At 70.2% G+C, this 115,343-nt stretch carries 93 protein-coding genes and 9 pseudogenes (2 of these 102 cut by a window edge); 56 read left to right on the top strand and 46 right to left on the bottom strand.

Annotated elements, in window-relative coordinates:
- The 6 genes and pseudogenes from ACZ7M3_RS27570 to ACZ7M3_RS27545 all read left to right on the top strand — a co-directional run.
- On the top strand, positions 1 to 538 hold the final stretch of the coding sequence (locus ACZ7M3_RS27570) for an enolase C-terminal domain-like protein (RefSeq protein WP_472066439.1). It extends 560 nt beyond the left edge of the window; only the last 538 of its 1,098 coding nucleotides appear in the window; the start codon falls outside the window, past its left edge; its stop codon occupies positions 536 to 538.
- Between the two features lie 32 nt (positions 539 to 570).
- Positions 571 to 1,957, top strand: a pseudogene (locus tag ACZ7M3_RS27565) (ABC transporter substrate-binding protein).
- A complete protein-coding gene (locus ACZ7M3_RS27560; protein WP_472066437.1) occupies positions 1,954 to 2,886 on the top strand; it encodes a carbohydrate ABC transporter permease in 933 nt (310 codons plus the stop codon). The pseudogene ACZ7M3_RS27565 and the gene ACZ7M3_RS27560 overlap by 4 nt, the downstream one beginning before the upstream one ends.
- Positions 2,883 to 3,797 (top strand): carbohydrate ABC transporter permease, encoded by a 915-nt coding sequence (locus ACZ7M3_RS27555; RefSeq protein WP_472066435.1) that lies wholly within the window; start codon positions 2,883 to 2,885, stop codon positions 3,795 to 3,797. The genes ACZ7M3_RS27560 and ACZ7M3_RS27555 overlap by 4 nt, the downstream gene beginning before the upstream one ends.
- Positions 3,798 to 3,826: 29 nt before the next feature.
- Positions 3,827 to 5,521, top strand: a complete 1,695-nt coding sequence (locus ACZ7M3_RS27550) for a class I mannose-6-phosphate isomerase (protein WP_472066481.1) — start codon at positions 3,827 to 3,829, stop codon at positions 5,519 to 5,521.
- Positions 5,518 to 6,408: an ROK family protein gene (locus ACZ7M3_RS27545; protein WP_472066433.1), complete on the top strand. Its 891-nt coding sequence runs from the start codon at positions 5,518 to 5,520 to the stop codon at positions 6,406 to 6,408. Before ACZ7M3_RS27550 ends, ACZ7M3_RS27545 begins: the two co-directional genes overlap by 4 nt.
- Before the next feature lie 137 nt (positions 6,409 to 6,545).
- Here ACZ7M3_RS27545 and fmdA read toward each other — a convergent pair whose 3' ends face one another.
- The 5 genes from fmdA to ACZ7M3_RS27520 form a co-directional block, all read right to left on the bottom strand.
- Positions 6,546 to 7,796 (bottom strand): formamidase, encoded by a 1,251-nt coding sequence (gene fmdA / locus ACZ7M3_RS27540; protein ID WP_452972455.1) that lies wholly within the window; start codon positions 7,794 to 7,796, stop codon positions 6,546 to 6,548.
- A gap of 24 nt (positions 7,797 to 7,820) precedes the next feature.
- On the bottom strand, positions 7,821 to 8,456 hold the full coding sequence (locus ACZ7M3_RS27535; protein WP_472066431.1) for an AmiS/UreI family transporter: 636 nt from the start codon (positions 8,454 to 8,456) through the stop codon (positions 7,821 to 7,823).
- A 192-nt stretch (positions 8,457 to 8,648) separates the two neighbouring features.
- Positions 8,649 to 8,927 (bottom strand): FmdB family zinc ribbon protein, encoded by a 279-nt coding sequence (locus ACZ7M3_RS27530; protein ID WP_358734270.1) that lies wholly within the window; start codon positions 8,925 to 8,927, stop codon positions 8,649 to 8,651.
- Between the two features lie 148 nt (positions 8,928 to 9,075).
- Positions 9,076 to 9,444 (bottom strand): fluoride efflux transporter CrcB, encoded by a 369-nt coding sequence (gene crcB, locus ACZ7M3_RS27525; protein WP_472066429.1) that lies wholly within the window; start codon positions 9,442 to 9,444, stop codon positions 9,076 to 9,078.
- Positions 9,441 to 10,019, bottom strand: coding sequence for a fluoride efflux transporter FluC (locus ACZ7M3_RS27520; protein WP_472066427.1), 579 nt, complete (start codon positions 10,017 to 10,019; stop codon positions 9,441 to 9,443). Before ACZ7M3_RS27520 ends, crcB begins: the two co-directional genes overlap by 4 nt.
- Before the next feature lie 207 nt (positions 10,020 to 10,226).
- Between ACZ7M3_RS27520 and ACZ7M3_RS27515 the strand changes: the two genes are divergently transcribed.
- Positions 10,227 to 11,390: an NAD-dependent formate dehydrogenase gene (locus ACZ7M3_RS27515; RefSeq protein ID WP_472066425.1), complete on the top strand. Its 1,164-nt coding sequence runs from the start codon at positions 10,227 to 10,229 to the stop codon at positions 11,388 to 11,390.
- A 369-nt stretch (positions 11,391 to 11,759) separates the two neighbouring features.
- Complete coding sequence (locus tag ACZ7M3_RS27510) at positions 11,760 to 12,182, top strand: hypothetical protein (protein ID WP_472066479.1); 423 nt, start codon at positions 11,760 to 11,762, stop codon at positions 12,180 to 12,182.
- A gap of 938 nt (positions 12,183 to 13,120) precedes the next feature.
- Here ACZ7M3_RS27510 and ACZ7M3_RS27505 read toward each other — a convergent pair.
- Both ACZ7M3_RS27505 and ACZ7M3_RS27500 read right to left on the bottom strand, forming a co-directional pair.
- On the bottom strand, positions 13,121 to 13,618 hold the full coding sequence (locus ACZ7M3_RS27505; protein ID WP_472066423.1) for a hypothetical protein: 498 nt from the start codon (positions 13,616 to 13,618) through the stop codon (positions 13,121 to 13,123).
- A gap of 34 nt (positions 13,619 to 13,652) precedes the next feature.
- On the bottom strand, positions 13,653 to 15,032 hold the full coding sequence (locus tag ACZ7M3_RS27500) for an FAD-dependent oxidoreductase (RefSeq protein ID WP_472066421.1): 1,380 nt from the start codon (positions 15,030 to 15,032) through the stop codon (positions 13,653 to 13,655).
- Between the two features lie 184 nt (positions 15,033 to 15,216).
- Here ACZ7M3_RS27500 and ACZ7M3_RS27495 point away from each other — a divergent pair, with 184 nt between their 5' ends.
- Positions 15,217 to 15,582, top strand: a complete 366-nt coding sequence (locus tag ACZ7M3_RS27495) for an ArsR/SmtB family transcription factor (RefSeq protein WP_472066419.1) — start codon at positions 15,217 to 15,219, stop codon at positions 15,580 to 15,582.
- A 43-nt stretch (positions 15,583 to 15,625) separates the two neighbouring features.
- Here the strand turns inward: ACZ7M3_RS27495 and ACZ7M3_RS27490 are convergent, their stop codons facing one another.
- From ACZ7M3_RS27490 to ACZ7M3_RS27475, 4 genes are all read right to left on the bottom strand, one after another.
- Positions 15,626 to 16,018, bottom strand: a complete 393-nt coding sequence (locus ACZ7M3_RS27490) for a hypothetical protein (protein WP_472066417.1) — start codon at positions 16,016 to 16,018, stop codon at positions 15,626 to 15,628.
- Positions 16,015 to 16,341 carry a hypothetical protein gene (locus ACZ7M3_RS27485; RefSeq protein ID WP_472066415.1) on the bottom strand — a complete coding sequence of 109 codons (327 nt, stop codon included), beginning with the start codon at positions 16,339 to 16,341 and terminating at the stop codon, positions 16,015 to 16,017. Before ACZ7M3_RS27485 ends, ACZ7M3_RS27490 begins: the two co-directional genes overlap by 4 nt.
- Complete coding sequence (locus ACZ7M3_RS27480; protein WP_472066413.1) at positions 16,338 to 17,120, bottom strand: aquaporin; 783 nt, start codon at positions 17,118 to 17,120, stop codon at positions 16,338 to 16,340. Before ACZ7M3_RS27480 ends, ACZ7M3_RS27485 begins: the two co-directional genes overlap by 4 nt.
- Positions 17,121 to 17,201: 81 nt before the next feature.
- Positions 17,202 to 17,516 (bottom strand): ArsR/SmtB family transcription factor, encoded by a 315-nt coding sequence (locus tag ACZ7M3_RS27475; protein ID WP_388519892.1) that lies wholly within the window; start codon positions 17,514 to 17,516, stop codon positions 17,202 to 17,204.
- 82 nt (positions 17,517 to 17,598) lie between these two features.
- Here ACZ7M3_RS27475 and ACZ7M3_RS27470 point away from each other — a divergent pair, with 82 nt between their 5' ends.
- From ACZ7M3_RS27470 to ACZ7M3_RS27460, 3 genes and pseudogenes are all read left to right on the top strand, one after another.
- Entirely contained in the window at positions 17,599 to 17,958 is a 360-nt protein-coding gene (locus ACZ7M3_RS27470) for a low molecular weight phosphatase family protein (RefSeq protein ID WP_472066411.1), read from the top strand.
- A 58-nt stretch (positions 17,959 to 18,016) separates the two neighbouring features.
- A complete protein-coding gene (locus ACZ7M3_RS27465; RefSeq protein ID WP_472066409.1) occupies positions 18,017 to 18,436 on the top strand; it encodes an arsenate reductase ArsC in 420 nt (139 codons plus the stop codon).
- A 39-nt stretch (positions 18,437 to 18,475) separates the two neighbouring features.
- Positions 18,476 to 18,713: pseudogene (locus ACZ7M3_RS27460) on the top strand (NAD(P)/FAD-dependent oxidoreductase); the annotation flags it as partial.
- 209 nt (positions 18,714 to 18,922) lie between these two features.
- On the opposite strand, the gene ACZ7M3_RS27455 reads toward ACZ7M3_RS27460, so the two are convergent.
- The 3 genes and pseudogenes from ACZ7M3_RS27455 to ACZ7M3_RS27445 all read right to left on the bottom strand — a co-directional run bounded on the left by ACZ7M3_RS27455 (position 18,923) and on the right by ACZ7M3_RS27445 (position 21,871).
- Positions 18,923 to 20,458, bottom strand: a complete 1,536-nt coding sequence (locus ACZ7M3_RS27455; RefSeq protein WP_472066407.1) for an FAD-dependent monooxygenase — start codon at positions 20,456 to 20,458, stop codon at positions 18,923 to 18,925.
- Positions 20,459 to 20,549: 91 nt separating this feature from the next.
- Positions 20,550 to 20,741 (bottom strand): annotated as a pseudogene (locus ACZ7M3_RS27450) (magnesium transporter CorA); the annotation flags it as partial.
- Between the two features lie 98 nt (positions 20,742 to 20,839).
- Complete coding sequence (locus tag ACZ7M3_RS27445) at positions 20,840 to 21,871, bottom strand: cation diffusion facilitator family transporter (protein ID WP_472066405.1); 1,032 nt, start codon at positions 21,869 to 21,871, stop codon at positions 20,840 to 20,842.
- Positions 21,872 to 22,064: 193 nt separating this feature from the next.
- On the opposite strand from ACZ7M3_RS27445, the gene ACZ7M3_RS27440 reads away from it, so the two are divergent.
- On the top strand, positions 22,065 to 22,742 hold the full coding sequence (locus ACZ7M3_RS27440) for a sensor histidine kinase (protein WP_472066403.1): 678 nt from the start codon (positions 22,065 to 22,067) through the stop codon (positions 22,740 to 22,742).
- Here ACZ7M3_RS27440 and ACZ7M3_RS27435 read toward each other — a convergent pair.
- From ACZ7M3_RS27435 to ACZ7M3_RS27425, 3 genes are all read right to left on the bottom strand, one after another.
- Entirely contained in the window at positions 22,732 to 24,354 is a 1,623-nt protein-coding gene (locus tag ACZ7M3_RS27435) for a sensor histidine kinase (protein ID WP_472066401.1), read from the bottom strand. The two genes, ACZ7M3_RS27440 and ACZ7M3_RS27435, sit on opposite strands and share 11 nt — an antisense overlap.
- On the bottom strand, positions 24,351 to 25,043 hold the full coding sequence (locus ACZ7M3_RS27430) for a response regulator transcription factor (RefSeq protein ID WP_351314676.1): 693 nt from the start codon (positions 25,041 to 25,043) through the stop codon (positions 24,351 to 24,353). The genes ACZ7M3_RS27435 and ACZ7M3_RS27430 overlap by 4 nt, the downstream gene beginning before the upstream one ends.
- Positions 25,044 to 25,284: 241 nt before the next feature.
- Positions 25,285 to 26,838 carry a streptophobe family protein gene (locus tag ACZ7M3_RS27425; protein ID WP_472066399.1) on the bottom strand — a complete coding sequence of 518 codons (1,554 nt, stop codon included), beginning with the start codon at positions 26,836 to 26,838 and terminating at the stop codon, positions 25,285 to 25,287.
- A 548-nt stretch (positions 26,839 to 27,386) separates the two neighbouring features.
- Between ACZ7M3_RS27425 and ACZ7M3_RS27420 the strand changes: the two genes are divergently transcribed.
- The gene (locus ACZ7M3_RS27420) at positions 27,387 to 27,518 is read left to right on the top strand and encodes a hypothetical protein (protein ID WP_472066397.1); all 132 of its coding nucleotides are present in this window, start codon (positions 27,387 to 27,389) and stop codon (positions 27,516 to 27,518) included.
- A gap of 179 nt (positions 27,519 to 27,697) precedes the next feature.
- Here ACZ7M3_RS27420 and ACZ7M3_RS27415 read toward each other — a convergent pair whose 3' ends face one another.
- The 6 genes from ACZ7M3_RS27415 to ACZ7M3_RS27390 all read right to left on the bottom strand — a co-directional run bounded on the left by ACZ7M3_RS27415 (position 27,698) and on the right by ACZ7M3_RS27390 (position 32,401).
- Positions 27,698 to 29,095 (bottom strand): ankyrin repeat domain-containing protein, encoded by a 1,398-nt coding sequence (locus ACZ7M3_RS27415; protein WP_472066395.1) that lies wholly within the window; start codon positions 29,093 to 29,095, stop codon positions 27,698 to 27,700.
- Between the two features lie 157 nt (positions 29,096 to 29,252).
- Complete coding sequence (locus tag ACZ7M3_RS27410) at positions 29,253 to 30,188, bottom strand: SDR family oxidoreductase (protein ID WP_472066393.1); 936 nt, start codon at positions 30,186 to 30,188, stop codon at positions 29,253 to 29,255.
- Between the two features lie 165 nt (positions 30,189 to 30,353).
- Positions 30,354 to 30,488, bottom strand: coding sequence for a hypothetical protein (locus ACZ7M3_RS27405; RefSeq protein WP_472066391.1), 135 nt, complete (start codon positions 30,486 to 30,488; stop codon positions 30,354 to 30,356).
- A gap of 87 nt (positions 30,489 to 30,575) precedes the next feature.
- A complete protein-coding gene (locus ACZ7M3_RS27400; RefSeq protein WP_472066389.1) occupies positions 30,576 to 30,761 on the bottom strand; it encodes a hypothetical protein in 186 nt (61 codons plus the stop codon).
- 50 nt (positions 30,762 to 30,811) lie between these two features.
- Positions 30,812 to 31,435, bottom strand: coding sequence for an NADPH-dependent F420 reductase (locus ACZ7M3_RS27395; protein WP_351295582.1), 624 nt, complete (start codon positions 31,433 to 31,435; stop codon positions 30,812 to 30,814).
- A 231-nt stretch (positions 31,436 to 31,666) separates the two neighbouring features.
- Entirely contained in the window at positions 31,667 to 32,401 is a 735-nt protein-coding gene (locus ACZ7M3_RS27390; RefSeq protein ID WP_472066387.1) for an SDR family NAD(P)-dependent oxidoreductase, read from the bottom strand.
- A 208-nt stretch (positions 32,402 to 32,609) separates the two neighbouring features.
- Here ACZ7M3_RS27390 and ACZ7M3_RS27385 point away from each other — a divergent pair, with 208 nt between their 5' ends.
- The gene (locus ACZ7M3_RS27385; RefSeq protein ID WP_472066385.1) at positions 32,610 to 33,521 is read left to right on the top strand and encodes a LysR family transcriptional regulator; all 912 of its coding nucleotides are present in this window, start codon (positions 32,610 to 32,612) and stop codon (positions 33,519 to 33,521) included.
- A 216-nt stretch (positions 33,522 to 33,737) separates the two neighbouring features.
- On the opposite strand, the gene ACZ7M3_RS27380 is transcribed toward ACZ7M3_RS27385, so the two are convergent.
- Positions 33,738 to 33,860: a DUF2283 domain-containing protein gene (locus tag ACZ7M3_RS27380; protein WP_472066383.1), complete on the bottom strand. Its 123-nt coding sequence runs from the start codon at positions 33,858 to 33,860 to the stop codon at positions 33,738 to 33,740.
- A gap of 55 nt (positions 33,861 to 33,915) precedes the next feature.
- On the opposite strand from ACZ7M3_RS27380, the pseudogene ACZ7M3_RS27375 reads away from it, so the two are divergent.
- The 3 genes and pseudogenes from ACZ7M3_RS27375 to ACZ7M3_RS27365 form a co-directional block, all read left to right on the top strand.
- Positions 33,916 to 34,248: pseudogene (locus tag ACZ7M3_RS27375) on the top strand (hypothetical protein); the annotation flags it as partial.
- Positions 34,181 to 34,759, top strand: a complete 579-nt coding sequence (locus tag ACZ7M3_RS27370; RefSeq protein ID WP_472066477.1) for a PhzF family phenazine biosynthesis protein — start codon at positions 34,181 to 34,183, stop codon at positions 34,757 to 34,759. The pseudogene ACZ7M3_RS27375 and the gene ACZ7M3_RS27370, both read left to right, overlap by 68 nt.
- A 56-nt stretch (positions 34,760 to 34,815) precedes the next feature.
- Positions 34,816 to 36,000: a trans-sulfuration enzyme family protein gene (locus ACZ7M3_RS27365; RefSeq protein ID WP_472066381.1), complete on the top strand. Its 1,185-nt coding sequence runs from the start codon at positions 34,816 to 34,818 to the stop codon at positions 35,998 to 36,000.
- A gap of 18 nt (positions 36,001 to 36,018) precedes the next feature.
- On the opposite strand, the gene ACZ7M3_RS27360 is transcribed toward ACZ7M3_RS27365, so the two are convergent.
- Positions 36,019 to 36,462 (bottom strand): Lrp/AsnC family transcriptional regulator, encoded by a 444-nt coding sequence (locus ACZ7M3_RS27360; protein WP_472066379.1) that lies wholly within the window; start codon positions 36,460 to 36,462, stop codon positions 36,019 to 36,021.
- Between the two features lie 169 nt (positions 36,463 to 36,631).
- Between ACZ7M3_RS27360 and ACZ7M3_RS27355 the strand changes: the two genes are divergently transcribed.
- The 9 genes from ACZ7M3_RS27355 (at position 36,632) to kdpA (ACZ7M3_RS27315) (ending at position 47,462) form a co-directional block, all read left to right on the top strand.
- Positions 36,632 to 37,930 carry an amidohydrolase family protein gene (locus ACZ7M3_RS27355; protein ID WP_472066377.1) on the top strand — a complete coding sequence of 433 codons (1,299 nt, stop codon included), beginning with the start codon at positions 36,632 to 36,634 and terminating at the stop codon, positions 37,928 to 37,930.
- Positions 37,931 to 38,520: 590 nt separating this feature from the next.
- On the top strand, positions 38,521 to 39,567 hold the full coding sequence (locus ACZ7M3_RS27350; RefSeq protein ID WP_388520879.1) for a magnesium and cobalt transport protein CorA: 1,047 nt from the start codon (positions 38,521 to 38,523) through the stop codon (positions 39,565 to 39,567).
- A gap of 150 nt (positions 39,568 to 39,717) precedes the next feature.
- Complete coding sequence (locus ACZ7M3_RS27345; RefSeq protein WP_472066375.1) at positions 39,718 to 40,254, top strand: universal stress protein; 537 nt, start codon at positions 39,718 to 39,720, stop codon at positions 40,252 to 40,254.
- A 406-nt stretch (positions 40,255 to 40,660) separates the two neighbouring features.
- Positions 40,661 to 41,077, top strand: a complete 417-nt coding sequence (locus tag ACZ7M3_RS27340; protein ID WP_472066373.1) for an SAV_915 family protein — start codon at positions 40,661 to 40,663, stop codon at positions 41,075 to 41,077.
- A 9-nt stretch (positions 41,078 to 41,086) separates the two neighbouring features.
- Entirely contained in the window at positions 41,087 to 42,520 is a 1,434-nt protein-coding gene (gene lysA, locus ACZ7M3_RS27335) for a diaminopimelate decarboxylase (RefSeq protein WP_472066371.1), read from the top strand.
- Between the two features lie 133 nt (positions 42,521 to 42,653).
- On the top strand, positions 42,654 to 42,743 hold the full coding sequence (kdpF, locus tag ACZ7M3_RS27330) for a K(+)-transporting ATPase subunit F (RefSeq protein ID WP_101913836.1): 90 nt from the start codon (positions 42,654 to 42,656) through the stop codon (positions 42,741 to 42,743).
- On the top strand, positions 42,743 to 44,908 hold the full coding sequence (kdpB, locus tag ACZ7M3_RS27325) for a potassium-transporting ATPase subunit KdpB (RefSeq protein ID WP_472066369.1): 2,166 nt from the start codon (positions 42,743 to 42,745) through the stop codon (positions 44,906 to 44,908). The genes kdpF (ACZ7M3_RS27330) and kdpB (ACZ7M3_RS27325) overlap by 1 nt, the downstream gene beginning before the upstream one ends.
- A gap of 2 nt (positions 44,909 to 44,910) precedes the next feature.
- Positions 44,911 to 45,801: a potassium-transporting ATPase subunit C gene (locus ACZ7M3_RS27320; RefSeq protein WP_472066367.1), complete on the top strand. Its 891-nt coding sequence runs from the start codon at positions 44,911 to 44,913 to the stop codon at positions 45,799 to 45,801.
- A 2-nt stretch (positions 45,802 to 45,803) separates the two neighbouring features.
- Positions 45,804 to 47,462, top strand: a complete 1,659-nt coding sequence (gene kdpA / locus ACZ7M3_RS27315) for a potassium-transporting ATPase subunit KdpA (RefSeq protein WP_472066365.1) — start codon at positions 45,804 to 45,806, stop codon at positions 47,460 to 47,462.
- Positions 47,463 to 47,722: 260 nt separating this feature from the next.
- Here the strand turns inward: kdpA (ACZ7M3_RS27315) and ACZ7M3_RS27310 are convergent, their stop codons facing one another.
- The 8 genes and pseudogenes from ACZ7M3_RS27310 to ACZ7M3_RS27275 all read right to left on the bottom strand — a co-directional run bounded on the left by ACZ7M3_RS27310 (position 47,723) and on the right by ACZ7M3_RS27275 (position 59,764).
- Complete coding sequence (locus ACZ7M3_RS27310; protein ID WP_472066363.1) at positions 47,723 to 50,269, bottom strand: DUF4118 domain-containing protein; 2,547 nt, start codon at positions 50,267 to 50,269, stop codon at positions 47,723 to 47,725.
- 34 nt (positions 50,270 to 50,303) lie between these two features.
- Entirely contained in the window at positions 50,304 to 50,987 is a 684-nt protein-coding gene (locus tag ACZ7M3_RS27305; protein ID WP_472066361.1) for a response regulator, read from the bottom strand.
- Positions 50,988 to 51,110: 123 nt separating this feature from the next.
- Positions 51,111 to 51,779: a potassium-transporting ATPase subunit C gene (locus tag ACZ7M3_RS27300; protein ID WP_472066359.1), complete on the bottom strand. Its 669-nt coding sequence runs from the start codon at positions 51,777 to 51,779 to the stop codon at positions 51,111 to 51,113.
- A 6-nt stretch (positions 51,780 to 51,785) separates the two neighbouring features.
- The gene (gene kdpB / locus ACZ7M3_RS27295) at positions 51,786 to 53,882 is read right to left on the bottom strand and encodes a potassium-transporting ATPase subunit KdpB (RefSeq protein ID WP_472066357.1); all 2,097 of its coding nucleotides are present in this window, start codon (positions 53,880 to 53,882) and stop codon (positions 51,786 to 51,788) included.
- 35 nt (positions 53,883 to 53,917) lie between these two features.
- Positions 53,918 to 55,582 carry a potassium-transporting ATPase subunit KdpA gene (gene kdpA, locus ACZ7M3_RS27290; protein ID WP_472066355.1) on the bottom strand — a complete coding sequence of 555 codons (1,665 nt, stop codon included), beginning with the start codon at positions 55,580 to 55,582 and terminating at the stop codon, positions 53,918 to 53,920.
- A gap of 8 nt (positions 55,583 to 55,590) precedes the next feature.
- On the bottom strand, positions 55,591 to 55,680 hold the full coding sequence (kdpF, locus tag ACZ7M3_RS27285) for a K(+)-transporting ATPase subunit F (RefSeq protein ID WP_016434100.1): 90 nt from the start codon (positions 55,678 to 55,680) through the stop codon (positions 55,591 to 55,593).
- Between the two features lie 304 nt (positions 55,681 to 55,984).
- Positions 55,985 to 56,902 (bottom strand): annotated as a pseudogene (locus tag ACZ7M3_RS27280) (amino acid permease); the annotation flags it as partial.
- 360 nt (positions 56,903 to 57,262) lie between these two features.
- Entirely contained in the window at positions 57,263 to 59,764 is a 2,502-nt protein-coding gene (locus ACZ7M3_RS27275) for a sensor histidine kinase (protein WP_472066475.1), read from the bottom strand.
- Between the two features lie 299 nt (positions 59,765 to 60,063).
- On the opposite strand from ACZ7M3_RS27275, the gene ACZ7M3_RS27270 reads away from it, so the two are divergent.
- Positions 60,064 to 61,656 (top strand): Na+/H+ antiporter, encoded by a 1,593-nt coding sequence (locus ACZ7M3_RS27270; protein WP_472066353.1) that lies wholly within the window; start codon positions 60,064 to 60,066, stop codon positions 61,654 to 61,656.
- Positions 61,657 to 61,701: 45 nt separating this feature from the next.
- Here the strand turns inward: ACZ7M3_RS27270 and ACZ7M3_RS27265 are convergent.
- From ACZ7M3_RS27265 to ACZ7M3_RS27255, 3 genes and pseudogenes are all read right to left on the bottom strand, one after another.
- Positions 61,702 to 62,216, bottom strand: a pseudogene (locus tag ACZ7M3_RS27265) (cation transporter).
- Positions 62,216 to 62,398, bottom strand: a pseudogene (locus tag ACZ7M3_RS27260) (transcriptional regulator); the annotation flags it as partial. The pseudogenes ACZ7M3_RS27265 and ACZ7M3_RS27260, both read right to left, overlap by 1 nt.
- Before the next feature lie 21 nt (positions 62,399 to 62,419).
- Positions 62,420 to 62,635 (bottom strand): hypothetical protein, encoded by a 216-nt coding sequence (locus ACZ7M3_RS27255; RefSeq protein WP_472066351.1) that lies wholly within the window; start codon positions 62,633 to 62,635, stop codon positions 62,420 to 62,422.
- Between the two features lie 125 nt (positions 62,636 to 62,760).
- Here ACZ7M3_RS27255 and ACZ7M3_RS27250 point away from each other — a divergent pair, with 125 nt between their 5' ends.
- Together ACZ7M3_RS27250 and ACZ7M3_RS27245 are read left to right on the top strand one after the other, a co-directional pair.
- The gene (locus ACZ7M3_RS27250) at positions 62,761 to 63,153 is read left to right on the top strand and encodes a DUF4158 domain-containing protein (protein WP_472066349.1); all 393 of its coding nucleotides are present in this window, start codon (positions 62,761 to 62,763) and stop codon (positions 63,151 to 63,153) included.
- 47 nt (positions 63,154 to 63,200) lie between these two features.
- Positions 63,201 to 63,596: a hypothetical protein gene (locus ACZ7M3_RS27245; protein WP_472066347.1), complete on the top strand. Its 396-nt coding sequence runs from the start codon at positions 63,201 to 63,203 to the stop codon at positions 63,594 to 63,596.
- Between the two features lie 10 nt (positions 63,597 to 63,606).
- On the opposite strand, the gene ACZ7M3_RS27240 is transcribed toward ACZ7M3_RS27245, so the two are convergent.
- Positions 63,607 to 64,491, bottom strand: a complete 885-nt coding sequence (locus ACZ7M3_RS27240; protein WP_472066345.1) for an IS5 family transposase — start codon at positions 64,489 to 64,491, stop codon at positions 63,607 to 63,609.
- A gap of 83 nt (positions 64,492 to 64,574) precedes the next feature.
- On the opposite strand from ACZ7M3_RS27240, the pseudogene ACZ7M3_RS27235 reads away from it, so the two are divergent.
- Positions 64,575 to 67,228 (top strand): annotated as a pseudogene (locus ACZ7M3_RS27235) (Tn3 family transposase).
- Positions 67,229 to 67,659: 431 nt separating this feature from the next.
- Here ACZ7M3_RS27235 and ACZ7M3_RS27230 read toward each other — a convergent pair.
- Complete coding sequence (locus ACZ7M3_RS27230; protein ID WP_472066343.1) at positions 67,660 to 68,580, bottom strand: LysR family transcriptional regulator; 921 nt, start codon at positions 68,578 to 68,580, stop codon at positions 67,660 to 67,662.
- Between the two features lie 102 nt (positions 68,581 to 68,682).
- Between ACZ7M3_RS27230 and ACZ7M3_RS27225 the strand changes: the two genes are divergently transcribed.
- Positions 68,683 to 69,174 (top strand): GNAT family N-acetyltransferase, encoded by a 492-nt coding sequence (locus ACZ7M3_RS27225; protein ID WP_352053516.1) that lies wholly within the window; start codon positions 68,683 to 68,685, stop codon positions 69,172 to 69,174.
- A 450-nt stretch (positions 69,175 to 69,624) separates the two neighbouring features.
- A complete protein-coding gene (locus tag ACZ7M3_RS27220) occupies positions 69,625 to 70,467 on the top strand; it encodes an IS5 family transposase (protein ID WP_472066341.1) in 843 nt (280 codons plus the stop codon).
- Between the two features lie 62 nt (positions 70,468 to 70,529).
- On the opposite strand, the gene ACZ7M3_RS27215 is transcribed toward ACZ7M3_RS27220, so the two are convergent.
- Positions 70,530 to 71,141 carry a TetR/AcrR family transcriptional regulator gene (locus tag ACZ7M3_RS27215; protein ID WP_351714890.1) on the bottom strand — a complete coding sequence of 204 codons (612 nt, stop codon included), beginning with the start codon at positions 71,139 to 71,141 and terminating at the stop codon, positions 70,530 to 70,532.
- Between the two features lie 130 nt (positions 71,142 to 71,271).
- On the opposite strand from ACZ7M3_RS27215, the gene ACZ7M3_RS27210 reads away from it, so the two are divergent.
- The 7 genes from ACZ7M3_RS27210 to ACZ7M3_RS27180 all read left to right on the top strand — a co-directional run bounded on the left by ACZ7M3_RS27210 (position 71,272) and on the right by ACZ7M3_RS27180 (position 79,437).
- On the top strand, positions 71,272 to 72,204 hold the full coding sequence (locus tag ACZ7M3_RS27210) for an alpha/beta hydrolase family protein (protein WP_472066339.1): 933 nt from the start codon (positions 71,272 to 71,274) through the stop codon (positions 72,202 to 72,204).
- A 41-nt stretch (positions 72,205 to 72,245) separates the two neighbouring features.
- Positions 72,246 to 73,097 (top strand): LLM class flavin-dependent oxidoreductase, encoded by an 852-nt coding sequence (locus ACZ7M3_RS27205; protein WP_388396563.1) that lies wholly within the window; start codon positions 72,246 to 72,248, stop codon positions 73,095 to 73,097.
- 364 nt (positions 73,098 to 73,461) lie between these two features.
- Positions 73,462 to 74,379 carry a recombinase family protein gene (locus ACZ7M3_RS27200; RefSeq protein WP_472066337.1) on the top strand — a complete coding sequence of 306 codons (918 nt, stop codon included), beginning with the start codon at positions 73,462 to 73,464 and terminating at the stop codon, positions 74,377 to 74,379.
- 798 nt (positions 74,380 to 75,177) lie between these two features.
- A complete protein-coding gene (gene kdpB / locus ACZ7M3_RS27195) occupies positions 75,178 to 77,331 on the top strand; it encodes a potassium-transporting ATPase subunit KdpB (RefSeq protein WP_472066335.1) in 2,154 nt (717 codons plus the stop codon).
- Positions 77,332 to 77,672: 341 nt separating this feature from the next.
- A complete protein-coding gene (locus ACZ7M3_RS27190; protein ID WP_472066333.1) occupies positions 77,673 to 78,491 on the top strand; it encodes an SDR family NAD(P)-dependent oxidoreductase in 819 nt (272 codons plus the stop codon).
- Between the two features lie 31 nt (positions 78,492 to 78,522).
- Positions 78,523 to 78,600, top strand: coding sequence for a 50S ribosomal protein bL37 (locus ACZ7M3_RS27185; RefSeq protein ID WP_382007288.1), 78 nt, complete (start codon positions 78,523 to 78,525; stop codon positions 78,598 to 78,600).
- 60 nt (positions 78,601 to 78,660) lie between these two features.
- A complete protein-coding gene (locus ACZ7M3_RS27180) occupies positions 78,661 to 79,437 on the top strand; it encodes a GNAT family N-acetyltransferase (protein WP_472066331.1) in 777 nt (258 codons plus the stop codon).
- 16 nt (positions 79,438 to 79,453) lie between these two features.
- Here ACZ7M3_RS27180 and ACZ7M3_RS27175 read toward each other — a convergent pair whose 3' ends face one another.
- The 4 genes from ACZ7M3_RS27175 to ACZ7M3_RS27160 form a co-directional block, all read right to left on the bottom strand.
- Positions 79,454 to 80,650: a cytochrome P450 gene (locus ACZ7M3_RS27175; protein ID WP_472066329.1), complete on the bottom strand. Its 1,197-nt coding sequence runs from the start codon at positions 80,648 to 80,650 to the stop codon at positions 79,454 to 79,456.
- A 31-nt stretch (positions 80,651 to 80,681) separates the two neighbouring features.
- Positions 80,682 to 82,055: an NAD(P)/FAD-dependent oxidoreductase gene (locus ACZ7M3_RS27170; protein ID WP_472066327.1), complete on the bottom strand. Its 1,374-nt coding sequence runs from the start codon at positions 82,053 to 82,055 to the stop codon at positions 80,682 to 80,684.
- Positions 82,045 to 82,254, bottom strand: a complete 210-nt coding sequence (locus ACZ7M3_RS27165; protein ID WP_261689579.1) for a ferredoxin — start codon at positions 82,252 to 82,254, stop codon at positions 82,045 to 82,047. The genes ACZ7M3_RS27170 and ACZ7M3_RS27165 overlap by 11 nt, the downstream gene beginning before the upstream one ends.
- A 74-nt stretch (positions 82,255 to 82,328) precedes the next feature.
- A complete protein-coding gene (locus ACZ7M3_RS27160; protein WP_472066325.1) occupies positions 82,329 to 83,393 on the bottom strand; it encodes a saccharopine dehydrogenase family protein in 1,065 nt (354 codons plus the stop codon).
- Between the two features lie 101 nt (positions 83,394 to 83,494).
- Here ACZ7M3_RS27160 and ACZ7M3_RS27155 point away from each other — a divergent pair.
- Positions 83,495 to 83,875 (top strand): annotated as a pseudogene (locus ACZ7M3_RS27155) (DJ-1/PfpI family protein); the annotation flags it as partial.
- Between the two features lie 26 nt (positions 83,876 to 83,901).
- Here the strand turns inward: ACZ7M3_RS27155 and ACZ7M3_RS27150 are convergent.
- Positions 83,902 to 85,014 carry a M20 family metallopeptidase gene (locus ACZ7M3_RS27150; RefSeq protein ID WP_472066473.1) on the bottom strand — a complete coding sequence of 371 codons (1,113 nt, stop codon included), beginning with the start codon at positions 85,012 to 85,014 and terminating at the stop codon, positions 83,902 to 83,904.
- A gap of 140 nt (positions 85,015 to 85,154) precedes the next feature.
- Here ACZ7M3_RS27150 and ACZ7M3_RS27145 point away from each other — a divergent pair, with 140 nt between their 5' ends.
- From ACZ7M3_RS27145 to ACZ7M3_RS27115, 7 genes are all read left to right on the top strand, one after another.
- A complete protein-coding gene (locus tag ACZ7M3_RS27145) occupies positions 85,155 to 86,060 on the top strand; it encodes a LysR family transcriptional regulator (RefSeq protein ID WP_472066323.1) in 906 nt (301 codons plus the stop codon).
- A 117-nt stretch (positions 86,061 to 86,177) separates the two neighbouring features.
- Positions 86,178 to 89,087, top strand: a complete 2,910-nt coding sequence (locus ACZ7M3_RS27140) for an AfsR/SARP family transcriptional regulator (protein ID WP_472066321.1) — start codon at positions 86,178 to 86,180, stop codon at positions 89,085 to 89,087.
- Positions 89,088 to 89,201: 114 nt separating this feature from the next.
- On the top strand, positions 89,202 to 89,999 hold the full coding sequence (locus ACZ7M3_RS27135; RefSeq protein WP_472066319.1) for a helix-turn-helix domain-containing protein: 798 nt from the start codon (positions 89,202 to 89,204) through the stop codon (positions 89,997 to 89,999).
- Entirely contained in the window at positions 89,978 to 91,876 is a 1,899-nt protein-coding gene (locus tag ACZ7M3_RS27130; protein ID WP_472066317.1) for an AfsR/SARP family transcriptional regulator, read from the top strand. The genes ACZ7M3_RS27135 and ACZ7M3_RS27130 overlap by 22 nt, the downstream gene beginning before the upstream one ends.
- A 178-nt stretch (positions 91,877 to 92,054) precedes the next feature.
- Complete coding sequence (locus tag ACZ7M3_RS27125) at positions 92,055 to 92,945, top strand: helix-turn-helix domain-containing protein (protein WP_472066315.1); 891 nt, start codon at positions 92,055 to 92,057, stop codon at positions 92,943 to 92,945.
- 164 nt (positions 92,946 to 93,109) lie between these two features.
- Entirely contained in the window at positions 93,110 to 94,081 is a 972-nt protein-coding gene (locus ACZ7M3_RS27120) for an alpha/beta hydrolase (RefSeq protein ID WP_472066313.1), read from the top strand.
- A 48-nt stretch (positions 94,082 to 94,129) separates the two neighbouring features.
- Positions 94,130 to 94,852, top strand: coding sequence for an alpha/beta fold hydrolase (locus ACZ7M3_RS27115; RefSeq protein WP_472066311.1), 723 nt, complete (start codon positions 94,130 to 94,132; stop codon positions 94,850 to 94,852).
- 39 nt (positions 94,853 to 94,891) lie between these two features.
- Here the strand turns inward: ACZ7M3_RS27115 and ACZ7M3_RS27110 are convergent, their stop codons facing one another.
- Together ACZ7M3_RS27110 and ACZ7M3_RS27105 are read right to left on the bottom strand one after the other, a co-directional pair.
- Positions 94,892 to 96,385, bottom strand: coding sequence for a sensor histidine kinase (locus ACZ7M3_RS27110; RefSeq protein WP_472066309.1), 1,494 nt, complete (start codon positions 96,383 to 96,385; stop codon positions 94,892 to 94,894).
- The gene (locus tag ACZ7M3_RS27105) at positions 96,382 to 97,146 is read right to left on the bottom strand and encodes a response regulator transcription factor (RefSeq protein ID WP_257016522.1); all 765 of its coding nucleotides are present in this window, start codon (positions 97,144 to 97,146) and stop codon (positions 96,382 to 96,384) included. Before ACZ7M3_RS27105 ends, ACZ7M3_RS27110 begins: the two co-directional genes overlap by 4 nt.
- A gap of 91 nt (positions 97,147 to 97,237) precedes the next feature.
- On the opposite strand from ACZ7M3_RS27105, the gene ACZ7M3_RS27100 reads away from it, so the two are divergent.
- From ACZ7M3_RS27100 to ACZ7M3_RS27065, 8 genes are all read left to right on the top strand, one after another.
- Positions 97,238 to 98,581: a ferredoxin reductase family protein gene (locus ACZ7M3_RS27100; RefSeq protein ID WP_472066307.1), complete on the top strand. Its 1,344-nt coding sequence runs from the start codon at positions 97,238 to 97,240 to the stop codon at positions 98,579 to 98,581.
- A gap of 10 nt (positions 98,582 to 98,591) precedes the next feature.
- A complete protein-coding gene (locus ACZ7M3_RS27095; RefSeq protein ID WP_472066305.1) occupies positions 98,592 to 99,038 on the top strand; it encodes an FMN-binding protein in 447 nt (148 codons plus the stop codon).
- Positions 99,039 to 99,042: 4 nt separating this feature from the next.
- Positions 99,043 to 99,765, top strand: a complete 723-nt coding sequence (locus ACZ7M3_RS27090) for an FAD:protein FMN transferase (RefSeq protein ID WP_452966673.1) — start codon at positions 99,043 to 99,045, stop codon at positions 99,763 to 99,765.
- Between the two features lie 184 nt (positions 99,766 to 99,949).
- The gene (locus ACZ7M3_RS27085) at positions 99,950 to 101,440 is read left to right on the top strand and encodes a family 43 glycosylhydrolase (protein WP_472066303.1); all 1,491 of its coding nucleotides are present in this window, start codon (positions 99,950 to 99,952) and stop codon (positions 101,438 to 101,440) included.
- A gap of 27 nt (positions 101,441 to 101,467) precedes the next feature.
- On the top strand, positions 101,468 to 102,913 hold the full coding sequence (locus ACZ7M3_RS27080; RefSeq protein ID WP_472066301.1) for a family 43 glycosylhydrolase: 1,446 nt from the start codon (positions 101,468 to 101,470) through the stop codon (positions 102,911 to 102,913).
- 538 nt (positions 102,914 to 103,451) lie between these two features.
- Entirely contained in the window at positions 103,452 to 110,576 is a 7,125-nt protein-coding gene (locus tag ACZ7M3_RS27075) for an SDR family NAD(P)-dependent oxidoreductase (RefSeq protein ID WP_472066299.1), read from the top strand.
- 44 nt (positions 110,577 to 110,620) lie between these two features.
- Positions 110,621 to 115,138, top strand: a complete 4,518-nt coding sequence (locus ACZ7M3_RS27070; protein WP_472066471.1) for a beta-ketoacyl synthase N-terminal-like domain-containing protein — start codon at positions 110,621 to 110,623, stop codon at positions 115,136 to 115,138.
- Positions 115,128 to 115,343, top strand: the 5' portion of a protein-coding gene (locus ACZ7M3_RS27065) for an acyl carrier protein (RefSeq protein WP_067375602.1). 132 nt of this gene lie beyond the right edge of the window; 216 of the gene's 348 nt are visible here — the first part of the coding sequence; its start codon is at positions 115,128 to 115,130; its stop codon lies beyond the right edge, outside the window. The genes ACZ7M3_RS27070 and ACZ7M3_RS27065 overlap by 11 nt, the downstream gene beginning before the upstream one ends.

Raw genomic sequence — 115,343 nt, 5'->3', positions numbered from 1 at the left:
CGTCCCGCTCATGTACGACGGTTCGGCGGGCTTCGACCTGCCGGACGCGATCCGGCTGGGGCGGGCGCTCTCCGAGGCCGACTACCTCTGGTACGAGGAGCCGATCCGCGAGTTCAGCATCTCGGCCTACCAGCGGCTCGCCGAGACCGTCGACGTACCGCTGCTGGTGGCGGAGACCTCCGACGGGGCGCACATGAACGCGGCGGACTTCATCCGGGCCGGTGCCGCCACCTTCGGTGTCCGGGCCGGCACCACCCTCCGGGGCGGCATCACCGGCGCCATGCGGACCGCGCATCTCGCCGACGCCTACCGGCTGCGGGCCGAGGTGCACGGTTCGGACATCCCCAACCACCACCTGTGCATGGCCATCGCCAACACCACCTACTACGAGTCCCTGGTGACCTCGGTGAACGTCGTCCGAGAGCGCCATGTGGACGACCAGGGCCTGGTGCACGCCCCCGTGGGGCCCGGCATCGCCCTTCCCCTCGATTTCGGCTACGGCAGCCAACTCCTGCCGTTCGTCGAGCAACCGCGCTGAGCGGCGCGAGAACAGAAAGGCAAGGCAAGACGATGGAGTCTTCCCGATCTCCGAGAACCGGCCGGCGGCACTCGCTGCTCCGCGCGGCGGCCATCACGCTGTCCCTGGCCACCGCGGCCGCCCTGGCCGGTTGCGCCAGCGCCGACACCACCACCCCTTCCTCCTCCGGCACGTCGGCGTTCAAGCCGGTCACGCAGAAGGAGGGTTCACAGATCACGGTGTGGGCCGACTCGACCAGGCTGCCGTCGGTGCAGGCCTACCAGAAGTCGCACCCCGACGTGAAGATGAAGATCGTCACGTACGACGGCGGCGCCGACGGATCAACGTATCTGCAGTCGAAGGTGCAGCTGTTCGACCGGACCGGCAGCGGCTGGCCGGACGTGGTGTTCGGCAATCCGACCGACGTGACCTGGGCGTCGGAGGCGACCAAGCCAGGCGCGCGGCCGTTCGCCGCGCCCCTGGACGAGAAGCTCGTACCGCAGAGCACCCTGGACGGATTCGCCAGGGGTTCCCTGACGCCCTGCCAGTTCGGCGGCCACACCTACTGCATGCGCAATGACATCGCGCAGGTCCTCCTCTGGTACAACAAGTCCCTTATGGACAAGTGGGGTTACCAGGCCCCCACGACATGGCAGGAGTACGAGGCCCTCGGCAAGAAGGTCGCCAAGGAGCACCCGGGCTATCTGGTCGGCTCGGTCGGCGACACCAACTCCCATGAGTCGTACTTCTGGTCGGGCCAGTGCCCCGCGTTCAACCTGGTGAAGCCCGACACTCTGCGCACGGACCTCCAGGACCCGAAGTGCACCCGGGATGGCAACGCTGCTGGACAACCTGATCAGCGCCAAGGCCGTCGCCACGCAGGGCTTCTTCAGCCAGGGCTTCGCCAAGGACAGCGGCAGCAAGGTCCTGATGGCGTACGGCCCTTCGTGGTACGGCCAGTACCTGTTCAAGGCCGGCTTCAAGACTCCGGCCAAGCAGATCGCCGCGGCACCCCCGCTCGCCTGGGAGGGAGAGAGCACGACCGCCACGGGCAACGTCGGCGGCGGTGTGTGGATGGTGTCCTCGCACAGCGCGAACCTCAAGGCGTCCTCGGATCTGGTCACTTGGCTGACCACCTCCGACGAGAACCAGGCCACGGCGCCCACCTACCCGGCGTACACACAGGCCGCGAAGGCATGGCTGGCGAACCCGGCGAACAAGGACTACTTCGCCAATGATGTGAGCGGGCCGTTCGAGCAAGCCGCGAACGCGGTGTGGACCGGCTGGTCGAACACCAAGTTCTCGGACTCCACCGCCTGGTCCAGCGTCGTCCTCCCGGCGCTGACCGCCGGAAAGAGCCTGACCGAGACGCTGCCGGCCTGGCAGCAGGAGATCGTCGGCGAGGCCAAGACCCAGGGCTACAAGGTGGTCGATCAGTGACCTTGCTGGAGACCGAGCGCGTCGCCGTCTCCCCCGTACGCCACGGCACCACGCCGCGGCGCACGGGCCGCGGTCGCGCGGGCTGTTTCTTCGTCGCCGGGTACGCGCTGCTGCTGCTCGCGTTCGGCGTCTTCCCCACCGGGTACGCGTTCTACCTGTCGCTCACCAACGACCGGGGCCAGTTCACCGGGCTCAACCAGTTCGTGAAGGTCGTCCAGGACTACCGCTTCGCCCCGGCCTTCACCCACATGCTGATCTACCTGGTCATGTGGCTGGTGACCCTCGTCGTCCTGGTCGTGCTGACCGCCGTGGTCCTGCGCAGCCGCGTACGTCCGGGCACCTCGGCGCTCTTCCGCTTCCTCTTCTACATCCCCGGCGCCCTCGCCGGAGTGGCGAGCGTCCTGGTCTGGCTGTTCATGCTGGACCCCGACGTCAGCCCGGTGTCGAGGCTGCTCACCGCGATGGGGTTCAAGACGTTTGCCGCCGTCCTGGCGCCCGGCAACCTGCCGCTGATCCTCATGCTGATCGCCTTCTGGACCGGCGCCGGCGGCTGGATGGTCGTGATGTACGGGGCGTTGAACAACATCCCCGACGAGGTGCTGGAAGCGGCCCGCATGGACGGCGCGGGCCCGTGGCGCACCGCCTGGCACATCCAGATCCCGATGATCCGGCAGTGGATCGTCTACATGACGATCATGGCCTTCGCGACGGGCACCCAGCTGTTCGTGGAGCCCCAACTCCTCCAGACCGCCAGCCTCGGCAGGGTGAGTCCCACCTGGTCGCCGAACCAACTCGCCTACGTCTACGCCTTCCAGCAGGGCGACTTCAACGGCGCCGCCGCGATCTCCGTCGTCCTCCTCGCCGTGGGTCTCCTCGCCGCCGGGCTTCTGGTCGCCCGCTCGAACCTGTTCAAGTTGGACGAGAAATGACACAGACGACTCCCTTCCTGACGGCCGTGGGGCGACGCGCCCGCCCGTCAAGGAGCCTTCCCTTCCTGGTAGTCGGCCTCCTCCTGGCCTTTCTCCTTGTGTTCTTCGTGCTGCCGGTGATCTGGCTGCTGCTGGCCCCGTCGAAGACCGCAGGCGAAGTCGTGCGGGACAACCCGCTCTCCTTCGGTTCGTTCCATCACATCGGCACGGCCTGGCGGCACTTGTTCGCCTTCCAGGACGGCGCCATGTCGAGGTGGCTGCTCAACTCGGCCATCTACTCGGGCGGTTCACTCGTCCTGACGCTGGCCGTCAGTGTTCCGGCCGGCTACGCGCTGGCGCTGACGAGGTTCCGGGGACGCAAGACACTCCTCGTGATCACCCTGGTCACCATGATCATGCCGCAGGCCACCCTGGTGCTGCCGATCTTCCTGGAGCTCAACCGCTTCCATCTCATCGGCACCGTCTGGTCGTTGATCCTCCCCTTCTCCTTCTATCCGTTCGGCGTGTACCTGGTCTACATCTACTTCGGGAGCAGCCTCCCCAGGGACCTGCTGTCCGCCGCGCGCATCGACGGCTGCACGGAGTGGCAGCTCTTCTCCCGCATCGCGCTCCCGCTCGCCAAGCCGGTCGTCGGACTGGTCGCGTTCTTCAGCTTCGTCGGCAACTGGAACAACTTCTTCCTGCCCTATCTCGTGCTGCCGAACAGCGAGCAGTTCCCCGTCCAGGTGGGTCTGAACCAACTGCTCACCTCCACACCGTCGTTCAACCCCGTCGCCGGCGCCGGATTGAACATCACCATCCCCGAACTCGCCCTGGCCGTCATCATCGCCATCCTGCCCGTGCTGGTGCTCTTCGTCTTCTCGCAGCGCACGCTGGTGTCCGGGATGCTCGCCGGATCGAGCAAGGAATGAGCGGCACCCTGGCCGCGAAAGGAGACCGCGTGTACCGGCTCGATCCGCGCTACGCCCCCGCCCCGCAGGCCGCCCTCCACACGGGTTGGCAGGCCGTCACCTCCCAACTCCCCTACGGCTCCGCAGCGGTGGCCATCGAGGGGCCCCCGTCCGTCGACTGGTCCCTCCTCGCCGATCGCCTCGCACATGAGCTGACCGAGCGCGGCACCCCCGTCACCCTGCTCGACATCCGGAGCCACTACGCACCGCCGGCGCTCGTCAGAAGCCGTACCGAACGACCGGCGGACGCCGACGACCCCTACTTCCGCAAGCTCGCCGACAACCCTCTCGACGACCTCTTCGAGACCCTCCCGGTATCCGCACCGCCGGCGGAGGGACTGCTCCTCGTCTACGGGCCCGGCGCCGCCCTCGTGGATCACGACGTGCTCTGGTATGCCGATGTGCCCAAGCGCTACGCGGAGGCCGCCGTCGGCGCGGGTGATGCGGGCACCAACCTCGGTCTGCCCGACGAGAGGCCCGACTTCAGGCGGCTGTTCTACATCGACTGGCCGATGATCGACCAGCACCGCGACTCGCTCGCACACCGCCTCGATGCCTGGCTCGACATGCAGAGCCCCGACCACCCGGCGTGGATCGACGGAGCAGGCCTGCGCGCCACGTACGCCGCGCTGGCCCGCAAGCCCGTCCGCACCCGCCCGTACTTCAACTCCACTCCCTGGGGCGGCCATTGGGCACAGCGCGAGCTCGGCTTCAACCCCGACTCCCGCAACACGGCACTCGGTTACGAACTGATCGCGCCCGAGGCCGGCATCCTCATCGGCACCGGACCGGAGTCCCAGGCCGAGGTGCCGTTCCAACTCCTGTGCGTGCTGGAACCGTCGAGCGTGCTGGGGGCAGAGGTGCACGCCCGCTTCGGTACGTCCTTCCCGATCCGCTTCGACTACCTGGACACCGTCGGCGGCGGCAGCCTCTCCGTGCACTGCCACCCCAAGGAGTCGTACATGCGCGAGCGTTTCGGCTGGGCGTACACCCAGCACGAGACGTACTACCTGACCCTCGGCAGCGACGACACCAAGGTGTACCTCGGCCTGCGCGAGGACGCCGACGTCGACGTCTTCCGCAAGGAGGTGGAGCGGGCCATCACCGACGGAGTCCCCATGGACCCCGAGGACCACGTCCTGGCCTTCCCCGCCGAGCAGGGCCAGTTGTTCATGATCCCGGCGGGCACCCCACACGCCAGCGGCGCGGGCAACCTCGTGCTGGAGATCAGCGCCACCCCGTACCTCTACAGCCTGCGGTTCTACGACTGGCTGCGGCCCGGCGCCGACGGCAACCCGCGCCCCCTGCCCTACGAGCACGGGTTCGCCAACCTGGAGACCGGCCGACGCGGTACGGCCGTCGCCCGTGACCTGGTTCAGCAACCGCGCACCCTGCGCGAGGGTACCGGCTGGCGGGAGGAGGTCATCGGCGAACTGGCCGAGATGTTCTACGAGGTCAGACGCTTCGTGCTCGACGCCGGGGCCGAGGCCGCCGACGACGCACAGGGCCGGTTCCACATCCTGAACGTGGTCGAAGGGGAAGGCGTCACCGTGCACACGGCGGCCGGAGACCGGCACGAACTCGCCTACGCGGAGACACTCACCGTGCCGGCCGCGGTCGGCCGCTACACCCTGCGAGCGTCCGGTGGCGGCCCGGTGCGTGTCGTGAAGGCATTCGTCCGTTGATTCCTGTCCTGGAGATCGGCGGCACCCATGTCACCGCGGCGCTCGTCGACCTGCGCGACGGACGTGTCACCAGCCGCACGCGCAAGCCGCTCGACGCGGACGGCGATGCCGAAGACATCCTCGGCGTCGTCCGACACTGCGCCGACGGCCTACCGGTACCTCCTGGTGCGCGGTGGGGCGTGGCGGTGCCAGGGCCGTTCGACTACGCGAGGGGAGTTGCCCTCTTCAAGGGCGTGGGCAAATTCGACGCCCTGTACGGGATGGACCTGCGCGCAGCACTCCTCGACGGACTGCGGCAGCGTCCCGGCGACGTCGTGTTCCTCAACGACGCCCACGCCTTCCTGACCGGCGAATGGTCCACGGGCACCGTCCGCGGGCACCGCCGCGCCGTGGGCATCACGCTCGGCACCGGTGTCGGCTCGGCATTTCTCGCCGACGGCCGCATCTGCGACAGCGGTCCCGGCGTACCACTCGAGGGGCGGATGGACCTCACCGAGATCGATGACCGGCCGCTGGAGGACACCGTCTCACGCCGGGCGATCCTCGCCCGCTACGGCGACCCCGCCGCTGATGTACACGACATCGCCGGACGAGCCAGAGCCGGGGAGGCACGGGCTCAACGGGTGCTTGACGACGTCTTCACCGGACTGGGCGTCGTACTGGGCCCGCGCCTGCTGGACTTCGGCGCGACCGCCCTGGTCGTCGGAGGCTCCATGGCCCGCTCCTGGGACATAGTCGCCCCCGCGCTGTCCACCGGTCTCGTGACCGGAGGCTGGACGGCCGGCGCACGGCGTACTCGTGCGGTGAAGCCTGCCGACCCCGCGGGGGACGCCGCGCTGGTGGGCTCGGCCCGCGCGGCGGTGCGCGTAGGCGGCGGAACCAGCTGAAGTCGGCCATGGTCGGCGGCGGCGTCATACCGGTGGGGCGGGTGCGGCCGGGGCGTCACCGAAGGTTTCGGTGACGCCCCTGATGTGTCGATCGGCAGGTCGGCTCTCGCGTGAGGGCACATACCTCCTCGTCCGGCTCAGGCTGTCGACAGCGCGCACTCGCCGCGGTCGGCCTTCATCGGGCCGGCGGCGGTCGGCAGGACGTCGAAGTCGAACATGGCGGTGGGTACGTACAGCGAGCAGCAGGCGTTGGGGATGTCGACGATGCCGCTGATGCGTCCCTCTATGGGGGAGGAGCCGAGCAGCAGGTAGGCCTGCTCTCCGCTGTAGCCGAACTTCTTGAAGTACTCGACGGCGTTGAGGCAGGCCCGGCGGTAGGCCAGCGTCGCGTCCAGGTAGTAGTTCGTGTCCGTGTCGTGGTCGACGGAGATCCCGATGAAGGTGAGGAACTCCGTGTACCTCGGCTCGACGTTGCCGGGGATGAAAACGGGGTTGGTGGAGATGCCATAGGTCTCCATGCCGCCCTTGATCAGGTCGACGTGGAAGTCTATGAAGCCGCCCATCTCGATGGCGCCGCAGAAGGTGATCTCTCCGTCGCCCTGGCTGAAGTGCAGGTCGCCTCCGGAGAGCTTCGCGTCCTTGACGTGCACGGGGTAGAAGACCCTCGATCCCCGGGTGAAGTTCTTGATGTCGTGGTTGCCTCCGTTCTCGCGGGCCGGCACCGTGCGTGCGCCTTCCGCGCCGATGCGCTTGGCGAGGTCTCCGGTGGCCGTACCGGCGAGTGCGTTGGTGCCGTCCGGAGGTACGGCGAGGGGCGGGACCCGGTTGGGGTCCGTGTCGATCAGCGCCTGCTCGCGGGCGTTCCAGCGGGCGAGCATCTCGGTGGACGGGGCGGTTCCGAACAGCCCGGGGTGGGTGATTCCGGTGAAGCGGATCCCGGGAAGGTGGCGGGATACGGCCTGCTGTCCGTGGAAGTCCCATACCGCCTTGTAGGCGTCCGGGAAGTAGTCGGTCAGGAAGCCTCCGCCGTTGGCCTTGGCGAAGATGCCGGTGTAGCCCCAGCCCTGTCCTGCCGAGTCCCCGGTCTGCTGCGGCACGGGGCCGAGGTCGAGGATGTCGACGACGAGCAGGTCGCCGGGTTCGGCACCTTCCACGCCTATCGGGCCGCTGAGCATGTGAGGGATGGTCAGGTCGATGTCGCGTACGTCGTTGGCGGTGTCGTTGTTGCCGACCTGGCAGTCGGTCCAGTCGCGGCACTCGATTCGGAACTCCGATCCCGGCCGCATCATGGCGACCGTGGGGACGTCCGGATGCCACCTGTTGTGTCCGGGAACGTCCTGGTCACGCATCGACTTGCTCTGGTCCACACTGAATACGACTTCAGGCATGACAGCCTCTCATCTTTGATCCGGTCAGGACGTTGCGCCTGTACTTCCGGCCGATTCCGTCGGGGCCGACTGCCGCGGTTTCCTGGTGAGCGGCCACAGCGCCGCGAACACGACGACACCGAAGGCTCCGAGGGCGATGGCGATCTCCGTGGTGTGCTTCCAGTAACCGGAAAGCAGCAGCGCCGCGGGAATGACACCCGTGACCCAGCCCTCGATCGCCGTCACCCAGCCCACATAGTCGGACAACCCCGTCTTCTTGAGCCCGAGCAGCAGGAAGAACAGGAACCACAGGAAGGCCCAGTAGAGCCAGATGACTCCGAACGGGTAATCCTTGAAGAGGTGGAAATTGACGAACGAATACCCAAGGGCCACGATCGCCACGAAGAGGGAGTAGTAGCCGACACAGATGTTGTCGATTCCGGCGAGCAGGACGATACCTACATAGAGGTAGGTGAATCCGAACAGATAGATTCCGGATGCCGCCAGAATCTTCAGTTGGTCATCGCCGGCCGTGAAGATGAGGTAGGTCGGCGTCAACACCTGCAGTGCGCCCACGAAGAGGTTGAATACTGCCGCGGACCTGGGGTCAACCCTCCCCAGCAGCAACAGCCCGTTCAAGAACAGCACAGCACCGACAAAGAGCAGTCCCACGTTGCCCACGGGGACACACCTCCTAAGTCCGCGTGGGGGACGTAATCACGTGGCGCCCTGGCCGCCGATGAGCTGCCGGGCATACGGCTCGGCTCACGGCCCGCGTCGCGTGATTCCGCATTCCGCGTACCGCAGCGGGAACGACGTCGTGTTCCGATGTCGAAACCCGCATGAGACGTTCTGCCTTGTCGACCACCGCCCTCAGAGACGCGGCAGCCGCGAGAGTGCGGGGTGCGGGTGCCGTGGCACCCTTCTGCGTGGCGGCACTTGGGAGACTACTGCCGGGGCCTCACGCGCCTGCTCCTCCCGGACATGGAGGGCGGCGACCGCGTTCGGGGTCAGCGCGAGACCGGGCGAGGAATACACACGCCTCGCAGCGCCTGCACAAACAGGGCAACCGTAAGCTTTGGGCGCCGTCCCGATTTCCAACTTCACATCGAAGGACCCACAGCGGCTGCATAGATATTCGTAGGTTGCCATCAGCAGCCTCCGGATTTCGGTGGACGCTGGCCAACCCGAGCGAGTGCGGCGTGCCCAGATAGGCGTACACCACAGCATGTTTCCTAACTTCAAGGAGACGTCGCGTAGATCCACCTGTCAAGTCCCCGACGACTGTGCCCGCCCTTTCTCAGAACGACCCGATGGCGAGCCCCGCCGCTGCCGCCAACAGACCCACCGCGAGGCTCGAAGCGCCGTACAGGAAGGAGTTTCTGACCTGTCCCTTCTCGTACAGGTGCACCAACTCGTAACTGAATGTGGAGAACGTCGTATATGCGCCGCAGAAGCCGACGCCGACAATGGCCACGGCCTGCTCCGGCAGCCCGTGCCGTGCACCGAGGCCCTGCACCACGCCCAGCACGAACGAACCGGTGATGTTGATCAGCCACGTGCCGCGCGGGAACAGGCCCGGGCTTCGGTACTGCACGTACTGGTCGAGCACGTAGCGTGCGACTGCCCCGACCGCGGCCGCGGCACCGACGGCGAGCAGGATGATCACCGGACCCACCAGCCGTACCTGCGGGCGCGGCTGTGCCGCGCGGCGAGCCGTACTCGCCGGGCCAGGGCCATCCTGCCGATGGCCAGGCCCAGAGCGGTGGCGGCCAGTCCGGCGAACAGACTGCCGAAGACGTTGAACGCCGCAACTGCGTAATGGCCGTGACCCAGAAGGTGATCGGTGTCGACCATCCATGTCGAGAATGTGGTGAAGGCGCCGAGAAACCCGACGGCGGCGAAGGGTCGCACGTACCGGGTCGGCGGCCAGATCTCGAGCACATACACGAGCAGCAGCGCCAGCAGGAACGCACCGGACACGTTGATGGCGAACGTCGTCAACGGAAACGTCCCCCGCGACGTGGGAAACGCCAGTCCCAGTACGTAGCGGGCCGACCCGCCCAGGACGCCGCCGAACGCGACCGCCGCCAGGACGCCCTTGCGCAGACGTGAGCGGAACGGCTCCCGTGACGGCGTGGGTCCGCCTCCTGTCTCGGGCTCGCCACGCGGCTCGGGCTCGGCATCGGAGATGTATGTGGGCTCTCGGGATTCTCTCTCGGGCCCGGATTCGTCCGCCCGCATCAGAAGCCTCCGTACAGAACACGGATCGGTACACACTGTCGCCCAACTCCTGGCGCAGGCCCCGTTAATATCCGCATCCTTATCCACTGGTCCGTCTCCACCATATCCGTGGGGATTGCAGCGCCAAGGCATGCTCAACTAAAATTCAAGATCATCGGTACCCGACCGGTTCAGCCGGAGCGGAGGCCCCACCGATGGAGGACGGCCATGGCAAAGATCCTTGCGGTGCTCTATCCCGACCCCGTGGGCGGTTATCCTCCCGACTACGCCCGCGACGAGATTCCGGTCATCACCGGCTATCCGGGCGGTCAGACAACGCCGACTCCACAGACCATAGATTTCACTCCGGGGCAGCTTCTCGGCTGCGTCTCGGGAGAACTCGGACTACGGCGGTTCCTGGAGGACCGAGGCGATACCTATGTCGTCACCAGCGACAAGGAAGCACCGGACTCCGCCCTGGACCGCGAGCTGCCCGACGCCGACGTGGTGATCTCGCAGCCCTTCTGGCCCGCCTATCTGACCCCCGAGCGGATCGCCTCCGCTCCCCGGCTCAAACTCGCGATCACGGCGGGGATCGGGTCGGACCACGTCGACCTGCCGAGCGCCATTGCCCACGGCATGACGGTGGCGGAGGTGACCTACAGCAACAGCATCAGCGTGTCCGAGCACGCCGTCATGCAGATCCTGACCCTGGTGCACAACTACATGCCGGCCCACGACTGGGTGACCGCCAAGAAGGGCTGGAACATCGCCGACAGCGTCTCGCGCGCCTACGACCTCGAAGGCATGGACGTCGGCGTCCTCGGCTCCGGCCGTATCGGCCAGGCGGTACTGCGTCGCCTGGCGCCGTTCGACGTCACGCTGCACTACAGCGACGTGCACCGGCTGCACAAGGAGGTCGAAGAGGAACTACGGCTGACCTGGCATCCCGACGCTCGCTCGCTGGCCTCCTCGGTCGACGTGCTGTCGATCCACACCCCGCTGCATCCGCAGACGCAGAACCTCTTCGACGACGACATGATCGGCGTCATGAAGCGCGGTTCGTACATCGTCAACACCGCACGCGCGCTCATCGTCGACCGGGACGCCGTGGTGCGGGCCCTCAACAGCGGCCAACTGGCCGGTTACGCCGGTGACGTCTGGTATCCGCAGCCGCCACCGCCCGACCATCCCTGGCGCACCATGCCGTACGAGGCGATGACGCCGCACGTGTCCGGTTCGACCCTCTCGGCGCAGGCCCGCTACGCCGCCGGCACCCGGGAGATCCTGGAATGCTGGTTCGACGGGCGCCCCATCCGTCCGGAGTACCTGATCGTCGACGGCGGTGGGCTTGCCGGCACGGGGGCGCGCTCCTACACGGTCGCCGGATAACGCATATTGAGCCGGAACGGCGCGGTTCCCGCCAAGCACGGCGAGGTCTCTGGTCGGCGCCTTGCCGACCGGCAACCTGAGAATTCCGGCTCAATAACAGACGGCGGAGAAGAAATCAGCAGAAGATCCATTGGAAGATACAGCCGAAGATCCACCGCGCGAGTGGGTAATGGACCTTCGGCTATGTCTTGCCTGTTGGGAGCCCATACCTCCTGTGATCCGACTCACCCCGAATCTACTGGCGGGACGCGGCCGAGACCCTTAGTTTGCTAAACAGACAGATTTTTTCTATGCGAAGGCAACGGCGCCGCGCATACTGTTTCGCAAGATATTCAAGGCGAACGCCGGGAAGGTGGATCAGTGAGCAGCATGGACGCCGTATGGGTCCGGGGCGTGAACGGCATTCAGTTGCATCACGTGACCGATCTTCAGGATGCCGGCCGGTTTTTGGGCAACGCGGCGATGGCACTGCGGGCCGCGCACGTAAGGACCGGCGCCGACCGGTACTCCAGCATCGCCGTCGAGCTGAAGAGCTTGGTGGAGCGAGTGCGGGAACTGGAGGACGAGGCGCGGTCGAGCATGCACGACCTGCACTCCGCCGACCCTGAGCGGTTCGCCCGCTGCCGGGACGGTCACGAGCCGTGGCCTGGTGAGATCCCGGCGGGATTCATCCCGCGCCACACCTGCAAGGACGAGTGCCTCTACCACGATCGTGACGTCCTCGACGCCATTACGCAGTGCACCTGCGGCCGACCGCCGTGCCGGGCATGCGAAATCGGCGGGAAGCTCTGAGGTTCCGTGCCTCCTTTCCGAGATCGACACCCTGTTCTGCAGCGACCGGTGCAGTCGGCCGACCACAGCCGGTGACGACCCCACGTCGTCCCCACGTCGTCCCCAACATCACGGCGCTGGCGCCACACGCTTCCCTGCCAACGCCCAGAGGCTCCGCCCCGGTGCTCGGGGCGGAGCCTCTGTAGCCGTTGCCGCAGGCCAGGACATCTACGTACAAGCTATCGGCCAGTGATGGGCTGCACCGGGGCGAGCTGCGCCTCACTGATGCGGGGACTGTCTGCGGTCAACGACCCCGGGGGGCTCCGCGCCGCTTTTGTGCGGGCGGGGGCGGCGGGGAGAAGGTGTCTTCCTCCTCGTCCAGCGGCGGCAGGTCGACGGTGTAGCGCGGCTGGAGAAAGAGATCGCTGTGCTGCAGCGCAGCTCGCGAGCCTGCCGTGTCCTGTGCGGGCTGGGCAGGATCGAGATGGGGAGAGGCAGAAGTCATGTACAACCATCCAGGGTCGAGGGCCGCGCAAATCCAAGACGGAGCTGTCGACCGGTGGTGATCAGTATTCGTCATACTCCGCGTGCGCCTGCCCATTAGATCCTATGGGCGACGGCGCGTGGTCGGCGCGCAGCGCGAGGAGCGATGCAGTGGGATCGGGTCGTCCGCGCCGATCCGGACGCGCCCAGTCGCCGGAGTGAGCGCCGGCGCATGGGCCGCTGGGCTGCGCGGGTCTCTACGACCGTGGGAAGACCAGAGGGCCAATCTCCTGCTGTGCGAGATCGATCAGGAGGCTCAGCCCCTGGCTTTGCACAAGAGCCTCAGGATCTCCCTGGGCGTCAGGGTTGTGGTCGGGATGCCTGACGGTCTCGCCAAGGGCTTCCGCGATCGCCTCGTCATCGTCAGCAGCCAGAGCACAGGCCAGCGCCAAGGTGGCCGCCCGAGGGGTCTCCGGTCACACAGCAGCCAGGCTTGCGATCCGTGTAATGACATCAGTCCCGGCGCAGGCGGCCGCAAGCACGGCAAGCGCGAACTGCGCCACCTCAGGCTCCTCGTCCCATTGCGCAAACAGGCGAGGAGCATCCCCTCGAACGGCTTGCCGGACGGCTCGCTCGCTGTCAGTCTGCTGCCGCAGCACAGCCTCGGTACTGACGAACCCCTGCGGATCCAGCGCCTCATCACGCAACGCGGCCGTCGCCGCTTCGGCCAGCGTCACCGTCAGAGCGGCACGGACCGCGGCAGCGGCCTGCCTGTCGATGACCACGTCCGCGAGAAGCACCGCCGCACCTGCAGTGCCAGTGTCCAGTGCGTGGGTGTGAAGCAACTGATCGAAGAGCGCGCCGAGCACTTCTGCGTCGTCGGCGAAAGTGTCCATCTCCTCATCCAGCCACTGCATCATCGAGGCCGGCACAGGCAGATGTGCGGCAAGCCGCCGCGACACGGCAATACGCAACCGGTCCAGAAGCGGGGCTGCTTTCTCGCCGGGCTCAGCCGCCGGAGACGGTGGCCGGGGCGCCGATGCCGATCTGGAGGGTGGTGGGGGCGGCGCAGCATCCGCCACCTGATTGCTGGGCGTCCTCGCGCTCGTCGAACAGGCCGGCGCCACCGCACACGCCGGTCTCCGGAAGGCTCAACTCCACGCGTTCGGCGGCCTCCTGGTCGCCCGCGAGTGCGGCGGTGACGGAACGGACCTGCTCGTAGCCGGTCATGGCGAGGAACGTGGGGGCACGGCCGTAGGACTTCATGCCGACCAGGTAGACGCCCTCCTCCGGGTGGGAGAGCTCGTTGACGCCGTGCGGGTAGACCGTGCCGCAGGAGTGCACGTTGGGGTCGATCAGCGGGGCCAGCGCGGTCGGGGCATCGAGGCGCTCGTCGAGGCCGAGGCGGATCTCGGAGAGGAAGGCGAGGTCGGAGCGGAAGCCGGTCAGGACGATGACCTCGTCGACCGGGTCGAGGCGTCGGCCGTCGTCGCCGACCAGGATGAGCCGTCCGTCGTCCGCCCGCTCTATGGCCTCGGTACGGAATCCGGTGACCGCGTCGGCGTAGCCGTGGTCGACCGCGGCCTTCGCCGCCAGCCCCAGCGCACCGCGGGCGGGCAGTTGGTCGGCTTCGCCGCCGCCGAACGTGGATCCGCTGATGCCACGCCGCAGCACCCACACCGCGTGTGTGCCCGGCTCGTCCTCGGCGACGTCCGCGAGGGTGGCCAGCGCGGTGAAGGCGGAGGCGCCGGAGCCGACGACGGCGGTGCGCTTGCCCGCGTAACGCGTGCGGACGGCCGGGTCCTTGAGGTCGGGGACGCGGTAGGTGACGCGGTCAGCGGCGGCCTTTTCCCCGAGGGCGGGCAGACCGTCGGCCCCGGCCGGGCCGGGCTTGGTCCAGGTGCCGGAGGCGTCAATGACGGCGCGCGCGAAGATGCGCTCCTCCTCGCCATCGGCGGTGGTGAGGTGCAGGACGAAGGGCCGGCTTTCGCGGTCGGCGTCGACGATGCGGTCGCGTCCGGTGCGCGAGACCCCGGTCACCGTGGTGCGGTAGCGCACGCGGTCGCCCAGGACGTCGGCCACTGGCTGCAGATACTGCTCGGCCCAGTCGCCGCCTGAGGGGTACGTGGCCGCGTCGGGCTTGGTCCAGCCGGTCGGCGCGAGGAGCTTCTCGGCGGCCGGGTCAGTGACCTCGCCCCAGGTGGAGAACAGCCGGACGTGACCCCACTCACGCACCGCGGCACCGGCGGCCGGCCCGGCTTCCAGGACCAGAGGCTCGATGCCGCGTTCGACGAGGTGGGCGGCGGCGGCCAGGCCGATGGGGCCGGCTCCGATGACCGCGATGGGCAGCTGGTCGGTGGCGGGCACTTCGGTAGAAGGCGCAGTCACGACGATTCCCCTTTGCTTCGACGTTTGTCGATGTCTTACGCCGCAAGCGTGACACCTGATTCGACAAGCGTCAACATAGACGTTCATCGAATCAGGAGATCGATTGCGGAGTCGCCGACATCGCCGTTGGCGTCGGGCCGACGGGGCAGCCGCTCTCTAGTTCGACATGTGTCAACATAGACACATGTCGAATAAGAAGGTTCAGCCGCTGCTCGAACCTGAGGCTGCTGAATCCGTGGCGCCATGCTGCCGGCCGCTGACGGAGCGTCCGCTGAGTGCCGAGGAGGCGGAGCGGACCGCGGCGATGTTCAAGGCGCTCGGCGACCCGGTGCGACTGCGGCTGTTCTCGCTGGTCGCCTCGCACGAGGGCGGCGAGGCGTGCGTGTGCGACATCTCCGACGTCGGCGTCTCCCAGCCGACCGTCTCCCACCACCTGAAGAAACTGAAGGAGGCCGGGCTGCTGGCCTCCGAGCGGCGCGGCACCTGGGTGTACTACCGAGTGGAGCCGTCGGTGGTGGCAGCCATGGCACATTTGCTGAAGATCGCCTGACAGCCGTCGCCAGGGCGGGTCACCACAGGGCCATGGGCATCGATCAGCGGACAAGCTCCGCGACCGCGCGGGCCGCGTCCCTCGCAGGCCGACCCACGCCGATCAGTGTGGCGGAGGCCGGCCCGGTCCATTCGGCGCCGCCCTGGACGAGCCGGGCGAACATCGGCGTGGCCTTGAGCAGGCCGCGGTCGCGTGCCGTGCGTACGGGCGGGACGGCGACGATGTCGCCGAGCGAGGCGACGCCACCGGTGTCCGTACCGCCTTCGTCGAGAGCGCGGCGGTGGGCGGTGGCGGCGTCGAACAGAGCACGGCCGTCGATGTCGTCGGCCAGGAAGCGGGGCGGGCGCTGGGTGACCCAGGTCGGATCGGCGTCGTAGGCGAGGTCGGCGGCGATCTGCGCGCCGGAGTTGCCGCCCCAGACCACGATCACGATCACGCGGCGGCCGACGATCTCCTGGGGTGTGCTGTATTCGACGGTGTGCAGTTGTGCGATTCGACGGTGTGCAGCTGTGTACCGCCGAAGTCCCAGCGCCCGGGCACCGCGGGCAGGAAGGGCCGCCACCAGGTCCCCGTCGCGCTGTTGACCGCCCGTGCGCTCCAGGCCCCCAAGTCGGCCTCTCCGCAGGAGTTCACCGTCCCGCTGCACGCCCACGACGCGCACCGGCCGCTGGACTCGCTGCCCAGTCGGCGCGGGTGGTACCCGGCGGTGAGTCCGGCCTGACCGCCGCCGATCACCACGACCTGGGTCGGCTGTGTCATGCGGCGGGCTGCTCGGCGGGCGCTCGGCCGGGCATGAAGATGAGCGCCACCAGCGCCAGCCCCACTACCGCGCCGACGAGTTGCATGCCGATGAAGCCCGCGACGGAGCCCGGCGCGATGCCCGCGAAGGTGTCGGTGAAGGCGCGGCCGATGGTCACCGCCGGGTTGGCGAAGGAGGTGGAGGAGGTGAACCAGTAGGCGGCGCCGATGTACGACGCGACGGCCACGGGGGCGAAGCGCAGGCGGTCGGTGCGGGCCAGGCCGAAGATCAGCAGGATCAGCCCGGCGGTGGCGACGCCCTCGCCGAGCAGCAGGTGCCCGGCCGAGCGGTCGTGCGTGGACCACTTCACCAACTGCTCGCCGAACATCGCGTCGGCCAGAACGGCGCCCGCGATCGCGCCGACGATCTGCGCGGGGACATACACGACCGCTTCCCGAAGCGTGACCCCGGCGCCGCCGCCGCGTGCCGTCCACCACTCGGCCAGCGTGACGGCGGGGTTGAAGTGCGCGCCGGAGACCGGGCCGAGCAAAGTGATCAGGACGCCGAGCCCGAAGACGGTGGCCAGCGAGTTGGCCAGCAGCTGGAGGCCGACGTCGTGGGTCAGCTCCGTGGCCTGAATGCCGGAACCGACCACGACGGCCACCAGGGCCGCCGTGCCGACCAGTTCGGCGGCGGCCTTGGCGATCAGCGGGGTACGGGGCGGTGGGGCCCCCGGGGCGGGCTCCGGCTCGCCGGCGGGTATGGCGGACCCCGTGGCGGACTCGTGGGTGGCGGTCAACAGGACTCCTCGGTGCGGTCGCCTCGGGCGACGGGTACTCGGGCGACAGGTACTCGGGCGACAGGGGTCAGGGACCGGTGATCAGGGACAGGACCGCTTGACGTTGTTCTCGGCGGTGACACGCGCGGTCTCCGCGAGGTCGGCGAACTGGCCGGCGAGGGATGCGATGACGTCGGGCTTGAGCCGGTAGTAGGTGAACCGGCCGCACGGCTCGGTCTCCACGACCCCGGCTTCGCGCAGCACCTTGAGATGGTTGGAGAGGTTGGTCTGCTTGACCCCCGTCTCCTCGATCAGGTGCGTGCTGCAGAGGGTCTCCTGGGCGAGCAAGGTGACGATCCGGAGCCGGAGCGGGTCGGCCAGAACCCGGATCAGATCAGTGTCGACTGATGTCATCATGGACTGATACTCTCACATCATTCCAAGCTGATATCATCTTGCACTGAACCCTGGGACCCGCATCCCGTCGAAGGGGTTTCTCATGACCGCGTCCCCGCCTCCCGTCCTGCCCGATGAACGCCTCGCGGCCGAGCGGCTGGACGCGCTCGCCCATGTCGAGGGAGCACCCGGCCTCGGGCTGCGCCGGGTGCTGTTCGTCTGCAGCCACAACGCGGGACGCTCGCAGATGGGCACCGCGCTCCTGACTGACGAGGTCGTCCAGGCCGCCGACATCGTCATCACCGTGGGCTGCGGCGACGCCTGCCCGGCGGTGCCCGGCCGTCGCTACCTGGACCGGCATGTTGCCGACCCCGAGGGCGCACCGATCGGCGTCGGGCGCATCATCCGCGACGAGATCGACGCCCGCATCGCCGAACTGCTCGACTCCCTGCCGAGCCGCTGAACCCCCTGCCCCGCACCACCGGTCGCACCAGCCGATCCACACCATGAAGGAAGAACCGATGTCCTCCAGCCCGCTCGCCTCCGTGCTGTTCGTCTGCGTCCACAACGCCGGACGCTCGCAGATGGCCGCAGGATTCCTCGACCACCTCGCGGGCGACCGGATCGAGGTCCGCTCCGCCGGATCCATCCCGGGTGACCAGGTCAACCCGGCCGCGGTCGAGGCCATGAAGGAAGTCGGCGTCGACATCGCCGACGCCAAGCCGAAGATCCTCACCACCGAGGCCGTCCAGGCGTCGGACTACGTCATCACCATGGGCTGCGGCGACGCCTGCCCGATCTTCCCCGGCAAGAAGTACCTCGACTGGGCACTGGAGGACCCGGCGGGCAAGGCCGTCGAGGCCGTCCGCCCGATCCGCGACGAGATCAAGACCCGCATCGAGGCCCTGATCGCCGAGATCGACGCCAAGCAGGAGGCGTGACCACGGTGCACGAGTGACGGCGTAGGCGAGGTCGTCGTCATCGGCTCCGGTCCCGCCGGATACACCACTGCCCACTACACCGCCCGCGCCCGAGCTCAGGCCCCTCGTCTTCGGCGGCGCCATCTTCGTCGGCGGCGCGCTGACCACGACGACCGAGGTCGAGAACTTCCCCGGCTTCCCCGAGGGCATCGATGGCCCGGACCTCATGGCGAACATGCGCGCCCAGGCCGAGAAGTTCGGCGCCGAGATGGTCGAGCGAGGGCTCCTCCCTGCGGATCAGTGCGCAGGAACAGGAGGGCGAGACCTTCACCCGTGACGCCGACTTGGTGCTCGTCGTGGTCGACGAGCACATGTACACCTCGCTCCCGGACGAGCACAGGGCGTACTACGCTCGGTCCCAACTCGTGGGCCGCCGCGGCGCGGAGATCTCCAAGCGCGTCGACACCTACGCGACCGCCCTCTTCCACGGCATGAATGTGGCAGGCATCAGCGACCTCGACCTCTCCTGCACAGCCAGCGGTCCAGGTAGACGCACAGCCCTTCCAGATGCGTGCCGCGCGCCACATAGCCGAGGTAGCCGTCAGGACGCACCAGGCCCTGTGCGACGTCCGGCCAAGGGCTCTCCTCGTTGAGCCGATGCACGCTGACCAGGTCGGCTCGCCCCCGCAGGACCGGGGCAAGTCGTTCATCGGGCCAGAGGTCGGGCGGTCCGGACAGGAGCAGGTGATACCCCCGCCCCGCGGTCCTTGCCTGGAGTCCGCGCGGCAAGTCGGGCAGGCGGTCCCCGGCCCGGGGACCTCTCTTGGACGAGCGTGGTCCCGTGCTCGATGCAGGGCTGTGGCGGTAGTGGATGCCGAGTTCGGAGACGGTACGGAAGAGGCGGCCACGCATTCCGGTCGCGCGCAGCGCCAACGGAATCAGTCGCGGGGCCAGTTGTGTGCGGGCCAGCCGGAGGGCCGGGTTGCGACTGGTGACGATGGTGAAGGCGCGGTCGGTGAAGCGCAGGACGCTGCGGCCGACCGGGGCGCGCTCAGCCTCGTAGGTCTCCAGAAGTTCCTCGGGCGCGGCGCCCTGGCAGACGACGGCGAGCTTCCAGCCCAGGTTCAGCGCGTCCTGGATGCCGGTGTTCATACCCTGCGCGCCGGCCGGGCTGTGGATGTGCGCCGCGTCCCCGGCCAGGAAGAAGGGTCCCGAGCGATATCGGGTCGCGCCGCGGTTGTGGAGCCGGAAGTCAGTCATCCAGGCGGGGTCCCGCAGCACCAGCCGGTCCGTGGTGTATGCGTCGACGATTTCCTGCAGCAGCCAGAGCTTCACCTCGGTGCCCGGGGTGCCGGGTGGCCGCATCGCGAGCATCCGCCAGCTCGCCGGCGAGCCGAGCGGGAAGAAGAGCAGCATCCCGGTCCCGGTCATGTACGCGTGTACGGATCCTGGCTCCAGCCCGTCGACCTCGAGATCGGCGAGCAGGAACACCTGTGGATAGGCCGAACCCGCGAAATCGATACCCGCTTGGGTGCGCACGGTGCTGTGGGCGCCGTCGCAGCCCACGACGTACCGCGCGTCCACCGTCTCCTCTTCACCGTCCCTGCGCCGCAGCCGACAGGAGACGTACGAGCCCTTGGGCTCCAGTTGGACCAGCTCGGTGCCGCGCTCGATCACCACGCCCTGCGCGGCGACGTGCTCCGACAGGACGTCCTCGGTCTCGGCCTGCGAGAGGAACAGCAGGAAGGGGTACGCGGTGTCGGCCAGCCCGATGTCGAACAGCGGCATCTGCACCACGCGTCGCGGCAGGTGCATCCGCAACCGCATCGTGGGGTTGCCACGGTCGACGAGTTCGTCCGTCACCCCGAACCCGGCCAGCGCCTCCAGTGTGCGGGGCTGGATGGCCAGGGCCCTCGACTCGTGCGCCCGGTCCAGGGAGCGGTCGAGGATCCGGAACCGGGTCGCATGAACACTCAGTTGCGTGGCGAGCGCAAGCCCCGTTGGACCCGCACCCACCACCAACACGTCCAGCGGTGCCGTCATGAGTTCACGGTAGTACTGGGAGGTCGTCGCCAGACCCGCTCTCAGCGGTCACCTACAGCCACAAACCCGAGCGATCGCCACAGCAGACTCCTCGGTCGTCCACGACGTGGTCGGCGGGGCCCACGAAGACCTTGATCTCGCCGGTGTTCACGACCTCGCTGGTGGCGGTCAGTTCGGCGTGTTCGGCGTAGGAGACCGTCTTGAAGACGCCGAACAGGACGTCGCCGTACTGCTCGACCTTGGGCCGTTGATGGGCGTGCACCGTGTCCTCGACGGCGAGCGGGCACGGCCCACTCCTTCGCCGGGTCCGGTCAGTGTGCCAGAGGGCGGTAAGGCGAGTGTCAGAGTCGGCGCCTCGGCGAGCGGCTGTCGGCAGGCGCGTCAGTGGTCGTGGGGGCCGGGGCGGTGGACAGGGCCGTGGGCGTCGTCGCAGTGCGGGTCGCGGTCGTCGTCGGTGGCGGGAGTGGTGATCTGCAGGAGGTCCGGGGAGTCCTCGCCGACATGGTCGACCTGCAGCGTGGCATGGCCGATGCGGTAGTCCTCCAGGAGGAGTTTCTGCAGGCCGCGGCGCACGGCGTGGCAGTCGCCGCCCGGCTCGACCAGGACGTGGGCGGACAGTGCGCTCTGGCCGGAGGTGATCGTCCATACGTGCAGGTCGTGGACCTCGACCACGGTGTCCTGCGCGGCCAGGCGGTCGCCGAGTGCGTCGGGGTCGAGACCGGCGGGCGCGGCTTCGAGGAAGATCCGTCCGGAGTCGCGGACCAGGCCGTAGCCGGCTTTGAGCATCAGGACCACCACGAGCAGGGAGGCGATCGCGTCCGCGCGGGCGAAGCCGGTGGTGAGAACGACGGCTCCGGCGACGGCGGTGGCGATGAAGCCGAACAGGTCGGTGAGGATGTGCTGGTAGGCGCCCTCGACATTCAGCGAGGTGCGGTTGGCCTTGGAGATGCACCAGGTGGCGACCAGGTTGACCGCCACCCCGATCAACGCCGTGACCAGGACCAGGCCGCCGCTGACCGCCGGTGGGGAGACGAGGCGGTGGATGGCCTCGTAGGCCAGCCAGACCGAAAGCAGCAGCAGAGTCAGGCCGTTGGCCTGCGCGGAGAGGATCTCCACGCGCTTGAGGCCGTAGGTGAAGTGTCCCTTCGCCGGGCGGGCCGACAGTCGCATCGCGATCAGCGCCAGCACGATGGAGGCGACGTCGGTGAGCATGTGCGCGGCGTCCGAGATCAGCGCCAGCGAGTTGGCCAGCACGCCGACCACGACCTCGGCGAGCATGAACACCGCAATCAGCACCAGGGCGATCGTCAGCCAGCGCCGGTCGGCGTCCGCGGACACCCCATGGGAGTGACCCGAATGACCGCCGCCGCCCTCGTGGCCATGGCCACCGTGGTCGTGGTTGTGGTCGGACACGGAGGCCCCCGGTTTCTCGTGGTCTTGCTGTGACGGAAGGCAAGTCAACCGCGCCGCGGAGGCTTTCGCCAAAGACTGCAATGAGCACCGTTACCACTGTCACCTGCGGTGATGCCGAACACTGGCCGCCTGCCCGCCGGCACGATCTTGAAGTCCCGGCACAGGACGCGTCCGACGCCAGCCGCTCGGACAGGTGGGCGACCATCTCGGCGAGGCCGGAGAGGCTGTCGACGCCGGCGGTGGCCTCGGCAGCTTCTTTCTGCTCGGCACGACAACCGCTGCTATCGCCGTCGGCCTGACCCTCCGCATCCGCCGCATGTATCTGGGGGCCCTGGAGGACCGCGCCAGGCGTCTGGAGATCGAGCAGGAGCAGCGCCTGCAGCTCACCGCCGCCGCCGAACGCTCCCGCGTCGCCCGCGAGATCCACGACATCGTCGGCCACAACCTCTCCGTCATGGTCAGCCTCGCCGACGGCGCCGCGACCCTCGCCGCCAACCGGGGCGAGCAGTCCACCGACGCCCTGCGCATCCTCGGCGACACCGGCCGCCGAGCGATGAGCGGACTGCGCCGCGTACTGGGCGTCCTGCGTGAGGAGCGGGACGGCGAACAACTGCTCAGCCCACAGCCGGCCATCGGGGATCTGGACCCGCTGCTGGACAGGGTCCGCGCGGCAGGACTGGCGGTGACCTACCGGACCCTGGGCAACCTCGACGCCCTGAGCAGCGGCGCCGTAGCCCCGGTCCAATTTCCCGTTTCCCCCACACGCACGACACCGCCGTCCCCCTCATCTCATGCAGAAGACAGGCATGGTCTCCGTACTCGTCGTCAACGACCGATCTCTCCAGCGCCACGTGTGACGGTCATACCTTGAGCGCCGCTTGTTCAGTCGGTCCGGTCGGCGTCCGCTGATCGGCGAGTCTTGGGAGCAGGATCCGGAACGTGGCGCCCTGGCCAGGGGTCGACTCGATCACGACGTGTCCCGCGTGGGCGGTGACCAGGGACTGGACGATGGACAGGCCGAGGCCCGCCCCGCCGGTGGCGCGGTTGCGGGAGGTGTCGGCACGGTAGAAACGCTCGAAGATACGCCCGCTCTGCTCCGTGATGAGCCCTGGGCCCTCGTCGGCCACCTCCAGGACGGCGTGGTCGCCGACCGTCCCGACGCCGATCCGCACAGGCGTGCCGGACGGGGTGTGGGCGACGGCATTGCCGACCAGGTTGGAGACGACCTGACGCAGCCGGGCCTCGTCGGCGAGGGCGGGCGCGAGGGCGGGCGGGCCGTCGCCGCCCGGACCGGTGAGCGTGACAGGGCGGGACGGGTCCAGAGCGCGTACGTCATGGAGGGCGTCGGCGGCCAGAGTGCGCAGGTCAGCGGGGGCGAGGTCGAGATCCGGCGGACCTCCGGGCACGCGGGAACCGGTGGGCTTGCCCGTGGTCTTCAGCGCGTGTTCGTCGAGGCGGGCCAGCAGGAGCATGTCCTCGACCAGCCGGGTGAGACGTTCGGACTCGCGGGCGATGCGGTCCATCGTGGCGTCGACGTCCTCGCGCTCGGGCAGAGCGCCCATGCGGTGCAGATCGGTCAGGCCCTTGATGCCGGCGAGCGGAGTGCGCAGCTCGTGGCTGGCGTCCGCGACGAACCGGCTCATCCGCGTCTCGGACTCGGCGCGGGCGGCGAAGGCGGACTCAAGCTGTCCGAGCATGCCGTTCAGTGCCGCCGCCAGGCGCCCCAACTCCGTTTTCGAACCGGCAAGTTCAGGCACACGACGGGAGAGGTCGCCGCCGGCGATCTCCGCGGCCGTCTCCTCGATGCGGGACAGCGGACGCAGCCCGGAGCGGACCGCGAACCAGCCGGCCACGGCCAGGACCACGAGCAGGCCCAGTCCCGTGCTCTGGTAGATCCGCCACATGCGGTTCACCGTGCTGTCCACCTGGGTCATCGTCGTCGCCACGACGACGCTGCCGGACGTGGCGGCGTTCGTCGTCGCGGCGCCCAGCAGACGGGCGCCGGTGGTCCTGGGCACCGCGATCACCCGCCAGCGGGTGTCGCCCTTCGTGCCGGCGACGGTGAAGGGGCGGCCGTCGCGGGCGATGACCGCGGCGGTGTCCATCCGGGGCAGTACAGGGCCTTGCGCCCGGTCGGCCCGGCTGGTCCCGGCGAGGGAGTCGACACTGGTCTCGACCGTGCCGTCCTTCGTGACGTAGATGATGACGGGGTTGCCGAGGACGTCCGTGCTGAAGTCACCGAGGCCGGATGGCGGCTTTCGTGCGGCGCCGTTCGCCGCCGCTGTGGGCGGAATCAGGGCGAACACCTGGGCGGAGGCGCGCAGTTGCGCGTCGACGCGGTCCGCCAAGTAACCGCGCAGGGCGTTACCGGTGACCAGGCTGAACGCCGTGAAGCCGACCGTCAGAAGCGCGACGGCGAGCAGGAGCACCCGGGCGCGCAGCGACGCCCTCGTCCACACCCCGGGTATGCGGGAGCCGGTCACGACTTCGGCCCCCGCAGCACGTACCCGACGCCGTGCACGGTGTGGATGAGCTTGGGACCGCCGTTGTCGATCTTGCGGCGCAGATAGCTGATGTAGGTGTCGACGATGCCGGTGTCGCCGTTGAAGTCGTAGTCCCAGACCCGCTGGAGGATCTGCGCCTTGGAGACCGTGCGTCCGGCGTTGGTCATCAGGTAGTGCAGCAGCCGGAACTCGGTGGGCGACAGCCGCAGCGGCTCTCCCGAGCGGGCCGCCTGCATTCCCTCTGGGTCGAGTTCCAGGTCGGCGGCTCGCAGCAGTGCGGTGGGGTCGCCGCTGGTGCGGCGCAGCACCGCGTGGATCCGCGCGATCAGCTCCTCCAGGTCGAAGGGTTTGGTCACGTAGTCGTCGCCGCCCAGGACCAGCCCCTCGATCTTGTCCCGGGTGCCGTCGCGGGCGGTGAGGAACACGACGGGGACGTGTCCGGTCCGGGATCCCGAGGCAGGACGGTGCTGCCCGCGCAGCCGCCGGATCACCTCGAAGCCGTCCAGGTCGGGCAGCATGACATCGAGCAGCACCAGATCCGGTGTGACCTCCCGCGCCCGGTCCAGCGCCTCCTGCCCCGTCCCTGCCGCGGCGACGGTGAAGCCGGCGTGCCTCAAGGCCGCACTCAGCAGCTCCCGGACGGTGGATTCGTCGTCCACCACCAACAGATTCACATCTCTGGCATGCGTCAGATCTCTGGCATGCGTCAGATTGAAGTCGCTTCCAGCACCGGTGCCAGACAGGGCAGCACGCTCAATTGCGGTCAAAGGGGGCCTCCAGGCAACCGGGAACATGCTCCCGGCCCCGCCACAGACAGGGGGCACGGCGGAAAACGCGCAGCGCACGGCGGCCGGGATCGTGCACGGCAGGATACGGAACCGTCCTGTCTTCGCCGCATAAGGTCCGCTGTCACCGTGCCCCGAACGCACCGCGCGCAGCGGCCAACAGACTCCCGCCGAACCCGGCCAGCCCTCCGGCGAGCAGCCCGAAGGCGAGCGTCCGCAGCACGCTGCCGCTCAGTTCGACGCTCATTCCTCCCATCTCGCTGCCGAACATGCTGACGCCGAAGTTGCCGGATGCCCTCACCAGCCAGGCCGCCGTACCCATCACGACGGCTGTGACGACACCGAACCGCTGCGCCATGCCGAGGTGCCCGGCCAGCGGTCCCCGGTAGGGGTGCAGCGGAACCAGATGGGCCGGGTTCGTGGCGCGGGCCGCCCGGTAGGCACAGCAGACCAGGATGAGAGCGGTCACCGTGAGGGCCGCAGGCCACAGCGGCCAGCCGCCGACCGCCAGGGACCTCAGGTGTTCGGTACGGTCGGTCTGCCGGCCGCCGCCCATGGCCCCTGTGCTCCCGCCCATGCCACCCATCAGAGCGGCGAGCGGATTGCTGCTGTCGCTCTGCACCGGATGCAACCCGGCCGTCCACGAGGAACCGACGCCCAGAGTCAGGAACACCGCAAGGGCGTTCGGGGCGAGCAACAGGGCGGCACCCGCCGCCGAGCCCGCCTTGCCGCCGACCACCGACCCGACAACAGCCAGGGCCACCAGTGGTACGGCCGCCAGGACGAGGACCGTACGCACGACCGCCGACAGGCTCCGGCCCCAGCCGGCGCGCAGTCCGTCCAGCGCACCGCCCAGCGGCAGCCGCACCCGTCGGCTGATCAGGCATCCCGCACCGAGCGCGACGGCCACCCACAACACCGCACCGGCGCCCGCCGATCCGACGCTCACGTGGTACGTCACAGCCATCCGGGTCCCCGAACCACCGCCCATGAGACCGCCCAGACCACCACTGCCACCGCCCATGAGCTCACCCAGGCCGCCGCTCCCTGCTCCGAAGCCCTCAGCAGCCTTGTTACCGCCGGCTCCTCCCATGCCGCTCATCGCCGACGCGGGCATGGTGGCCGATCCCTTCGCAAGAGCGGCCACGATCACGAGCGTGCAAAGCGCCGCACCAGCCGCCCCGGCCGCCCGCACGCCCAGCTCACCGGCGGTGAACCGCCGCTGCTGCCCCTGACCCAACCGCCGGGAGAACGCGATCCACAGCACGACGGCACCGACGAGTGTGACGCTGAGCGGTACGACATCGGCCGCACCGCTCATCGACGGGCTCATGCCACCGTCACCATCGCCGAACAGGGAAGCCAACCCGCCCATCGGCCCGCCGTCCCCGGACACATCAGAACCGGCGGCGACCGAACCGCCGACGGCCATGGCCGTCAGAGCCAGGGTCAGCGACCAGACCGAGCCGACAGATCCCGCGTCGAGCAACGTCAGCGCAAGCGCGGACACGGCCGCCATGGCGACCACCGCGCACAGCGCGGCCGCCGCCCCTTCCACGAAGTTCTCCCACGGCCCGATCAACTGCACCGGCACGGTGCGACGTGGCGGCCGGGGGCCCGTACCGGGCCGCGGACCGGAGCCCGGCTTGGTCTGGAGACGGGGCGTGGTAGCAGCCATGCAGAGCAACTCCGCTTCGTTCACAGCAAAGGGACACGCGGCGCCGAACGGGGGAAGGTGCGGCGCCGCGTGGCCATGGGGACCCGCACACAGTGGCGGTCGCGGGTACGAGGTTCCCGAGAGGTTCTGGGAGATTTCTGAGAGCCGATGGCGAACGACGCAGGTCATGGGACGCGGACGGTCAAGATCCACGGTGGGTTCTCAGAAAATTCCCAGAACTGGGCAGCCGTGGCGAGGCATCGAGACTCACCACGAGAAGACCGCCCGCTATCTCCGTGGCCGGACTCCACATCGCAACAGGGCCTGGATCCATTGAGACGTTTCCACCGGTCAGAAGCGTGCACGGTGGGGCGGGTGGGACTCGAACCCGCGGCCGGCGGATCATGAGTCCTTTAGGGATCTTGGCGGCCCTTGCCGATCAGTGCCGATTCACGCCGTTCTTGCAGGTCAGACGTGTTGATCAGTGTCAGCCCCATGCAGTGCTTGTCGATCCGTTCCTGTCCTTGTGGCCTCTCACTGGCCCCTGAGGGTCTTCGAGACGGACATTCGTGACAACAATCGCCGCGTCCGCCCAGTTCAGCCAAGACGAGCCGGACGCCACGGGTGTCGAGCAGTTCTGTGAGCGGGCTCGCGAGCTGTTCCGAGCAATCACCGACAGCAGCGCCGAAGACCGCAGCTGATCACCGGTGCCGGGCCGACGTCATGGCGCAATCGAGCGAGCGCGTCCGCAGATAAGTGGGTGGGCGGGTCAACTTCACGACCATGCGGTCGGCCGCATCGCGTATCGAGTCGCTGGGGCGGACTCGTCTCCGAGGGTGACCGCTGCGGGCATGCGGTGAGACATAGGGGCGAGTATGCGCTACTCGGCCCTGGCTGGCGCGTCCTGTTCCTTCTGGCGTTGCTCGTACCGTGCGGGCGCGCCAAGGATCCAGGACCAGGCCTCGTACTCGTCGACGGGCCCCACCCGGCCGGCGCCGTCGACGCAGCGCGGATCGTCCCGCTCGGCCAGCCCATGGACGGCCCAGATGCGGGTCTGCTGGTCATCGTCGTCGAGCAGGCCGGCCAGAATGTCCCCGACGGCGGGCTCCGGATCCAGGCTGTGCGCGAGCCGGTAGGCGGCGACCTTGCGGACGGAGGTGTCGGTGTCCTGAGCCAGTGCGAGGAGGGCGTTCAGTCCCTCGGAGGTGAACGTCTGCCGCCCGGACCTGTCCGAGTCGACGATTCTCAGGGTCGAGGCAACCCGCGCACGTACCTCCGCGGCGGAGTGGGCGAGGAAGGAAAGCCCCAGTGGTTCGATCCTCGGATCTTCATGCTGGCCAAGGCCGGACAGGGTCTCGGCCAGGACGTCCGGGTGTTCCTCCTCCGCCGCCCAGCCGAGGAGGAACTCGAGCGTGCGCTGTTCGAACGGGCTCGGGGCGTCCGACATGGGATCCCCGAGGTTGAGGGAGATCAGGACCTCCGCGCCGAAGCGGCGGTGCAGGGGATCAGGGTGAGCCCGCAGTGCCGTCGCAGCCTCCCAGGTCTCATTGTCCTGCCTCTGGGCAAGGGTTCTGGTGATCTCCCACCAGGCGGCGTGCTCCCAGTCGGGGTACTCAAGTGCGCACGCGCGGGCGGCCAACTCGTCCATGCCCGGGTGGAGTCCGAAGTGTTTCTCGAGGAGGGTGAGGATCCCTGTGTGGCCGTCGCGGACGGTCATTCCGCCGAGCCGGATCTCGTGGTAATCGGCGAACCATTCCCTGTCCCGGATCCGGACCCGCTCGACCGAGTCCGAGGCGCTGGTTCGCTCCCGCAGCATGGCGACCGGGCCCATCTCATGCCACTGCCGGGCGCGTGCCAGCAGTTCCACGCGGGTGGCCTCACTAAGCTGGGCCGCTTCACCGAGCAGGCAGTGGGCGAGGCCGATGGAGCCGCTGTCGACGGCCCGCAGTCGGGGTGTGGTCCCGTCGGGCAGTTGGCGGTCCGGATCCGCGCCGCCTCCCACCAGGTAGCTTGCGATCGTCGAGTTGAATGCTGAGATGGCCAGGCAGAGTGCGGGGCTGCCCTGCTCGTCGACGGCGTCGGGATCCGCCCCGTCCTCCAGCAGCACTCTGACCGCGTTGTCGTCCCCGCTCCGCACCGCCGCAATGAGTGGGTCCTCGCCCATGCCCGCCCCCCTGTTGCACCCGATCACCGACCCTACAAGCAGCCGCAGGCCGGGAGAAACGTCGCCGGTCAAGTCCGTCACGCCGCCTCCGAGGCCGAGCCAGGAGCTGAACATCCGGGCGTCGGGCCGCTGATGATCGGCGGTCGATCCCGAGCCTCGTCCTGTGCGGAACCCACTGGTTGAAGCAGCCTGTCACACCCGCTGGACCTGGAGCGGCCACCGCGTGATCATCAAGGGCTGTGTGGACCCGTTGCGATTCGGGTCCCTGCCGTCAGCCGGCGGAGAAGTAGTGGCCGTTGTCCAAATCGGCGAGCAGGCTGGGCTGAGCGGGTTCCCAGCCGAGGGTCCGGCGGGTGATGAGGTTGGACGCCGGGTAGTTCTGCGTGACTATGTTCGCGAGGAACCCGAAGTATCCCGGCACCATCAGTACGTCCGCGGGAACGCTCACGGCGGGCAGGCCCAGACGGCTGCCAACGGCCTCGGCGATCTCGCGGAGTGGGATGGCCCCGTCTCCAACCGCGTGCCAGTATTTGCCGGCCGGCCCCTTCTCCAGCGCCGAGCGGAACAAGGAGGCGACATCGCGGACGTGCACGGCGTTCCACAGGTTCGCGCCGTCTCCGGGGTAGCCGAAGAATCCCTTCTCCTTCGCGAGCGCGATCAGCTGCACGAGGAAGCCGGCACGATCGGTCGTACTGTGCGCGATGTTGGCAATCCGCACGACCGAAGACCGCACTCCCCGCTCAGCGAGGCCGATCACGGCGGTTTCTACGACGTTGCGAACCCGCAGGGTGCCCTTGTACTCATCGCCGCCGGGAAGTGCCGGGTCCTCCTCGGTGGCCGGCCGGCCCAGGTTCCCTGGCGAGCCTATGCTCCCCGCCGCGACCAGCGGCTTTCCGGTTCCCGCCAGCGCCTCGCCGTACGCGAGCATGATCGGGAGCTCCGCGGCGGCCACGGCGTCGATCCCGCCGGAGGGAAGCAGGTCCTGCCTGTGCGCGACGTGGATGACGCCGTCGGAGTCCGCGGCCGCCTCCTTGAGGCCGTCGAGATCCTCGAGGTCGCCGCGACGCACCTTCGCACCGAGCGCGGACACCGCCGCCGCGGCCGTGTCCGACCGGGCCAGGCCGGTGACCTCATGTCCGGCGGCGATGAGCTCGGGGATGATGTACGAACCCGAATGGCCGGTCCCGCCAGTGACGAAAACGCGCATGCGACTGCTCCTCGTGAGAGTAGGTGGAGGGGCTGCTTCTCCCCGTGCCGCAGATCCACTGGCGTGATGTGGCGCGAGAAGTGGTGGTGCGGGTGCGCTCAGCCGAGAATGCTGACGCCGAGGAAGAAGTCGGTGTGTTGACGGAGTGGGCAAAAGGCCCGGCTGCTACAGGGCGACGTTCTCCGGTGTCCGCGCCATAGCCGGCTTCCCGGTGTCCATCGGCCGCAGTCCCAGGCTCTCGATGAACGCCGACACGCGTGTCTTTGCCTGCGTGTCGTCGCCGGCGATGAACGCGTCCAATGGGCGACCCTCGGCTGGGCCGGCCGCCAGAACATGGGAGAACAGGGTGTTGAACGCCTGGACGACATGCGCGCCGGCGGGGGCGGCCTAGGCGATCTCCTGCGCGCCGGAACTGCCGTCGGGGGTGACAAAGCCCTGGAAATCGGGGGAGACGGGGTTGTTGATGTCGATGATGACCTTGCCCTGCGGTGCGTCCCCGTACTCGCGCACCACCGCCGTCGCGCCGGCGTACGGCACGGCGAGGACAACGATGTACCCGGCCGGGTCAACCATTGTCAGGGCGCACGGCGCCCTGCTCGCCGACTGCTCGGCCCCGGGGGGGCTCAGCCGGTAAATTCGTTGACGCCGAGGGCGAAGTCCCCGTGGCCAACCCCGTTGCCGGCGAGGCCCACCGTGACCACGCCCACTCCTTCCAGCCAGTGCGCCATTTTCAGGCCGCCGACGTCCAGCGGGCGCAGCCCGAGGCTCTCGATGAATGCCGCCACGCCAGCCTTGGCCTGCGCATTGTCGCCAGCGATGAAGACGTTGGGCCGGCCCTTCTCCAGGACATTACGGAAGATGGTGTTGAACGCCTTCACCACGCTGGCGCCGGCCGGGGCCACCTTGGCGACTTCCTGCGCGATCGAGGTCTCCTCGCTGTGGGCCAGTCCGTCGAACGTGGCGTTGAAGGGGTTGCTGATGTCGACGACGACCTTGCCCGCGAGGGCGTCTCCGTACTCGGCGACGACCGGAACGACACCGTCGTACAACAGGGCCGTGATGACGATGTCCCCGGCCGGGACGGCGCCCCACTTGCCCGTCGTCGCGCCGCCGCCCAGAGCCTTGGCCAGGTCATCGGCCTTGGACTGATCGCGTCCCATGACCTCGACGGTGTTGCCGCCCGCCACCGCGAGCGTGCCGATGGTACGGGCCATGTTCCCCGTACCGATGAGGGTGATGCTGCTCATGAGATGTGCTCTCTTCCTGTTCTCGAGGTGTCGCTCTGTCTCGTTCGTGCCGGGTCAGGCGCAGGGCGTCGGCCGCGACGTTTCCGGGCCAACTGCCGTGCCCTTCCCGGCACATCCGGCTCGTCAGCACGCGAATTCGGCGCCCGCGCAACACTTCGGCGTGTTGCGGATCAGTTCGTTGTGGCGACCGGGTTGACGTGGGGTGTGCCCGCGGCATTCCTGGTGTGTGGTTCAGATGGCGGTGGTGCCACCGTCGGTGACCAGTTCCAGGCCGTTGACGTAGCTGGAGTCGTCGGAGGCGAGGAACAGGGCGACGGTGGCGATTTCTTCGGGGCGGCCCATCTTTCCGCGGGGGATGAGGGACTCGAATCCGGCCTTGGTTGCCTCGTCGAACAGTTCTTCCTGTTTGGCGGTGGCGACCTGGCCGGGGGTCAGGACGTTGACCCGGATCTTGCGGTCGCGCAGTTCGTTGAGCCAGACGCGGGCCCAGGCCTGCTGGACGGCTTTGCTTCCCGCGTAGAGGCTCCAGCCGGGGAAGGCGCCGAGGGAGGCGTTGGATCCGGTCATGAAGATCGAGCCGTTGTCGTTGATCAGCGGCAGTGCCTTCTGCACCGTGAACAGGGTGCCGCGCGCGTTGAGCCAGAAGGCGCGGTGGAACTGTTCCTCGGTGACCTCGCCGAGGACGGCGGGTTCGCCCATCCCGGCGCTGGCCCACAGCACGTCGATCGAGCCCTTTTCCCGCTTGACGGTGTCGTACAAGCGGTCCAGGTCGTCCAGTTCGGCCGCATCACCCTGGACGGCGGTGACGTTGCGGCCGATCAGCTTGACGGCGTCGTCCAGTGCTTCCTGCCGCCGGGCCTGAATGAAGACGTGCGCTCCTTCCTCGACGAACAGTTTGGCGCCGGCCAGTGCCATGCCGGTGGATCCGCCGGTGATCACCGCTACCTTGCCATCGAGCTTTCCCACGATCACTCCGTTGAATTAATGGGCATCCGAAACAGTGTGCTCATTCCGGACCTGGACCCTGCTATCAAGTTCCGATGTCGAATTCTTGTGCCGAATTCGCTTCGGCCCCAATAGGTACCTGTTCAGGTTGCCATTCGCCTGAGTGGGTGTCCAAGACTTCTTTTAGCCGTGGTGATACCCTGAAGGCATCACCGGACTGGGAGGCGCCATGGATCTGGACCTGCGCAAATTGCGTTACTTCGCCGCCGTGGCCGACCAGTTGCACTTCGGCCGCGCCGCCGATGAGCTACATATCGCGCAGCCGGTGCTCAGCCGGCAGATCCGCGCGCTCGAGCAGGATCTCGGCGCCTCGCTGTTCACCAGGGATCGCCACGGCGTAGCGCTGACCGACGCGGGCCGACAATTGCTGGCCGACGCCGGTCCGCTGCTCGCCTCCGCGCACGCGGTCCGCCGCAGGGTGTCCGTGGCCGCCCGCGGCAGCCGGCGGCTGATGGTCGGTTTCCGGGCCGGCATCCCGGTCATCCCGGCGGCGCGGGCGTTCGAGGCCCGGCACCCGGACGTGGTCGTGGACGTGCAACGGATCGAAGGGGACGACCAGGCCCCGATGCTGCTCGACGGCCGCATCGACGTCGGCTATGTGCGGCTGCCCATCGACGAGGCCGGCCTGCGCGTCACCCCGCTGTACACCGAGCCGCGGGTGGCGGTGCTGCCCGCCGGCCACCGGTTGGCCGGCAAGGAGGAGGTCACCGAGGCAGACCTGGCCGGCGAACCGCTGGTCTGGCATACCGACCCGAGCACGCAGCCCACCAGGCGCCCGCACCCTAACGCCGGGTACCTGGTGCGCGGGGTGGACGAAACGCTCGAGCATGTCGCGGCTGGCCGGGGCATCTCGTTCCTGGCCCGTTCGGCGACCGTGTTCTACTCACATCCGAACATCATCTATGTGCCCATCCCGGATCTGGCGCCCGACCAGGTGTGCCTCGCGGCGGCCGCATCGCACACCTCGCCAGTGGTCGATGACTTCATCACCGCCGCTCAGGCGACGGCCGAGATCACGGCAGAATGTGGAAACTATGAAATGTGGCAGCTTGGAAGCGATGCCGTTTCAAAGCACGGTTGAGCAGCCCGCCTGACAACAACAGCGCCAACAGGGGGCACACGCCCGCAGCAATTGCGAAGGCATTGAGCTCGGGGACGGAGGCGAGGTTGGCGCACAGTGAGAATCGATATCGTCGCGCGGCCGCTTCTGGAATGATGAAAATCATGATCTCGTTGAATTCGTCAAAGGCATCGAGCCTTTTCCAACCTGCTCGCTGCGAGCGTGGTGCTCGACTGGTCATGCACCTTCGGCATCCAGTCGCTCCGCGGACCGGAGCAGGTACTCGGGCAGTTTTGAACTGGCCGCCAACACCTCGATGCCGATGAGGCGGCCCTGCTCGTCGAAGTCGAGGTTGATCATGCCGTCGACGTCCACGGGATCGCAGGGATACATACGCGCGGACTGCACGCGGGCCCACAACCCCGATCCGAGGGAGCGCCGGCTCGACATCGACGGTGTCGAGTACCCGTACTTCGACCAGCTCGTCTGGGCCGGTCTGCCCACCATGCCCGGCCTACCCGCCACCGCCATACCAGCGGGCCGGTCCCTCGAGGGTCTGCCGGTGGGGGTGCAGCTCATCGGCCCGATGTTCGAGGACCGCACCCCGCTGCGGCTGGCCGAACTGCTCGAGCAGAGGATCGGCGGCTTCCAGCCAGCGGTGGCCTCACCGACACCTCGTCCTGAAGTCCCGGCCTGCCACCGTCCCGGGGGCGGACTACCGGCTACGGATCTTCACGCCCGAGAGTGAGCTGCCGTTTGCCGGACACCCCACCCTCGGCTCGGCTCGCGCCTGGCTGGACAGCGGCGGCGTGCCGCGGCACGCCGACCGCATCGTGCAGCAGTGCGCCGCCGGCCTGGTCACCGTGCGGCGCGGCGACGGCGTTCTGTCTTTCGCCGCCCCGCCGCTGGTCCGCGACGGCGCGCTCGTTGACGCATACCTGAAGCAGATCGTCGCCGCGTTCGGCATCGGCCGTGACCGTGTCGTCGCCCACCAGTGGGTCGACAACGGACCCGGCTGGGCCGTGCCCTCCGCCTACCGGGTCTCCCAGGGGGCGAGGCTGGGACGCGCCGCGACCATCGAGATCACCGCCGGCACCTGTTTGAAGTCTGTTTTCCGCGCCCTTCGGGGTACGGCGGAATCGCCCCAGCCACCGCTTCGGATTGAGCACAGGATTGCTCGATTCCCTTCTCTAGCACAATCCCACACCCTGATCCGGGCGCAATATGCTGCCAATGTTGCGGAGGTTCGTTCGCTTTGACGTACCCGTCGGCCACGCTTGACGGCGTCGTAGCGATGGACCACGAAAGGGCAACCATGCCGGGCAGCAGCACAGTCACCGTCCACGCCGATCGCGAGGTCCGTCCCAGCCGCGCCGTGGCACCGCCCATCTACCAGACGGCGGCGTTCTCGGCCGCGGACGCGGAGACGTTCGCCCAGGCCGCGGTCGACCGGCGGGGTCAGGACTTCTACACCCGCTTCGGCAATCCGAACCACGCCCAGGTCGCGGCCGTCGTCGCGGAACTGGAGCACACCGAGGCGGCCATGGTCACCGCGTCCGGCATGGCCGCGCTGACCACCGCCGTGCTGGCCCTGGTGTCCACCGGTGACCATGTCATCGGGCAGCGGTCCACCTACGGCGGTACGGCGTCGGTGCTGCTGAACCTGCTGCCGCGTCTGGGCGTATCGACCACCCTGGTGGACCAGACGGACCCGGAAGCGTTCGCGAAGGCACTGACCCCGCAGACCCGCCTGATCCTGGTGGAGTCTCCGAGCAATCCGCTGCTCCAGATCACCGACCTGCGCGCCGTCGCGGACCTGGCCCGCGCGCACGACGTACTGACCATGGCGGACAACACCTTCGCTACTCCGCTGAACCAACGCCCGGTGGACTTCGGCATCGATCTGGTCTGGCACAGCGCGACCAAGTACCTCAACGGCCATTCCGACGTGTCCGCCGGAGTGCTGGCCGGCCCGGCAGAACTCCTGGACCGGATCTGGGACGTCGGTCTGCTCACCGGTGCCGTCCTCGGCCCGTTCGACGCATGGCTGCTGCTGCGCGGGATGCGCACCCTTCCGCTGCGGATGCCCCGGCACAACGCCAACGGCCAGGCCCTCGCGGAGGCCCTGCACGACCACCCCGCCGTGAGCCGTGTGCACTATCCCGGCCTGGCCTCCCACCCGCAGCACCAGCTGGCCGCAAGCCGGATGAGGGGGTTCGGCGGGGTGCTCGGCATCGAGTTCGCCGGCGGCTTCGAGACGGCCGACGCGTTCCTGGGCCGGCTGCGCTACGCCCGCCGGTCGGCCAGCCTCGGCGGCGTGGAATCCCTGGCCGTGCACCCCGCATCCATGTGGCGGGGAATGCTCGACGACGACCAGATCGCCGCCTCGGTTCCGCCGGGCCTGGTCCGGCTGGCCGCCGGCACGGAGGACACGGCCGACCTGGTCGCCGACGCACTCGCCGCAGCCGACGCGGTGCTCTCCGGCGCCGCGGGAACCTGAGCGGAGACGGCCCGGCACTCACGGGGTGTGGGTGGAGAGCGTCTTCATGGTGACGTAACTGCTCACCGTGGCGACGCCGGGAAGGTCGGCCAGCCGGTTGGCGTGGAAGTCCTCGTAGGCGGGCAGGTCGGCGACCTCGACCTGAAGCAGGTAGTCGTAGTTGCCGGTGACGTGATGGACGTGGACCACCCCGGGCAGTTGGACGACCGCGCGTTCGAACGCGGCCACGTCGCCACGGTTGTGCCGCATGAGCCGGACACCGGCGAACACCCGGAGGCTGCGGCCGAGGGCCGCGGGGGCGATGTCCGCCCGGTAGCCGCGGATCACCCCGGTTTCCTCGAGCCGGTGCACGCGCCGCAGGCAGGGTGACGGCGACAGGCCGACCCGGGCGGCGAGCTCGGCATTGCTGATCCGTCCGTGCTTTTCGAGCACGGCGAGGATGGACCGATCCACATCATCCATAAGGGCAGATTATTGCTCAATCCCCTCATGTACCACAACCTCATGCCTCGTCCCGGCGCAATTTCCTGCCAAAGTTGCCGAGATCGGCTTACGTCGACGTCCTGGTCAGCAAAACTTGTCCGAGTCATCAACTCGGACAAACAGCACCTTTTCGTGAAGGAGTTTTCAGGTGAGGATCTTGCTTACCGGCGGCACCGTGGTCAGCATGGAGCCGGCTGTCGGCGATCTCGCACGCGGTGACGTGCTGATCGAGGACGGTGTGATCGTCGAGGTGGCCGAGGTGATCGAGGCTCCGGACGCCGAGGTGATCGACGCGACCGACCGGATCGTCATGCCCGGCTTCGTCGACACCCACCGGCACACCTGGCAGACCGCGTTCCGCGGCATCGGCGCCGACTGGACCTTCCCCGAGTGGGCGGAGGCGATGCACCGCACGTTGAAGCCCCGGTACCGGCCCGAGGACGTCTACCTGGGCACCCTGCTCGGCCGGCTGGAGGCCCTGCACTCCGGTGTGACCACGATGCTGGACTGGTTCCACTGCGCGCAGAGCCCCGAGCACGCGGACGCCGCCGTCGCGGCGCTGCGCGACACAGCCGGACGGTCGGTCTTCTGCCATGGTGCGGGGTGGGGTACCACCGGCCCGGTCGAGGCCGATGTCCGCCGGGTGCGCTCCGCGCTTCCCGGGGACGGCCTGGTCACCATGGCGTTCGGGCTGCGCGGTGCGGAGGACACCTCCATGGACACCGTCGCCGAGGAGCTGAAGCTGGCGGCCGAACTCGACCTGCGCACCAGCCTCCACGTCGAGTCCGAAGGGGTCCGCCGCCCGGTCGCCGACCTCCATGAGCACGGCCTGCTGCGGGACACGACGACGTTCGTGCACGCCAACGGGATCGGCGACGACGAGTTGCGGATGCTCGCCGACGCCGGCACCTCGGTGTCGATCAGCCCGGACGTCGAGCTGCGGATGGGGTTCGGCTGGCCGATGACCGGCCGGATGCTGGCCGCCGGACTGCGCCCGACCCTCGCCATCGACGACGTTCCCTCGGTCGGCGGCGACATGTTCTCCACCATGCGCACCACCTTCGTCGTACAGCGCGGCCTGGACGGCGGCCTCGACTCCCGGGACCTGCTGGAGTTCGCCACCGTCGACGGCGCCCACGCCCTGGGACTCGCGGCCCGCACGGGCAGCCTCACGCCCGGCAAGGACGCCGACGTGATCCTGCTGCGCACCGACGACATCACCGTGCTCCCGGTCACCGATCCGGCCGGCACGATCGTCGCGGCCGGTCACCCCGGCCTGGTCGACACGGTTCTCGTCGCCGGCCGCGTGGTCAAGCGCGACGGCGTACTGGTGGACGTGGATCTGCGGGCGCTCAGGACCCGCCTGGTGGAGTCGCGCGACCGGATCGCGGCGGCCGCCGGTGTCCCCCTCGACGGCACCTGGCGTCCACAGCCGAAGGCGGCGTGACCGCACGAGCCGGAGCCCCCGCTCCACCCAGTTCACCTCATGTCATCTCACGTCATGCAGAAGGAGGTTGACCCGTAAAGCTGGTGCCGTTCACCGAATCCGAGCGCGTGACGCTGGGCCGCATGGACCACGACGGCAGGGTGCGCGACCTCAGCGATGCGGTCGGCGCCCGCACGCTCCTCGACGACATCGAACCCAGGGGTGGGTCAGGAGCCGTCCGGGAGAGAGGCCCTGAGGCTCGCGTTGCCGGCCGTCTCGGGGCGACTCCATGATGGTGCGCACTCACCAGCACGCGGCCGGAGCCCGCAGAAAGGGGCCCCGTCGCGAGGACGGCCCCGGACCAGGCCGGATGTCGTCCTGGCCGACATCAACCGTCTGCAGCAGTGGCGCGGCCGCCCGTCGGGAGCGTGCGGGCTGGTCCTGCGCGACGGCCGCAGCCTCGGGCAGGCGGTGGCGTGAAGGATCGGTCACCGCCTGAGCAGGGTGACCGCGCGGTCGGCACCGGCTGCGCCCCACGACGTAACTCGCGTCCTCATGGAAATATGGCAACGGGCCGTACGCGCAGGCCGCGCCGGTCGCGAGGAGACGCCATGACGGCCAGCAACACACCACCGACACCTCCACCGCCGCGGTCGAACCCGGACTCCGTGGTCGACTGCGCCCTGTACGAACACGGCAAGCGCCGACCGGGCCTCCTCCCCCTCCAGCAGGCGATGACGGCCTGCCACGCCACCCCGGACAGCTTCGTCTGGATCGGCCTGCACGAACCCACCGAAGACCAGCTCCAGAGCGTCGCGCGCGCCTTCGGCCTGCACCCCCTGGCCGTCGAGGACGCCCTCACCGCCCACCAGCGCCCCAAGCTCGAACGCTACGACGACACCCTCTTCCTCGTGATGCGGACCGCGCTCTACGTCGAGCACGAACACCTGACGGCCACCAGCGAGATCGTCGACACTGGCGAGATCATGGCCTTCATGGGCAAGGGCTTCATCGTTGTCGTACGACACGGCCCCTCCCGCCAGCTCACCGGCGTCCGCCGCACCCTGGAAAGCCGCCCAGAACTGCTCGCGCACGGCCCCGCCGCCGTACTGCACGCCATCGCCGACACCGTCGTCGACCAGTACCTCGAGGTCGTCACCGCCGTCGAGACGGACGTGGACGAAGCGGAGGGCTCCACCTTCGCGCCCCAGCAGGCCCACGACATCCGCCGCATCTACCAGCTCAAACGCGAGCTCCTGCAGCTGCGCCGCGCGGTGGCCCCGCTCGCAGGGCCGATGCGAGAGCTCGCCGAAGGCCGGCTGCCCGGCGTGGACAAGGACATCGCCACGTACCTCCGCGACGTCAGCGACCACCTCACCCAGGCCGCCGAACGCATCACGACACTCTGCGAGGTGACCGACACCGCCCTGTCCCTCGCCCTCGCGCAAACCGGCGTCCAGCAGAACTCCGACATGCGCCGCATCAGCGCCATTGGCGCCCTCATCGCCGTACCCATCGGCATCGTCGGCGTCTACGGCATGAACTTCAAGCACATGCCCGAACTCCACTGGACCTTCGGCTACCCCCTGGTCATCCTCGGCATCATCGTCATCTGCACCGTGATCTACCGGGCCTTCCGCCGCAACGGCTGGCTGTGAGCGGCGTCGGAAGAGCGTGGCGTCAGAAGAGCGTCAGGAACCACCACCCTGCCATCAGGCAATCGCCAACAGAGCCGTCCGCGCCCGTCCTCGGGCACTTCCATGAGAGTCGGATGTCTGTGTGGACGCACGCCGAGGGGTGGTCGAGCGATGAGCAATGCCAAGGGGCGGCGCGTCGTTGCCGGAGTGAGTGGTTCGCTGGGGAGCCTGGCGGCTCTGCACCGGGCCGCGGCCGAGGCCCGTCGTACCGATGCCGAACTGCTGGTCGTCCTCGCCTGGGAACCACCCGGCGGTGACCTCGCCGACCGGCGCTCGATCTGCCCAGTGCCGTTGGCCGACCTCCGGCAGGATGCGGGCCGACGGCTGCTCGCCGCTCTCGACACGGCCTTCGGCGACACCGGGCCCGGGGTTCCGCACCAGGGGTTGGTCGTCCGGGGCACACCGGGGCGCGCCCTGGTCGAGACCGCCGACCAGGGCGACGACCTCCTGGTGGTCGGCGTGGGGTGCCGCGGAAGGCTGCGCCGCGCTCTGTTCCCGTCCGTCGCCCGGTACTGCCTCGCACACGCCGCCTGCCCCGTGCTGGCGGTGCCGCCCTCGCCCCTCGAGAACGACCTCGCCTCCGTGCACCGTCGCATCAGCCTGCGGATGCCGCTCGACGCCCGGGAGCTGACGGACGGCAGGCCCTGACCGAGTCCGTTGCAGGCAAGCGAGAGCGGGCGCCGTCGTGCGCCGCCCGCGACGCGGCGCTCCGGCCCACATGTACGCCGGCTCGATCCCGTACGCGCCTGCACGCGCCCGTCCGCGCTGTGGACCACTGCGTCGGGTGCCCTGTCGTGCGGTGGCACCTCGACGATCCACCCCGTCCTGCCCGTCAGCGGCCGAGGGCGGCCCCGGCGTGGTTCTGCAAGCAACCTCGGACGCGTCTCTGACCAGGCATCCTCCTGCCCATCAGCGTCGCGTTATGGGTGGGGGGCAGCGCGTCAAGCATCCGTCAGTGAGGGGCCCTGGACCCGGTGGGGCGGTCATAGCTTCATCGAAGCGCCCGGCCGAACCGGCCGAGCGGCGCACGTCGCCTTCTTCGAGGAGCAGCATCATGTCTCCAGTCGAGCATTCCGAGGACCCGGAGCCTTCCGAACGCTTCCCGGCCGGACTTCTCTTCGTTCCTGTCCGGTCGGGGCCCGCGGGCTGTACGGCCCGGTTCTTCCGCACCCCGCTGGGCGGCCGTACGGCCGTCGGCTTCACCTCGGCGGCCAAGCTCACCGCCACTCTCGGCACGGACCAGGCCTCCATCCGGCTCTCCGAAGCCGCGCTGCGCGCCCTCGCCGCGCCCCTGGGCGTCACCGCCCTCACCATCGACCCGCAGTTCTCCGCCCCCTCCGCCGACCGCACCGCGGCCACGGCCCGCGAACGCGAGAACTCCTGGCGCCGCTGGCATCCCCAGCACGTCGGCGCCCTGCGGGTGACCGGCGCCGCCGCCGTCGTCGCGTGCCTGAACCTCCTGATCGGCTGAGGAGACACCATGTCCATCCAGGAACTGCCCGTCCAAGAACAGCCCGTCCAAGAACAGCCCGTCCAGGAACAGCCCGTCCAGGAACAGCACCAGGCATCCGGGACCGACAGCCCCGCCCAAGGAGCCCACGCCGACACACGCGACGCCGAAGGCCTCTCCGTCTGGCCCCGCTCCGCCCGCCCCGAACCCCACGGCGACATCAGCGTCGGCGGTGTCTCCCTCACCGAGGCCGCCGACCGCTTCGGCACCCCCCTCTACATCCTCGACGAGAGGGAAGTCCGCGAGCGCTGCCGCACCTACCGCACCGCCTTCCCCGACGCCGACATCGTCTACGCCGCCAAAGCCTTCCTGTGCCGCGCCATGGCCCACTGGGTCCAGGAAGAAGGCCTGGGCCTGGACGTCTGCTCCGCCGGAGAACTCGCCCTCGCCGTCACCACCGGCTTCCCACCCGAAAAAATCATCCTGCACGGCAACGCCAAAAGCCCCGAAGACCTCAGCACCGCCCTGCGCCTCGGCGTCGGCCGCATCGTCGTCGACAGCACCTCCGAAATCGCCCGGCTCGCCGCCCTCACACCCCCCGGCACCCGCCAGCCCGTCATGGTCCGCGTCGTACCCGGCATCGTCGCCGGCGGACACACCAAAATCCGCACCGGCACCGACGACCAGAAATTCGGCCTTTCCCTCACCGACGGCTCCGCACAACACGCCGTCACCCGCATACTCGACCAGCCCCACCTCGAACTCGTCGGCCTGCACTGCCACATCGGCTCCCAGGTCACCACCGTCAAGCCCTACGTCGCCGCCGTACGCCGCATGACCGGACTCCTCGCCCGCATCCGCGACCAGCACGGCATCACCCTCCCCCAGCTGAACATCGGCGGCGGCCACGCCATCGCCTACCGCCCCGGCGAAGAAACCCTCAACATCTCCACCCTCGCCGCACGCGTCCGCGCCGAACTCGAAGACGGCTGCACCCGCGCCGCCCTGCCCGTCCCCCGCCTCACCCTCGAACCCGGCCGCGCCATCGCCGGCCCCGCCGGCATCGCCGTCTACCGCGTCCTGTCCGTCAAACGCAGCGGCACCCACACCTTCGTCGCAGTCGACGGCGGCATGAGCGACAACCCCCGACCCGCCCTCTACGGAGTGCGCTACGCACCCCGACTCATCGGCCGCCCCACCACCGCACCACCCCACCTCGTCACCGTCGTCGGCCGCCACTGCGAAGCCGGCGACATCCTCGCCGACGACGTAGCCCTCCCCGGCGACATCCACCCCGGCGACCTCCTCGCCGTCCCCGCAGCCGGCGCCTACCACCTCTCCATGGCCTCCGGCTACAACCTCGTCGGCCGCCCACCCGTCGTCGCCGTCTCCCACGGCACCGCACGCCTACTCGTACGCCGCGAATCCCTCGACGACATGAACCGCCGGGACATCGGACTGTAGCGCCGAGTCCCTTCCCTGAACCTCCGCCGAACTCCCCCTCGGCGGAGGGCTGCCCGCTGTACAGCACGGGCAGTCCGAAAGATCAACAAATGCTCCCTGTCCGCAAACCTCTATGTGTGAGGACGAGGTCTCGATGACCGTCGAAAACACCGTCGGCCTGATCGTGGCCGTCTCACTGCTCGCCTATCTGATCGTCGCCCTGATCAAGCCGGAGAAGTTCTGATGTCCGCTCCCGCCGAGACCCGGCCCGCACCCGTACCGGACTCCCCTCCACCCGGCCCGGGGCAACCGCGCCGGGTCGGCGCCGGAATGCTCGATCCGACGCAGCTGTGGCGCGCGCTCCCCCAGTCGCTGCGCAAGCTGAATCCGGTCACCCTGTTCCGTAACCCGGTCATGTTCGTGACCGAGGTCGGTGCCGCGCTGACCACGGGTATCGCGGTGGTCCACCCCAGCCTCTTCGGCTGGCTGATCACCGGCTGGCTGTGGCTGACGGTGGTCTTCGCCAACCTCGCCGAGGCCGTGGCCGAGAGCCGCGGCAAGGCACAGGCCGACTCGCTGCGCAGGACCCGGCAGCAGACCACCGCCTGGCGCCTCGCGGGCTGGGAGCCCGGGGCAGCTCAGGACTCCTACCTCGAAGAGGCCGTCGCCGCGTCCGAGTTGAGGCGCGGCGACATCGTGTCCGTACCGGCCGGGGAGCTGATCCCCGGCGACGGCGACGTCATCCAGGGCGCGGCGAGCGTCGACGAGTCGGCGATCACCGGTGAGTCCGCGCCGGTCATCCGCGAGTCCGGCGGCGACCGCAGCGCGGTCACCGGCGGCACTCGGGTGCTCTCCGACCACCTCGTCGTTCGCATCACCCAGGAGCCCGGGCAGAGCTTCCTGGACCGGATGATCACCCTGGTCGAGGGCGCCAACCGGCAGAAGACCCCCAACGAGCTGGCGCTGAACCTGCTGCTGGTCATGCTGACCTTCGTCTTCCTGGTCGCGGTCGTGACCCTGCAGCCGATGGCGATCTTCTCCAAGGACGCGATGGCCGCCGCGCACGACACCGCGGCGCTGACCTCCAACGGTGTCACCGCCATCGTGCTGGTCTCGCTGCTCGTCTGTCTGATCCCGACCACGATCGGCGCGCTGCTCTCGGCGATCGGCATCGCGGGCATGGACCGGCTGGTGCAGCGCAACGTCCTTGCCATGTCCGGCAGGGCGGTCGAGGCGGCCGGTGACGTCAACACCCTGCTGCTCGACAAGACCGGCACGATCACCTTCGGCAACCGGCGGGCGAGCGCGTTCCTCCCGGTCGGGGCGGTCCCCATGGAACGGCTGGCGCAGGCCGCGCTCCTTTCCAGCTTGGCCGACGAGACGCCCGAAGGTCGTTCCATCGTCGAGTTCGCCTACGAGAAACACGAGTTGACCGAGCGGATCGCGAACGGCGCCGAGTGGGTGCCGTTCACCGCCGCCACCCGTATGTCGGGAGTCGACCTTCCCTGCGGTCAGCGGCTGCGCAAGGGCGCGGCGGCATCGGTCGCGGCGTGGGTGCGCGAGCAGGGCGGCGAGGTTCCGCTCGCGCTGGAGGCGACCGTCCAGCAGGTCTCCGCGTCGGGCGGTACGCCGCTGGCCGTGGCGCAGTCCACGAGCGACGGCCGGGCCGAAGTGCTCGGTGTCGTCCACCTCAAGGACGTCGTCAAGCCGGGTCTGCGCGAACGCTTCGACGAGCTGCGCCGGATGGGCATCCGTACGGTGATGATCACCGGCGACAACCCGGTGACCGCCAAGGCGATCGCCGAGGAGGCGGGCGTCGACGACTTCCTGGCCGAGGCGACTCCCGAGGACAAGCTGGAGCTGATCAAGCGGGAGCAGGCCGGCGGTCACCTGATCGCGATGACGGGCGACGGCACGAACGACGCACCGGCGCTCGCGCAGGCGGACGTGGGCGTGGCGATGAACACGGGTACGTCGGCCGCCAAGGAGGCCGGCAACATGGTCGACCTCGACTCCGACCCCACGAAGATCATCGAGATCGTCGAGATCGGCAAGCAGCTCCTCATCACCCGGGGCGCGCTCACGACCTTCTCGATCGCCAACGACATCGCCAAGTACTTCGCGATCCTGCCCGCGATGTTCGCCGCGGTGTTTCCGGGGCTCGACCGGCTCAACATCATGGCCCTGCACTCGCCGCTGTCCGCGATCCTCTCCGCGGTCGTCTTCAACGCGGTGGTCATCGTGGCGCTGATCCCGCTCGCCCTGCGCGGTGTCCGCTACCGGCCGAGCAGCGCCTCCGCCCTGCTCACCCGCAACCTGTGGATCTACGGACTCGGCGGCGTGATCGCCCCGTTCCTGGCCATCAAGTTCATCGACTTCGCCCTCGTCCAGTTCATCCCGGGGATCTGACCATGAATCAACGACTCCCACACTGGCTCGCCCAGCACGTCGCAGCGCTCCGGGTGGTCCTCGTCCTGACTCTTCTGACCGGCCTGGCCTATCCGTTGGCCATGGTGGCGGCGGCCCAAGTCCCGGGTCTCGACGGCACGTCGCAGGTCACCGGCGCCGACGGCAGACCGGCCGGATCCTCGCTCATCGGCCAGTCCTTCACGGACGCCAAGGGCAACCCCGTCAAGAAGTACTTCCAGTCCCGGCCCTCCAACGCAGGCACGGGATACGACGCCACGGCGTCCGGGGCCGGCAACCAGGGCCCCGAGTCCGTCGTCGACGCGTTGGACAAGCCGAGCCTGCTCACCCTGGTGTGCGGGCGCAGCAAGGCGGCCGGCGACCTCGAAGGCGTCGACGGTTCGCGCCCGTACTGCACGGACGACGGCGTCGGCGCGGTCCTCGGCGTCTTCCACGAGGGCGGCACGAGCGGTCGTATCACCAAGGTGGTCAGCCTCAACCAGGCCTGCCCCGCGCAGCCGTTCCTCGCCACCTACAAGGGAGTTCGCGTCATGTGCGCGAAGCCCGGCGCGGACTACAGCCATGCCGTGACCGTCCCCGTGCGTGGCGACGCTCCGGCGAACCCGGTCGTCCCCGCCGACGCGGTCACCGCGAGCGGCAGTGGTCTCGACCCGCAGATCAGCCCGGCGTACGCGAAGCTCCAGGCGCCGCGCGTCGCACATGAGCGTGGCGCGAGCGTGGCCGACGTACGGGGACTGATCGCGAAGTACACCACCGGGCGTTCGCTCGGTGTGTTCGGCGAGCCGGGCGTCAATGTCGTCGAGCTGAACATCGCGCTCGACCGTAAGTACCCGACGACCGCGACAACCGCGTCGTCTCCGAAGCAGGGAGCCTGATCATGGCGGCCTGGATCCAGGCATCGATCATTCTCGCCGTGGTCGTGGGGCTGCACGTCCCGCTCGGCGACTACATGGCCCGCGCCCTCGACGGCGGGGACCGAAACAAGCACAGCCGGGGTGAAAGGACCCTTTATCGCGTCTGCGGCATCGACCCGGACAAGGAGCAGACCTGGCGGCACTACCTCACCGCTCTGCTCGCCTTCTCCGTCATGAGCATCGCGGCGCTCTTCGCCCTGTTCACCCTGCAGGGCAAGCTGCCCTGGTCGACGGGGCACGAAGGCATGCCGTGGCGGCTCGCGCTGCACACCGCCGTCTCCTTCACGACCAACACCAGCTGGCAGAACTACGCCGGTGAGTCCACCACCGGTCACCTCGCCGTCATGGCGGGCCTGGGCGTGCAAGCGTTCGCGTCGGCGGCCGTCGGCATCTGCGTGGCCCTCGCCCTGGTCCGGGGTCTGGTCCGGCGCTCCACCGACGACCTGGGCAACTTCTGGGTCGACCTGCTGCGCACGATCTTCCGCGTCCTGGTCCCGATGGCGGTCGTCGGCGGCCTGATCCTGATGGCGGGCGGTGTCATCCAGAGCCTCGGCGGCGGACACACCTTCACCACGGTCGCGGGTGCCAAGCAGACGATCCTCGACGGGCCGGTGGGCTCCTGGGAGCCGATCAAGCTGTTCACCGGTGACGGCGGTGGCGTCTTCAACGCCAACAGCGCTCACCCCTTCGAGAACCCTAGCGCCTGGACCAACGCCTTCGAGATCGTGCTGATGCTGCTCATCCCGACGGCCTGCGTGCGCATGTTCGGCCGGATGATCGGCAGCCTGAAGCAGAGCTGGACCCTGCTCACGGTCGTCGGCATCCTCTTCGGCCTGCTCCTCGCCGCGGGCACACTCGCGCAGAGCGCCCACACCGGCACGGTCACGCAGGCGGTCGGCGGACAGTACGAAGGCACCGAGACCCGCTTCGGCATCCCCGGTTCCACACTCTTCGGCGTGGGGGCCACGGGTTCCGCGGACGGCGCGGCCAACTCCTCGTACGACAGCTTCTCCAGCCTCGGCGGCGGTGTGCTGCTGTCCGCGATGATGCTCGGTGAGATCGCTCCCGGCGGCACGGGCAGCGGGCTCTACGGCCTGATCATGGTGGTCCTGGTGGCCGTCTTCATCGGCGGTCTGATGGTCGGTCGCACGCCCGAGTACCTGCGCAAGCGGATCGGGTACGGGGAGATGCGGTGGGTGGTCGTGTACGCGCTGATCCCGCCGACCGTGATTCTCGCGTGCACGGGTGTCGCGCTCGCCTTCGACGACGGCCAGACCTCCATGGGCAACCCTGGAGCACACGGCCTGACCGAGCTCATCTACGCGTACACCAGCAATACCAACAGCAACGGCAGCGCGATGGCCGGCTTCAACGGCGCCACCGACTTCCACAACCTGCTGATGGTGTTCGCGATGCTCGCAGGGCGGTATCTCCCGATGGTTGCCGTGCTGGCCCTGGCCGGACGCCTCGCCAAGCAGCAGCCGGGCGTCGTCACGGTCGGCACGCTACGCGCCCAGGGCGTCAACTTCGTCGTCCTGGCCACCGCCGCGGCCGTCATCCTGGCGCTGCTCAACTTCCTTCCGGCGCTGTCCCTCGGCACCATCGCCGACGGCCTGCTGTAGGCCCGAGTACCGGCTGAGCCTGCGATCCCTCACAGGCTCAGCCGGTACGGCACGACGCCCTCAGTTCGGAGCACTAGGGCCTGTCCGGCGGATCAAGTCGCAGGAAACGGGCGGTGCCTCATCGACGCTGGTGAGCGGGGCTTGGTGCGTCCAGCTGCAAGGCGGAGGAGGGCGACGACGCGGAGCGTCGGCAACCGACGACAACGCCGCAGATGGGCGTGCCAAGCCCCGCGTCTGCGGCATGATCCGCCGGACAGGCCCTAAGAGGTGGCGGTCACCGGAAGGTCGGGGCGGACCGGCTCGATGCCGGACGCTGCCGGGACGGTGAGGACCATGGTGAGGCCGCCGCCGGGGGTGTCCTCGGCGGCGAGGGTGCCGCCCATCGCCTCGGCGAAGCCCCGGGCGACCGCGAGGCCGAGACCGACACCCGCGCCGCGGGGAGCGTCGCCGTAGCGTTGGAAGGGTTCGAAGATGCGGTCCTTGGCCTCGTCGGGGACGCCGGGGCCGCGGTCCACGACCCGTATCTCCACCCGGTCGGCCATCGCGGACGCGGAGACCAGGACCCGCTCGTCGGAAGGGCTGTACTTCACGGCGTTCTCGACGAGGTTGGCGACCGACCGCTCCAGCAGGCCCGGGTCGACGGCGACCATCGGCAGCGTCTCGGGGATGTCCAGCGTCACGCTGCCCTCGGGGACCCCGCCGAGCGCCATCGGCACCACTTCGTCGAGGTCGATCTCGCGGATCAGCGGAGTGACCGTGCCCGTCTGGAGCCGGGACATGTCGAGCAGGTTGCCCACCAGGTTGTCGAGGCGGTCCGCACCCTCTTCGATGCCTTCGAGGAGTTCCGCCCGGTCCTCCTCCGACCAGGCCACATCATCCGACCTGAGCGAGGAGACCGCTGCCTTTATCCCGGCCAGCGGGGTACGCAGGTCGTGGCTCACGGCGGCGAGCAGTGCGGTGCGGATGCGGTTGCCCTCGGCCAGGGCACGGGACTGGTCGGCCTCCGACTGCAGCCGCTGGCGGTCCAGGACCACCGCGGCCTGGGCGGCGAAGGCGGCCAGCACCCGGCGGTCCTCCGCCGGCAGCACCCGCCCCGAGAGCGCGAGCGCCATGCGGTCGCTGACCGGCATGTCCACGTCCGCGTCCTCCGGACGTGCGACCGCCGTCCGCGTGCCCACGCTGCCCGCGCAGGTCCACGGATCGACGTCACTGGCCCGCTCCAGCAGGGCGACCGACTCCATGCCGAAGGTCTCCCGGACCCGTTCCAGCAGGGCTTCCAGACTGGTCTCGCCGCGCAGCACACTGCCGGCCAGAACGGAGAGGATCTCCGACTCGGCGCGCAGCCGGGCCGCCTGCTGCGTGCGGCGGGCCGCGAGGTCCACGACGGAGGCCACCGACACGGCCACCCCGACGAAGATCGCGATGGCGACGATGTTCTTGGGGTCGGCGATCGTCAGGGTGTGGACGGGCGGGGTGAAGAACCAGTTCAGCAGCAGGGAGCCGACCACGGCCGAGGCCAGGGCGGGATACAGCCCACCCAGCAGGGCGGCGGCCACCGTCAGCGCCAGGAACAGCAACATGTCGTTGGCCAGGCCGACTTCGGGCGCGACGCCGGTCAACAGCAGCGTGAGCAGGGCGGGTCCGGTCACACCGGTCAGCCAGCCCCGGACGACCCGGGACCGGCCGAGCCGCGCGCTCCGGGCCACCGGCAGTCCGCGCCCCTTGCCCGCCTCGTCGTGCGTGATCAGGTGGACGTCGAGGTCGGGACCCGACTCCCGGGCGACCGTCGCCCCGACGCCCGGTCCGAAGACGTACTGCCATCCCTTGCGCCGGGACACCCCGAGGACGATCTGGGTGGCGTTCACCCCGCGCGCGAAATCGAGGAGCGCCGTGGGGATGTCTTCCCCGATGACGTGGTGGAAGGTGCCGCCCAGGTCCTCCACCAGCGTGCGCTGGACCGCCAGTTCCTTCGGTGACGCGGAGGTCAGGCCGTCGCTGCGGGCGATGTAGACGGCCATGACCTCGCCGCCCGCGCCCTTCTCCGCGAGGCGAACAGCGCGGCGGATCAGGGTGCGCCCCTCCGGACCACCGGTCAGCCCGACCACGATCCGCTCCCTCGACCCCCAGATCTTCGAGACCTGATGCTCGCTGCGGTACTCGGTCAGATACTCGTCGACCCGGTCGGCCACCCACAGCAGGGCGAGCTCGCGCAGCGCGGTCAAGTTGCCGGGGCGGAAGTAGTTGGACAGGGCCGCGTCGACCTTGTCCGGCTTGTAGATGTTGCCGTGCGCCATACGGCGGCGCAGCGCGGGCGGTGACATGTCGACCAGTTCGATCTGGTCGGCCCGGCGTACGACCTCGTCCGGCACCGTCTCCTGCTGCCGGATGCCGGTGATGGACTCCACGACGTCGCCCAGTGACTCCAGGTGCTGGATGTTGACGGTCGAGATCACGTCGATCCCGGCGGCGAGGAGTTCTTCCACGTCCTGCCAGCGCTTGGTGTTGCGGGAGCCGGGGATGTTCGTGTGGGGCAGCTCGTCGACCAGGGCCACCTGGGGGCGCCGGGCCAGCACCGCGTCCACGTCCATCTCCGTGAAGCCGGTGCCGCGGTACTCCAGTTCCTTACGGGGGATCTCCTCCAGGCCGTGCAGCATCACCTCGGTGCGCGGCCGGTTGTGGTGCTCCACGAACGCCACCACACAGTCGGTGCCCCGCTCCACCCGGCGGTGCGCCTCGGAGAGCATCGCGTACGTCTTACCGACCCCCGGTGCCGCACCGAGGTAGATCCGAAGCTTGCCTCGTGCCATCTTCTCTTCTCTTCGTCGGTTTCGTACGTGCGCTTCAGCTTTCGAAGCGGTATCCCATGCCGGGTTCGGTGATGAGGTAGCGGGGGTGGGCGGGGTCGGTCTCGAGTTTGCGGCGGAGTTGGGCCATGTAGACCCGCAGGTAGTTGGTCTTGTTGCTCTGGCTGGCTCCCCACACTTCCGCGAGCAGGTGTTTCTGGGTGATGAGCCGGCCGGGGTTGGTGACCAGGATCTCCAGCAGGTGCCATTCGGTCGGGGTGAGGCGGACGTCGTGCCCGGCGCGGGTGGCCTTCTTGGCGAGGAGGTCGATGGTGAAGCCGTCGGTCGTGACGAGTGTCGTCTCGGGGGCGAGCGGGACGTCGTCCCGGCGGCGGACGGCGGCGCGCAGCCGGGCGAGGAGTTCGTCCATGCTGAAGGGTTTGGTGATGTAGTCGTCGGCGCCCGCGTCCAGGGCCGCGACCTTCTCGTCGGAGGCGCGGCGGGCGGACAGGACGAGGATGGGGACGCGGGTCCAGCCGCGCAGGGCTTTGATGACGTCGGTGCCGTCCATGTCGGGCAGGCCGAGGTCGAGCAGGACCGCGTCGGGCTGGCGGGCGGCGGCGATGCGCAGTGCGGTGGTGCCGTCGGGGGCGGGGTCGACTCCGTATCTGCGGGCCTGCAGGTTGATCACGAGGGCCCGGACGAGCTGAGGATCGTCCTCCACCACCAGTACCCGGGTCATCGGGGTGCGCCTTTCCTGTCGTACGGCGGGCCGGAACCCGTGGAACCGGCCTCATGGCTGCGGGAGCCGGCGGCTCGGGGAGCGTCCCCGGCCGCCGGCTCCCGCGTGGTGCAGGTAAGCCCATCAGTTCTTCGCCACGAGTTCCTTGAGCGCGATGTTGAGTTCGAGGACGTTGACGCGGGGCTCGCCCATGAAGCCGAGGGTGCGGCCCTGAGTGTGCTCGTCGACCAGCTTCTGCACCTGGGCTGCGGGCAGGCCGTTCTTCTGCGCGATCCGGTGGACCTGGATGTCGGCGTACTTGGGGGAGATGTCGGGGTCCAGGCCCGAGCCGGAGGAGGTGACCGCGTCGGCGGGCACGTCGGAGGGCTTGACCGTGTAGCCGTTGACCGAGTTGTCCTTGATCACGGCGGCCTTGGCGTCCTTGACCCACTTGATCAGGTCGGCGTTGTCACCGGAACGGTTGGTGGCGCCGGACAGGATCAGCTTGTACTGCGTGTTGACACTGTTGGCACCGAGCCCGTTCGCGGGGCGGCCCTGGAACCACTTCAGGTCGGCGTCCGGGGTCTCCTGGCCCTTCTTCAGCGGCAGGTTGTAGGACTGGCCGATCAGCGAGGAGCCGACGACCTTGCCGTCCGCCTTGATCTCCGAGCCGTTCGCCCTGCCGGGGAACAGGCCCTGGGCGACACCGGTGATCGCGAGCGGGTAGATGACACCCGTCACCACGGTGAGCACGAGGAGCGCGCGCAGGCCCGCCCAGAGCAACCGGGCAGTGTTGGTAACCGAGTTGTTCATAGCGGATCAGCCGATTCCGGGGATGAGGGAGATGAGCAGGTCGATGATCTTGATGCCGATGAAGGGGGCGATCAGGCCGCCGATGCCGTAGATCCCGAGGTTGCGCCGCAGCATCTTGTCCGCGCTCACCGGCCGGTACTGCACGCCCCGCAGGGCGAGCGGGACCAGCGCGATGATGATCAGCGCGTTGAAGATGACCGCGGACAGGATCGCGGAGTCGGGCGAGGACAGGTGCATGATGTTCAGCTTGTCCAGGCCCGGGTAGACCGCCGCGAACAGCGCCGGGATGATCGCGAAGTACTTCGCGACGTCGTTGGCGATGGAGAACGTCGTCAGCGCACCCCGGGTGATCAGGAGCTGCTTGCCGATCTCGACGATCTCGATCAGCTTGGTCGGGTTGGAGTCGAGGTCGACCATGTTGCCGGCCTCCTTCGCGGCCGACGTGCCGGTGTTCATCGCCACGCCGACGTCCGCCTGCGCGAGCGCGGGGGCGTCGTTGGTGCCGTCACCGGTCATCGCGACGAGCTTGCCGCCCGCCTGCTCCCGCTTGATCAGCGCCATCTTGTCCTCGGGAGTCGCCTCCGCGAGGAAGTCGTCGACGCCGGCCTCGTCCGCGATCGCCTTGGCCGTCAGCGGGTTGTCACCCGTGATCATGATGGTCTTGATGCCCATCCGGCGCAGCTCGTCGAACCGCTCCCGCATGCCCTCCTTGACCACATCCTTCAGGTGGATCACCCCGAGGATGCGGGCGCCCTTGTCGTCCTCGATCGCGACGAGCAGCGGGGTGCCGCCGGCTTCCGAGATGCGGTTGGCGAGGGTGTCGGCGTCCTGGGAGACGGTGCCGCCCCGTTCCTGGACCCAGGTGATGACCGAACCGGCCGCGCCCTTGCGGATCCTGCGCCCGTCGACGTCCACACCCGACATCCGGGTTTGGGCGGTGAAGGCGATCCACTCGGCCCCCGACAGTTCGCCCTGGTGCCGCTCGCGCAGCCCGTACTTCTCCTTCGCCAGCACGACGATGGAACGGCCCTCGGGCGTCTCATCCGCCAGCGACGAGAGCTGCGCGGCGTCCGCGACCTCGGCCTCGGTGGTGCCGGTCACCGGCACGAACTCGGAGGCCTGGCGGTTGCCCAGGGTGATGGTGCCGGTCTTGTCCAGCAGCAGCGTCGAGACGTCACCGGCCGCCTCGACCGCACGGCCCGACATGGCCAGGACGTTGCGCTGGACCAGCCGGTCCATGCCCGCGATACCGATCGCCGACAGCAGGGCGCCGATCGTGGTCGGGATCAGGCAGACCAGCAGGGCCACCAGGACGACCATCGTCAGGTGCGTGCCCGCGTAGTCCGCGAACGGCGGCAGGGTCGCCACCGCGAGCAGGAAGACGATCGTGAGCGAGGCGAGCAGGATGTTCAGCGCGATCTCGTTCGGCGTCTTCTGCCGGGCCGCGCCCTCGACCAGAGCGATCATCCGGTCGATGAACGTCTCACCCGGCTTCGTCGTGATCTTGATGACGATCCGGTCCGAGAGCACCTTCGTACCACCGGTCACCGCGGACCGGTCGCCGCCGGACTCGCGGATGACCGGGGCCGACTCACCCGTGATCGCCGACTCGTCCACGGAGGCCACACCCTCGACGACGTCACCGTCACCCGGGATGATGTCGCCCGCCTCACAGACGACCAGATCACCCACACGCAGTTCCGTGCCGGGGACCTGTTCTTCGGTGGAGCCGGTCAGACGGCGGGCCACCGTGTCCGTCTTGGCCTTGCGGAGCGTGTCGGCCTGTGCCTTGCCGCGGCCCTCGGCCACCGCCTCCGCCAGGTTGGCGAAGATCACGGTCAGCCACAGCCAGGCACTGATCGCCCAGCCGAACCAGTCACCCGGGTCCTTGAACGAGAAGACCGTCGTCAGGACCGAGCCGACCAGCACCACGAACATGACGGGCGACTTGACCATCACCCGCGGGTCGAGCTTGCGGAAAGCGTCCGGCAGCGACTTGACCAGCTGCTTCGGGTCGAACAGACCCGCGCCGACCTTTCCTTCGTCCTTGTGACCGGTCGGCACATCACTGTGCGGCGCCCGGGTCGGAGTGACTGTGGACATCGAGCCCTCTTCTGCAGCTGGATCTGTGCGAGTGGTCATGACGCCAGCCCCTCGGCCAGCGGACCCAGCGCGAGCGCCGGGAAGTAGGTCAGACCGGTGATGATCAGGATCGCGCCCACCAGCAGACCGGTGAACAGCGGCTTCTCCGTGCGCAGGGTGCCCGCGGTCGCCGGGACCGGCCTCTGCTCGGCCAGCGAACCCGCCAGCGCCAGCACGAACACCATCGGCAGGAACCGGCCCAGCAGCATCGCGATGCCGATCGTGCTGTTGAACCACTGCGTGTCCGCGTTCAGACCCGCGAACGCGGAACCGTTGTTGTTGGCACCCGAGGTGTAGGCGTACAGGATCTCGGAGAAACCGTGCGCCCCGCTGTTGGTCATCGAATTACCCGGAGTGGGCAGCGCCATCGCCGCGGCCGTGAAGACGAGCACCAGGGCCGGGGTGATGAGGATGTAGCAGGCGGCGAACTTGATCTCACGGGTGCCGATCTTCTTCCCCAGGTACTCCGGGGTCCGGCCGACCATCAGACCGGCGATGAACACCGCGATGACCGCCATGATCAGCATGCCGTAGAGACCCGAACCCGTACCACCGGGAGCGATCTCGCCCAGCTGCATGCCCAGGATGGTGATACCGCCGCCCAGACCCGTGAACGAGGAATGGAAGGAGTCCACCGCACCCGTCGAGGTCAGCGTGGTCGACACCGCGAAGATCGACGAGGCGCCGACACCGATCCGGGTCTCCTTGCCCTCCATCGCCCCGCCCGCGACCTGGAACGCCGGACCGTGGTGGGCGAACTCGGTCCACATCATCAGCGCGATGAAGCCGAGCCAGATCGTGGCCATCGTGGCGAGGATCGCATAGCCCTGCTTCAGGCTGCCGACCATCCGCCCGAAAGTGCGGGTCAGCGCGAACGGGATGACCAGCAGCAGGAAGATCTCGAAAAGGTTCGAGAACGGAGTGGGGTTCTCGAAGGGATGCGCGGAGTTGGCGTTGAAGTAACCGCCACCGTTGGTGCCCACCTCCTTGATGGCCTCCTGCGAGGCCACCGCACCACCGTTCCACTGCTGCGAGCCGCCCATGAACTGGCCCACCGAGTGGATCCCCGAGAAGTTCTGGATCGCGCCGCACGCCACCAGGACGACCGCGGCGACCACCGAGAGCGGCAGCAGGATACGGACCGTGCCACGCACCAGGTCCGCCCAGAAGTTGCCCAGCTCACCCGTACGGGAACGCGAGAAGCCGCGCACCAGCGCCACGGCCACCGCGATACCCACCGCGGCCGACACGAAGTTCTGCACCGCCAGGCCGCCGGTCTGCACGACGTGGCCCATGGCCTGCTCGCCGTAGTACGACTGCCAGTTGGTGTTCGTGACGAACGACGCGGCGGTGTTGAACGCCTGGTCCGGGTCGATGGACGAGAAGCCGAGCGAGCCGGGCAGATGGCCCTGCAGACGCTGCAGCAGGTAGAGGAACAGGACACCGACCGCGGAGAAGGCGAGGACACCGCGCAGGTACGCGGGCCAGCGCATCTCCGTGTTCGGATTGGCACCGATGCCCTTGTAGATCCACTTCTCCACACGCCAGTGCTTGTCGGAGGAGTAGACCTTGGCCATGTAGTCGCCAAGGGGAACATAGGCGAGAGCCAGCGCCGCTATCAGCGCGAGCAGCTGGAGCACGCCGGCAAGAACGGGACTCATATCGCTTCTCAGAACCTCTCCGGGAAGATCAGGGCGAGGACGAGATAGCCCAGCAGGGCGACGGCCACGACCAGGCCGACAATGTTCTCGGCGGTCACAGCTTCGTCACCCCCTTGGCGACAAGGGCCACCAGCGCGAACACCGCGATCGTGGTGACAACGAAGGCCAGATCGGCCATCGCGAACTCCTAGCTAGATGAGGTTCAGAAATGAAGCGGACGGGTTAGAGGAAACCGCCTCTCTGGCCGAATTCGGCCCCCGTTGACACCTCCCATACGGCGGCCGGTCCGCCTTTGACGGAACCCTTACGGCGACTCGTCCACCTGAGGGAACCAATCCCCCCCCGTCCGCCTGAATCGCCGACAACCCGCACCAGCGAGGTGTGGGCCGTCAGGGTGAGGTGTCACGAGATGCGGAACCGCAGCCGGCAGACCACCGCGTCCGTGTCACGGCGCACCGCGTGGGCGACCACCGCGCCCCGCTGGTTCTGGAGCAGCCGCTGCCACAGCCGGTCCGGCTCGACCTCGGGGATCAGCACGGTGACCCGGGTGTTGGGCTCGTAGACCGCAATACGACACACGTACGACGCTATGGGACGGCCGAGTGTCCTGCGCTCGGAGGCAAGCCGAACGAGTGGGAACCCAGGGTTCCACTCCTCCCGAGCGCGCTCCAGGGCAGCGACCTGGGCGCGCTCCTCGGTGTCGGGGTGGCACACCGTGACGGCGCGTACCTCGTCGCCGAGGGAGGCGGCGGCGTTCAGTGCCTCCACGGTCAGCCGGGACAGGTTCGACACCGGAACGATCACCAGGGAACGGTCCCGGTGCGGCGGCTCGGGAATCCGCCCCAGGCCCAGCCGCTCACCGATCCGCCCGTACGCCCGGTGCACCGTCTCGAGGGCGGCGACCAGCAGCGGCACGGCGATCACGATCAGCCAAGCACCCTCGGCGAACTTGGTCGCCGTCACCACGACCGCCGAGACACCCGTGAGCACCGCACCGAAACCGTTCAGCACCGCCCTGCCCCGCCACCCCCTCCCCCGCTCACCACGCCAGTGCCGGACCATCCCCACTTGCGCAACCGTGAAGCCGATGAAGACACCGATCGCGAACAGCGGCACCAGAGTGTTCGTGTCCCCGCCGGAGAAAACCAGCAAAGCCGCCGAGACCAGGGCCAGCGCGAGCACACCATGCCGGTGCACCTGCCGCTCCGCCTTCAGCGCGAAGACATGCGGAAGATAGTTGTCCCGGGCCGGCAGCTTCAGCAGCAAGGGCAGACCACCGAACGACGTGTTCGCGGGAGACGCCAGCAGGACCATCGCCGCGGCCCGCTGCACACCGGCGGCCCGCAGGGTCTGTTCATCCGGGTGCGGCGACACCAGCAGCTCGATGGGCGAGTGCGGGTCACGGTGCAGCGCGGCGATCTCGGCGCCGTGCCCGTCCCGCCGGGAGGGTAGGACGACGGTGACGGCCTCGCCGCACACGGGGTCCGGTTCGACGGCGAGCCGGTGCGCGAGCCCGTCGTCGCCACAGATCACCACGTGCTGGGATAGGGGACCAAGTTCCGTGCAGAGATGGAGAGTTGACGTCACATCAGTCAAGAACGGCAGTGCGGACGCACCCGGTTCCTGATGGGCGAAGGTTCCGCGTCAACGTTCCGTATGCGGTGTCCGAGGACTTGGCGCTCATACGCCGCCTCTTACGCTCTGCGTACCACCGGGGTACTCCGTCCGCTCGGCGAAGGGCAGCGACAGCACCATGGTCAGGCCCCCGCCGGGAGTGTCCTCCGGCGTGAGGGTGCCGTCCATCGCCTCGGTCAGGCCCCGCGAGAGTGCCAGACCCAGACCGAGGCCAGTGGTGTTGTCGGTGTCGCCCAGACGCTGGAAGGGCTCGAAGATGCGGTCACGGTCGTTGGGGGGCAGGCCGGGGCCGCGGTCGACGACGCGCACCTCGACGCGGCCCGCGTGGGCACTGGCGGTCAGCAGCACCTTGCGCCCGGCCGGACCGTGCCGGGCGGCGTTGGCGACGAGGTTGGCGATCACGCGTTCCAGGAGCGGGGGATCGGCCAGGACGGCCGGAACCTCCTCCAGGTCCGCCACCTCGACTTCGGGGGTGTCGGCCAGCGCGGCCGGGAGGACCTCCTCCAGCGTGGTGGCGCGCAGGTTCAGCGTGAGCGCGCCCGCCTGAAGGCGGCTGAGGTCGAGGAGGTTCTCGACCAGACGGTTGAGCTTGGCCATGGACTCGTCCGCGGTCGCGAGGAGTTCGTCCCGGTCCTCGTCGGAGAAGTCGACGTCCCGGCTGCGCAGCGAGGAGACCGCGGCCCAGCCCGCCGCGAGAGGCGTGCGCAGGTCGTGGCCGACCGCCCGCAGCAGCGCCGTACGCATCCGGTCGGCCGCCTTGACCGGTTCGACCTCGGCGGCGGCCTCCGCGAGCCTGGCGCGCTCGACCGCCGACCCCACATGCGCGGCGAAGGCCGCGAGCACACGCCGCTCGGAGGACGGAAGGGTGCGACCGCGCAGGACGAGGAAGGCGCCGGGCCCCGCGGGCACGACCGTCGCGCCGTCCTCTCCGGGCGGCTCGTCGACCAGTTCCGCCGAGTCCATGCCGAACGTCTCGCGCATGCGTTCCACCAGCGCCGGGATCGTCGCTCCACCCCGCACGATGGTGCCGGCGAGCGAGGACATCGTCTCCGCTTCCGCCGTGGCGCGGGCCGAGCGCCGCGACAGGCGCAGCGAGCGGTCCACGACACCGGCGACCACGGCGGCGACCGCCGCGAAGACCGCCAGCGCCAGCAGCGCGTTGGGATCGTCCAGCGTGAACTGCCCGACGGGCGGGATGAACCAGTAGTTGAGCAGCAGGGACGCCGTGACCGAGGCGATCACCGCCGAGACGACCCCTCCTATGCAGGCCACGCCCACCACGGTGAGCAGGAACAGCAGCGCCTCGCTGGTGAGGTTGAGGCGGTCCCGGGCCCAGTCGAGATCGAGCAGGAAGGTGAGTGCCACGGGCAGCAGCAGCCCGGCCACCGGGCCCGCGATCCTGCGTACTCGCGAGAGGGTACGACGGCGGGAGGGCAGCAGCGTGCCACGCCCGGCACGTTCGTGCGTGACCGTGTGGATGTCGATGTCGCCGGAGAGTTCGACGACCGTCTCGCCGGTGCCGCGTCCGGTCACGAAGCGCTCGATGCGGCCCCGGCGGCTGGTGCCGAGGACGAGTTGGGTGGCGTTCTCGGCGCGCGCGAACTCGACCAGGGCGGTCGGCACGTCGTCACCGACGACCGAGTGGTAGCTCCCGCCCAGATCCTCGACCAGCCGCCGCTGCCGGGCGAGCGAGGCGTGCGAGGTGCCCGCGGCGAGACCGTCACTGCGGGTCACATGCACGGCGAGCAGATCACCGCCCGCCGACCGGTCGGCGATCCGCGCGGCCCGCCGGACGAGGGTGTCTCCCTCCGGGCCGCCGGTGAGGGCGACCACCACCCGCTCCCGGATCTCCCACACCCCGCCGATACCGTGCTCCGAGCGGTACGACTGCAGCGCCTCGTCCACCCGGTCGGCCACCCACAACAGGGCGAGCTGGCGCAGCGCGGTCAGGTTGCCGGGCCGGAAGTAGTTGGCGAGGGCGGCATCGACCTTCTCAGGGGCGTAGATGTTGCCGTGCGCCATCCGGCGACGCAGTCCCTCCGGCGGAATGTCCACGAGCTCGATCTGCTGCGCCCGTCGTACGACCTCGTCGGGCACCGTCTCGCGCTGCGGCACCCGCGTGATCTTCTCGACGACGTCGTTGAGGGACTCCAGATGCTGGATGTTCAACGCCGTGACGACGTCGATCCCGGCGGCGAGCAGCTGCTCGATGTCCTGCCAGCGCTTGGCGTTGCGACCGCCTCCGGGCACGTTGCTGTGGGCGATCTCGTCCACCAACGCGACCTGCGGGCGACGCGCGAGGACCGCGGCGAGGTCCATCTCCTCGAACTCCCCGCCGCGATAGGCGCAGGGCGCACGACGGACGACCTCCAGGCCGTCGAGCATCGCCTCCGTGCCGGGACGCCCGTGGCACTCCACGAACCCCACCACCACATCCGCGCCGCGTGCCGCCCGGCGGCGCGCCTCGTCGAGCATGCGGTAGGTCTTGCCCACCCCCGGGGCCGCTCCCAGATAGACCTTCAACCGCCCGGGCCGTACGTCACCCACGGCGGTCCGTACCTCACCCCCGCCAGTCCGTACGTCACTCATGTCGGTCCGTACGTCACTCATTGCAGCCGACGCGCTCCGCTCACTGGAGATCAATTCCCCGGAGGGAAGGGTCACTTCCCCCTACCGAAGCGCTTGTGCCGGTCGTTCGGCGCGCTCATTGACGCATCCTTGGCGCCGGTCACATGGACGTTGACACTGCTTTGACGGGCCCAGGCCCGATAGGGTGAAAGCGGTGTGCCGGGAAGTCTGGTCGGCAGGGAGCCACAAGGTCTCCTTCTCATGGCCAAAGGGATGGCATGCGCAGCGTAGGAACGGTCCTGGCTCTCGTGGTCCTCGCCACCGTGGTGGCCACCTTCGCGCGCCGTTGGCGGATCCCCGCGCCCTCCCTGCTCGTGGTCGCGGGCCTCGCCGTCGCGCTGATGCCGGGCACCCCGGAGATCCAGATCAGCCCCGAGATCATCGGCCTCGTCGTACTGCCACCACTTCTGTACGCGAGTGCCGAGGAGCTGCCCTGGCGTGAGCTGCGCGCTGTGTGGAAGCCGGTCGGGGTGCTGTCGATAGGCCTGGTCCTGGCCTCGGCGGCCGCGGTCGGTGCGGTCGCCTCCCTGGTCACCCCGCTGTCGTGGCAGATGGCGCTCGTGCTGGGCGCTGTGCTCGCGAGCACCGACCCGGTGGCGGTCACCGCGCTCGGCAGACGGCTCGCGCTGCCACCCAAGGTCCAGGTCCTGGTCCAGGCCGAGAGCCTCTTCAACGACGCGACCTCGCTCGTCCTCTTTCGGGTCGCGGTGAGCGTCGCCGTGGCATCGGCAGCGGTCGGCTGGGGTGCGGCGGCGGGTGAGTTCGCGCTGTTGGCGGGTGGCGGCATGCTCATCGGCGGGGCGGTGGCGGGCGTGGTGACGCTGATCCGGCGGCGCACCGAGGACCCGGTCCTGGAGACGGTGATCGCCCTCGTCACGCCGTACGCGGCCTACGTCCTGGCGGAGGCGGCGCACGCGTCGGGTGTCACCTCCGTGGTGGTGGCCGGGGTCGTCCTCGGCGGCCGGGGCGACCGCCTCACCAACGCCCGCATTCGCCTCCAACTGCACGCCGTCTACGGCACGGTGGTCTTCCTGCTGGAGAGCGTGGTGTTCTCGCTCATCGGGCTGGCGCTGCCGACCCAGGTGCGGGCCCTGTCCGACGGCGACCGGGCCTGGCCGCTGTACGCGCTCGCCGTCGCCGCCACGCTGATCACCATGCGCATGCTGTGGCTGGCGCCGCTGTCCGCGGTGGTGCAGCGCAAGGGCGGTATCCAGCGCATGAACTGGCGGGTGCCGGTCGTACTGACCTGGGCGGGCACCCGCGGCGTGGTCCCCCTGGCCGCCGCCCTGTCCATCCCGGTCACCACGCCGGCCGGGGCCACGCTCACGGAGCGCCCGCTGGTCCTCGTCCTGACCACGTCGGTCGTGGTCACCACACTTGTCGTGCAAGGCTTCACGCTGGCATCTGTCGTACGCCGCTCGGGCATCGCGCTGGAACCCGACCACACCGAACGCGAGGAGGCTCAGGCCCGCTGCAGTCTGGCCCACGCGGGCCTGAGCCGCCTGGACGAGATATCCGAACTGGAGGCCGTCCCCGACATCGTCCTCGACCGCCTGCGCCGTGGCCTGACGGCCCGCATCGAGGACGCGAGCGATCGCCTCGGGCAGCCCGACGGCGACGGCAGCCCGACGGAGTCCGCCGACCTCACCTACCGCCAGCTACGACGCGACCTGATCACGGTCGAGGAGGCCGAGCTCCAGCGTCTGTACGACCAACACCGCATCAGCGACACCACCCGCCGCCGCCTGCAACGCTCGCTGGACCTGGAGGAGGCGCGACTCGCGGACGCCTACGGGCTGCCCCGCGACTGATTTTGGGTGTCCCTGTCCGGGGGGCGGCTGGTGGGTGATTCACCGTCAGTCGCAACAGTCGCAGCCGGAACGGCAGCCGCACGCGTCCTCGGTGTCGGTCTCGGTGCCGGTGGCCGGGACCGTCATGGCTTGCGGCGCACAACAGCCATTGCCCTGCAAGGCATCACGGCCCTCCTTGACGGCGACGACGGAGATGACGAGGGCGGCGATGACGTCGGCCCAGGACCAGCCGAGGACGGCATTGAGGACCAGGCCCACAAGGAGCACGGCCGAGAGATACGTGCACAGCAGGGTCTGCTTGGAGTCGGCGACCGCGGGGCGAGCGCGAAGAACGACACCGCGATGATCCGCGAAGTGGTCTTCTCCCGTGCCTCGTGTACGGCGTGCTCCCGGGCGGAGAACTGCCAGGCGACCGCGGCGGCCGAGGCGAGGGTGCCGGCGGTGAGGGCGACGACCGCCTCGATGACGTTGTAGGTGACCGTCGCGGCGACCAGCAGACGTATCCGACGAGCCAGCAGATCGCGGCGGCCCGAGGAGGGCCCGAGGGATATCGAGGTCATCAGCAGCACCCCTTGTCATCGGCGTCGACGCAGGTGCGGTCGGTCTCGACGGCCACCACGGCCGTGCGCGGGTCGTCGAGCGCGCGACTGAGGCGTTCGTCGGCGAGCTCGTAGCGGGTGCGGCGGCCGTCGGGCACGGTGACGACCAGGCCGCAGTCACGCAGGCAGGCGAGAGGGGTGGACTCCTCTCCTCGGGCAGCCCGTCAGGGCGTTTGCCTCCCTCGGTTGCCCGCGTTCCCGCTGGACAGCAGGATGTTGGCGGCCTGCGCGTCCATGTCGTTCAGGGCGAGGTCGAGGTCGGCGGCGCTGGTGGTGCGCGGCGCGTCACGGCCCGCGACCGTGTCCCAGGTGCTGGTCGCGGCGAGCCCTGCCGGCGCGAGCAACAGGGCCAGGGCGACGGCGAGCGAGACCGTGGCCACGCGCAGGAGAGGGGTCCCGCCGGTAATGCTCCAGGATTGAACTCTAAGGAATGATCATGGTTCTGGGGGTCTCAGTTCGATCACTACCGGGACGGCTGTGACGCCTGTTCCTAGCGTCACAAGCTGTGACTGTTGAGTATCTTTCAGACGATCAGATAGCCCAGTACGGACGCTTTGCCGGGGAGCCTTCGGCGCATGAGCTGGAGGCGTTCTTCCGGCTGGACGCGGTGGCGATTGAGCAGGCGGCGGCCAAGCGCCGGCCGCACAACAGGCTGGGCTGGGCGGTTCAGTGGGGGACAGTACGGATGCTGGGCACCTTCCTGTCGGCTCCGGCCGAGGTGCCGCCGGGGGTGGCGGAGTTCGTCGGGGAGCAGTTGGGGATCGAGGATCCGTCGTGTCTGAAGCTGTACCCGGAGCGGCTGCCGACCCAGCACGAGCACGCGCGGGAGATCCGGAAGCTGCTGAAGATCCGTGATTTCGACGAGGGCGACCTAGGGCCTGTCCGATGGGTCGTATGAGCTGGTCAGGGACGTGGCCTACTGTTCGCTGGAACGAAGGGGGCCGCATGGCACGCGATATAGCCCGAGCAGAGGCGGGGATGAAGGGGATCACGTTTCCTGCCTGGCATGGAAAGCACTACGTGACGCTGGCTGAGCTACTGGTTCGCCTCGGCAGCTTCGGCCTGGACCTGACCTGGCGCCTCGAGTTCGACGAGATCGTCGATCCTCGCTGTGCCGAGATGGAGAGACGGTCCGCCAACGCCGGCATGGACACGTTGACATTGTTGTCGCTGACGACCCCCTTTCTCCAGTTGATCGACGCCGAAGCACGTGGGTTCGCCGAGGACAAGCTGGTGCTCGTCCTGACCGAGTTCGACAGTTCCTCGTGGGACGTCAGGGCTGTCGACGAGCGCGTACTCAGCGAACTTCGCCACCACTACCCGGGTGCCGAGGATCTCTGAACGGGGCACTTCACTCCGGACGCAGCCATAGGCGGATCGCCGCCAAGGTGACCGTTCCGTGGAAGACGTACGCCCGTTTGTCGAAGCGCGTGGCGATGGCGCGGAAGTTCTTGAGCCGGTTGATGGTCCGCTCGACTTCGTTGCGGCGGCGGTAGATCGCCTTGTCGAACCCTGTGGGACGACCGCCTTGGCTGCCGCGGCGCCGGCGGTTGGCCCGCTGGTCTCTCGGCTCGGGGATCGTGTGCTTGATCTGACGTCTGCGCAGGTGACGCCGGTTGCGGCGTGACGAGTACGCCTTATCGCCCCCGACATGGTCGGGCCGGGTGCGCGGTCGTCCACCAGCCTGCCGGGGCACGCGGATCTCTTCCAGGACGGGAATCATCTGCGGTGCGTCCCCCCACTGGCCGGGCGTGATGACAAACCCGAGCGGGCGACACCCGCCTTCCCCGGCAAGGTGGATCTTGCTTGTGAGCCCGCCTCGCGAGCGTCCCAGGGCCTCATCGGGACGGTGACGCGCCGGGCTCCTGCGCCGACCCGGGATCTTCGGGGCACGGGGGGCGGCGCCAGCCGCGTGCTGATGAGCGCGGCAGGTCGTGGAATCGACGCTGACCATGCTCCAGTCGATCCGGCCCTCGGCATCGGCGTCGGCCTGGACGGCCCGCAGGATTCTCTCCCACGTGCCGTCCGCCGACCACCTGCGATGACGGTCGTGGACCGTCTTCCAGCTGCCGAAGCAGGGAGGCAGGTCCCGCCAGGGGAGGCCGGTCCGCTGCCGGAACAGAATCCCGTTGATCACCCGACGGTGGCATTGCCAGCGTCCACCCCGCCCGTGATTCGCCGGCAAGTGCGGCTCCAACCGAGCCCACTCTTCATCCGAAAGATCTCCCCGCCCCATGTCCCACGGAACGAGTTCCCAGCAGGAACGTCACACGACCCATCGGACAGCCCCTAGCCCTGCGGGAGTACATCGCGGGGCGGGTGTGGGTGTCGAACGAGGGGCCGAGGGCGCTGTTCGACCGGGCGGTGACGTGGCTGCTGCGTAACCGCGTGCTCCCGCCGGGGCTGACACCGCTGGCCTACCTGGTCGCGGAGGTCCGCAGGGGTGAGCTGGCACTGATCTACTCGGTGGTGGAGGCCCCGGTGGAGCCGGAGTTTCGCCGGGGACTGCTGGAGCTCCTCGACGCGCCGGACGGAGCCCAGACTTCCGTGCTGGAACGGTGGCGGAAGGGTCCGCGGGATGTGTCGGGGCGGGGGCAGAAGGCCGCGTTGGAGCGTGCGCGTGACATTCATGGCGTGAAGTCCGGCGAGCTGGACTTGTGGCGGGTGCCGCCGGTGAAGCTCGCGGAGCTGGCCCGGTACGAGATGAGTGCGCACGCGCCGACGCTGCGCAGGCTGGCGGAGCCGCGGCGTACGGCGACGGTGCTGGCCACGATACGGCACCTGGAAGGCTCCTCGGTCGATGACGCGCTGACGCTGTTCGATGTACTGATGGCCACGAAGCTGCTGGCCCGCGCGGAGCGCGAGGAGAACAAGGCGAAGCTGAAGGGGCTGCCGAAGCTGCGGAAGGCAGCGGCGAAGGTGGCCAGCGCGGTCTCCGTCCTTCTCGACGTTCCCATCGAGAGCGACGGCGGCGAGGACGACGAAGAGCCTGTGCCGTTGAGTGTGGCGCAGGCGTGGGAGCGGATCGAGCAGCTCGTCACCCGTGAGGAGCTCGCCAAGGCGATCGTGGAGCTCGGCGAGCTGCTGCCCGAGGGCACCGATGAGGACGCGGATACCGCCTGGCGCAAGCAGCTGCTGGAGCGGTACGCGACGGTGCGGCCGTTCACCTCGCTGCTGGCGGAGGTGATTCCGTGGGGTGCGACGCAGGCCGGCACCTTGATCGTGGAAGCGCTGCGGGAACTGCCGAAGGTGCAGGCCCGGCGCAAGCCCGGCCCCGAGCACATCGACGCCTCGCTGCTGGACGGCACATGGCGGCGCCTGGTGCTGGGCAACCCGCTGCTGGCGGTGAACGGGTACATCGACAAGTACGCGTGGACGTTCTGCGTCCTGGAGGCCTTGCACACCGCGCTCAAGCGCCGGGATGTGTACGCCAAGGGGGCGGACAACTGGGGTGATCCGCGCGCGAGGCTGCTGTCCGGGCCGGGCTGGCAGGTCAACCGGCCCCGGGTGCTGATCGCGCTGGAGCTGTCGGACAGCGCGGACGAGCACCTGGGCGAACTCGAAGTACTGCTGGACGAGATGTACGCGCACGTCGCCGAGGGCCTGCCCCGAAACGCGGCGGTGGACATCGTGGACGGGAAGATACGCCTGGACCGGCTGGAGGCGGAGCCCGAGCCCGCCGGGTTCAAGCCGGTCCACGACGCGGTACAGGCGATGCTGCCGAGGATCGACTATCCGGAGCTGCTGCTGGAAGTCCACGCCCGTACCGGCATGTTCGACCCCTTCGAGCACATCGGCGGGAAGGTCGCCCGACCGCAGGACCTCGACCTCACCCTCACCGCCCTCCTGGTCAGCAAATCCACAAACATCGGGATGGAGCCGGTCATCAAGCCCGGCCAGAAGGCGCTGACCCGCTCGCGGCTGACCGCCGCGGACTGGGGCTACTGGAACTTCGCCGGGATGAGCGCCGCCTCCGGCCTGCTGGTCGCACAGCAGAGCGACATCGACCTCGCCGGCGACTGGGGCGGCGGACACGTCGCCTCCGCCGACGGGATGCGCTTCAACGTACCCCTGCGTTCGATCTACACCCGCCCCAACCGGAAGTACTTCACCGGGCGCGGAGCAACATGGCTCAACGTCGTATCGGACCGCGTGATGGGCCTGGGCGGCATCGTCATGCCGGGCACCCTGCGCGACTCGCTCGGCATCCTGGACGCGATGTTCAACCTCGACGGGCCGGTCCGCCCGGAGATCGTCATCACCGACACCGGTTCGTACAGCGACCTTGTCTTCGGGCTGTTCGCGATCTGCGGCTACCAGTTCTCCCCAAGGATCGCGGACATCTCGGACGCCCGGCTGTGGCGCCTGGACATGACCAAGGACTACGGGCCGCTCCAGCCCGTCTCCCGCCAGCGCGTGCAGGTCGAGCGGATACACCAGAACTGGGAGGACATGCTCCGCGTCGCCGGCTCCCTTCAGACCGGCAAGGTCCGCGCGTACGACCTGCTGCGGATGATGACCAGCGGCGACCGCAAGACCGGCCTCGGGGATGCGTTCGCGCACTACGGCCGCATCTTCAAGACCCTCCACCTGCTCCAGTTCATCGACTCCGAGGCATACCGGCGCATGATCGGCGTCCAGCTGAACATCGGCGAGGGCCGCCACGCGCTGGGCCGGAACATCTTCTTCGGCGGCTCGGCGAACTCCGGCACGCCTACCGAGAGGGGATGGAGGACCAGTTGGGGGCGCTGGGCATGGCCCTGAACGCAGTAGTTTGGTGGAATACGCTCTATATGGACGCCGCGGTCAAGGAACTGGAGGCCGGCGGGCTGACCATCTCGCAGGAGATCCGCTCCCGGCTCTCTCCACTGGTCCATGAACACATTAATTTCCATGGCCGGTACCCGATCGTCCGCTCCCACGGCGACGGCTCGCTGCGCCCGCTGCGCGACCCGGCCGCCTCCGAGGAATAGCGGCAGTCGTCGGCCCCGGCGCCGTCCCACGGGGGACGACATGGCGTCCGTCGGCGCGGCCCCGGCTCGGTGAGAGGCTGCCCCGGCTCGGTGTCGCGAGCCCACCAGTATCAACCCCCGCGTCCGGGCCGGTTGCCGGCCTCGGTCAGGCCGCCTGACCGCCCGACTTGCCGAAGGACTCCGCCGGGACCACCGAGTAGTTCGGTTTTCAGTGCCTACGGGGCCCGTCGCCGCGCACGGTCCGTCGAACAGCTCCCACTCCGGTGCCGACGGCCCTGCCCGCGACCGGCTTAGAAGTTGTGCGGATAGGGGCGGTTCACGGTGGTCGGCTTGGGCTGTTATCCCAGCATGGGTGCTCCAGGTGGGGCGGATAAGGCTACGCACGGTTCGCCTTCGAGTGGCCCTGCACTTGGAGGTGCTCGCTCAGCAGGTCAACGTGTTCTCGTGGTCCGGTCGTGGCCACGACCTGTCACGGACTCAGATGCTGCGATGAAGGCTTGCACGAGGGGACGGTTGTCTCCTCGGCGGGTGGCCATGAAGATCCGGCTCGCTGTGGGAGGCCCGTCGAGTTCGAGACGTTGGGCGCCTGCGGGGAGCAGCGTCGTGACGCTGTAGGGGGCGATGGTGACGCCAAGGCCGGCGGCGACGAACATGATGATGGTGTGCCAGTTCGAGCACTCTTGCGCGACCTGGACGTCGATGCCGGCGTCCCGCAATGGCTGTGTGTTCACGTCGAACGCTTGAGGTCCTGCTGTACGTGGGAACAGGATCAGCGGGTCAGTGGCCAGCGCCGTTGCTTCCGCATGGTCGCTGCTTGCGGCGGGGTGTTGTGTGGGGATGACGGCGACAAACCGTTCCGTCGTCAGCAGGGAAAGGGCGATGTCGTCTCGCTCCTCAGCGTCCCGCACGATCCCGACGTCGGCTGTGCCCCGCTCCAGGGCCGCCAGGACGTCGACGGTGAAGCCGTCGTGCAGCTTGATCTGGACGTCTGGGCGGCGGCGGGAGAATTCACGGAGCTGTTTGCTGACGATTGCGGTGGCGGAGGTGATGAAGGCGACATCCAGGCGTCCGGCCTCGCCGCGCCCGACACGGCCGGCCTCGTCGAGGTCGGCCGCCAGACGGCCCAGAAGGTCCCTCGCTCGTGGCTGGAACGTCGCTCCCGCGTCTGTGAGGCGGACGCTTCGGGAGGTCCGCCGGAACAGCTCAACACCGACAATCTTCTCGAGCTGCCTGATCTGCTGGGACAGGGCCGGCTGGGCAATGTTCAGCCGCTGGGCTGCACGGCCGAAGTGGAGTTCCTCAGCCACAGCCAGAAAGTACCGCAGATGGCGGAGCTCGATGCGCTGATCCATAGCTCAAACTTATCGATAGAGGCTACTGCCTGTATTGGACATATGAGTGAGTGGGGCCGGAGGCTGCTAGCGGGAAGCTGCACCCGAAAGGAAACCTGCCTCATGCCGCGCACATCTGCCCCGACCGTGGTCTCCTCGATCGCCTCACAGAGTGATGCCGACGCGTTCAGCGCGTTGAACGAGGAGTGGATCTCGCGCCTGTTCACCCTGCAGGATGAGGACCGGGCGGTTCTCGGAGATCCGTTCGGCCGCATCGTGGGCCCGGGCGGCGACGTGCTCTTGGCGCGTGAGCCGGGCAGCGGCACCGTCGTGGGGTGCGTCGCGCTTCTGGCCTACCCGGAAGCCGTGTTCGAGTTGGCGAAGATGGCCGTGGCCTCCGCCGCGCAGGGACGCGGCATCGGCCGCCAGCTCATAGCCGCAGCAATAGACCGCGCCCGGGCACTCGGTGGGGCCCGGCTCTTCCTCGGCACGAACAGCAAGCTGGCTGCCGCCATCCACCTCTATGAGGAAGCCGGGTTTGTCAGGATCACCCGCGACCGTCTCCCGGTGACCGACTATTACGCCCGCGCCGACACCCTCATGGAACTGAAGTGACGCCCCGACCCAGAGCCCGAAGTCTGCCTCGCCACGGCTGTCTTCACCAGCATGTGGGTTCCTCCACTGCCCGCAGCACGCGATACCTGCCAAGTCGTGGCCGGACCATCCGAACGGCTACCTCGACGACACCCCGCACGGGCCGACCGCACTGGACGCGAGCCCGCTGAAGGGCCCTGAGTGGCCGCGGTAGAGGATGAACTCCCCGTCACGTGCGCGGGCTCGGCCCGTGATCTCCCGCCGCTCGGTGGCCGTGTGCCCTGGTCTGGGGAGTTCCTCTTCCGTACGCCGTGCCCGTTCTGATCGAGTGGGACGGCCTTAGCCGACACTGCCCCGATGGCCCGGCGCCACCGGCCCACCCCTCCAGCCGGCCACTGATCCACCCACAAGTCGCGACTTAAAGATCTGGTGATCATGGAGTGGCGGCGCGCTGTGATCACTGGGAGACCCGTGCCCACGCTGCCCTCATGGCTGACCGAACCACTCTGGGACCAATTCCAGGCGCTGCTGCCCGAGCGGCCCGAGTTCCACCCGCACCATCCGCTCGGCTGCCACCGCCGGCGCATTGGCGACCGGATCATCTTCGACAAGATGCTGCAGTTACTACGCTTCGGCTGTTCTTATGATGCGATCGCCGACACGACCTGCTCGGCCACCACGATCCGCGACCGTCGCGACGAGTGGATACGACTCGGCGTCTTCGCCAAGCTCAAGCAGATTGCGCTGGAGTCCTACGACCGGATCGTCGGCCTCGTCCTCGACCAGATCGCCGTGGACGGCTCCATCACCAAGGCTCCCGGCGGCGACGAGGCCGCCGGACGTTCACCAGTCGACCGCGGCAAGAAGGGGCTGAAGCGCTCGGGCATGACGGACGGATACGGCATTCCCCTCGGACGTGTCCTGGCCGGAGCCAACCGACATGACTCTCCGCTGCTCGCCCCAACCCTGGATCGCCTCAACGACCTTGGCCCGCTGCCCGACGACGTCACCGTGCACCTGGACGCCGGCTACGACTCGGATAGGACCCGCACGCTGCTCAACGAACGCGGCCTGCGTGGACGCATCGCGCATAAGGGGGAGAAAGCGCCCATCCAGGCCAGTCGGCGTTGGCACGTGGAGCGTACTCACGCCTGGCAAAACGCCTTTCACCGCCTCGCCCGCTGCTACGAGCGGCGCGTCACCGTCATCGACGCGTTCTTCGACCTCGCCGACACGATCATCACCGTGCGTAGCCTGAACCGACAGGCGTGGACGACTCACCGCTGGGACGAACGCCCGAACCGCCGACCATGACCACACGCCTATCCGTGCGGCTTCTTAGAGGGTTCTGGCACGGGCGTGCGTGAGCGCTGGCACTATTTCGGTTCGCTGTCTGTCGGTGCTGGGGCGGTCTGTGCCAGGCCGGCGAGCAGCAGGTCGATCATGCGGCGGGCCTGGTAGTCGGGGAAGGTTTCGACTCCGATGCACAGGTTGCCGATGGCGAGCATGAAGTCGTAGGCGCGGATGTCCGCGTGTGTGGAGCCGGCGGCGGCGGACGCTTTCAGCAGCTGGTCGAGCACGGGCAGCAGGCGTTCGACGAACTCGTTGTGCAGGCTCTCGAATCCGGCTTGGTCCGAGTGCAGTGCCTCGGCGAGGCCGTGCTTGGTGACCAGGAAGTCGGCGAATTGGTGCACCCACAGCCGCAGGACCTCGTACGGCGTATCGGCAGCGGGCGCCGTGTGCGCGGCGGTGGAGAGCGCGTCGACCTGGTGCCTGAAGACGGCGACCACCAGTTCCGCCCGGGTGGGGAAGTGGCGGTAGATGGTGCCCATGCCGAGGCCCGATTCGGCGGCGATCTCCCGCACGGGAGCGTCGACTCCCGCACGGACGAACACGGCCGCCGCGGCGTCCAGCAGTATCTGCTCGTTTCGGCGGACGTCGGATCGCTTGCGGCCGGCAGGGGGTGGCGGCGTGTTGGGCGTGGACATCGTGAGCACCTCCCCTTGCAAGGCGGAGCAACGTTCCGTATCGTAATGCGGAGCGGTGCTCCGTATTTCAATCATGCCAGACGCCTCGCAGCACGGGCCACTTGGCCCCTCCGAGAAAGACATTCACCTCATGAGCGACACCACGTCCGCCGACGGCGGCAACGACTCCACCACCCCGGTCATATCTGTCAGGCCTATCGCACTGGCCGCCCCGGACCGCGGCCAGGACCTGCAGGTACGGGTCACAGCGCCGACGACCGGCCACAACCTGCCTGTCGTCGTCTTCTCGGGCGGCATGGCCGCGACCATGGACGATTACGCACCGCTGGTCGGCTTCTGGGCCGCCCGCGGGTTCGTCGTCGTCCAGCCCACCCATCTCGACGCGCTGGGCCTGCTCCCCGACGACCCGCGCACCCCGCTCATCTGGCGTATCCGGACCGACGACCTGACCGGGATCCTCGACCAGCTCGGCACCATCGAAGCCGGCGTGCCCGGGCTGGCCGGCCGCATCGACCACGACCGCATCGCGGTCGCCGGACACTCGTGGGGCGCACAGACCGCCAGCACCCTCGCGGGCGCACGGGTCGTCGACGCCGACGGCACTCCCGGTGGGAGCATGAGCGACTCGCGTGTGAAGGCGGCGGTACTGCTGTGCCTGCCCGGTACCGGCGGCGTCGACCTGAGCCCGCTCGCCGTCCAGTACTTCCCGTTCATGAGCCCTGATTTCGCCGAGCTGAAGACGCCGAGCCTGATCGTCGCCGGCGACCATGACCAGTCCCCGCTGACGGTGCGCGGTCCGGACTGGTTCACCGACGGCTATCGCCTCAGCTCGGGCGCCACCGATCTGCTGACCCTGTTCGGCGCGGAACACGTACTCGGCGGCATCCTGGGTTCCAACGACACGCGGACCACCGACGAAAGCCCCGAGCGTGTCGCGGTCGTCCAGCACGTCACCCTGGCGTATCTGCGTACCGCGCTGGGCCTCGACAACGACGCGTGGCCTACCGCCCGCCGGTCCCTGGCCGCGGCCGTCGACGCGCTGGGGAGGATCGACTCGAAGTGACCACCCCCTTCGCGCCGGCCCGCAGGCCCAGTTTCGGGATCATGACCGCCCCATCTCAGGTCGCCTACGACGATGTCCTGCGGGTCTGGCGTGAGGCGGACGGTATCCCGCAGATCGAGCACGCCTGGCTGTTCGACCACCTCATGCCGCTCGGCGGCGACCCGAACGGGCCCACCTTCGAGGGCTGGACACTGCTGTCCGCTCTCGCAGCCCGAACCGAGCGGTTGCGGCTCGGGGTGATGGTCACAAGCAACAGGTTCCGCCCACCGGCCATGCTGGCCAAGATTGCCGCCACTGTCGATGTCATCTCCGGCGGCCGGCTCGAGTTCGGCATCGGCGCGGGCTCTCGGCCCGACGTGCCACTGGCCCGGCGTGAGTACGCAGCTCACGGCCTTCCCTTCCACGATGCCGCCCACGCGGTCGGAAGCCTCGCCGAGGCGTGCACGATCATCCGCAGACTATGGACCGAAACCGCACCGTTCGACTTCCAGGGCGATTACCACCAGCTGACGGGCGCGTTCTGCGGTCCCAAACCCGTCCAGCGCCCCCACCCGCCGATCCTGATCGGCGGTCAGGCCACCCCGACGCTGCGCGTGGTGGCCGAGCACGCCGACCGCTGGAACATGCCCGGGGGCAGCATCGAGCAGGCGATCGCCCGCAGCGCCACGCTGGACCGGCTGTGCGCCGAGATCGGCCGCAACCCGGCCGAGATCACCCGATCCATCGTCCTGCCCGCCTCCTACGACCGGCCCCAGGACACCCGCCACGTCGTCCGCGCGGCGCTCGACGGCGGGTTCAGTCACATCGTCCTCGGACTCGACGGGCCCTACCCGGCCGAGGTCGCACGCCGGGTCGCCGACACCATCATCGACCCCCTCTCCGACACGAACTGATACACCGGATCACGGTCCACAACGCGAGGGCGGCGCCACCGCTGCCCTTGAAACCGAGGAACCACCGATGACGAGGACCCACCCACCGTTCGATCGGGAGCTCACCGCAGTGGGGGTGGGAATACGAGCGAAACGTGCCGCACGCCAGCGGCCAGGTAGGTCACAGGCGCGAATCGGTGTCGTAGGCGGGTGGCGAGGACGTCCGCCGACTCGAAGAGGCGACAACGCGGACACTGAGGTTGTTTCATAAGCGTTCGCTCGTGAAACACCCCGCCGCCCGGAGGTCCACCTGCGGCGATCATGTTTCATGGGTTGTTGCAAATGGCTCGACGGAATGAACCGTCACATGAAACAGTCGGCACTCATGAGCGACGACTTCAGGCGCGTGGAATCGCACGCCTGCCCGATGTCCACCTGCGCCGCCCCGGCGGGCTCGCCGTGCCGTACCGGCAAGGGCAAGGTGGCCATCCAGTACCACACGGCCCGCTTCCGGCTCGCGCCCCAACTCGCCAAGGTGCTCAGCGTCCCGACCCCCGCCGTACGGAAACCCGGCTCGGTGTGGACCGAGCTGCCCCGGCCCGCGGACGCCGGCGCCGATCCGGTCGAACACGTCCGTCTCGGGTATGCCCGCGCCTCGACCGCCCGGCAGCCCTTGGACGCACAGCTGGACTCCCTCGCCGAAGCCGGGGTTACCCGGATCTTCTCGGAGAAGATCTCCACCCGCGCCACCCAGCGCCCCGAGTTGGAGGCCGTCGTCAGGCTCGCCGGAGAGGTCCGTTCCTCCGGCGTGCGCGTCACCCTCGTCGTCCACGAACACAAGCGGCTCGGCCGTGGCATCGAACTCGCCATGCTCGCCGAGGAACTGAAGGCCAGCGACGTCGGCCTGGAGTTCCTCACCGGGGAGCTGAAGGGCTCGCACGACCCGTCCGGCATCGTCTTCACCGTGCTGGCCGCCATGTCCGGGATGGAACGCGAGTACATCCGCGACCGCACCCTCGAAGGCCACGAATCCGCCCGCAAGCGCGGCAAGACCATCGGCGGCGCGGGCGTCACCGACGACCGCATGCTCTCCATGGCCCTCCACCTGCGCGACCAGGAGATGAGCCTGCGCGACATCGCCAAGCGGCTCGTCATCACCACCGGCAAGAAGAAGGGCCAGCATCCGTCACCGGCGACCGTGATGCGGATGCTGCGCGAACACGACGAACAGACCACCGCCCCTTCGGCGTCGCAAGCGACCGACAGCCCTCCACCACCAGCGAGGGTCAAGATCATTCCTTAGAGTTCAATCCTGGAGCATTACCGGCGGGACCCCGGAGACGCAGCCGCGCGGGCAGGGAGGCCCAGTAGCGGCGGCGCAGAGCGGCCCACGCGGCCACGGCCTCGCGACGGAGGCGACGCCCCGGGCCACCCGGCCGCGGCCCCCCTCCGAGCCGCGGGCCGGGTCCACCCCGGGCCGGGCGACCGGTCCGTGCTGTGGCGGTGCGCTGGTCCCGGCCCCCGCCTCAGGACTGCGCCTGGTACCGGCCATGGGGGTCCCCCCTGTTCGAGCGAAGCCGAGAACTTGGGGGAGGTCACGAGCCCTCCAACGTCACGCCACGGACGGTCGCCCGTGTCCCCGTGCCGCTCAGTCTGGAACCGGTTTCGGCCACCGACCTCGTCCGTTGATGATCTCCTGACGCGTTCTCAGGTGACCTTGACGGGGCCTTGATGTCGCCCTCCGACGGGCCGTAAGAGAGGCGCAAATTCCATGCTCGGCCGTGCGGTTCGACGGTGCGGCCGGGCTAGATTTCCCCTCGGCCGCCGGAGAGGCCTCGGACGTCGGTGACATGACGGCTTCACCCCGGAAGCACCCTCGGTCGCCTTCCTCACCCGAAGGCATCCGAATGGCCTCCCGGCGGTCGAGCACGCGGCGGCGTTCTCGTCGTCATCGCGCCGCCGACGCCCGTGCGCAGCTCTGCGGTGCCGTGATCCCGGCACCGCAGGGCCCGGCGGCCACCACACGCTCTGTCAGCCCGGCCGGTCGCCGGCGTGCCTTGTGCGCGTGGGCCCGGCTCCCCACCGAGGCACGAAGGTCCCCATGTTCTCCGCCGCTCCCGAGCAATCCCCGCCGTCCCACCCTCGGCGCACCCCCCGGCCCGGATCGGACGGAGGGGCGAAACGCCGGGCACCGAGCGGGCTGTTCGAGCCGGCGCAACTCGTGCAGTCGTTCCCCGAGGCGCTGCGCAAACTGCACCCGCGGGTCCTGGTCAAGAACCCCGTGCTGTTCGTCGTCTCCGTCGGAGCCGTCCTCACCACCCTTTCCGCGGTCCTCCACCCAGCCGTCTTCACCTGGGTCATCAGCGCCTGGCTGTGGCTGACGGTGATCTTCGCCAACCTCGCGGAGGCCGTGGCCGAGGGCCGCGGCAAAGCACAGGCCGAGTCGCTGCGCAGAGCCCGTACGGACACGGTCGCGCTACGCCTGCGCCACTGGAACTACGGCATCGACCTGCGCGACGCCGAGACGGAGGCCGTGGCCGCCACCGACCTCAAACCGCTCGACGTCGTCCTGGTCGAGGCGGGCGAGCTGATACCGGCGGACGGCGATGTCATCGACGGCGTCGCGGCCGTCGACGAATCCGCCGTCACGGGGGAATCCGCACCCGTCATCCGCGAATCGGGCGGCGACCGCAGCGGCGTCACCGGCGGCACGACCGTCCTCTCCGACCGCGTCGTCGTCCGCGTCAGCGCCCGCCCGGGCCATTCCTTCCTCGACCGGATGATCGCTCTGGTCGAGGGGGCCGCGCGCCAGAAGACCCCGAACGAGATCGCGCTGAACATCCTGCTCGCCTCGCTCACGATCATCTTCCTCCTGGTCGTCGTCACCCTCCAGCCGATGGCCGAGTACGCCGACGCCGCCCAGTCCACCACCGTCCTCGTGGCCCTCCTCGTCACCCTCATCCCGACGACGATCGGCGCCCTGCTGTCCGCGATCGGTATCGCGGGCATGGACCGCCTCGTCCAGCGCAACGTCCTCGCCATGTCCGGCCGCGCGGTCGAGGCCGCCGGCGACGTGGGCACCTTGCTCCTCGACAAGACCGGCACCATCACCCTCGGCAACCGCGAGGCCACCGCGTTCGTGCCGCTGCCCGGCATCACGGAAGGCCAACTCGCCGACGCCGCCCAGCTGTCGTCCCTGGCCGACGAGACACCGGAGGGCCGCTCCGTCGTCGTACTGGCGAAGGAGCGGTACGGGCTACGGGCGCCCGCCGAGGGCGATCTGAGCCATGCCCGGTGGGTGAAGTTCACTGCCCAGACCCGGATGAGCGGCGTCGATCTGCGCTGGGACAACGGTGCGGTGTGCGCGATCCGCAAGGGCGCCGCCCAGCAGGTCATCGAGTGGGTCCAGATGTACGGCGGCCACGTCCCGCCCGAGGCACGGTGGTCAGCGGACTCCGTGGCCGGATCGGGCGGCACTCCGCTCCTGGTGGCCGTGCACGACTGGGACGGGCCGCGGGTACTGGGCCTGATTCATTTGAAGGACGTCGTCAAGGACGGGATCCGCGAGCGCTTCGCCGAGCTGCGCCGGATGGGCATCCGCACGGTGATGATCACCGGCGACAACCCGCTCACCGCCCGCGCCATCGCCGAAGAGGCGGGCGTGGACGACTACTTGGCCGAGGCGACCCCCGAGGACAAGCTCGCGCTGATCAAACGGGAGCAGGAGGGCGGCAAGCTCGTCGCCATGACCGGCGACGGCACGAACGACGCGCCGGCGCTGGCGCAGGCCGACGTCGGCGTGGCCATGAACACCGGCACCGCGGCCGCCAAGGAGGCCGGGAACATGGTCGACCTGGACTCCAACCCGACGAAACTCATCGAGATCGTCGAGATCGGGAAACAACTGCTGATCACGCGGGGCGCGTTGACGACGTTCTCCATCACGAACGACGTGGCGAAGTACTTCGCGATCATCCCGGCGATGTTCGCGGGCGCCTATCCGGGCCTGAAGTCGCTCAACATCATGGGCCTGCACAGCCCCACCTCCGCGATCACCTCGGCGATCATCTTCAACGCGCTCATCATCGTCGCGCTGATTCCGCTCGCGCTGCGGGGTGTGCGCTACACGCCGTCGTCGGCGCACGACCTGCTGCGGCGCAACCTCATGCTGTACGGCCTCGGCGGGCTCGTCCTGCCCTTCGTCGGCATCAAGCTGATCGACCTGGTGATCTCCGGGGTGCCCGGGCTGGGATGAGGAGGCTCCGGTCGGCCGAGCGGAGCCCGTCAGGAAAACGTCCTTGCACGTCAGGGGCACGTATGGGAAGGCGAGTTGCGCTTGTCCGCAGCGTGTGGGGCGGCTTCCATTGAGCCTGTGAACAGCGCATGGCTTCTTTTCGACCGGCCGCCGAGTCCCGGCGCGACCCGTCGTGCGCCTCGCTGCCCGGAAACGCCCGCGTCCGCTCTTCGCTGACGCCGACGCGTCGTCCGTAGCCCTCGGGGCGCCGTGATTCGTTCCGGCGCCCCGTTCTTCGTATCCGCACATGTCCGGCGTCCCCGCGTGGGGGCCGCCGACGTGCCCGCAACCCCGGATGGACCATGTCTGACCACGACCTCTCCCCTCTTCCCGGCCGCACCGTCCTCGTCACGGGAGCCACCACCGGCATCGGCCTGGAGACCGCCCGGCAGCTCGCCGAACGCGGTGCCACCGTGCTGCTGCACGGCCGCACCGCCGAGGAGGCGCGCGCCGCCGCCGACCGTCTGATCGCCACGGCGGGCATCGACGCCGCCCGACTCCGCCCCCTGGCCGCCGACTTCACCCACCTCGACGAGGTCGAGTCCCTGGCGAACCAGGTCGTCGCCCAGCACCCGCACCTCGACGTGCTCGTCAACAACGCGGGCATCGCGGCGCCCGAGCGGCACACCGTCACCACGGACGGCAACGAGATCGCCTTCCAGGTCAACTTCCTCGCCCACTACCTCCTGACCTGCCTGTTGGAACCCGCACTCACCAGCGACCCCGGCGGCCGGGTCGTCAACGTCTCGTCGTCCCTGCACCGCACCGCGAACATCCAGTGGAGCGACCCCAACCGCGCCCGCCGCTACTCCCGGCTCGCCGCCTACGCCCAGTCGCAGCTCGCTCTCACCGTCTTCGCCGCCGACCCACGCGTCACCGCGGTCTCCGTCCACCCCGGCGTCTGCGACACGGCGCTGATGCCGCTGTACGCCCACGAAGGCGTCACGCCCGCCGAAGGCGCCACGCACGTGGCCCGGCTCTGCGACCCGGCCGTCGAGATCGTCAACGGCGCGTACTACGACCGAGCCGAGCGCGTCACACCGGCCGCGGCCGCCACCGAGGACCGCACGATCAGGCGCCTCAACAAGCTCGCCGACCTGCTCGTCGGCCGCACCGCTTGAACTTCCCTTCCATGCGCCGGAGTTGATGCACATGTCCAAGCGCTCCCGCAAGAAGAGGGCCCGCCGCAGGAACAAGGCGAACCACGGCCGCAAGGCCGGTCAGCGCTGAGCCCCAGGGGCGACCCCAGCACACACCGGGGTCGCCCCTCACCCAGTGAAAGGCAACCCCGTGATCCAGCTCCTCCCGCACCAGATCCCCGCCCTCTCCCGGTGGTTCCCCGCCGCGGCGCCCGGACCCGCAGCCCTCGCCGAGCACGTTCTGGCCACCGGGACCGGGCAATGGTGGGCCGACCGGGCGGTGCACCCGCGCGCCGTCGCCGTACGCTGCGCCGACCACGCCCTGCTGCGTGGTGACCCGGATGCCCTGGCCGCAGGCGAGCTCACGCCGCTGGCCGACTGCTGGATCGACGCGCCCGACCGCTTCCTGCCCGCCCTCGGCACGGCCTTCGGCCAGGTCACCCCGCGGGAGCGCATGGTGTACGTACAGCGCGTGCCGCCCTCCTCGACACCCCGTCTCCCGTGGGGCGTGACGGTGCGACGGCTGACACCCGAGCATGCCCCGGCCCTCGCCGAACTCGGCACCGACGCGGCCTGGATCCACGGCACATGGGGCGGACCGACCGCTCTCGCGGCCTCCGGCCTCGGCTGGGCCGCCCTCCACAAGGACCGCATCCTCGCCGTCGCCTGCGCCTACCTCCTGAGCAGCACGCACGAGGACATCGCCTGCCTCACGGTCCCCGAGCACCGACGCGAACACCTCGCCCTCGCCTGCGTCGCCGCCCTGTGCACGGACATCGCGGCCCGCGGCCACACCGCGAGCTGGTCCTGCTCCCGCGACAACCGCCCCAGCCGCCTGCTCGCCTGGACCGCCGGGTTCCGGCTGGAGCGCGAGTACGTGCACTACGTGACCGGAAGCCCCGCACGGCACGACCATCTCACCGCATAGCCGCCGCCTCGCCGGTTCACAGTTGGAGGGGCAGGTGGCGGGGGCCGCGGAGCATGGCGTTCTGGCGGTAGGGCGGCGGGTCCTGGACCAGACGGGCCGTGCCGAGGAGGGGAAGCAGCGCGCCGAGCGCGGTCTCGGCTTCGACGCGGGCGAGTGGTGCGCCGTAGCAGAGATGGATCCCGCTGCCGAAGCCGAAGTGCTCGTTGTCCGGGCGGGTGGGGTCGAACAGGTCGGGCTCGTGGAACCGCTTGGGGTCGCGGCTGCCCGAGGCCAGCGCCAGGATGACGGACGTGCCCTTGGGGATCGTGGTGCCGGCGACGTCGATGTCGGCGAGAGGGATCCTCTCGCGCATGTGGACCGGGGGTTCGTAGCGCAGCAGTTCCTCCACCGCGCGCGGCAGCAGGTCGGGTTCGCGGCGCAGCCGGTCCAGCTCGTCGGGCCGGCGCAGCAGGGTGAGGACGCCGTTGGTGATCAGGTTGACCGTGGTCTCGTGTCCGGCGATGAACAACAGGATGGTGGTTTCCGCGAGTTCCTCGACGGTGAGCCGCAGGGCGGGGTCCGGTTCGTTGATGAGGTCGGAGAGCATGTCGCCGGTGGGACTGCCGCGGCGCTGTTCGGCGAGGTTGACCAGGTACCCGCCCATCTCCTGGCGGGCCTGCAGGCCCGCCTTGTCCCGTTCGGTGGTGTCCTCTTCGGGCCCGATGTCGGCGGACGCGACGATCACGTCGGTCCATCCCTGGAACAGTGCCTCGTCCTCGCGCGGGACGCCCATCAGTCGGCAGATGACGGTGATGGGCAGGGGGTAGGCGAAGTCGTCGACGACGTCGAACTGCTCACGGTCCCGGAGCGCCTCGATCAGTTCCCCGGTGATCTGGGCGATCTCGCCGCGCATGGCGTCGACCCGGCCGGGGGTGTGCGGCGGCCCGAACGGCCGCATGGTCAGGGTGCGCAGTCTGTGGTGCTCGGGGTCGTCGATCCGCAGGAACGGCGGCCGCCTCGTCTCCTCGGACGACGAGTCGGTGCGGCTGCGCGGTTCGGCGCTCATCCGCGGGTCGTGGAGCAGAGCGGCGATTTCGTGGTAGGTGCCGATCAGACAGCTGCCGTCGGCCTGCCGCACCACGGGACCGGCCTCGCGGAGTTCCGCATACAGCGGATAGGGGTTGGGGCGGTTCGCGTAGTCGGAGATCCGTGCCAGCAAGGTCTCGGAGGCCATGGTGGCTCCTCGTGGTCGGGCGGGACGTGGGTCACCGCGTGGGCTGCACCACCGTCAGTCGTCGATCGGGCAGGTAACCGGTGAGCGCCACGGTGGGGCCGTGCGACAGCCCGCTCGGGTCCGGCACGTCGGACGGAATCGTGACGTCGGCCGCGAACGGACGGTCCGCCGCGCCGGGCGGGGGCGGGAACGGAGCGGCCGTCTCGATCAGGTGCTTGTAGTAGTCGAGCGACTTGGCCATGTCGACGGTGACCGCGGCGGTGACCCGTCCCTGGTAGCCGTAGACCACCGCAAGGCGGCGCGCCTCCAAAGAGCCCTGGGCGACGACCACGTGATCGGAGTAGGTGGGCACGCCCACCGACTTGATGTTGAGCCCGAACTGGGTCGACCAGAACGTCGGGACGGCGAGGTGCGGCCGCCGCAGAGGCCCCGGACTGACCATGTTGTGAGCCGCCACCTCGGCCTGTTCGACCGCGTTGCCCCAGTGCTCCAGGGAGAGCATCTGGTACCCGAACAGCGGGTGCGGGAACCGGGAGACGTCACCGGCCGCGAACACGTCGTCGGTCACTATCCCGTACATGTTGAAGGCCCGGCACCCGGCGTCGCAGGCGATCCCGCGCGGACCCGCCGCCAGCCCGGACTCCGCCAGCCACTCGACGTTGCGGACCGCCCCCAACGCCACCACGCACACATCCGCCTCGACACGACTGCCGTCGGACAGCTCCGCACCGGTGAACCGGCCGTTCCCGTCCCCGCGCAGAGCGGTGACCGTCACCCCGGTGCGCAGGTCCACGCCGTGATTGCGGTGCATGGCCGCCGCGAGCTTCGCCAGGGTGCCGCCGAGGGCGCCCACCAGAGGTGCGGGGCCGCGTTCTGCGACCGTGACCTCGATACCCCGCTCCCGGCAGGCGGAGGCGATCTCCGAACCGGTGAAACCGGCACCGATCACCAGCACCCGCTCCGGCCCTGCGGCCAGCCGCTCGGCCAGCCTCCCGGCCTCGTCACTGGTGCGCAGGGTGAACACGCCGTCCAGGGAGCCCTCCTCCGGGTTGGGCCAGGGGCGCGCGCGGGTACCGGTGGCGATCAGCAGCCGGTCGTACGGCAGCGACTCGCCGTCGGCCAGCATCACCCGTTTCTCCATCGAGTCCACGCCGGTGGCGGCCACTCCCAGTCGCCAGTCGGCGTCCGGGTCCCGGCGCATCGGCAGCGCCGTGGAGTCCGCAGGCGCCTTGCCGAGCAGCACCTGCTTGGACAGCGGTGGCCGGTCGTACGGCGCACTGGGCTCGTCCCCGACCACGGTCAGTGAGCCGGTGAAGCCCTGCTCGCGCAGCGTCTCCGCGGCCCTCAACCCGGCCAGCGACGCGCCGACGATCACGATGCGGCCGTCGCTCAGATCACCGGGCACCGGCGCTCACCCCTTCACCGAGGAGGATGGCCTGGACCGGGCACGCCGCCGCAGCCTGGCGCACGCGCTCGACCTGGTCGTCCGGGACGGCCGTGGCATACAGCAAACCCTCCTCGCCGTGCAGCTCGAACACGTCCGGTGCGAGAAACACGCACTGCGCATAGCCCTGGCAGCGCGTGAGGTCCACAACGGTCTGCATCCTCACCACCTCCTCCGTGGCCTCACCCCCTCATCCAGCATGGGGGGAGATCCGGAAGCCCGCACGGCCACCGCTCACCGCCGTCGCGCACCGCTGCGGCTTGCGCCCTGCCCGAGCGGTTCGAGCGAGATGTGCGGGGACAGGGCGCGCAGGAAGTCGGGCGCGTCGAAGATCTCACCGGCGGAGGCGACACCGACCGTGCGGGTTCGGCCGGTGAGGATGCGGTGGACCGCCTCCACCGCGAGCGGCGCGCTGACGGCGTAGATGTCCCGGCCGCGTGCCACAGCGCGCCGTTCGGTGCCACCGGAGCGTACGACGGCGTCGACGACGAAGGTCTGGTCGGACCGCCCGTCCTCGTCGGCCGCGGTCGGCGCCGGTGTGTCCGTGGCGGAGAGGTCTCTGGCCGCCTCGGTCGTCATGTGGGTGCGCACCTCGGGGATGGAGAGGTGGCTGGGGATGGTGACCACGTCGGCCATCGTGAACTCCGCGACGACCTCCCTGGTGCCCGTCGGGTCGGGGAAGGACCACTTCAAAAGCGTCGGCTTGTCGTCGTGGTACTCCAACCGCCCGTCCGTGTGACGGACGCGCCTGCCGCCTCGCCGCTCCTGGGAGACCGTGCCCGCGGTGCGTGTCCCGGGGGTGGGGTGCCAACTGTTCAGTCCGTACGCGATGTTCGCTTCGTCGGCCGCCGTCCAGTCCCCCATCGCGGCGGTGGCCAGCAGGTCGCCGAGGCCGCCGTAGAAGGCCATCGCGGGGACGATCACCGCTCCCGCCGCGTGGGCGCGGTCCGCGAAGCCCGTGAACGTGTCGAGGTTGGCCTCGATCTCGGCCGCCACATCGACGTACGGGATTCCGGCGCGCAGTGCCGCCTCGATCACGGGAGCCGCGGTCACGGCGAAGGGCCCGGCGCAGTTGATCACGGCGTCCACGCCGTCCAGGGCGCGGTCGAGCGAGGCGGGGTCGTCGACCGACGCCGGCCGGACCTCGAGTCCGGGGGCGGATGCCGCCAGCGCCCGCAGCTTGCCGGCGTCGCGCCCGGAGAGTACCGGCACGAACCCGCGCTCCCGCAGATGTGCCACCACGAAGCGTCCGGTGTGTCCGTACGCGCCGAACACCGTCACCGTCTGTCCCGATCCCATGGGTACTCCCCCGTGCTCGAATGATCCGCCGAGAACATCCTGGCGAGGACGGGCGCCCCACCGTGAGTGTCCGGAACGACGTCCCCCGTACAATTCCGGACATGGTTACCGTCGCGCTGGCCATCACCGAGGGGATGCTGCACTTCGAACTGTCCATGGCCTACGAGGTCTGCGGGTCGGACGCCGTACGGCTCGGCCGGTTCCGGCTGGAGCCCGACCAGGGGCTCGACCGGCTCCGGCATGCCGACACCGTGATCGTCCCCGGCTGGGCGGACGCCGACGAGGACCCGCCCGCCGATCTCGTCGGCGCGGTGCGTGCGGCCCACGAGGCAGGGGCGCGCGTGGCCTCCCTGTGCACCGGCGCGTTCGTGCTGGCCGCCGCCGGTCTGCTGGACATGCCCGTCAAGGGGCGGTCCCCGTCGGCGGACGGAGGCGACGTTGAAGTCCTCGTACTGCCCGGCCCCGATGTTGCCGCCGGTCCGGCGTCGGTGTGTCATGAGCCTCTGCTTCACGTAGGGGTGACGAGGGTGCGGGCGACGAGTCGGGCCAGCAGGCGGGTACGGGGGATCATCCGGGCGACCTGCACATGCTCGGTGTCCGCGTGGGCACCGCTGCCGACGGCGCCCAGACCGTCCAGCGTCGGGCAGCCCGCGGCCGCCGTGAAGTTGCCGTCCGAGGCGCCGCCGACGGCGACCCCCCGCAGCGGTTCCTGGCCCAGCTCCGACGCGATGCGGGAGGCCAGGGCGAACAGTTCGGCGGAGGACTCCGGTTCCATCGGCGGCCGCTTCTTGCCGCCCCGTACCGTCAGGCGGGCGTCGGGGGTCCGGGTGGTGAGCGCCCGCATGAGCTCGTCCGTCCGGTCCTGAGCCGCCAGGGTCGGCACCCGCACGTCCACCGATACGCTCGCCAGCGCGGGCACGGTGTTGAGCGTGCTGCCTGCCGACATCAGGGTGGGCGTGATGGTCGTCGCCCCCGGAACCGGACAGGTGGTGTCGACGGCACCGGCCGAGGCCACAAGACCGGCGATGGCCAGCACTTGGTGAGCGGCCTCGACTGCGGCGTTGATCCCCCTGTGCGGTTCCAACCCCGCGTGGGCGGCCTTGCCGTGCACCACGACCTCATACCGTGAGGTGCCCTTTCGGGCGGTCTTGAGCGCGCCCGCCTCGTTCGCGGACGCCTCCAGCACGAAGGTGGCCGCGCAACCGAGCGCAACCTCCTCGATCAGCTCCCGCGAGGTCGGGGAGCCGATCTCCTCGTCCCCGTTGACCAGCACGCACACGCCCTCCGGGGACGGCAGGGAGGCCAGCGCGTGGAACATCTGCACCAGCCCCGCCTTCATGTCCAGGACCCCGGGGCCCCTGGCGATCCCGTCGGCCACCGACCAGGGGTGGGTCTCCAACGAGCCCACGGGCCACACCGTGTCGTGGTGTCCCAGCAGCAGCACGCGCGGTGTGCCGAAGGTCCACCGCAGATGGGTCACACCGTCGACCACGATCGTCTCCGGCGCCGCGCCCAGCAGTCTCGCTCCGAGGGCGCCGACCACCTCGGCGCTGCGGGCCAGTGCCGCGTGGTCGGCGGAGAAGGACTCGCAGACCACCAGTTCCTCGAGATCGGCCAGCATCGCAGGCAACGCGGTCACGCTTCCTCCTCGGATCGGCGACGTCATCAGACGCTACGAAGGGGCTGGACATTCCACCAGCGACTGGATTGCATGGAAGCCATGCGCTGAAGGAATGTGTCGGGGGATGCGCTGGAGGCGATGTGCTCGAGATCGACGCGCTGCGTCTGCTGGTGACCGTGGCCGACACCGGGTCGTTCACCGGCGCCGCGGTCCGGCTCAACTACACGCAGTCCGCGGTGTCCCGGCGGATCGCCTCCCTGGAACAGCAGGCAGGGGGACCGCTGTTCGACCGACTCCCCCGTGGAGTACGGCTGAATCCCGCGGGTCGGGCGCTGCGACGCCACGCCGTGGACGTACTGAACCGTCTGTCGCGGGCGGAGCAGGAGCTGACCGTGATCCACGCGGGCCACGGCGGGATGCTCCGTGTGGGAGCTTTCGCGACGGCGAACATCTCGTTGGTGCCCGCCGCCCTGCGGGAGTTCGGGCGGGCCAGGCCGGACGTCTCGGTCGTCGCGGTCGAAGGCCGCAGCGCCACGCTGATGGAGCGCCTCGCGGAGGGGGAGCTCGACCTCGCCGTGGTCAGCGACTATCCGTCCGGTCTGCCGTCGGCCGACGGCATCACGACGGCCGCGCTGCTGGAGGACGAGTTGTTCGTCGCCCTCCACCGCGAGCATCCCCTGGCCGGGTCCGGCTCGATCGACCTGCGCGATCTGCGCGACGAGGCGTGGCTCCAGGACGCGTACGGCGACCGTCCCACGATGCTCGCCGACGCCTGCGCCCGGGCCGGCTTCAGCCCCAGGAAGATCATCAGAATCGCGGAGTGGACCGGCAAGTTCGGCTACGCGGCCGCTGGTCTGGGAGTGGCGCTCGTCCCTTCGCTGGCTGCCTGGGCGGTCCCTGCCGAACTCGCCCTGTGCCGCCTCGACGACCCCGCTCTGCGACGGACGATCCACCTGGCGCTGCCCGCCGCCCCGCTCCCGGCGGCGCTGAAACTACGGGATTTGCTGCGCGAGCATGCTGAGGACCGTCTCGGGACGCTCCCGTAGTCCACACCGCTCCGGGCGGCCTGTGACGCGCGGTAACACACTCTGTGACGTAGGGTCAATCCCTGGGGTGGATTCCCCTGGGTGGAATCCAGGGGGGTTCTTTGAGGAGGGGGCGAATTGGGGCTGGAGCCGGTGCGGTTCTCGGTTCTGGGGCCGGTCCGTGCCTGGCGGGCGGGAACGGAGCTGGACCTGGGGCGTCCTCAGGAGAGGGCGCTGCTGGCGCTGCTGCTGGTGCGGGCCGATCAACCGGTCGGCATGGGCGAGATCGTGGGCGCGCTGTGGGGGCACCGCCCGCCGCAGAGCGCCGTCAACGTGGTACACCGTCTCGTCGGTGCGCTGCGCCGGCTGCTGGAGCCCGGACTGCCCGCACGGGCGACGGGCCGCTGGCTGGTACGGGACGCGGGCGGCTACCGGCTGCTCACCGACAGCGGTTCCCTGGACCTCCTGCGCTTCCGTGAACTGCGGGACCAGGCCCGGCAGGCCGCCGCGGAGGGGGTGCCCGCACGCAGCGCGGAGCTGTTCGCCGCGGCGCTGTCCCTGTGGCAGGGGCCGGTCGCCACCGGGATCGGCGCGGAGGTACGGGCGCACGCGGCGTTCGGCCTGCTCGGCCGCGAGTACGTCACCGCCGTACAGGAGGCGGCCGACGCGGCGCTGCTCGTCGGTCTCCCCGGCACGGTCCTGCCCGCATTGCAACAGGCCGCCGCCGAGCACCCGTTGGACGAACCGCTGCTGTCACGGCTGATTCTCGCGCTGGCCGCCGACGCTCGCCGTGCCGAGGCACTGAGCACCTACCGGGAGGCCTGTGCCCGGCTCGCCGGTGAGCTGGGCATCGACGCGGGTCCGGAGCTGCGCGAAGCCCACCGGACGGTGCTGCTGAACGACCCCGCCACGGAGGCTTCGGACGTATCCCGGACGGACGTGGCCGAGACGGGCGCGGTCGCCCCCGGGTCCGATGAAACGGGCCCGGGTTCCGCCGATCCGCGGACGCCTCCGGTGCCGACTCCCGCCCAACTCCCCCACGACCTGCCGACGTTCACCGGGCGGGCACCCGAACTGGACGAGGTACTCGGGCCGCTCACCGGTGAGAGGGCGCCCGCGGAGACGGTGGTGTTCGGCGCCATCGGCGGGATGGCCGGAATCGGGAAGACCACGCTGGCCGTGCACTGGGCCCACCAGATCGCCGACCAATTCCCCGACGGGCAGCTCTACGTCAATCTGCGGGGGTTCGACCCGTCGGGCGCCGTCATGAACCCGGCCGAGGCCGTGCGCGGGTTCCTGGACGCACTGGGCGTGCCGCCCGAGCGCGTCCCGCACGGCGTGGACGCCCAAGCCGCGCTCTACCGCAGCCTGTTGGCCGGGCGTCGCTTCCTCGTCCTGCTGGACAACGCCCGCGACACCGACCAGGTGAAACCGCTGCTCCCCGGCACCCCCGGGTGTCTCACCATCGTCACCAGCCGCAACCAGCTGTCCGGGCTGGTGGCCGCGCACGGAGCCCGCTCGCTGACCCTGCGTCCCTTCGACGCCGACCAGGCCCGCGCCTTCCTCACCCGGCGGCTGGGCGCCGCGCGCATCGACGCCGAGCCCCGGGCCGTGGCCGAGATCACCGCTCTGTGCGCCGGGCTGCCGCTCGCCCTGGCCTGCGTCGCCGCCCGCGCGGCCACCCACCCCGACTTCACCCTGTCGGCGATCGCCGCCGAACTCCGCGAGGCGCACGGCAGTCTGGATGCCTTCGCCCGCCCCGACACCTCGGCGGACGTCGGCGCGGTCTTCTCCTGGTCCCTGGCCGCCGTCTCCGCCCCGGCCGCCCGGCTCTTCCGGCTGCTCGCCCTGCATCCCGGCCCCGACCTCTCCGTACCGGCCGCGGCCGCCCTCGCCGGACGTCCGGTGCGCGCAACCCGGCGGCTGCTGAGCGAACTGACCGGCGTCCACCTCCTCAACGAACACGCTCCCGGCCGGTACGCCTTCCACGACCTGCTGCGCGCCCACGCCACCGAACTCGTCCGCACCCAGGACTGCGAGGAGGAGCGCGGCGCGGCCGTCCGGCGGCTGTTCGAGCACTGTCTGCACACCGCCCGCGCGGCCGGTCTGCTGCTCGCCCCGCACGACGACCCGATGCCGCTGGAGCCGCCCGCTCCCGAGAGCGTCCCCGAGCCGCTCGCCGACGACACCGCCGCGCTGGCCTGGCTCGCCGCCGAATACGCGGGGCTGCTCGCCGTCGTCGACGCGGCCGTGGGCTCCGGTCACGACCGGCTCGCCTGTCTGCTCGCCTGGGCCCTCGAGCCCTTCTTCGACCGGCGCGGAGCCTGGCACGACTGGGCGGTCGTCGAACAGACCGCGCTCGACGCCGCCGAGCGGCTCGGGGACCCGGCGATGAAGGCCCGCGGACTGCGGGCGCTGGCCCGCGCGGAGGGCAGGCTGGGCCTGCACGACCGCTCGCGCCCGCGTCTCGAACGCGCTCTGGAGCTCTTCACCGGGCTGGGAGACGCGGTCGGACGGGCCGACACCCACCGAAGTCTGGGCTGGGACAGCGAGCAGCGGGGCGACCTGCCCGGTGCCCTGCGCCACAACCAGCTGGCCCTGGAGCTGTTCCGGAGCGCCGGCCTGCGAGCCGCGCAGGCCAGCGTCCTCAACTCCGTGGGCTGGTACCACGCCCTGCTCGGCGAGCACCGGCAGGCGCTGAGTCACTGTTTCGAGGCCCTGACCATGCTTCAGGACCTGGGGGACCGCTACGGCCAGGCGGGCACCTGGGACAGCATCGCCTACGCCTACCAGCACCTGGGCCGCCATCCGCACGCCCTGCTCGGCTACCGCAACGCGCTCTCCCTCTACCAGGAGCTCGGGGTGCCGTATCCGGAGGCCGAGACCCTCACCCGCCTCGGCGACACCCACCTCGCGATGGGCAACCACGCGAGCGCCCGCGCATCCTGGCGGGCGGCCCTCGTCCTGCTCACCGGACTCGGCCACCCCGACGCCGAACTGGTCCGCGCCCGACTGCGTGAACGCGCCGAGCGACTCGGCTCCGCCTGAACGCGCGCGAACGCCCGGACCGCGCAGACGCCCGCGATCCACAAGGGCGAGCACGGACGTCGAGAATTTCCTCAGTCGGGACCCTGGGCCCGACCTCTCACCTCGGGAGTCCTCATGATCGACTCGGTGATGCCGCGCGACACCGCACCGGTCCGTCGTCTCTTCCGGCTGCCGGACACGACCGACGACGCGTTCCTGCACCTGGGCCTGCACGTCCAGGGCTCGGTCTCGGTGACACGGGGCGGCACCCAGGTGTTCCTGGCCCCCGGCGACCTGGTGTTCCACGATCCGGCCCGGCGTGACCACCTGCGTTTCAGCGGCCCTTGCCGGCTGACGGTCTTCCGGGTGCCCCGCGGTCACCTGGGGGTGTCGCCCTCGGACCTGCAGCGGGTCATGGGCCGGCGCGTGCGGGGCGACGAGGGCGTCGGCGCGCTGGTGTCCCACTTCCTCTCGGCGCTCGCCGCCGAGACGGACTTCCGCAGGTCGAGGACGGGCCACCGGCTCGCCCGCTCCGCCGTCGACCTCGTCGCCGTGCTCGTCATGCAACTCCTCGGCGAGGAAACCCCCGACGCCTCGGACGTCGGCACCGAGACGGTGTCCCGGATCCAGGCCTTCATCGAAAAGCATCTGACGGATGCGGACCTGTCACCGGAGTCGATCGCGCTCGCCCACCGCATCTCCGTCCGCTACCTGCACAAGCTCTTCCAGCAGGAGGGCTCCACGGTGGGCCAGTGGATACGGCGGCGCAGGCTGGAAGCGTGCCGGCGCGAGCTGGGCCGGAGCGCGAACCGCAGGCCGAGCGTGGCCGCCGTGGCGCAGCGCTGGGGGTTCACCAGCCCCTCGCACTTCAGCCGCACCTTCCGGGACGCCTACGGCATGTCCCCCAGCGCATGGCAGAGTTCGACGAGGTGATGCGGTTCGAGGTGCTGGGCCCGTTGCGGGTCCGGCGGGCCGAGCGGGAACTCGATCTGGGGTTCCCGCAGCAACGCGCCCTCCTGGGGCTGCTCATGGTGCGGGCGGGGCGGCCGGTGCAGGTGAGCGAGATCGTGGAGGTGCTGTGGGCGAGCCGTCCGCCGGCCAGCGCCCCGAACGTGGTGCGCCGGTACGTGGGTGCGCTGCGGCGGCTGCTCGAACCGGGGCTGCCGCCCCGGGCGCCCGGCCGCCGTCTGTCGCGCCGCACCGGTGCCTACCTCCTGGACGCGGAACCGGACGAGATCGATCTGCTGAGGTTCCGCGAGCTCACCCTGCGGGGCAGGCGGGCGGTCGCCACCGGTCGGCCCGAGGTGGCGGTACGGCAGTTCGTCGGGGCCCTCGGCGAGTGGCGCGGGCCGGTGGCGATGGGGCTCCCCGCGTCGGCTCGCGAGCACGCCCTGTTCCGCGCCGTGGAGCACGAACTCGTGCTCACCACACGGATGGCGGCCGACGCGGGCCTGCTGTGCGGCACGGCGGGCCTCGTGCTGCCGAGCCTGCGGCGGGCCGTCGAACTGGAGCCCCTGGACGAGTCCCTGCACGCCCGGCTCGTGATGGTGCTGGCGGCCTGCGGACTGCAGGCCGAGGCGCTGACGGCGTACGAGGAGGTACGGCGCCGACTGGCCGCGGAGTTGCGGGTCGCCCCGGGCGCCGAGCTGACTGAGGCCCACACCCGGGTCCTCCGCCAGGAGGTGCGCGCGTCCGTGCCCCCGGCGCACCGACCGGTCAGGACAGCGCTGTCCGAACCGGTGAAACCCCTCGCCCGGCCCGCCCAGTTGCCGCCCGGCCTGACGGTCTTCGCCGGTCGGAGCGAGGAACTCGGGAAGCTGACCGCCCTCGCCGGGGCGGCGGCGTCCTCCGGGGCACCCGGGACGATCCTGGTCAGCGGAATGGCGGGCGTCGGGAAGACCGCGTCGGTCGTGCGCTGGGCCCACGAGGTCGCACATCGGTTCCCGGACGGTCAGCTCTACGTCGAGCTGCGCGGCCACGACGCGGCCGCCGGGCCCGCGCCGGAACCCGTGGAGGCGCTGCGCGGGTTGGTGGTGGCACTCGGAGCACCGCCCCGGTACCTCCCGGACGACGTGGCCACGCTCACGGACCTCTACCGCGAGCTGCTGACGGACCGCCGGGTCCTCGTCGTGCTCGACGACGCCGCCCGCACCGAGCACGTACGTCCGCTGCTGCCCACCGCCCCGGGCTGTCTGGCCGTGGTCACCAGCCGTGACCGGCTGCCCGGTCTGATCGCCTCCGGGGCCCGGCCGCTGCGTCTGGAACTCCCGTCCGCCGCCGACGCCCGCGCCGCACTGGCCCTGCGCGTCGGCCATCGCCGGTCGGCCGCCGAGCCCGAGGCGACCGAGGAGATCATCGACCGCTGCGGCCGGCTGCCGCTGGCCCTGGCCATCGTGGCCGCGCGCGCCGTCAGCCGCCCCGACTTCCCGCTGGCCGCCCTCGCCGCCGAACTCCGCGCCGCGCACGGGAGCCTCGACGCCTTGGCGAGCGTCGGCGGGACGGCCGACGCCCGCGCCGCGTTCGCCGCGTCCCACCGGTCGCTGCCGCCCGGCGACGCCCGGCTCTTTTGCCTCGTGGCGCTGCACCCCGGCCCCGGCATCGCGGCGGACACCGTCGCCGGCCTCGCCGGTCTGTCGCCCCGAGAGGCCCGGCCGATCCTCGGCCGTCTCGCCGACGCCCATCTCGTGTGCGAAGACGCGCCGGGCCGCTACACCGTGCACACCCTGCTGCGCGCGTTCGCCGCCGAGCTCGCGGAGGCCGACGAGGCCGCCGCGACGGAGTCCCTGTCACTCCCGCGTCACTCTTTTTGAACTCGCCCCGACCTACTCTCCGAGCGGAGTGGACGACCGTCCCACGAGGCGTCGTCGCTCCTCTCGACAGTTCGGCAGGGCTCGGAGGCAACGGCGGATGACGTTCAGTTCCAGCACCACTCGGAGCGACCGCGGTGAGACGGGTGAGACGGGTGGGACCGGTAGGTGCCGCATGCCCATGGGCCTCGACATCGTCGTCTCGGGCACGGCGCCCGCGGAGCTGCCCGGGGCGGGCCGGCCCTACCCGGCCCGGCGGGCACACCGGTTGGTCGCCCGGGACAGCGGCGAGTACCTCTTCGTAGGCATACGGGGCGCGGCAGGCGTACGAGGCAGACGCGACGTACGGGGCGGGAGCGGCGCGGACGGTCCGTGGCAGCCCGAGGACGTCTTCCTCGGGCCGGGAGACATCTGCTTCTACGACGCGCATGGTCCGGCGACGCTCGACTTCCCCGAGCGTTTCCGCATGAAGGTGTTCCTCGTGCCGTACGAGTCGCTCGGGCTCGACGCGGCCGATGTGGCCCGGCTCGCGGGGACGCCGGTACCCCGTGTGTCCCGGCTGGGCAGCCTGCTGTCACCGTTCCTGTCCGAACTCGCCGACACGGCCTCCTCGTCCCTGCCGCCGGTCGGCGAACTGCTCGCCTGGAACGCCGTGAACGTGCTGGCCACCCTCGCCACCGAGCGGCTGAACCGGGACGCCACCGCGACGCCCGACGCCCGGACCCCGCTGAGGTCCCGGATCCTGGAGTTCATCGACCTGCACCTGACCGACGAGGACCTCTCCCCCGAGACGATCGCCGGGGCCCATCACATCTCCGCGCGCTATCTGCACCGGCTCTTCCAGGACGAGGGCACCACGGTCGGCCGGTGGATCCAGCGGCGCCGGCTCGAGGAGTGCCGCCGGGACCTGATGATCCGGGCCCGGGGCGGTCGGACCATCGCGGCGGTGGCCAACCGCTGGGGGTTCATGAGCGCCACCCACTTCAGCCGGGTCTTCCGGGCCGCGTACGGCATGTCGCCCAGCGAATGGCGGGACACGGTCGGCCGCGCCACGCCCACCGGCCACCGCTGAGACGGTCGACGCGTTGGGCGCGAGACGGTCGACGCGTTGGGCGCTGTGAGTTCAACGGCGGTGCGCTGACGGACCATTCACGCCCGCACCGCGCCTCTAGCGTGGCTGCGAGGCCGGAGCATCGCCCGGCCTCGCCCCCAGGAACGACGCTTCAGGAGATTCCCATGTCCGACGCCGTAGAGCCGGTCAAGCCCGTACTGGAACCGGCCGCCGCCGCTTTCGCGGAAGCCACCGCCAATCCGCCGTACCTGTTCGACCTCGCCCCGGCGGAGGGTCGCAAGGCCGTCGACGAGGTGCAGTCCGGCGAGATCGAGCTGCCGAACATCGACGAGGAGTGGATCACCGTCCCGGGCGGTCCGACGGGCAGCGTCCGGGCCCGGATCGTCAAGCCCGCCGGCGTCACCGGCATCCTCCCGGTGATCCTCTACATCCACGGCGCGGGCTGGGTGTTCGGCAACGCCCACACCCACGACCGCCTGGTCCGCGAACTGGCCGTCGGCGCCGAGGCCGCGGTGGTCTTCCCCGAGTACGACCTCTCGCCCGAGGCCCGCTACCCCGTCGCCATCGAGCAGAACTACACGGTCGCCCAATGGGTCGTGCAGCAGGGCGCGTCCAAGGGCCTGGACGGCAGCCGCCTCGCGGTGGCCGGCGACTCCGTCGGCGGCAACATGACCGCCGCGCTGACCCTGATGGCCAAGGAGCGCGGCGATGTCCCGCTGCTCCAGCAGGTCCTGTTCTACCCGGTCACCGACGCGAACTTCGACACCGGCTCCTACCACCAGTTCGCCACCGGCTACTTCCTGCGCCGCGACGGCATGCAGTGGTTCTGGGACCAGTACACGACCGACGAGGCCGACCGCGCCCAGATCACCGCCTCCCCGCTGCGCGCCACCACCGAGCAGCTCACCGGCCTGCCCCCGGCCCTGGTCATCACCGGCGAGGCCGACGTCCTGCGCGACGAGGGCGAGGCCTACGCGGGCAAGCTCCGCGAGGCCGGCGTGCCCGTCACCGCCGTCCGCTTCCAGGGCATCATCCACGACTTCGTGATGCTCAACGCCCTGCGCGGCACCCACGCCGCCGAGGCCGCGCTGACGATGGCCACCCGCACGCTGCACACCGCGCTGCACGCGGGCTGACCGGGTCCACAAGACCGACGTCCACAAGACCGACAAGGAGAAACAGTCATGTCCGGGAACACCACCCCCACCGCCCTGCTCGTGCACGGTGCCTTCGCCGACGCCGCCAGCTGGTCCGGCGTCATCGCGGAACTGCAGAACCACGGCATTCCCGTCGTCGCGCCGCCGAACCCGCTGCGCTCCCTCGCCTCCGACGCCGCGTACATCGCCTCGGCGGCCGCGCAGATCGACGGCCCCGTCGTGCTGGTCGGCCACTCCTACGGCGGCGCGGTCATCACCGTCGCGGGCATCGCGGACAACGTGGTCGGCCTGGTCTTCGTCGCGGCGTACGTCCTCGAGGAGGGCGAGAGCCTGGGCGAGTTGCAGGGGCGCTTCCCCGACTCGCCGCTGGGCAGCAGCCTGAAGCAGGCCACGTATCCGGTGGAGGGCGGTGACCCGGCCGTCGAGGTCACCATCGTCCCCGAGGCGTTCCCGGCCGTCTTCGCCGCGGACGTCCCCGCCGATGTCACCAAGGTGTTGGCGGTCGCCCAGCGTCCGCTCGCCGCCGGGGCGTTCACGGAGACGGCCACCGCCGCCGCGTGGAAGACCAGGCCGTCCTGGGCCCTGGTCGCCGCCGCGGACCAGGCGATCAACCCCGAGGTCGAGCGCTTCGGCGCGAAGCGTGCGGGAGCGACGATCGTGGAGGTCGAGGGCGCCTCGCACGCCGTCGCGGTGTCCCGGCCGAAGCTGGTCGCCGACCTGATCCGCGACGCGGTCCGCGCGACCGGCTGAGCGAGCCGACGGCGGCCGTGTGGAGGTACTCCCCCGTGGTCACGGGAGCGCGGACGGGAGGGGGAGCCGGATCGTGAACGTCGTCGAGCCGGGGCGGCTGGTCACCTCGATGGTGCCGCCGTGGGCCCGCACCAGTGAGCGGGCGACCGCGAGGCCCAGCCCGCTGCCGCCGCGGTCGCGGCTGCGGGCCTTGTCGACGCGGTAGAACCGGTCGAAGACCCGTTCCTGGTCGGCGGCCGGGATCCCGGGCCCGGAGTCGCAGACCCGCACGACCGCCGTGCCGGGCGAGCCGACGCGTACCGCCTGCCCCGCCCCCGTGGCCGACACCTCCAGGCGCACCTTCGTCCCCGCCGGGGTGTGCATGGCGGCGTTGGTGAGCAGGTTGTCGAGGACCTGCCGGATACGCAGGGGGTCCAGGCGCAGGCGCACCGGGTCGGGGCCGGCCGTCACGGACAGCACGTGCTCCCCTCGCCCGGCGCGGAAGGCGTCCGCGGCCTCCCGCGCCAGTTCCGTCAGGTCCGCGTCCTCCAGCCGCAGCGGGGTCTCCACCTCTGCGGCGTCCAGGCGGGCGAGGAGGAGCAGGTCGTCGAGGAGTACGCCCATCCTGGCGGCCTCGGCGCGCAGCCGGGCCAGGTGCTTCTCGCGTTCCTCGGGCTCGTTGGCGGCGGCGTACTGGAAGAGGTCCGCGTAGCCGCGTACCGACATCAGGGGCGTACGCAGCTCGTGCGAGGCGTCCGCGACGAACCGGCGCAGTCGCTGCTCGGCCTCGGTGCGGACGGCGAGCGCGTCGTCGATGTGCTCCAGCATGGTGTTGAACGCGGTGCGCAGTTCCTCGACCTCGGGTCCACCGCGCCCGCCCCCGGCCCGCACCTCCAGCCCCGCCGAGCCGGTGAGGTTGTGCGAGGTGATGCCGCGGGCGGTGTGGGCCATGTCGCTGAAGGGCTTCAGCCCGCGCCGCAGGACCGTCCGGCCGATCACGACGAGCCCGAGCAGGGCGAGCGCGAAGGTGACGACCTGGACCGTGATCAGCTGCCGCACGGTGGCCTGCATGTCCTGCATGGGTGCCGCCGTGACGAGGACGACGCCGGGTTCGACCTCGCAGGCACGCAGCTTGTACGTGCCCTCCCCCGCGATGTGCGCGGTGCGCAGCAGGTGCGCGTCACCTCCGTCCGGCAACGCCTGGGCGACGGCGGTGAGCTCGGCGGTGTCGGCGGGGACATCGGCGGGCTTGCGCAGGACCGCCGTACGGCCCTGGACGTCGTACACGGCGGTGAACCAGCCGTAGTAGGGCCGCCGCTGGACGATGCCGTGCGCCTGGGCGTCCTTGGACTGGGTGACCTGGACGAGCTTCATCTGCTCGCCGAGCTGACGTTCGAGGTACTCCTTCATGTACGTCGTCAGGGCCGTGCCGACGACGGCGAACACGACGAGGGACAGCACGCCGATGCCGAGGGCCAGCCGGGTGCCCAGGCGTGTGCGGCGGTAGGCGCCCCGCAGACGGCGCAGCGCACCGCCGGTCCCGGGGCTGCTCACTCGGCGACCTGCCGCACCACGTACCCGACGCCGCGCACGGTGTGGATGAGCGACTCGCCGCTGTCGGACTCGCCGTTGCCGTCGAGCTTGCGGCGCAGCCGGCTGACGACGAGTTCCACCACGTTGGAGCGGCCGCCGAAGCCGTACTCCCACACGTGGTCGAGGATCTGGGCCTTGGTGAGGACGGTCGGCGACTTGCGCATGAGGTAGCGCAGGACCTCGTACTCGGTCGGGGTGAGGGTGAGCAGCCGGTCGGCGCGCCGCACCTCACGGGTGTCCTCGTCCATCGTCAGGTCGGCGACCTGGAGCACGGAACGCTGGAAGCCGGGGCCCGCGGCCCTCCGCAGGACGGTCCGCAGCCGCGCCATGAGCTCCTCCACGGCGAACGGCTTGACGAGGTAGTCGTCGCCGCCTCGAGTGAGGCCCGCGACGCGGTCCGCGACGCCGTCGCGGGCGGTGAGGAAGACGACGGGCACCATCGTCCCGGACTGCCGCAGCCGGTCGAGGACGGCGAACCCGTCGAGGCCGGGCAGCATCAGGTCGAGCACCACGATGTCGGGGTGGAACTCGGCGGCCCGGCGCAGCGCGTCCTCTCCGGAGTACGCGGTCATCGCCTCCCAGCCCTCGTAGCGGGCGACCGTCGCGACGAGGTCGGCGATGGGAGGGTCGTCGTCCACGACCAGAAGGCGCACTTTTTCCACCTGCTCATAGTGCGTGACGTGGCCGCCGACGCCATAGCCGCCGGCGTCCCTGATCCACATCGATAAACACTTGAAAGTTGAGCGACAGGAAAACGACAGCTCTCACCGGGCAGGCTCGGTGTCCCCACACCCGAACGAGGAGCTGCTCTCCGTGACCACTGTCGAACGTGTCCAGCCGCCCCCGACGGCGATACGCCCGAAGGTGGTGGCCCGCACCGGGCTGTACGCCCTGCTGGCCGCGAACGCGGCCGTCGTGACCGTGTTCTTCCTCCAGGCCGGGCCCGGCCCGGACACCCTGATCATGCTCGGCCGGCTGGCGGGCCTGTACGGGGCGCTCCTGATGGCCTTCCAGCTGCTGCTGGTCGCCCGCCTGCCGTGGCTCGACCACCGGATCGGCATGGACCGGCTGACCTCCTGGCACCGCTGGGTCGGCTTCGGCCTGCTGTGGACGCTGCTGTCGCACGCGCTGCTCATCACCCTCGGCTACGCCGGTGCGGCGGCGCGGCCGGCGGACCTCTGGGACGAGCTGGTGGAGCTGGCCACGACGACCGAGGGCGTGCTGCGGGCGATCGTCGCGCTGGCCCTGATCCTCGTGATCGGCGGGGTGTCGGCGCGCTTCGCGCGACGCCGGCTGGCCTATGAGACCTGGCACTTCATCCACCTCTACACGTATGTCGCGGTGGTGCTGGCCTTCACGCACCAGGTCGCGGTGGGCACCACCTTCACCACCTCGTCCGCGGCCACCGCCTACTGGTGGGGCCTGTGGGGCGTGGCGCTCGGTTCGGTGTTCCTGGGCCGGGTGGTCCTTCCGGTGTGGCGGAACCTGCGCCACCAGCTGCGGGTCTCGGCCGTCGTCCCCGAGTCCGACAACGTCGTCTCGATCTACGTCACCGGGCGCGACCTCGACCTGCTGCCCGCACGGGCGGGACAGTTCTTCCTGTGGCGGTTCTTGACCAAGGACCGCTGGTGGCAGGCCAACCCGTTCTCCCTGTCGGCCGCTCCGGACGGCAATCGGCTGCGGCTGACCGCGAAGACGGCCGGCGAGGGCACCGCGGCCCTGCGGCACCTGAAGGTGGGCACGCGGGTCTTCGCCGAGGGCCCCTACGGCGCCTTCACCACCCTGCACCGCACGCGCTCGGAGACCCTGCTCGTCGCGGGCGGTGTGGGCATCACCCCGATCCGGGCCCTGCTGGAGGACCTGCACGACCATGTCGTCCTCATCTACCGGGTGGCCACGGACCGGGACGCGGTGCTCCTCGACGAGCTGCGGGAGCTCGCGTGCGCCAAGGGCGCCGAGCTGCACGTGGTGACCGGACCGGCCACGCCGGACAAGCTGGCGCCGCGCGAGCTCGCCCGGCTCGTGCCGGACGTAGCGGAACGGGACGTCTTCGTGTGCGGGCCGCCCGCCATGACGAGCGCGGTGCTGCGCACCCTGCGCGACCTGGGCGTGCCCGGGCCGCAGATCCACTTCGAGCGTTTCAGCCTGGCGGGATGAGAGAGACACCGTGAAACGAGCACTGCCTGTAGTGGCCCTGTCCATCGCCGGTCTGATCCCGCTGTGGCGCTACGCACCGTCGAGCGGTACGACGACGACCACCGAGGTCGCCGCGCCCGCCTCGACCCCGTCTTCATCGTCTTCGTCTTCTTCATCCTCTTCGTCGCCTTCCTCGTCCGCGTCGTCCTCGCCCGCGGCCTCCCAGGTCGTCCAGGGCTCCACCGTCAACACCTCCAAGGGCGCCGTGCAGGTGGAGGTGACCTTCGAGGGCGACAAGATCAGTTCGGTGCGGATGCTCCAGCAGCCGAACCACCCGCAGACCACGGCTGCCGTGCCGAAGCTGATCCAGGAGACGCTCCAGGCCCAGAGCGCCGACATCGACTCGGTGTCCGGCGCCACCATCACCAGCGACGGATACGTGACGTCGCTGCAGGCCGCCCTCGACGCGAAGGGATAGCGGGATGCGGCGCGTCGAACAGGTCATGGGGTTCCCGGTCTCGCTGCGGATCGACGACGAGAGCGCGTCCGAGGAGACCGCGGACCCCGTGTTCGCGTGGCTGCGCGAGGTCGACGCCCGCTTCAGCCCGTTCCGTGCGGACAGCGAGGTGTCCCGGCTCGACCGGGGTGAGCTCACCCCCCACGAGCTCAGCCCGGACCTGACCGAGGTCCTCGGCCTGTGCGAGGAGTACCGGATCGCGACCGGCGGCGCGTTCGACGTGCGGCTGCCCGGCCGCGGTCTGGATCCCTGCGCGATGGTGAAGGGCTGGTCGGTGCAGCGGGCCGCGGGCCTCCTCAGCGGTCGGGGGACTTCCCGGTTCTGTCTGAACGCCGGTGGTGACGTGGTCGCCGCGGGCGGTCCCTGGCGGGTGGGCGTACGCCATCCCGAGCGGGCCGACCGGCTGTGCACGGTGCTGGAGATCACCGACGGCGCGGTGGCGACCTCCGCGCGCTACGAACGCGGGGACCACATCCTCGACGGGCGCACCGGTCGCCCGGCCACCGGGCTGCTCAGCGTCACCGTCGTGGCGCCGTCACTGACCGAGGCGGACGCGACGGCGACGGCGGCGTTCGCGATGGGCGCGGAGGGCGTCGAGTGGGCCGCGTCGCGCGAGGGGTGCGAGGTGTTCGCGGTCGACGCCGAGCACAGGGTCCTGCGCACGGCGGGGCTTCCTGTGGCCGGATGACCGCCCCTGTGCGGCGGATGACCACCCCTGTGCGGTCGGGCGTGCCCCCAAGTCCCCTGAGAGCGGCCGGAATCGAAACACGTCGGAGGCATTGACGTGTCCCTGCCTGATACATAGCTTCTGGTCGAACCTCCGCACAATGTTCGCAATTTCGAACGCTCTCGGCCGTCAAAGGGGACCCGCCGTGTTCCGCACCCGCTCTTGGTTCGCCCTGGGGGCAGCACTGCTGGCCCTGTTCGCGTCGCTGCTCACCCAGCCCGGCGCGCCCGCCGCCGCGGCCGCCGGGCAGCCGTACACCAACCCCGTCAAGTCCCAGAATGGCGCGGACCCCTGGCTGGAGTACTACAACGGCACCTACTACCTGGTCACCACGACGTTCACCAACGAGCTGACCATGCGCAGGTCGCCGACGCTCGCCGGGCTCGCCACCGCCCCCAGCGTCCAGATCTGGTCGGACACCACCGCCGGCCGCAACGCCAACATCTGGGCTCCGGAGATCCACCTCTTCGACGGCCACTGGTACCTGTACTACTCCGCCGCGAACAGCGGAGCCGCGTGCTGCGACACCCAGCGCACCCACGTCCTTCAGAGCGTGGGCACCGACCCGCTCGGCCCGTACACGTACAAGAACAGCCTCACCGGCTCCAACCTCGACCCCGGCGGCTGGCTGATCGACGCCGGCGTGCTCACGTATGACGGCGAGCTGTACCTGGTGGGCAGCGGCTTCGTCGGCGGCAGCAAGCAGAGCCTGGTCATCGCGCCGATGAGCAATCCGTACACACTGAGCAGTTCGACCTTCACCGTCATCTCCAGCCCGACGCTCGGCTGGGAGACCTCCGGCGCCCCGGTCAACGAGGGCCCCGAGCCGCTGTACCACGACGGCCGGACCTTCCTCACCTTCTCCGCCAGCTACTGCCAGACCGCCGACTACCAACTCGGCCAACTCGAACTGACCGGCGGCGACCCGCTCAGCCCCGCCTCCTGGACGAAGAAGCAGACCCCGGTGTTCCAGCGCGATGACGCGGCCGGCGTCTACGGCCCCGGCCACAACGGGTTCTTCACCTCCCCCGACGGCACCGAGAACTGGATCGTCTACCACGCCAACAGCTCATCCGGCGGCGGCTGCGGCAACGGCCGTACGACCCGGGCGCAGAAGTTCACCTGGAACGCGGACGGCACGCCGGACTTCGGCACCCCGGTCGCGACCGGCACCACCCTCGCGGGCCCCTCGGGCGAGAGCGCGACAACCCCGACGGCGTACACGATCGTCAACCGCAACAGCGGCAAGTGCCTGGACGTCGAGGGCGGCAACGCCGCGGACGGCGCCAACATCCTCCAGTGGACGTGCAACGGCGGCGCCAACCAGAAGTGGCGCATCGAGGACCAGGGCAATGACACCAGCCGGCTGGTCGATGTCGCCACCGGCAAGGTCATGGACACCGCCGACTGCTCCACCGCCGACGGGGCGGACCTGCGCCAGTGGTCGTGGCTGAACAACAACTGCCAGAAGTTCCGGCTGGTTTACACCGGCGGCGACTCCGTGCGGATCACCAACGCCAACAGCGGCAAGGTCGCCGACGTGGCGGGCTGCGGTAGCGACGACGGGGTCGACGTACGCCAGTGGACCTGGCTCGGCAACACCTGCCAGCAGTGGCAGCTCAAGCCCACCGTCTGACATCCGCCCCCGAAAGAAACCAGGATCATGAGACGCCTTCTCGGCCGCCTGCTGACCGCGGTCCTCGCCATACTGGCCCTGCTGACCTTCGGCACACCGGCCCACGCACTCGCCCCCGCCTCGCCCGCCGTGACGTTCACCAACCCGCTCGCCGAACAGCGCGCCGACCCACACATCTACAAACACACCGACGGCTACTACTACTTCACCGCGACCGTCCCGGCGTACGACAGGATCGTGCTGCGCCGCGCCACCACCCTCCAGGGTCTGAACACCGCCCCGGAGACGACGATCTGGACCAAGCACGCGAGCGGGGTCATGGGCGCGCACATCTGGGCGCCGGAGATCCACTTCATCGACGGCAAGTGGTACGTCTACTTCGCCGCCGGGTCGACCAGTGACATATGGGCGATCCGGATGTACGTCCTGGAGAGCGACGCCGCGAACCCGCTGACCGGCGCCTGGACGGAGAAGGGCCAGATCGCGACCCCGGTCTCCTCCTTCTCCCTCGACGCCACCACCTTCACCGTGAACGGCGTGCGTTATCTCGCCTGGGCGCAGCGCAATCCGTCCGAGGACAACAACACGAGCCTGTTCCTCGCGCGAATGGCCAACCCCTGGACGATCCAAGGCACTCCGGTCGAGATCTCCCAGCCCACGCTGTCCTGGGAGACCGTCGGCTACAAGGTCAACGAGGGCCCGGCGGTCATCCAGCACGGCGGCAAGGTCTTCATGACCTACTCCGCCAGCGCCACCGACGCCAACTACTGCCTGGGCATGCTGACCGCGTCCGCCTCCGCCGATCTGCTCGACGCGGCCTCCTGGAGCAAGGGGTCCTCGCCGGTGTTCCGGAGCAGCGCCGCGACCTCGCAGTACGGGCCGGGCCACAACTCGTTCACGGTCTCCGAGGACGGCAAGTCGGACATCCTGGTCTACCACGACCGCAACTACAAGGACATCAGCGGCGACCCCCTGAACGACCCCAACCGCCGCACCCGCCTGCAGAAGATCTACTGGAACGCCGACGGCACCCCCGACTTCGGCATCCCGGTCGCCGACGGTGTCACCCCGGTCCGCTTCTCCTCGTACAACTTCCCGGACCGCTACATCCGCCACTGGGAGTTCCGCGCCAGGATCGAGCCGAACGTCACCAACCTCGCCGACTCGCAGTTCCGGGTGGTGAGCGGGCTCGCCGGGACCGGGACCGTCTCCCTCGAGTCGGCCAACTACCCGGGCTACTACCTCCACCAGAAGAACAACGAGGTCTGGGTGGAGAAGGACGACGGCACCGCCGCCTTCAGGAACGACGCCAGTTTCTACCGGCGGGCGGGCCTCGCCGACACGGCCTCCGGTGTCTCGTTCGAGTCGTACAGCGGCGCCGGCCGCTACCTCCGGCACTACGACTACCTGCTCTACACCCAGCCCGCCGACACGACGCTCGCCAGGGCGGACGCGACGTTCTACGCCGAGTGACCCGCTTCGGCACCTTTGGATCCAGCACAGCCCGGCCGCTCCCGCGGCCGGGCTGTGCTGTTGAAATGAGCCAACTTACCGGCGAGTACGAATCGTGGCCATTCACCCTCAAGTGCCGAAATCCCACCCTTCCACCCCACGTGAATTTTGATTATGAAGAGGGGAACTAATAAAAGTTTCAATTTACAGCGGGGGAAACAGTTCGTTTCCGCAAGATCGAAGTGGACCTCGTGTTCGACACTGCGTCAGCAGGCATTGCCGCAGGCCGAATCGGGGTCGCGGAGCCGACCGACCAGCGGTCACTGTCCCCTTCAACTCACCCGAACAAGGCCTCTGTTGCCAGCTCGCACCGGGCTCGGCGACGGCTGTGTCGACCGTGTTACGTCCGGTAATGACAGCCTCCTTGAGAGTTTGACTTTCACGGGGATGCGCAATAAGCATGAGCGTGCTTCACATCGGCTCTCGGCTTGTTGTGAAGCGCAAGCGCTCTCCGCTCTCCCCCACCAATCCTCACCCTCGTGCGATTTGGAGCGTTCGCGTGTCTGTGTCGAAGTTCGATACTTCCGGCCTGTTTGCCGTCGAGGACATCGTCATCGCCCTGAACCCGTTCGCCGTCCCCTCGGCACGGGTCACGGCGGCCGCCGTACGGGCGGGCGGTCTCGGGGTGCTCGACCTCACCGCGGGTGGGCGCCGAGCGGCGGCGGAACTCGCGCTGGCCGAGGAATGGTCGGCCGCCGGTTTCGGCGTACGACTCCGCGACAACGATGCCTTTCCCGCGCGGGACCTCCCCGCCTGTGTCCACACCGTCCTGCTGACCGCCGACGCCTCCTGCACGCCCGCGGACTTCCCCAGCCACCGCGTACTCGTCGAGGTGACCGGCCGCGCCCAGGCGTTACGGGCCGCCTCGGCCGGGGCACACGGGCTGATCGCCCGGGGCCACGAGGCGGGCGGTCCCGTGGGCGAACTGAGCACCTTCGTGCTGCTCCAACAGCTCCTCGGCGAAGACGAGTTGGACCTTCCGGTCTGGGCCTGCGGCGGCGCGGGCCCGCACATCGCGGCGGCCGTCGTCGCGGGCGGTGGCGCCGGTGTCGTCCTGGACACCCAACTCGCCCTGCTCGCCGAGGCCGAGGCCGAACTGCCCGCCGGGACTTCCGCGCTGCTCGCCGGGCTCGACGGCTCCGAGACCACCGTGGAGGACGGCCGCCGAGTCGTACGGCGCCGGGGTGCCCAGGAGGGCACACCCGCCCCCGAGATCGGTCAGGACGGCTTCCTCGCCGCCCGTTTCCAGGAGCGCTGGGGCACCGTCCACGCGGCGGTGCGGGGGGTACGGGACGCCGTCCTCGACGCGTTGAAGAGCGCGGGCCCCGCTCTCGACTCGGCGAAGGACGCGGGTGGTGCCTCGCTCGGCCCCGACGGCTCAGGCAGCCGCCCCTTCGGAAGCGAACTGCCCGTCGCCCAGGGGCCGATGACGCGGGTGAGCGACCAGGCCGCGTTCGCCGCCGAGGTGAGCGGCCACGGCGGGCTGCCCTTCATCGCGCTCGCGCTGTCCGGCGCCGAGCAGACCCGCTCCGTACTGGAACAGACCAGGGACGCGCTCGGCGACGCACCCTGGGGCGTCGGCGTCCTCGGCTTCGCCGCCGAGGAGATCAAGGCCGCCCAGCTGGAGGTCGTCCGGGAGATCCGCCCGTCCCACGCGATCATCGCGGGCGGGCGTCCCGCGCAGGCCGCCGCGCTGGAGGAGGTGGGCATCTCCACCTTCCTGCACGTGCCGTCGCCGGGGCTGCTGAAGCAGTTCCTGGAAGCGGGCGCGCGCAAGTTCGTCTTCGAGGGCGCCGAGTGCGGCGGCCATGTCGGGCCGCGGGCCAGCTTCCCGCTGTGGGAGGCGCAGCTCGGCGTGCTCGACGACTTCCTGGCGGGCGCGAAGAACGGCACCGCCACCGAACTCCACCTGTTCTTCGCGGGCGGAGTGCACGACGAACGCTCCGCCGCCATGGTCACCGCACTCGCCGCTCCGCTGAGCGCGCGGGGCGCCGCCGTGGGCGTGCTGATGGGCACGGCGTACCTGTTCACCGAGGAGGCCGTGAGCGCGGGCGCGGTACTGCCCCTGTTCCAGCGGCAGGTGATCGACGCCGAGCGCACCGACCTCCTGGAGACCGCGCCCGGACACGCCACCCGCTGTGTCCACAGCGCGTTCACCGACGAGTTCGCCGCGGTCAAGGAGGACCTGGCCGCCCGCGGGACACCCGGCCGCGAGGCCTGGGAGCAGCTCGAGCGGCTCAACGTGGGGCGGCTTCGGCTGGCCAGCAAGGGCATCGAGCGGATCGACGGCGGGCTGAGAGCGGTCGGCGAGGACAGACAGCTGGCCGAGGGCATGTTCATGGCCGGCGAGGTCGCCGTGCTGCGCTCCGCCGTCACCACCGTCGCCGAACTGCACGCCTCGGTCACCACGGGCGCGGCCGGCTTCCTGGCGGCGCGGCGGGAGGCCCTCGGCATCGGGGAGCCCGCCGCCGAACCCTCCCCCGAACCGCTGGACATCGCGATCGTCGGCATGGCTTGCATGTTCCCCGGCGCCCCCGACCTCGCCACCTTCTGGGCGAACGTGCTGGCGGGCGAGGACGCCGTCACCGAGGTGCCCGCGACCCGCTGGGACGCCGAGCTCTACCACGACCCGCGAGGCGCCGGGGAGAAGACCCCGTCGCGCTGGGGCGGCTTCCTGCCCGAGATCCCCTTCGAGCCGCTGCGGTACGGCATTCCGCCCGCCTCGCTGCCCGCCATCGAGCCGGTGCAGCTGCTCGCCCTGGAGGCGGCGCGGCGCGCCCTGGAGGACTCCGGCTACGGCAGCCGGTCCTTCGACCGGGCCCGCGCGTCGGTCGTGTTCGGCGCGGAGGCGGGCAGCGACCTCTCCAACGCGATGACCCTGCGCTCCGTCCTGCCCGCCTACCTGGGCAGCCTGCCGCCCGCGCTGGACGAACGGCTGCCCAAGCTCACCGAGGACTCCTTCCCCGGCATCCTCGCCAACGTCATCGCGGGCCGGATCGCCAACCGCCTCGACCTCGGCGGCGCCAACTACACCGTGGACGCCGCCTGTGCCTCCTCCCTCACCGCCGTCGACGTGGCGTGCAAGGAACTGGTGAGCGGGACGAGCGACCTGGTGCTGTGCGGGGGCGCCGACCTGCACAACGGCATCAACGACTACCTGCTGTTCGCCTCCGCGCACGCCCTCTCGCCCTCGGGCCGATCCGCGCCCTTCGACAGCGCGGCCGACGGCATCGCGCTCGGCGAGGGCGTCGGCTGTGTCGTCCTCAAGCGGCTCGCGGACGCCGAGCGGGACGGCGACCGGGTGTACGCGGTGATCAAGGGCGTCGGCAGCGCCAGCGACGGGCGGGCGCTCGGCCTGACCGCGCCCCGGCCGGAGGGCCAGTACAACGCGCTGACCCGGGCCTACCGCAACGCGGGCATCTCGCCCGCCGAGGTCGGGCTCGTCGAGGCGCACGGCACCGGCACCGTCGTCGGCGACCGCACCGAACTCGGCTCCCTCACTCGGGTGTTCGAGGAGGCCGGGGCTCCGCCCGGCGCGTGCGCGCTCGGCTCGGTCAAGTCGCAGATCGGGCACACCAAGTGCGCGGCCGGACTCGCCGGACTGATCAAGACCTCGCTCGCCCTGCACACCGGTGTGAAGCCGCCGACCCTGCACCTCACCGAGCCGAACCCGGCCTGGGACGCGCAGAGCAGCCCGTTCGCCTTCCACACCGAGGCCCGCCCCTGGTCCGCCGCTCCGGCCGAACGGGTGGCCGGGGTCAGCGCCTTCGGCTTCGGCGGCACCAACTTCCACGTCGTCCTGCGGGCCTACGAGGACGGGCCGCCGCCGGTCACCTCGGCCCAGCACTGGCCCGCCGAGCTCTTCACGTTCCGGGGCGCGGACCGGGCGGCGGCGGTACGGGCCGCCTCCGAACTGCTCGCCCTCGTGGAGGCGGATCCCGGACCGTACGAGCCGTGGCGGCTGCGGGACTTCGCGCTCGCCGCGTCCCGGCGCGCGGAGGCCGCCAGCACCCGGAGCACCGCGGGCACGGCAAGCACCACGGGCACGGCAAGCACGGCAAGCACCCGTGGCGCCCGGACCTGGATCGCCCTCGTCGCCGGGTCGACCGAGGAGCTGACAGCGCTGCTGCGTCGCGCGGTCGCCGGTGAACACGCCCCGAAGGAAGGCCTGTTCGCTGCCGACGAGGACGAGACGGGCGACGTGGCGCTGCTCTTTCCCGGGCAGGGCAGCCAGCGCCCCGCGATGTTCGCCGAACTCTTCGTCGCCTTCCCCGAACTCCAGCGCCTTCTGCGGCTCGACGAGACGACGACCCGAGTCCTCTTCCCGCCGGCCGCCTTCGACGAGACGGGCCGCAAGGAGCAGCAGGAGCGCATCACCGACACCACCGTCGCGCAGCCCGCGCTCGGCCTGACCGGGCTCGCCGCGTTCCAGCTCCTGACCCGGGCGGGAGTGCGCCCGGCGATGGCCGCGGGCCACAGCTACGGAGAGCTGGCCGCGCTGGCCGCGGCGGGCTCCCTCACCCCCGACGCGCTGCTGCGCACCAGCCGCGAACGCGCCGCCGCCATCCTGCGCGCCACCGGCGAGGGCGACCCCGGCACCATGGCCGCCGTCGCCGCGGGCGAGCCGGAGGTCGCGGCGGCCCTCACGGCCGCGGGCCTGGCCGGCTCGGTGGTGACGGCGAACCGCAACTCACCCCGTCAGACGGTCATTTCGGGTCCCACCGAGGACGTCCTCACCGCCGTGGAACGACTGCGCGCCCAGGGACTCGGCGCCAAGCGCATCCCGGTCGCCTGCGCGTTCCACAGCCCGCTGGTCGCGGCGGCCGGCCAGACCTTCGCCGAGGTGCTCGCCGAAGTCCCGTTCGCGCCCACCGACTTCCCGGTCTGGTCGAACCGTACGGCCACCCGCTACCCGCGGGGCCCCGAGGAGATCCGGGCCGAACTCGCCGCGCAGATCGGCTCCCCGGTCCGGTTCGCCGACCAGGTCGAGGCGATGTACGAGGCCGGAGCCCGGGTCTTCGTCGAGGCCGGACCCGGCTCGGTGCTGACCCGGCTGGTGGGTGCGGTCCTCGGCGACCGGCCGCACCGCACGGTCGCCCTGGAGGACGGCCGACGTGCCGGTCTCGCCGGGTTCCTCGCCGCGCTCGCCCACCTGGCCGTCGCCGGTGCGGACATCAGGACCGCGTGGCTGTTCCAGGGCCGGGACGCGGTCCCCGCCGACGCCCGCGCCCCGCGTCCCAGGCGCGCCGCGTGGACGGTCGACGGCCATCTGATCCGTACGGCGGACGGCGCGATCCCCGCCGCCGCACTCCACCCCGCCGAGCGCGTCCCGGAGGCCCTCGTGACCCACAGCAGCCCGGTCGGACCAGTGGCGGCGGCCACCGGATCCGAGGCCCTGATCAGCGAGTTCCTGCGCACGAGCCGGGAGATGATCGCGGCGCAGCGGGATGTGATGCTGGGGTACCTGGGAGCGGATCCGGGGATACGTCCCGCGGCCCCCGCCCCGATCACCTACACCGACGCTCCGGTCACGGTGACCGCGCTGCCCGCCGCCGCGCCGGTTGCGGTGGCCCCACCGGCAGGTGGCTCGGTGCTGTCGGTCGTGCTCGACGTGATCGGCGAGCGCACCGGCTACCCCGTCGACATGATCGAACCCGACCTCGACCTCGAAGCCGACCTCAGCGTCGACTCCATCAAGAGAGCCGAGATAGCCGGCGAACTCGCCACCCGCCTCGGCCTCACCACCACCGGCGACACCGACATCGAAGAGCTGACCAAAGCCCGTACCGCCGCGAGCATCGCCGCGCTGGTCGAGCGGGTGACCGGCTCGGGAGCCACCCCGGCGCCCGTTTCCGCCCCCTCCGCAGGGGCCGCCCCGACCGCCGAATCCGTCCTCGCCATCGTCCTCGACGTGATCGGCGAACGTACCGGCTACCCCGTCGACATGATCGAACCCGACCTCGACCTCGAAGCCGACCTCAGCGTCGACTCCATCAAGAGAGCCGAGATAGCCGGCGAACTCGCCACCCGCCTCGGCCTCACCACCACCGGCGACACCGACGTCGAGGAACTGACCAAGGCCCGTACCGCCGCGAGCATCGCGGCGCTGGTCGCGGGCGCCCGGGGTGAGGCGGCCCAACCCGCGGGCCCGGACGCCGGGCCGGCCGTCCCCGAACCCGTCGTCGTGGCGCCCCAGCGTCTCGTGATGCGGGAGTTCGACCTCGTCACCGCCGATCCGGCGCCCTCCAGTGACCTGCTGATCGGCCGCAGTTTCCTGCTGCTCGGTGCCGGACCGGTCGCCGAGGCGCTGACCGCCCGCCTGACCGTGCACGGCGCCCATGCGGTGACCGCCGAAGAACCCCCGGCCGAGGGAGAGTTCGACGGGATCGTGCACCTCGTCGCGGCGGACGCCCCGCCCGTCCTGCCGGACGTCTTCCCCGCCTACCAGCGGGTGCTGGCGGGCAACCCGCGATGGGTGCTGGCCGCGGGCGCCTCCCCCGGGCTGCGCGGCTTCTTCCGCTCCCTCGCGCGGGAGTACCCCGACACGGTCGCCCGGGTCGTCGAGCACGCGCCCGGCACCGCCCCCGAGGACATCGCCGCGGAACTGGTCGCCGAGCTCACCGCGCCCGACCACGAGCCGGTCGTCCTGCGCTCCCCCGGCACGAGGCGCGGACTGCGCATGACCGAGGAGGGGCTCGGTCTGCTCGGCAGCACGGGCGCGGGGCCGGCCGGGGACGGTGCGGCCGAGGCCGCCGCGCTCGGCCTGGACGCCGACTCGGTCGTCCTGCTGGTGGGCGGCGCCCGGGGGATCACCGCCCGGTTCGCCGCGACCCTGGCCGCCGCGAGCCGCTGCCGGATCGAACTGTTCGGCCGCACCGCCCTGCCCGAGGGCGCGGAGGACCCCGCGCTCGCCGCCGCGGACACCGCCGGTGAACTGCGCAGCGCGCTCATCGCGGGCGGGCTGCGCGTCCCCGCCGAGATCGAGCGGGCGATCGGCCGGATCCAGGCCGAACGCGAGGTGCGCGCCACCCTGCGCACCCTCGCCACGCTCGGCTCCGAGGTCCGCTACCGCACCGTGGACGCGCTGGACGGCGACGCCGTGCGCCGGGCGGTGAAGGAGATCCACGCCGAGCACGGGGGGATCGACGGCGTCGTGTACGCGGCGGGCGTGATCGAGGACAAGCTGATCGCCGAGAAGAGCCCGCGGTCCTACGACCGGGTGTTCCGTACGAAGGTCGACGGCGCGCATGAACTGCTGTCCGCGCTGGGCGAGTTGCCGGACGGGGAAGGCCCCCGGTTCGCCGTGCTGTTCGGCAGTGTCGCCGCGACGCTCGGCAACCGCGGCCAGTCCGACTACGCCGCCGCCAACGACGCCCTGGAGACCCTCGGCGCCCGCTGGGCGGACTCGGATACCGGCCGCCGCGGACTGACCGTCCACTGGGGTCCATGGGCACCGACCGGCGACAGCAACCACGGCATGGTCACCCCCGAGCTGATGCGGCACTACGCGGGCCGCGGCATCCAGCTCATCGACCCCGACGAGGGCACCATGAGCCTGCTGCGCGAGCTGGCCTGGGGGCCCGAGGGCGACACCGCCGTCGTCTACACGGCGTCGGGCTGGTGACCGAGGTGACCGGCACCCGCGCCGAACCCATCGCCATCGTCGGCATGTCGGTGCTCTTCCCGGGCGCCCCCGACCTCGCCACGTACTGGCACAACCTGGTCTCCGGTGTCGACGCCATCACCGAGGTGCCGCCCGGCCGCTGGGACGCCGAGGAGTACTACGCGCCCGGCGCCGAGGCACGCGCCGACCGGGTCTACTGCCGGCGCGGCGGCTTCGTGGACGAGCTGGCCGAGGTGGACGTCACCGAGTTCGGGATCATGCCGGCCGCGGTCCCGGCCACCGAGCCCGACCAGCTGATCGCGCTGCGGGTGGCCGCGGCGGCCCTCGCCGACGCGGGTGGCCAGGGCCGACTGCCCGCCGACCGGCACCGGGTCGGTGTGGTGCTCGGCCGGGGCGGCTATCTCACCCCCGGCCTGGTCCGGCTCGACCAGCGGGTGCGGACCGCGAGCCAGCTCGTGCGTACCCTGGGCGAGCTGCTGCCGGACCTCGGCGCCGACCAACTGGAGGCGGTGCGGCAGGCGTTCACCGACCGGCTCGGGCCCGAGGCGCCGGAGTCCTCGATCGGCCTCGTACCCAACCTCGCCGCGTCCCGGCTGGCGGGCCGGCTCGACCTGCGCGGGCCCGCCTACACCGTGGACGCCGCCTGCGCCTCCTCGCTCATCGCCGTCGACCACGCCGTGCGCGAACTCGGCAGCGGGCGCTGTGACGTGATGCTGGCGGGCGGGGTGCACCACTGTCACGACATCACCTTCTGGAGCGTGTTCAGCCAACTCGGCGCGCTCTCCCCGAGCGAGCGCATCCGGCCGTTCGACCGGGGCGCGGACGGCGTGCTGATCGGTGAGGGCACCGGTGTCGTCGTCCTCAAGCGGCTCGCCGACGCCGAGCGGGACGGCGACCGGATCTACGCCGCGATCACCGGCACCGGCGTGGCTTCCGACGGACGTACGACCAGTCTGATGGCGCCCGACTCCGGCGGCCAGGTCCGCGCGGTCCGCCAGGCCTGGGAGGCCGCCGGGCTCGACCCGTCCGCCCCCGGCTCGATCGGCCTCCTGGAGGCGCACGGCACCGCCACCCCGGCGGGCGACGGCACCGAACTCACCACACTCGCCGAGGTGTTCGGACCACCGCCGACGGACACCCCGAGGGACGCGCGGGACGCGCCGGACGCCGTCATCGGCTCGGTGAAGTCGATGATCGGCCACACCATGCCCGCGGCGGGCGTCGCCGGGCTGATCAAGGCCGCGCTCGCCGTCCACCACCAGGTGCTCCCGCCGACCCTGCACTGCGACGACCCGCATCCGGCGCTCGCCCGCACCCGGTTCACCCCCATCGGTGCCGCCCTGCCCTGGCGGACCGACGACCGGCAGCCGGTGCGCCGGGCCGCCATCAACGCCTTCGGGTTCGGCGGCATCAACGCGCACGTCGTGCTCGAAGAGGTCGCGGTCACGCGGCGGCCGGCCGAGGTGTACGAGCCGGAGCCGGTGCTGCGGCTGACCGCGCCGACACCCGAGGCGATGGCCGCGCTCCTCGACCGCTCCGACTCCGCGATCATCACCGCCGGTCTCGACGAACGCGCCCCCACCGCCGATCCGGTGCGGCTCGCCGTCGTCGGGCCGACGGCCAAGCGGCTGGCGCTGGCCCGCAAGGCGGTCGCCAAGGGAAAGGGGTGGCGCGGTCGGGGCGACGTGTGGTTCGTGCCGCGTCCCCTGCTGGGCCCCGGCGGCGGCAGGCTCGCGTTCGTCTTCCCCGGCCTTGAGGCCGAGTTCGCGCCCAACTCCGAGGACATCGCACGGCACTTCGGGCTGCCCTGGTCGCGCGCCGTCACCGACGCCACCGTGGGTGACGTGGGTCGGCAGGGTACCGGCGTCTTCGAGCTCGGCCGGCTCCTCGACACCGCGCTGCGCCGCCTCGGCGTCGTCCCGGACGCGCTCGCCGGGCACAGCCTCGGCGAGTGGACCGCGATGGCCGCCGCCGGAATCCACCCTCCGGAGGAGGTCGACGCCTTCCTCGCCGACTTCGACCCCGACGCGCTGAGCGTCCCCGGACTGGCCTTCGCCGCGATCGGCGCCCCCGCCGAGGTGGTACTGACCGAGCTGGACGGCCGCGGGGACGTGGTCCTCTCCCACGACAACGCGCCCAACCAGTCGATGATCTGCGGCCCCGAGCCCGCCGTCGCCGCACTGGTCGAGGTGTTCAGGGCCCGGGCGGTGATCTCGCAGATCCTGCCGTTCCGCTCCGGCTTCCACACCCCGATGCTGGAGCCCTACCTCGACCCGATCAGGAAGGCCGCCGAGGCCTACACCCTGCACCCGGCCGCGCTGCCCCTGTGGTCCGCGACGACCGTCGCCCCCTACCCGGACGAACCGGCCGCGATCCGCGAGCTGTTCATCCGCCATCTGCTGGAGCCGGTCCGCTTCCGGCCCCTGGTGGAGACGATGTACGCGGCGGGCTTCCGGGCGTTCGTCCAGCTCGGCGCGGGACAGCTCGGCTCGCTCATCGACGACACCCTGCACGGGCGCGACCACCTCGTGGTCCCCGCGCACTCCCCGCACCGCCCGGGCCTGCCCCAACTCCACCGCGTGGCGAGCGCGTTGTGGGCGGACGGGGCCGCGCCTGACCTCGTCCCGCTGCTGGGCGGCGCCTCGATCTCGACCGTCGCACCGGCCCGTACGGTACGCCGTCCGAGCCGTCCCGTACGACTGGACCTCGGCGGCGCGAACGTCTCGCTGGACCCGGAGACCCGCGACCGGCTGAGCACCGCGCTCGCCCGGCCGCCGCACACCGCGCCCCACGATGCGGGTGTCCTGGCGGAACAGGGCCCGCTGGGCGCGGAGTTGTCGGCACTGCTGCGGGACGCGACGGCGCTCGCCTCGGACGTGGTGACGGCGGGCCGACGCGGACGCGGGACCCCGCCCCGCCCCCGTACGGGCGGCACGCCCCCGAAGAACGGTGCCGACCTTCGTACGGCCGAACCCGCCACCCCCGAACCCCAGCCCGAGCCCCAGCCCCAGCCCCTCGAAGCCACCCTCCACGTCTCCGTCGACACCATGCCGTACCTCCTGGACCACTGCTTCTTCCGGCAGCCCGCCCAGGCCGATCCCGCCGACCGCTGGCCCGTGGTCCCGGGCACCACCGTGATCGCCCACCTCATGGAGTTCGCCGAGCGGGCCGCGCCCGGCCGGCGCGCGGTGGCCGTCCACGACGTACGGCTGCACCAGTGGATCACCGCCACTCCGGCCGTCGACATCCCCATACGGATCGTCCCCGAAGGCCCGGACCGAGTCACCGCCTCACTCGGCCCGTACGCCCGGGCCGTGGTCGAACTCGCCCGGGATCGGCCCCGGTTCACGCCTCCGGAACCCTGGACCCTTCCCGCCGCGCGGGAGGAGAAGCCCGACCTGACCGCGGCGGAGCTGTACTCGCGCCGCTGGATGTTCCACGGCCCGCGCTTCCAGGGCCTGAGCGAACTGACCGCGGTCGGCGACCGGCACGTACGCGGGGTACTCATCACCCCGCCCGCGCCCGGCGCCCTGCTGGACAACGTGGGACAGCTCCTCGGCTACTGGATCATGGCCCGGCAGCCGGTGCGGACGACGGTGTTCCCGGTCGGCATGAAGGAGATCCGCTTCCACGGCCCGCACCCCGCTCCCGGCGAGCGCCTGGAGTGCCTGATCCGGATCACCTCCGTCACCGACACCACCCTCGAGGCGGACATGCAGCTGGTCCATCGGGGGCGGGTGTGGGCGGAGTTCAGCGGCTGGCAGGACCGCCGGTTCGACAGCAATCCGCGCATCCGCGAGGTGGACCGGGAGCCCGAGCGGTACACGCTGTCCCGGATGCAGCCCGGCGGCTGGGCGCTGGTCCACGAGGAGTGGCCCGATCTGGCCACCCGCGAGCTGATCATGCGCAACATCCTGGCGGGCGAGGAACGCGAACGGTACGCGGCGCACGCCCCGCGCGGCCGGCGACAGTGGCTGCTCGGCCGGATCGCCGCCAAGGACGCCGTACGGAACGTGCTGTGGGACGCCGGGACGGGCCCCGTCTACCCGGCCGAGGTCAGGGTCGGCAACGATCCGGCCGGCCGCCCCTTCGTGACCGGCGGCTACGGCAGGACCCTGCCCGAACTGCACGTCTCCATCGCCCACCGCGGCGAGACGGCCGTGGCGATGGCCAGGAGGGAGGGCCCCTGCGGCATCGACATCGAGGAAGTCACCGACCGCCCCGAGGGCACCCTCGCCGTGGCCCTCACCACCGCCGAACGCGAGCTGCTCACGTCGCTCGTCCACCGGCCGGGGGGAGCCCCCGAACGGCTCTGGTTCACCCGTTTCTGGGCCGCCAAGGAGGCCGTCGCGAAGGCGCGCGGCACCGGCCTTGGCGGCGAGCCGAAGCGGTTCGAGATCACCTCGGTCGACGGCGACCGGCTGACCGTCCGCACCGCGGGCGAGGAGTACCGCGTGCGGCACTGTGCGCTGACCACCCCCCGGCCGTCCGCGGGGCCCGGCAAGGAGTACGTCGTGGCCTGGACGGCAGTCAACGATCAGGAGAACGAAGATGACCACTGAACTCGACCGTCCCGTGGGCCAGTCGGACAGCGGACGGACCTCGGCGCCCGACGCGGCGACCGCGCTCGCCGACATCTCGGCCATCCTGCGCACCGTGCTGGAGGAGTACGGGCTCGACGACTCAGAGATCACCCTCGACACGTCCTTCCACGACGACCTGGAGCTGGAGAGCATCGACCTGGTCACCCTCTCCGCCCAGCTGCGC

This window comes from Streptomyces sp. NPDC111656, assembly GCF_055656965.1.
This window is presented reverse-complemented; position numbering and strand designations above follow the sequence as displayed.

Excerpts from the sequence above, each read along its gene's own strand:
- ACZ7M3_RS27555 (WP_472066435.1), top strand. The coding sequence starts at position 2,883 with ATGACACAGACGACTCCCTTCCTGACGGCCGTGGGGCGACGCGCCCGC.
- fmdA (WP_452972455.1), bottom strand. The coding sequence starts at position 7,796 with ATGCCTGAAGTCGTATTCAGTGTGGACCAGAGCAAGTCGATGCGTGAC.
- ACZ7M3_RS27530 (WP_358734270.1), bottom strand. The coding sequence starts at position 8,927 with ATGGCAACCTACGAATATCTATGCAGCCGCTGTGGGTCCTTCGATGTG.
- ACZ7M3_RS27520 (WP_472066427.1), bottom strand. The coding sequence starts at position 10,019 with ATGCGGGCGGACGAATCCGGGCCCGAGAGAGAATCCCGAGAGCCCACA.
- ACZ7M3_RS27515 (WP_472066425.1), top strand. The coding sequence starts at position 10,227 with ATGGCAAAGATCCTTGCGGTGCTCTATCCCGACCCCGTGGGCGGTTAT.
- ACZ7M3_RS27510 (WP_472066479.1), top strand. The coding sequence starts at position 11,760 with ATGGACGCCGTATGGGTCCGGGGCGTGAACGGCATTCAGTTGCATCAC.
- ACZ7M3_RS27495 (WP_472066419.1), top strand. The coding sequence starts at position 15,217 with ATGTCGAATAAGAAGGTTCAGCCGCTGCTCGAACCTGAGGCTGCTGAA.
- ACZ7M3_RS27485 (WP_472066415.1), bottom strand. The coding sequence starts at position 16,341 with ATGACACAGCCGACCCAGGTCGTGGTGATCGGCGGCGGTCAGGCCGGA.
- ACZ7M3_RS27475 (WP_388519892.1), bottom strand. The coding sequence starts at position 17,516 with ATGATGACATCAGTCGACACTGATCTGATCCGGGTTCTGGCCGACCCG.
- ACZ7M3_RS27470 (WP_472066411.1), top strand. The coding sequence starts at position 17,599 with ATGACCGCGTCCCCGCCTCCCGTCCTGCCCGATGAACGCCTCGCGGCC.
- ACZ7M3_RS27465 (WP_472066409.1), top strand. The coding sequence starts at position 18,017 with ATGTCCTCCAGCCCGCTCGCCTCCGTGCTGTTCGTCTGCGTCCACAAC.
- ACZ7M3_RS27455 (WP_472066407.1), bottom strand. The coding sequence starts at position 20,458 with ATGACGGCACCGCTGGACGTGTTGGTGGTGGGTGCGGGTCCAACGGGG.
- ACZ7M3_RS27425 (WP_472066399.1), bottom strand. The coding sequence starts at position 26,838 with ATGGCTGCTACCACGCCCCGTCTCCAGACCAAGCCGGGCTCCGGTCCG.
- ACZ7M3_RS27415 (WP_472066395.1), bottom strand. The coding sequence starts at position 29,095 with ATGTTCAGCTCCTGGCTCGGCCTCGGAGGCGGCGTGACGGACTTGACC.
- ACZ7M3_RS27410 (WP_472066393.1), bottom strand. The coding sequence starts at position 30,188 with ATGCGCGTTTTCGTCACTGGCGGGACCGGCCATTCGGGTTCGTACATC.
- ACZ7M3_RS27400 (WP_472066389.1), bottom strand. The coding sequence starts at position 30,761 with ATGGTTGACCCGGCCGGGTACATCGTTGTCCTCGCCGTGCCGTACGCC.
- ACZ7M3_RS27395 (WP_351295582.1), bottom strand. The coding sequence starts at position 31,435 with ATGAGCAGCATCACCCTCATCGGTACGGGGAACATGGCCCGTACCATC.
- ACZ7M3_RS27385 (WP_472066385.1), top strand. The coding sequence starts at position 32,610 with ATGGATCTGGACCTGCGCAAATTGCGTTACTTCGCCGCCGTGGCCGAC.
- ACZ7M3_RS27380 (WP_472066383.1), bottom strand. The coding sequence starts at position 33,860 with ATGATCAACCTCGACTTCGACGAGCAGGGCCGCCTCATCGGCATCGAG.
- ACZ7M3_RS27365 (WP_472066381.1), top strand. The coding sequence starts at position 34,816 with ATGCCGGGCAGCAGCACAGTCACCGTCCACGCCGATCGCGAGGTCCGT.
- ACZ7M3_RS27360 (WP_472066379.1), bottom strand. The coding sequence starts at position 36,462 with ATGGATGATGTGGATCGGTCCATCCTCGCCGTGCTCGAAAAGCACGGA.
- ACZ7M3_RS27350 (WP_388520879.1), top strand. The coding sequence starts at position 38,521 with ATGACGGCCAGCAACACACCACCGACACCTCCACCGCCGCGGTCGAAC.
- ACZ7M3_RS27345 (WP_472066375.1), top strand. The coding sequence starts at position 39,718 with ATGAGCAATGCCAAGGGGCGGCGCGTCGTTGCCGGAGTGAGTGGTTCG.
- ACZ7M3_RS27340 (WP_472066373.1), top strand. The coding sequence starts at position 40,661 with ATGTCTCCAGTCGAGCATTCCGAGGACCCGGAGCCTTCCGAACGCTTC.
- lysA (WP_472066371.1), top strand. The coding sequence starts at position 41,087 with ATGTCCATCCAGGAACTGCCCGTCCAAGAACAGCCCGTCCAAGAACAG.
- kdpF (WP_101913836.1), top strand. The coding sequence starts at position 42,654 with ATGACCGTCGAAAACACCGTCGGCCTGATCGTGGCCGTCTCACTGCTC.
- kdpB (WP_472066369.1), top strand. The coding sequence starts at position 42,743 with ATGTCCGCTCCCGCCGAGACCCGGCCCGCACCCGTACCGGACTCCCCT.
- ACZ7M3_RS27320 (WP_472066367.1), top strand. The coding sequence starts at position 44,911 with ATGAATCAACGACTCCCACACTGGCTCGCCCAGCACGTCGCAGCGCTC.
- kdpA (WP_472066365.1), top strand. The coding sequence starts at position 45,804 with ATGGCGGCCTGGATCCAGGCATCGATCATTCTCGCCGTGGTCGTGGGG.
- ACZ7M3_RS27310 (WP_472066363.1), bottom strand. The coding sequence starts at position 50,269 with ATGGCACGAGGCAAGCTTCGGATCTACCTCGGTGCGGCACCGGGGGTC.
- ACZ7M3_RS27305 (WP_472066361.1), bottom strand. The coding sequence starts at position 50,987 with ATGACCCGGGTACTGGTGGTGGAGGACGATCCTCAGCTCGTCCGGGCC.
- ACZ7M3_RS27300 (WP_472066359.1), bottom strand. The coding sequence starts at position 51,779 with ATGAACAACTCGGTTACCAACACTGCCCGGTTGCTCTGGGCGGGCCTG.
- kdpB (WP_472066357.1), bottom strand. The coding sequence starts at position 53,882 with ATGTCCACAGTCACTCCGACCCGGGCGCCGCACAGTGATGTGCCGACC.
- kdpA (WP_472066355.1), bottom strand. The coding sequence starts at position 55,582 with ATGAGTCCCGTTCTTGCCGGCGTGCTCCAGCTGCTCGCGCTGATAGCG.
- ACZ7M3_RS27270 (WP_472066353.1), top strand. The coding sequence starts at position 60,064 with ATGCGCAGCGTAGGAACGGTCCTGGCTCTCGTGGTCCTCGCCACCGTG.
- ACZ7M3_RS27245 (WP_472066347.1), top strand. The coding sequence starts at position 63,201 with ATGGCACGCGATATAGCCCGAGCAGAGGCGGGGATGAAGGGGATCACG.
- ACZ7M3_RS27240 (WP_472066345.1), bottom strand. The coding sequence starts at position 64,491 with ATGGGGCGGGGAGATCTTTCGGATGAAGAGTGGGCTCGGTTGGAGCCG.
- ACZ7M3_RS27230 (WP_472066343.1), bottom strand. The coding sequence starts at position 68,580 with ATGGATCAGCGCATCGAGCTCCGCCATCTGCGGTACTTTCTGGCTGTG.
- ACZ7M3_RS27225 (WP_352053516.1), top strand. The coding sequence starts at position 68,683 with ATGCCGCGCACATCTGCCCCGACCGTGGTCTCCTCGATCGCCTCACAG.
- ACZ7M3_RS27215 (WP_351714890.1), bottom strand. The coding sequence starts at position 71,141 with ATGTCCACGCCCAACACGCCGCCACCCCCTGCCGGCCGCAAGCGATCC.
- ACZ7M3_RS27210 (WP_472066339.1), top strand. The coding sequence starts at position 71,272 with ATGAGCGACACCACGTCCGCCGACGGCGGCAACGACTCCACCACCCCG.
- ACZ7M3_RS27205 (WP_388396563.1), top strand. The coding sequence starts at position 72,246 with ATGACCGCCCCATCTCAGGTCGCCTACGACGATGTCCTGCGGGTCTGG.
- ACZ7M3_RS27200 (WP_472066337.1), top strand. The coding sequence starts at position 73,462 with ATGAGCGACGACTTCAGGCGCGTGGAATCGCACGCCTGCCCGATGTCC.
- kdpB (WP_472066335.1), top strand. The coding sequence starts at position 75,178 with ATGTTCTCCGCCGCTCCCGAGCAATCCCCGCCGTCCCACCCTCGGCGC.
- ACZ7M3_RS27190 (WP_472066333.1), top strand. The coding sequence starts at position 77,673 with ATGTCTGACCACGACCTCTCCCCTCTTCCCGGCCGCACCGTCCTCGTC.
- ACZ7M3_RS27185 (WP_382007288.1), top strand. The coding sequence starts at position 78,523 with ATGTCCAAGCGCTCCCGCAAGAAGAGGGCCCGCCGCAGGAACAAGGCG.
- ACZ7M3_RS27175 (WP_472066329.1), bottom strand. The coding sequence starts at position 80,650 with ATGGCCTCCGAGACCTTGCTGGCACGGATCTCCGACTACGCGAACCGC.
- ACZ7M3_RS27165 (WP_261689579.1), bottom strand. The coding sequence starts at position 82,254 with ATGCAGACCGTTGTGGACCTCACGCGCTGCCAGGGCTATGCGCAGTGC.
- ACZ7M3_RS27160 (WP_472066325.1), bottom strand. The coding sequence starts at position 83,393 with ATGGGATCGGGACAGACGGTGACGGTGTTCGGCGCGTACGGACACACC.
- ACZ7M3_RS27150 (WP_472066473.1), bottom strand. The coding sequence starts at position 85,014 with ATGCTGGCCGATCTCGAGGAACTGGTGGTCTGCGAGTCCTTCTCCGCC.
- ACZ7M3_RS27135 (WP_472066319.1), top strand. The coding sequence starts at position 89,202 with ATGATCGACTCGGTGATGCCGCGCGACACCGCACCGGTCCGTCGTCTC.
- ACZ7M3_RS27130 (WP_472066317.1), top strand. The coding sequence starts at position 89,978 with ATGGCAGAGTTCGACGAGGTGATGCGGTTCGAGGTGCTGGGCCCGTTG.
- ACZ7M3_RS27125 (WP_472066315.1), top strand. The coding sequence starts at position 92,055 with ATGGGCCTCGACATCGTCGTCTCGGGCACGGCGCCCGCGGAGCTGCCC.
- ACZ7M3_RS27120 (WP_472066313.1), top strand. The coding sequence starts at position 93,110 with ATGTCCGACGCCGTAGAGCCGGTCAAGCCCGTACTGGAACCGGCCGCC.
- ACZ7M3_RS27115 (WP_472066311.1), top strand. The coding sequence starts at position 94,130 with ATGTCCGGGAACACCACCCCCACCGCCCTGCTCGTGCACGGTGCCTTC.
- ACZ7M3_RS27105 (WP_257016522.1), bottom strand. The coding sequence starts at position 97,146 with ATGTGGATCAGGGACGCCGGCGGCTATGGCGTCGGCGGCCACGTCACG.
- ACZ7M3_RS27090 (WP_452966673.1), top strand. The coding sequence starts at position 99,043 with ATGCGGCGCGTCGAACAGGTCATGGGGTTCCCGGTCTCGCTGCGGATC.
- ACZ7M3_RS27080 (WP_472066301.1), top strand. The coding sequence starts at position 101,468 with ATGAGACGCCTTCTCGGCCGCCTGCTGACCGCGGTCCTCGCCATACTG.
- ACZ7M3_RS27070 (WP_472066471.1), top strand. The coding sequence starts at position 110,621 with ATGTCGGTGCTCTTCCCGGGCGCCCCCGACCTCGCCACGTACTGGCAC.